The sequence below is a fragment of the Pigmentiphaga sp. CHJ604 genome (assembly GCF_036972535.1).
Classification (GTDB): domain Bacteria; phylum Pseudomonadota; class Gammaproteobacteria; order Burkholderiales; family Burkholderiaceae_B; genus Pigmentiphaga; species Pigmentiphaga daeguensis.
On the sequence record NZ_CP136998.1, the window covers coordinates 2,416,289 to 2,527,510 of the forward strand.

General features: G+C 67.9%; 110 protein-coding genes (2 of these 110 only partly in view). 74 read left to right on the forward strand and 36 right to left on the reverse strand.

Going from position 1 to position 111,222, the window contains the following annotated elements:
* From R4823_RS11620 to R4823_RS11675, 12 genes are all read left to right on the forward strand, one after another.
* Positions 1-791 carry the 3' portion of a LysR family transcriptional regulator gene (locus R4823_RS11620; protein WP_087841181.1) on the forward strand. It extends 139 nt beyond the left edge of the window, so only the last 791 of its 930 coding nucleotides appear in the window; the start codon falls outside the window, past its left edge; its stop codon occupies positions 789-791.
* 72 nt (positions 792-863) lie between these two features.
* Positions 864-1,265, forward strand: coding sequence for a RidA family protein (locus R4823_RS11625; RefSeq protein WP_087841182.1), 402 nt, complete (start codon positions 864-866; stop codon positions 1,263-1,265).
* A 2-nt stretch (positions 1,266-1,267) separates the two neighbouring features.
* Complete coding sequence (locus R4823_RS11630) at positions 1,268-2,224, forward strand: tripartite tricarboxylate transporter substrate binding protein (RefSeq protein WP_338618734.1); 957 nt, start codon at positions 1,268-1,270, stop codon at positions 2,222-2,224.
* A gap of 63 nt (positions 2,225-2,287) precedes the next feature.
* Positions 2,288-2,974 carry a GntR family transcriptional regulator gene (locus R4823_RS11635; RefSeq protein ID WP_087841184.1) on the forward strand — a complete coding sequence of 229 codons (687 nt, stop codon included), beginning with the start codon at positions 2,288-2,290 and terminating at the stop codon, positions 2,972-2,974.
* Between the two features lie 76 nt (positions 2,975-3,050).
* On the forward strand, positions 3,051-3,311 hold the full coding sequence (locus R4823_RS11640; RefSeq protein ID WP_087841185.1) for an AbrB/MazE/SpoVT family DNA-binding domain-containing protein: 261 nt from the start codon (positions 3,051-3,053) through the stop codon (positions 3,309-3,311).
* Complete coding sequence (locus tag R4823_RS11645; protein WP_087841186.1) at positions 3,308-3,703, forward strand: type II toxin-antitoxin system VapC family toxin; 396 nt, start codon at positions 3,308-3,310, stop codon at positions 3,701-3,703. The genes R4823_RS11640 and R4823_RS11645 overlap by 4 nt, the downstream gene beginning before the upstream one ends.
* A gap of 22 nt (positions 3,704-3,725) precedes the next feature.
* Entirely contained in the window at positions 3,726-4,418 is a 693-nt protein-coding gene (locus tag R4823_RS11650; RefSeq protein ID WP_087841187.1) for a PAS domain S-box protein, read from the forward strand.
* A gap of 111 nt (positions 4,419-4,529) precedes the next feature.
* Complete coding sequence (locus tag R4823_RS11655; protein WP_279818454.1) at positions 4,530-5,270, forward strand: DUF3348 domain-containing protein; 741 nt, start codon at positions 4,530-4,532, stop codon at positions 5,268-5,270.
* A gap of 10 nt (positions 5,271-5,280) precedes the next feature.
* The gene (locus tag R4823_RS11660) at positions 5,281-7,866 is read left to right on the forward strand and encodes a DUF802 domain-containing protein (RefSeq protein WP_338618738.1); all 2,586 of its coding nucleotides are present in this window, start codon (positions 5,281-5,283) and stop codon (positions 7,864-7,866) included.
* Complete coding sequence (locus tag R4823_RS11665) at positions 7,866-8,501, forward strand: OmpA family protein (protein WP_087841190.1); 636 nt, start codon at positions 7,866-7,868, stop codon at positions 8,499-8,501. Before R4823_RS11660 ends, R4823_RS11665 begins: the two co-directional genes overlap by 1 nt.
* On the forward strand, positions 8,494-9,096 hold the full coding sequence (locus tag R4823_RS11670; protein WP_087841191.1) for a DUF2894 domain-containing protein: 603 nt from the start codon (positions 8,494-8,496) through the stop codon (positions 9,094-9,096). The genes R4823_RS11665 and R4823_RS11670 overlap by 8 nt, the downstream gene beginning before the upstream one ends.
* Before the next feature lie 103 nt (positions 9,097-9,199).
* Complete coding sequence (locus R4823_RS11675) at positions 9,200-9,955, forward strand: YoaK family protein (RefSeq protein WP_132980309.1); 756 nt, start codon at positions 9,200-9,202, stop codon at positions 9,953-9,955.
* Between the two features lie 27 nt (positions 9,956-9,982).
* Here the strand turns inward: R4823_RS11675 and R4823_RS11680 are convergent, their stop codons facing one another.
* Positions 9,983-11,161 carry an ABC transporter substrate-binding protein gene (locus R4823_RS11680; RefSeq protein WP_338618740.1) on the reverse strand — a complete coding sequence of 393 codons (1,179 nt, stop codon included), beginning with the start codon at positions 11,159-11,161 and terminating at the stop codon, positions 9,983-9,985.
* A 204-nt stretch (positions 11,162-11,365) separates the two neighbouring features.
* On the opposite strand from R4823_RS11680, the gene R4823_RS11685 reads away from it, so the two are divergent.
* A complete protein-coding gene (locus tag R4823_RS11685; protein ID WP_087841194.1) occupies positions 11,366-12,271 on the forward strand; it encodes a LysR family transcriptional regulator in 906 nt (301 codons plus the stop codon).
* Positions 12,272-12,294: 23 nt separating this feature from the next.
* On the opposite strand, the gene R4823_RS11690 is transcribed toward R4823_RS11685, so the two are convergent.
* Genes R4823_RS11690 through R4823_RS11700 form a run of 3 tightly spaced genes read right to left on the reverse strand, consistent with a single transcriptional unit; the run spans position 12,295 to position 14,784 of the window.
* Positions 12,295-13,191, reverse strand: a complete 897-nt coding sequence (locus R4823_RS11690) for a fumarylacetoacetate hydrolase family protein (protein WP_132980307.1) — start codon at positions 13,189-13,191, stop codon at positions 12,295-12,297.
* Positions 13,188-13,721: a VOC family protein gene (locus tag R4823_RS11695; RefSeq protein ID WP_087841196.1), complete on the reverse strand. Its 534-nt coding sequence runs from the start codon at positions 13,719-13,721 to the stop codon at positions 13,188-13,190. Before R4823_RS11695 ends, R4823_RS11690 begins: the two co-directional genes overlap by 4 nt.
* Positions 13,722-13,755: 34 nt before the next feature.
* Positions 13,756-14,784: a CDP-6-deoxy-delta-3,4-glucoseen reductase gene (locus tag R4823_RS11700; RefSeq protein WP_279818444.1), complete on the reverse strand. Its 1,029-nt coding sequence runs from the start codon at positions 14,782-14,784 to the stop codon at positions 13,756-13,758.
* 292 nt (positions 14,785-15,076) lie between these two features.
* On the opposite strand from R4823_RS11700, the gene R4823_RS11705 reads away from it, so the two are divergent.
* Positions 15,077-15,823 carry a GntR family transcriptional regulator gene (locus R4823_RS11705; protein WP_165963268.1) on the forward strand — a complete coding sequence of 249 codons (747 nt, stop codon included), beginning with the start codon at positions 15,077-15,079 and terminating at the stop codon, positions 15,821-15,823.
* 43 nt (positions 15,824-15,866) lie between these two features.
* On the opposite strand, the gene R4823_RS11710 is transcribed toward R4823_RS11705, so the two are convergent.
* Positions 15,867-17,612: a tannase/feruloyl esterase family alpha/beta hydrolase gene (locus R4823_RS11710; protein WP_338618743.1), complete on the reverse strand. Its 1,746-nt coding sequence runs from the start codon at positions 17,610-17,612 to the stop codon at positions 15,867-15,869.
* 214 nt (positions 17,613-17,826) lie between these two features.
* On the opposite strand from R4823_RS11710, the gene R4823_RS11715 reads away from it, so the two are divergent.
* Both R4823_RS11715 and R4823_RS11720 read left to right on the forward strand, forming a co-directional pair.
* Complete coding sequence (locus tag R4823_RS11715; protein WP_338618746.1) at positions 17,827-18,858, forward strand: TauD/TfdA family dioxygenase; 1,032 nt, start codon at positions 17,827-17,829, stop codon at positions 18,856-18,858.
* 10 nt (positions 18,859-18,868) lie between these two features.
* The gene (locus tag R4823_RS11720) at positions 18,869-19,840 is read left to right on the forward strand and encodes a tripartite tricarboxylate transporter substrate binding protein (protein ID WP_165963267.1); all 972 of its coding nucleotides are present in this window, start codon (positions 18,869-18,871) and stop codon (positions 19,838-19,840) included.
* Positions 19,841-19,849: 9 nt separating this feature from the next.
* Here R4823_RS11720 and R4823_RS11725 read toward each other — a convergent pair whose 3' ends face one another.
* Positions 19,850-20,581, reverse strand: coding sequence for an IclR family transcriptional regulator (locus tag R4823_RS11725; protein ID WP_087841202.1), 732 nt, complete (start codon positions 20,579-20,581; stop codon positions 19,850-19,852).
* A gap of 154 nt (positions 20,582-20,735) precedes the next feature.
* On the opposite strand from R4823_RS11725, the gene R4823_RS11730 reads away from it, so the two are divergent.
* From R4823_RS11730 to R4823_RS11745, 4 genes are read left to right on the forward strand one after another with little or no spacing between them, the layout of a single operon-like run.
* Entirely contained in the window at positions 20,736-22,484 is a 1,749-nt protein-coding gene (locus R4823_RS11730) for a hypothetical protein (protein ID WP_243724612.1), read from the forward strand.
* Positions 22,481-23,227: a hypothetical protein gene (locus tag R4823_RS11735; protein WP_087841203.1), complete on the forward strand. Its 747-nt coding sequence runs from the start codon at positions 22,481-22,483 to the stop codon at positions 23,225-23,227. The genes R4823_RS11730 and R4823_RS11735 overlap by 4 nt, the downstream gene beginning before the upstream one ends.
* Before the next feature lie 19 nt (positions 23,228-23,246).
* Positions 23,247-24,254 carry a membrane dipeptidase gene (locus tag R4823_RS11740; RefSeq protein ID WP_165963266.1) on the forward strand — a complete coding sequence of 336 codons (1,008 nt, stop codon included), beginning with the start codon at positions 23,247-23,249 and terminating at the stop codon, positions 24,252-24,254.
* Between the two features lie 23 nt (positions 24,255-24,277).
* Positions 24,278-25,264, forward strand: a complete 987-nt coding sequence (locus R4823_RS11745; protein ID WP_338618748.1) for a tripartite tricarboxylate transporter substrate binding protein — start codon at positions 24,278-24,280, stop codon at positions 25,262-25,264.
* 49 nt (positions 25,265-25,313) lie between these two features.
* Here R4823_RS11745 and R4823_RS11750 read toward each other — a convergent pair whose 3' ends face one another.
* Both R4823_RS11750 and R4823_RS11755 read right to left on the reverse strand, forming a co-directional pair.
* The gene (locus R4823_RS11750) at positions 25,314-25,748 is read right to left on the reverse strand and encodes an RcnB family protein (protein ID WP_279818438.1); all 435 of its coding nucleotides are present in this window, start codon (positions 25,746-25,748) and stop codon (positions 25,314-25,316) included.
* A gap of 125 nt (positions 25,749-25,873) precedes the next feature.
* Positions 25,874-26,836, reverse strand: coding sequence for a tripartite tricarboxylate transporter substrate binding protein (locus tag R4823_RS11755; protein WP_087841286.1), 963 nt, complete (start codon positions 26,834-26,836; stop codon positions 25,874-25,876).
* A gap of 237 nt (positions 26,837-27,073) precedes the next feature.
* Here R4823_RS11755 and R4823_RS11760 point away from each other — a divergent pair, with 237 nt between their 5' ends.
* A complete protein-coding gene (locus tag R4823_RS11760; protein ID WP_338618751.1) occupies positions 27,074-28,870 on the forward strand; it encodes an EAL domain-containing protein in 1,797 nt (598 codons plus the stop codon).
* Positions 28,871-28,923: 53 nt separating this feature from the next.
* Complete coding sequence (locus R4823_RS11765) at positions 28,924-29,913, forward strand: GGDEF domain-containing protein (RefSeq protein ID WP_279818433.1); 990 nt, start codon at positions 28,924-28,926, stop codon at positions 29,911-29,913.
* Positions 29,914-29,921: 8 nt separating this feature from the next.
* Here the strand turns inward: R4823_RS11765 and R4823_RS11770 are convergent, their stop codons facing one another.
* Positions 29,922-30,701: an IclR family transcriptional regulator C-terminal domain-containing protein gene (locus R4823_RS11770; RefSeq protein ID WP_087841209.1), complete on the reverse strand. Its 780-nt coding sequence runs from the start codon at positions 30,699-30,701 to the stop codon at positions 29,922-29,924.
* Between the two features lie 115 nt (positions 30,702-30,816).
* On the opposite strand from R4823_RS11770, the gene R4823_RS11775 reads away from it, so the two are divergent.
* The 8 genes from R4823_RS11775 to R4823_RS11810 all read left to right on the forward strand — a co-directional run bounded on the left by R4823_RS11775 (position 30,817) and on the right by R4823_RS11810 (position 39,262).
* Complete coding sequence (locus R4823_RS11775; protein WP_087841210.1) at positions 30,817-31,791, forward strand: tripartite tricarboxylate transporter substrate binding protein; 975 nt, start codon at positions 30,817-30,819, stop codon at positions 31,789-31,791.
* A 23-nt stretch (positions 31,792-31,814) separates the two neighbouring features.
* A complete protein-coding gene (locus R4823_RS11780) occupies positions 31,815-33,059 on the forward strand; it encodes an aromatic ring-hydroxylating dioxygenase subunit alpha (protein ID WP_087841211.1) in 1,245 nt (414 codons plus the stop codon).
* Between the two features lie 5 nt (positions 33,060-33,064).
* Positions 33,065-33,538, forward strand: a complete 474-nt coding sequence (locus R4823_RS11785; protein WP_087841212.1) for an aromatic-ring-hydroxylating dioxygenase subunit beta — start codon at positions 33,065-33,067, stop codon at positions 33,536-33,538.
* Positions 33,535-34,542 (forward strand): 4-hydroxythreonine-4-phosphate dehydrogenase PdxA, encoded by a 1,008-nt coding sequence (locus tag R4823_RS11790; protein ID WP_279818428.1) that lies wholly within the window; start codon positions 33,535-33,537, stop codon positions 34,540-34,542. The genes R4823_RS11785 and R4823_RS11790 overlap by 4 nt, the downstream gene beginning before the upstream one ends.
* Positions 34,543-34,557: 15 nt before the next feature.
* Positions 34,558-35,586 (forward strand): 2Fe-2S iron-sulfur cluster-binding protein, encoded by a 1,029-nt coding sequence (locus R4823_RS11795; protein ID WP_243724611.1) that lies wholly within the window; start codon positions 34,558-34,560, stop codon positions 35,584-35,586.
* A 71-nt stretch (positions 35,587-35,657) separates the two neighbouring features.
* Positions 35,658-36,584 carry a LysR family transcriptional regulator gene (locus tag R4823_RS11800; RefSeq protein ID WP_279818426.1) on the forward strand — a complete coding sequence of 309 codons (927 nt, stop codon included), beginning with the start codon at positions 35,658-35,660 and terminating at the stop codon, positions 36,582-36,584.
* A 93-nt stretch (positions 36,585-36,677) separates the two neighbouring features.
* Positions 36,678-37,649, forward strand: coding sequence for a tripartite tricarboxylate transporter substrate binding protein (locus tag R4823_RS11805; RefSeq protein WP_279818425.1), 972 nt, complete (start codon positions 36,678-36,680; stop codon positions 37,647-37,649).
* A gap of 32 nt (positions 37,650-37,681) precedes the next feature.
* Positions 37,682-39,262: a sulfatase-like hydrolase/transferase gene (locus R4823_RS11810; protein WP_279818424.1), complete on the forward strand. Its 1,581-nt coding sequence runs from the start codon at positions 37,682-37,684 to the stop codon at positions 39,260-39,262.
* An 88-nt stretch (positions 39,263-39,350) separates the two neighbouring features.
* On the opposite strand, the gene R4823_RS11815 is transcribed toward R4823_RS11810, so the two are convergent.
* The 3 genes from R4823_RS11815 to hmgA are packed head-to-tail and all read right to left on the reverse strand — an operon-like array spanning position 39,351 to position 42,962.
* On the reverse strand, positions 39,351-40,325 hold the full coding sequence (locus tag R4823_RS11815) for a tripartite tricarboxylate transporter substrate binding protein (protein WP_279818423.1): 975 nt from the start codon (positions 40,323-40,325) through the stop codon (positions 39,351-39,353).
* A 25-nt stretch (positions 40,326-40,350) separates the two neighbouring features.
* Positions 40,351-41,634, reverse strand: a complete 1,284-nt coding sequence (gene fahA, locus R4823_RS11820) for a fumarylacetoacetase (RefSeq protein WP_279818422.1) — start codon at positions 41,632-41,634, stop codon at positions 40,351-40,353.
* Positions 41,631-42,962 (reverse strand): homogentisate 1,2-dioxygenase, encoded by a 1,332-nt coding sequence (gene hmgA, locus R4823_RS11825; RefSeq protein ID WP_087841219.1) that lies wholly within the window; start codon positions 42,960-42,962, stop codon positions 41,631-41,633. The genes fahA and hmgA overlap by 4 nt, the downstream gene beginning before the upstream one ends.
* Positions 42,963-43,099: 137 nt before the next feature.
* On the opposite strand from hmgA, the gene R4823_RS11830 reads away from it, so the two are divergent.
* Positions 43,100-43,927 (forward strand): IclR family transcriptional regulator, encoded by an 828-nt coding sequence (locus tag R4823_RS11830; RefSeq protein ID WP_087841220.1) that lies wholly within the window; start codon positions 43,100-43,102, stop codon positions 43,925-43,927.
* A gap of 153 nt (positions 43,928-44,080) precedes the next feature.
* On the opposite strand, the gene R4823_RS11835 is transcribed toward R4823_RS11830, so the two are convergent.
* From R4823_RS11835 to R4823_RS11850, 4 genes are all read right to left on the reverse strand, one after another.
* Entirely contained in the window at positions 44,081-45,295 is a 1,215-nt protein-coding gene (locus R4823_RS11835; RefSeq protein WP_279818419.1) for a VWA domain-containing protein, read from the reverse strand.
* A gap of 245 nt (positions 45,296-45,540) precedes the next feature.
* Positions 45,541-45,843, reverse strand: coding sequence for a Dabb family protein (locus R4823_RS11840; RefSeq protein ID WP_087841222.1), 303 nt, complete (start codon positions 45,841-45,843; stop codon positions 45,541-45,543).
* Between the two features lie 35 nt (positions 45,844-45,878).
* Positions 45,879-46,979, reverse strand: coding sequence for a class I SAM-dependent methyltransferase (locus R4823_RS11845; protein ID WP_243724619.1), 1,101 nt, complete (start codon positions 46,977-46,979; stop codon positions 45,879-45,881).
* 54 nt (positions 46,980-47,033) lie between these two features.
* A complete protein-coding gene (locus R4823_RS11850) occupies positions 47,034-47,666 on the reverse strand; it encodes a class I SAM-dependent methyltransferase (RefSeq protein ID WP_087841223.1) in 633 nt (210 codons plus the stop codon).
* Positions 47,667-47,741: 75 nt separating this feature from the next.
* Between R4823_RS11850 and gor the strand changes: the two genes are divergently transcribed.
* Both gor and R4823_RS11860 read left to right on the forward strand, forming a co-directional pair.
* Entirely contained in the window at positions 47,742-49,097 is a 1,356-nt protein-coding gene (gor, locus tag R4823_RS11855) for a glutathione-disulfide reductase (protein WP_087841224.1), read from the forward strand.
* Positions 49,098-49,108: 11 nt separating this feature from the next.
* On the forward strand, positions 49,109-49,963 hold the full coding sequence (locus tag R4823_RS11860; RefSeq protein ID WP_087841225.1) for a 3-keto-5-aminohexanoate cleavage protein: 855 nt from the start codon (positions 49,109-49,111) through the stop codon (positions 49,961-49,963).
* 25 nt (positions 49,964-49,988) lie between these two features.
* Here the strand turns inward: R4823_RS11860 and R4823_RS11865 are convergent, their stop codons facing one another.
* The 3 genes from R4823_RS11865 to R4823_RS11875 are packed head-to-tail and all read right to left on the reverse strand — an operon-like array spanning position 49,989 to position 52,338.
* Positions 49,989-50,951, reverse strand: a complete 963-nt coding sequence (locus tag R4823_RS11865; RefSeq protein WP_087841226.1) for a tripartite tricarboxylate transporter substrate binding protein — start codon at positions 50,949-50,951, stop codon at positions 49,989-49,991.
* A gap of 41 nt (positions 50,952-50,992) precedes the next feature.
* Positions 50,993-51,874 carry an amidohydrolase family protein gene (locus tag R4823_RS11870; RefSeq protein ID WP_338618753.1) on the reverse strand — a complete coding sequence of 294 codons (882 nt, stop codon included), beginning with the start codon at positions 51,872-51,874 and terminating at the stop codon, positions 50,993-50,995.
* Positions 51,875-51,888: 14 nt separating this feature from the next.
* Entirely contained in the window at positions 51,889-52,338 is a 450-nt protein-coding gene (locus R4823_RS11875; protein WP_087841228.1) for a carboxymuconolactone decarboxylase, read from the reverse strand.
* Positions 52,339-52,481: 143 nt separating this feature from the next.
* On the opposite strand from R4823_RS11875, the gene R4823_RS11880 reads away from it, so the two are divergent.
* Positions 52,482-53,186, forward strand: a complete 705-nt coding sequence (locus tag R4823_RS11880) for a GntR family transcriptional regulator (protein WP_087841229.1) — start codon at positions 52,482-52,484, stop codon at positions 53,184-53,186.
* Positions 53,187-53,190: 4 nt separating this feature from the next.
* Here R4823_RS11880 and R4823_RS11885 read toward each other — a convergent pair whose 3' ends face one another.
* Together R4823_RS11885 and R4823_RS11890 are read right to left on the reverse strand one after the other, a co-directional pair.
* Complete coding sequence (locus R4823_RS11885; protein WP_279818413.1) at positions 53,191-54,000, reverse strand: IclR family transcriptional regulator; 810 nt, start codon at positions 53,998-54,000, stop codon at positions 53,191-53,193.
* A 6-nt stretch (positions 54,001-54,006) separates the two neighbouring features.
* On the reverse strand, positions 54,007-55,134 hold the full coding sequence (locus R4823_RS11890; protein ID WP_279818411.1) for an FAD-dependent monooxygenase: 1,128 nt from the start codon (positions 55,132-55,134) through the stop codon (positions 54,007-54,009).
* 356 nt (positions 55,135-55,490) lie between these two features.
* Between R4823_RS11890 and R4823_RS11895 the strand changes: the two genes are divergently transcribed.
* The 14 genes from R4823_RS11895 (at position 55,491) to R4823_RS11960 (ending at position 69,333) form a co-directional block, all read left to right on the forward strand.
* The gene (locus tag R4823_RS11895; protein ID WP_087841232.1) at positions 55,491-57,338 is read left to right on the forward strand and encodes a DUF2207 domain-containing protein; all 1,848 of its coding nucleotides are present in this window, start codon (positions 55,491-55,493) and stop codon (positions 57,336-57,338) included.
* Positions 57,339-57,364: 26 nt separating this feature from the next.
* Complete coding sequence (gene map, locus R4823_RS11900) at positions 57,365-58,132, forward strand: type I methionyl aminopeptidase (RefSeq protein WP_087841233.1); 768 nt, start codon at positions 57,365-57,367, stop codon at positions 58,130-58,132.
* A 113-nt stretch (positions 58,133-58,245) separates the two neighbouring features.
* The gene (gene folC / locus R4823_RS11905; RefSeq protein ID WP_087841234.1) at positions 58,246-59,571 is read left to right on the forward strand and encodes a bifunctional tetrahydrofolate synthase/dihydrofolate synthase; all 1,326 of its coding nucleotides are present in this window, start codon (positions 58,246-58,248) and stop codon (positions 59,569-59,571) included.
* 60 nt (positions 59,572-59,631) lie between these two features.
* Positions 59,632-60,444, forward strand: a complete 813-nt coding sequence (locus R4823_RS11910; RefSeq protein ID WP_279818410.1) for an SPOR domain-containing protein — start codon at positions 59,632-59,634, stop codon at positions 60,442-60,444.
* The gene (locus tag R4823_RS11915) at positions 60,441-60,929 is read left to right on the forward strand and encodes a CvpA family protein (RefSeq protein ID WP_087841236.1); all 489 of its coding nucleotides are present in this window, start codon (positions 60,441-60,443) and stop codon (positions 60,927-60,929) included. The genes R4823_RS11910 and R4823_RS11915 overlap by 4 nt, the downstream gene beginning before the upstream one ends.
* A gap of 29 nt (positions 60,930-60,958) precedes the next feature.
* Positions 60,959-62,479 carry an amidophosphoribosyltransferase gene (purF, locus tag R4823_RS11920; RefSeq protein WP_279818408.1) on the forward strand — a complete coding sequence of 507 codons (1,521 nt, stop codon included), beginning with the start codon at positions 60,959-60,961 and terminating at the stop codon, positions 62,477-62,479.
* Positions 62,480-62,760: 281 nt separating this feature from the next.
* A complete protein-coding gene (locus tag R4823_RS11925) occupies positions 62,761-64,494 on the forward strand; it encodes a nitrite/sulfite reductase (RefSeq protein WP_338618755.1) in 1,734 nt (577 codons plus the stop codon).
* Positions 64,487-65,005, forward strand: coding sequence for a DUF934 domain-containing protein (locus R4823_RS11930; RefSeq protein WP_087841239.1), 519 nt, complete (start codon positions 64,487-64,489; stop codon positions 65,003-65,005). Before R4823_RS11925 ends, R4823_RS11930 begins: the two co-directional genes overlap by 8 nt.
* A gap of 3 nt (positions 65,006-65,008) precedes the next feature.
* Positions 65,009-65,770: a uroporphyrinogen-III C-methyltransferase gene (cobA, locus tag R4823_RS11935; protein ID WP_338618757.1), complete on the forward strand. Its 762-nt coding sequence runs from the start codon at positions 65,009-65,011 to the stop codon at positions 65,768-65,770.
* Positions 65,771-65,794: 24 nt separating this feature from the next.
* On the forward strand, positions 65,795-66,502 hold the full coding sequence (locus R4823_RS11940; RefSeq protein WP_087841241.1) for a MarC family protein: 708 nt from the start codon (positions 65,795-65,797) through the stop codon (positions 66,500-66,502).
* A gap of 21 nt (positions 66,503-66,523) precedes the next feature.
* Entirely contained in the window at positions 66,524-67,039 is a 516-nt protein-coding gene (locus R4823_RS11945) for a disulfide bond formation protein B (RefSeq protein ID WP_087841242.1), read from the forward strand.
* A gap of 9 nt (positions 67,040-67,048) precedes the next feature.
* The gene (locus tag R4823_RS11950; protein WP_087841243.1) at positions 67,049-68,185 is read left to right on the forward strand and encodes an enoyl-CoA hydratase/isomerase family protein; all 1,137 of its coding nucleotides are present in this window, start codon (positions 67,049-67,051) and stop codon (positions 68,183-68,185) included.
* Between the two features lie 19 nt (positions 68,186-68,204).
* Entirely contained in the window at positions 68,205-68,894 is a 690-nt protein-coding gene (locus R4823_RS11955) for a YafY family protein (RefSeq protein ID WP_279818405.1), read from the forward strand.
* Positions 68,895-68,958: 64 nt separating this feature from the next.
* On the forward strand, positions 68,959-69,333 hold the full coding sequence (locus R4823_RS11960; protein WP_279818403.1) for a VOC family protein: 375 nt from the start codon (positions 68,959-68,961) through the stop codon (positions 69,331-69,333).
* A gap of 4 nt (positions 69,334-69,337) precedes the next feature.
* Here R4823_RS11960 and R4823_RS11965 read toward each other — a convergent pair whose 3' ends face one another.
* The gene (locus R4823_RS11965; RefSeq protein ID WP_338618761.1) at positions 69,338-71,056 is read right to left on the reverse strand and encodes a CocE/NonD family hydrolase; all 1,719 of its coding nucleotides are present in this window, start codon (positions 71,054-71,056) and stop codon (positions 69,338-69,340) included.
* Positions 71,057-71,078: 22 nt separating this feature from the next.
* Entirely contained in the window at positions 71,079-72,065 is a 987-nt protein-coding gene (locus R4823_RS11970; protein ID WP_338618762.1) for a tripartite tricarboxylate transporter substrate binding protein, read from the reverse strand.
* Positions 72,066-72,322: 257 nt separating this feature from the next.
* Here R4823_RS11970 and R4823_RS11975 point away from each other — a divergent pair, with 257 nt between their 5' ends.
* The 11 genes from R4823_RS11975 (at position 72,323) to R4823_RS12025 (ending at position 83,669) form a co-directional block, all read left to right on the forward strand.
* The gene (locus R4823_RS11975; RefSeq protein WP_338618763.1) at positions 72,323-73,165 is read left to right on the forward strand and encodes a p-hydroxycinnamoyl CoA hydratase/lyase; all 843 of its coding nucleotides are present in this window, start codon (positions 72,323-72,325) and stop codon (positions 73,163-73,165) included.
* A 21-nt stretch (positions 73,166-73,186) separates the two neighbouring features.
* Complete coding sequence (locus R4823_RS11980) at positions 73,187-75,307, forward strand: acetate--CoA ligase family protein (protein ID WP_087841249.1); 2,121 nt, start codon at positions 73,187-73,189, stop codon at positions 75,305-75,307.
* Positions 75,308-75,337: 30 nt separating this feature from the next.
* The gene (locus R4823_RS11985; RefSeq protein ID WP_087841250.1) at positions 75,338-76,501 is read left to right on the forward strand and encodes an acyl-CoA dehydrogenase family protein; all 1,164 of its coding nucleotides are present in this window, start codon (positions 75,338-75,340) and stop codon (positions 76,499-76,501) included.
* Between the two features lie 141 nt (positions 76,502-76,642).
* Entirely contained in the window at positions 76,643-77,434 is a 792-nt protein-coding gene (locus tag R4823_RS11990) for a xanthine dehydrogenase family protein subunit M (RefSeq protein ID WP_087841251.1), read from the forward strand.
* A 43-nt stretch (positions 77,435-77,477) separates the two neighbouring features.
* Entirely contained in the window at positions 77,478-77,933 is a 456-nt protein-coding gene (locus R4823_RS11995; protein ID WP_087841252.1) for a carbon monoxide dehydrogenase subunit G, read from the forward strand.
* The gene (locus R4823_RS12000) at positions 77,930-78,427 is read left to right on the forward strand and encodes a (2Fe-2S)-binding protein (RefSeq protein WP_279818394.1); all 498 of its coding nucleotides are present in this window, start codon (positions 77,930-77,932) and stop codon (positions 78,425-78,427) included. The genes R4823_RS11995 and R4823_RS12000 overlap by 4 nt, the downstream gene beginning before the upstream one ends.
* Complete coding sequence (locus R4823_RS12005; protein ID WP_338618766.1) at positions 78,420-80,780, forward strand: xanthine dehydrogenase family protein molybdopterin-binding subunit; 2,361 nt, start codon at positions 78,420-78,422, stop codon at positions 80,778-80,780. Before R4823_RS12000 ends, R4823_RS12005 begins: the two co-directional genes overlap by 8 nt.
* Complete coding sequence (locus R4823_RS12010) at positions 80,777-81,511, forward strand: enoyl-CoA hydratase/isomerase family protein (RefSeq protein WP_087841255.1); 735 nt, start codon at positions 80,777-80,779, stop codon at positions 81,509-81,511. Before R4823_RS12005 ends, R4823_RS12010 begins: the two co-directional genes overlap by 4 nt.
* Before the next feature lie 29 nt (positions 81,512-81,540).
* Positions 81,541-82,503: a tripartite tricarboxylate transporter substrate binding protein gene (locus tag R4823_RS12015; protein ID WP_087841256.1), complete on the forward strand. Its 963-nt coding sequence runs from the start codon at positions 81,541-81,543 to the stop codon at positions 82,501-82,503.
* Positions 82,504-82,524: 21 nt separating this feature from the next.
* Positions 82,525-83,256 (forward strand): SDR family oxidoreductase, encoded by a 732-nt coding sequence (locus tag R4823_RS12020; protein WP_087841257.1) that lies wholly within the window; start codon positions 82,525-82,527, stop codon positions 83,254-83,256.
* 11 nt (positions 83,257-83,267) lie between these two features.
* Positions 83,268-83,669 (forward strand): hypothetical protein, encoded by a 402-nt coding sequence (locus R4823_RS12025; protein ID WP_087841258.1) that lies wholly within the window; start codon positions 83,268-83,270, stop codon positions 83,667-83,669.
* 35 nt (positions 83,670-83,704) lie between these two features.
* Here R4823_RS12025 and R4823_RS12030 read toward each other — a convergent pair whose 3' ends face one another.
* Positions 83,705-84,397, reverse strand: a complete 693-nt coding sequence (locus R4823_RS12030; protein WP_087841259.1) for a TetR/AcrR family transcriptional regulator — start codon at positions 84,395-84,397, stop codon at positions 83,705-83,707.
* 181 nt (positions 84,398-84,578) lie between these two features.
* Between R4823_RS12030 and R4823_RS12035 the strand changes: the two genes are divergently transcribed.
* The 3 genes from R4823_RS12035 to R4823_RS12045 all read left to right on the forward strand — a co-directional run bounded on the left by R4823_RS12035 (position 84,579) and on the right by R4823_RS12045 (position 87,628).
* A complete protein-coding gene (locus R4823_RS12035) occupies positions 84,579-85,406 on the forward strand; it encodes an alpha/beta hydrolase (RefSeq protein WP_165963264.1) in 828 nt (275 codons plus the stop codon).
* Positions 85,407-85,476: 70 nt separating this feature from the next.
* Positions 85,477-86,448, forward strand: a complete 972-nt coding sequence (locus R4823_RS12040) for a tripartite tricarboxylate transporter substrate binding protein (protein WP_279818386.1) — start codon at positions 85,477-85,479, stop codon at positions 86,446-86,448.
* Between the two features lie 271 nt (positions 86,449-86,719).
* Positions 86,720-87,628 carry a LysR family transcriptional regulator gene (locus R4823_RS12045; RefSeq protein WP_087841262.1) on the forward strand — a complete coding sequence of 303 codons (909 nt, stop codon included), beginning with the start codon at positions 86,720-86,722 and terminating at the stop codon, positions 87,626-87,628.
* A 16-nt stretch (positions 87,629-87,644) separates the two neighbouring features.
* Here R4823_RS12045 and R4823_RS12050 read toward each other — a convergent pair whose 3' ends face one another.
* The 4 genes from R4823_RS12050 to R4823_RS12065 form a co-directional block, all read right to left on the reverse strand.
* Positions 87,645-88,829 carry an FAD-dependent monooxygenase gene (locus tag R4823_RS12050; protein ID WP_087841263.1) on the reverse strand — a complete coding sequence of 395 codons (1,185 nt, stop codon included), beginning with the start codon at positions 88,827-88,829 and terminating at the stop codon, positions 87,645-87,647.
* A 3-nt stretch (positions 88,830-88,832) separates the two neighbouring features.
* Complete coding sequence (locus R4823_RS12055) at positions 88,833-89,825, reverse strand: tripartite tricarboxylate transporter substrate binding protein (RefSeq protein WP_279818382.1); 993 nt, start codon at positions 89,823-89,825, stop codon at positions 88,833-88,835.
* Between the two features lie 109 nt (positions 89,826-89,934).
* Entirely contained in the window at positions 89,935-90,399 is a 465-nt protein-coding gene (locus R4823_RS12060) for a MarR family transcriptional regulator (RefSeq protein ID WP_279818380.1), read from the reverse strand.
* 94 nt (positions 90,400-90,493) lie between these two features.
* A complete protein-coding gene (locus R4823_RS12065; RefSeq protein ID WP_087841266.1) occupies positions 90,494-90,775 on the reverse strand; it encodes an HU family DNA-binding protein in 282 nt (93 codons plus the stop codon).
* Between the two features lie 370 nt (positions 90,776-91,145).
* On the opposite strand from R4823_RS12065, the gene bioB reads away from it, so the two are divergent.
* Entirely contained in the window at positions 91,146-92,147 is a 1,002-nt protein-coding gene (bioB, locus tag R4823_RS12070; protein ID WP_087841267.1) for a biotin synthase BioB, read from the forward strand.
* Positions 92,148-92,154: 7 nt separating this feature from the next.
* Positions 92,155-92,577: an alternative ribosome rescue aminoacyl-tRNA hydrolase ArfB gene (gene arfB / locus R4823_RS12075; protein ID WP_279818377.1), complete on the forward strand. Its 423-nt coding sequence runs from the start codon at positions 92,155-92,157 to the stop codon at positions 92,575-92,577.
* A 16-nt stretch (positions 92,578-92,593) separates the two neighbouring features.
* Here the strand turns inward: arfB and R4823_RS12080 are convergent, their stop codons facing one another.
* From R4823_RS12080 to R4823_RS12100, 5 genes are all read right to left on the reverse strand, one after another.
* A complete protein-coding gene (locus tag R4823_RS12080) occupies positions 92,594-93,154 on the reverse strand; it encodes a DUF1415 domain-containing protein (protein ID WP_087841269.1) in 561 nt (186 codons plus the stop codon).
* Between the two features lie 12 nt (positions 93,155-93,166).
* Positions 93,167-94,057: a cation diffusion facilitator family transporter gene (locus tag R4823_RS12085; RefSeq protein WP_338618772.1), complete on the reverse strand. Its 891-nt coding sequence runs from the start codon at positions 94,055-94,057 to the stop codon at positions 93,167-93,169.
* Positions 94,058-94,172: 115 nt separating this feature from the next.
* Positions 94,173-94,877: a hypothetical protein gene (locus R4823_RS12090; protein ID WP_338618773.1), complete on the reverse strand. Its 705-nt coding sequence runs from the start codon at positions 94,875-94,877 to the stop codon at positions 94,173-94,175.
* An 86-nt stretch (positions 94,878-94,963) separates the two neighbouring features.
* Positions 94,964-95,614, reverse strand: a complete 651-nt coding sequence (locus tag R4823_RS12095; protein WP_087841272.1) for a carbonic anhydrase — start codon at positions 95,612-95,614, stop codon at positions 94,964-94,966.
* Between the two features lie 95 nt (positions 95,615-95,709).
* Complete coding sequence (locus R4823_RS12100; RefSeq protein ID WP_132980294.1) at positions 95,710-96,159, reverse strand: hypothetical protein; 450 nt, start codon at positions 96,157-96,159, stop codon at positions 95,710-95,712.
* A gap of 322 nt (positions 96,160-96,481) precedes the next feature.
* On the opposite strand from R4823_RS12100, the gene R4823_RS12105 reads away from it, so the two are divergent.
* A complete protein-coding gene (locus tag R4823_RS12105; protein ID WP_338618775.1) occupies positions 96,482-96,778 on the forward strand; it encodes a hypothetical protein in 297 nt (98 codons plus the stop codon).
* Positions 96,779-96,794: 16 nt separating this feature from the next.
* On the opposite strand, the gene R4823_RS12110 is transcribed toward R4823_RS12105, so the two are convergent.
* Positions 96,795-97,781 (reverse strand): tripartite tricarboxylate transporter substrate binding protein, encoded by a 987-nt coding sequence (locus R4823_RS12110; RefSeq protein WP_279819926.1) that lies wholly within the window; start codon positions 97,779-97,781, stop codon positions 96,795-96,797.
* 352 nt (positions 97,782-98,133) lie between these two features.
* On the opposite strand from R4823_RS12110, the gene R4823_RS12115 reads away from it, so the two are divergent.
* From R4823_RS12115 to R4823_RS12155, 9 genes are all read left to right on the forward strand, one after another.
* Positions 98,134-99,048 (forward strand): LysR family transcriptional regulator, encoded by a 915-nt coding sequence (locus R4823_RS12115; protein WP_338618777.1) that lies wholly within the window; start codon positions 98,134-98,136, stop codon positions 99,046-99,048.
* 146 nt (positions 99,049-99,194) lie between these two features.
* Entirely contained in the window at positions 99,195-100,007 is an 813-nt protein-coding gene (locus R4823_RS12120) for a TauD/TfdA family dioxygenase (RefSeq protein ID WP_087841277.1), read from the forward strand.
* A 161-nt stretch (positions 100,008-100,168) separates the two neighbouring features.
* Positions 100,169-100,801, forward strand: coding sequence for a diguanylate cyclase (locus R4823_RS12125; protein ID WP_338618778.1), 633 nt, complete (start codon positions 100,169-100,171; stop codon positions 100,799-100,801).
* Between the two features lie 162 nt (positions 100,802-100,963).
* Entirely contained in the window at positions 100,964-101,281 is a 318-nt protein-coding gene (locus R4823_RS12130) for a co-chaperone GroES (protein WP_087841279.1), read from the forward strand.
* Positions 101,282-101,307: 26 nt separating this feature from the next.
* Positions 101,308-102,930 (forward strand): chaperonin GroEL, encoded by a 1,623-nt coding sequence (gene groL, locus R4823_RS12135; RefSeq protein WP_338618780.1) that lies wholly within the window; start codon positions 101,308-101,310, stop codon positions 102,928-102,930.
* Positions 102,931-103,114: 184 nt separating this feature from the next.
* On the forward strand, positions 103,115-104,278 hold the full coding sequence (locus R4823_RS12140) for a Gfo/Idh/MocA family oxidoreductase (RefSeq protein ID WP_087841281.1): 1,164 nt from the start codon (positions 103,115-103,117) through the stop codon (positions 104,276-104,278).
* On the forward strand, positions 104,275-105,465 hold the full coding sequence (locus R4823_RS12145) for a dihydrodipicolinate synthase family protein (RefSeq protein WP_338618783.1): 1,191 nt from the start codon (positions 104,275-104,277) through the stop codon (positions 105,463-105,465). The genes R4823_RS12140 and R4823_RS12145 overlap by 4 nt, the downstream gene beginning before the upstream one ends.
* Positions 105,466-105,470: 5 nt before the next feature.
* Positions 105,471-106,346: a sugar phosphate isomerase/epimerase family protein gene (locus R4823_RS12150; protein WP_338618784.1), complete on the forward strand. Its 876-nt coding sequence runs from the start codon at positions 105,471-105,473 to the stop codon at positions 106,344-106,346.
* A gap of 611 nt (positions 106,347-106,957) precedes the next feature.
* The gene (locus R4823_RS12155; protein ID WP_087841284.1) at positions 106,958-107,461 is read left to right on the forward strand and encodes an MgtC/SapB family protein; all 504 of its coding nucleotides are present in this window, start codon (positions 106,958-106,960) and stop codon (positions 107,459-107,461) included.
* A 10-nt stretch (positions 107,462-107,471) separates the two neighbouring features.
* Here R4823_RS12155 and R4823_RS12160 read toward each other — a convergent pair whose 3' ends face one another.
* The gene (locus R4823_RS12160; protein ID WP_338618785.1) at positions 107,472-110,642 is read right to left on the reverse strand and encodes an error-prone DNA polymerase; all 3,171 of its coding nucleotides are present in this window, start codon (positions 110,640-110,642) and stop codon (positions 107,472-107,474) included.
* Positions 110,635-111,222, reverse strand: partial view of a DNA polymerase Y family protein gene (locus R4823_RS12165; RefSeq protein WP_279819942.1) — the end only. 882 nt of this gene lie beyond the right edge of the window; the window shows 588 of its 1,470 coding nt (coding positions 883-1,470); the start codon falls outside the window, past its right edge — the gene reads right to left on this strand; its stop codon occupies positions 110,635-110,637. The genes R4823_RS12160 and R4823_RS12165 overlap by 8 nt, the downstream gene beginning before the upstream one ends.

A 111,222-nucleotide genomic window follows, 5' to 3' on the forward strand; every position in this document is an offset into this window, starting at 1 on the left:
AGACCTTCGGCGATCCGCTGCTGGTGCGCAGCCCGCAAGGCATGCAGCCGACGGAAAAGGCATTGGCCCTGGAGCGCGAGACCAGGCGTTTCCTGGAGGAGGTCGCGCAGATCCAGGCGTCGCAGGAGGATTTCGATCCCTTGCGCGAGCGGCGCGAGGTCGTGCTGACCGCCCCGGAGTATCTGGAGCAGTTGCTCCTGCCGGTCATAGCGACCGTGCTGCGGCGCGATGCCCCGTACGTCACGTTGAGCATACGTTCGCCCGACCAGCGGCGCATCGATGCGCTGCTGGCCGCGGGCGACGTGAATTTCCGGCTGGGGTGGGTGCGCGATCCCCAGCCCTCGGTGCGGGCCATGCCGCTGTTCGAGGACGATGTGGTGGTGATCGGCGGGCCCGGCAATCGGGCGCTGGCCGAGCGGCTGACATTGCCCGCCTACGTCGCCTTGCCGCACGCGCGCTTGCTGGGAAGCGGCCGTACCACCTCGGGCCGGGTGATCGACGAGTTCATCAAGCAGCATGGCCAGAGTCTGGCGGTCTGCATCCATGCCCAAGGGTTGATGGCACTGCTCGGCACGCTGATGGTGTCCGATGCCGTCGCCACGGTGCCGCGTCGCGTGGCGCTGAAGATACAGGAGGCATTTCCGGTGCGGATGGTTGATTTCCCGGGCCGTTTGCCGCGTGTCAGCAATGCCTTGTACTGGCACGAGCGTACCCAGCGCAGCGCCTTCCACCAGTGGTTCCGGGGAGTGATCGGCCAGGCGGCCAGGCATGCCGCTGCGACATATGCATGACCGGGTAGCGGTGGCTGGGTTTTTGTGGAATGATTGTGAAATATCACAAATATTTCACAAGGAGTGCCCTTCATGCCACGCAAGCAGCGCATCACCACCCCCCACGTCGCCGAAGCCGCCCCCGGCCTTTGGTCCAACTGCCTGCAAGTGGGCGACACTCTCTACCTGTCGGGCCTGACCTCTCGCGCCAACGACGGCGAAACCATCCAGGGCAGCGACGAGTACGAGCAATCGCAGTTCATCTTCGCCAAGATCAAGCATCTGGTGGAAGCGGCGGGCGGCAAGATCGACGACGTGGTCACGCTGACGGTGTTCGTGACGCGCATGTCGGGCAACCAGGGGGTGTGGAAGGCGCGCCGCGAGTTTTTCACGGGCGATTTTCCGGCCTGCGCGCTGGTCGAGGTGAAGGGGCTGGCCAAGCCGGAAATCCTGGTCGAGATCCAGGGCCAGGCCAGACTGGGCGCGGGGGGCTGATCATGAAGAAACTCGTGTTGGGTCTGGCGTTGTCGTTGGCATCCACTGCCCCGATGGCGCAGTCGTTTCCCTCGCAGCCGCTGACGCTGATCGTGCCCTATGCCGCGGGCGGATCGTCCGATGCCCTGGCACGCGCGCTGGCCCAGGTGGTGGGCAAAGCGGCGGGAGTGTCGGTGGTGGTGGAGAATCGTCCCGGCGGCGGCACCGTCATCGGCACGCAGGCGCTGCTGGCCAAGCCGGCGGATGGGCAGACTGTGCTGATGATGGCGGCGAGCTTCGTCATCAATCCCTATCTGATCAAGAACCTGCCGTTCGATACGCGCAAGGATTTCCAGCCGGTGACGGCGCTGGCCTCGAATCCGCATGTGTTGGTGGTCTCGTCCAAGGTGCCCGCCCAGGACCTGAAGGGGTTCATCGACTGGACGAAGGCGCAGCAGGGCAAGGCGAGTTTTTCGTCCTTCGGCAATGGCTCGTCGGGCCACCTGGGCTTCGAGCTGTTCAAGCAGCGCGCGGGCGTGGAGATGCTGCACGTGCCTTACAAGGGCTCGGCGCCGGCCACGATGGCGGTGCTGTCGGGCGAGGTGGACGCGACGCTGGGCGACGTGGGCGTGGTGGCGCCGCACATCGCGGCGGGCAAGCTGAAGGCGCTGGCGGTGTCGGGGGCGAGCCGCTCGGCCGCGCTGCCCGGGGTGCCGACTTTCGCCCAGGCGGGATTGGAGGGGTTCTCGTCGGAAACCTGGATGGGCCTGCTGACCCGCGCCGGCGTGGCGCAGGACCGGGTGGAACGTCTGCATGACCTGTTCGCCCAGGCCTTGAACGACCCGGAGGTGCAGAAGACGCTGCAGCAGCAAGGCATGGAGGCCAAGCCCTCGGCCCCGGCCGAGTTCGCGCGTTTCCTGCAGCAGCAGTCGGACCAGTACCGCGTGGCGGTGGAGAAGGCGGGACTCAAGCCGGAATGAGCCGAGGCGGGGCGCCCGCGAGGCTACAATCGCGGGCGCACTTGCCACGCTTCATCCATCCGCATGCCCAGACCTTCGAAGACCTCGCGTATTGCCGCCGCCCGCGACGGCGATGAACATGCCGGTGGCTCGCCCTCGCTGGGCGAGCAGGCCTACGTGGCGGTCAAGCGGATGATCCTGTCGCACGAGCTGCGGCCGGGCGAGCACATCAATGTCGCGCAGTTGTGCCAGCGGCTGGGCCTGGGCCGCAGTCCCATCCACCTGGCCACGCACCGGCTGGCGCGCGAGGGGCTGGTGGAGATCCTTCCGCGCAAGGGGCTGCTGGTGAAGGCCGAGACCCTGGACGGTTTCCTGGAACTGATCGCGGCGCGGCAGTTGATCGAGCCTTTCCTGACGGGGCTGGCGGTGGATCGCATGCGTCCGGAGATCGTGGAGCAGTTGCAGGAACTGGTGGACGCCGGCTGGGAACGCTACCGCCAGAAGGACCACGCGGGCGGCATGGAGGTCGACCGGCGTTTCCATCATTTGTTGTACGACACGGCGGACAACCGCACCTTGTCGGATTTCGCGGCGCTGTTGCTCGATCGTTCCATGCTGCTGTGGTTCCGCCCCAAGGTGGATGCGGGCGAGCGCGCGAACGTGGCGGAGCTGGAGGATCTGCTGGACTGCATCCGGCGCGGCGACCGCGACGGGGCCGTGCGGACGATGGAAGCGCACGTGGGGTCGATCCGGCAGAAGTACCTGGGTTGAGTTCTCCGACTACCTTCCATTTATCTTTCATGTAATGCAAAATTGCATTACAATGACCGGGTAATGGAGGTAAGCCATGAGCATATTGACCGTGACCGCCCGGGGCCAAGTCACCTTCCGGAAGGAAGTCTTGCAACACCTTGGGATCAAGCCGGGCGACAAGATCGAACTGGATCTGCTGCCGGATAATCGGGCCTCCTTGAAAGCCGCGGAGCGGAAAGGATCCTTCCGGGAATTGCGCGGCATCCTGAAAGGCAAGACCAACGGCGCCAAGCTAAGCATCGAGGACATCAACGATGCGATAGCGGAAGGTGCCATGAAGGCCGATGGGCAATGAAAGTTACCGCCGACACGAACATCATCCTTCGCAGCATCGTTGACGATGACGAAGCCCAAACGACCCGGGCCATCGAGCTACTGGAAACCGCTGACATGGTGGCGGTGAGCCTCCAGACGCTGTGCGAAGTCGTTTGGGTGTTGCGCGGTCGGTATGAGGTGGACCGCGCGGATATCGCCGTGGCGATCCGCGCGCTTTTGAGCACGAACAACGTCGTTGTCAATCGTCCTGCGGCCGAGGCCGGCCTGGCGTTGCTGGAGGCCGGCGGCGATTTTGCCGATGGGGTAATTGCCTATGACGGAACGTGGCTCGGCGCGGAAACCTTTGTGTCGTTCGACAAGAAGGCGGTGTCTCTGCTAACAAAGCAGGGGTATTCTGCAAAGCTGCTTTGACGAACCATTGCCCGAATGACCCATGGCCAAGCTGCCGCCCGCCGAAGTCCTGGACCTGCTGCTCGATGCCATCTGCGTCGTGGACCATGACGGCCGTTTCCTGTCGATCACGGGGGCGGGCGAGAGCATCTTCGGCTACAAGCCCGAGGAAATGCTGGGCCGCCGCATGATCGAGTTCGTCCATCCCGATGACCGCGCCCGCACGCTGCAGGCGGTCCAGCGCATCGAGGCCGGCTATCTCCAGCGCTATTTCGAAAACCGCTATGTCCGCAAGGACGGCAGCGTGGCCCACATCATGTGGTCGGCGCGGCTGTCGGACGACAAGACGCATCGCGTGGCGGTGGCGCGCGACATTTCCGCCCGCGACGAGGTACTGCCGGACGAGCGCCTGAAGCCGGCGGCGGCAGGGGAGACATGGCGGCTTTCCTCGGCGCCGCCCAGCCTTACCCCGCCCGGATTCGGGCCGATCCCGCTATCGGCGCAGGACTACAAGGTGCTGCGCGCCCTGGCCAACGGCACCGGCGAGTGCGTGACGCGCAAGGCCATCGTGCAGGCGCTGGACGAGAACTTCCTGGACTACGACCAGCGCCGCCTGGATACGCAGATGCGCCGTCTGCGGCGCAAGGTGGAACAGGCGTGCGGGCTGGAATTGCCGGTGTCGACGGTGCGCAGCCAGGGGTTCAAGGTCTACCGGAAGATCGAAGTGGCCGACTAGGGCCTGTTCCCGCTCTGTCAATGCAGATGTAACCACTTCTGTTCCCGTTGCCCCAGGCGGTTTGCCGGGCGGCCGGCCGTGTAAACTTCCGGCTTTTGCCCGTCCGGTCCCATGGCGCACATGTCCGGGCGCACAGGCGCCAGCGGTCCGGCTTTCGTCCGCCTGCTTGCCCGCCTGGCGCACGCCCACGTTCCCACCCCCCGGCAGCCGCTTGCCGACCGGCTGAGCCTGTGGCTCGGCTGGACCGATGCCATCGCGCTGTCCGCGGTGCTGAGCGGCAACGCGAAAGCGGCGTCCGCCAGCACGCCTGCCTGCGATACGGCCGCGCGGGAGGACTGCGTGCGGGTGCGGGACGAACTGGCCCAGGCCATCGAGCAGGACAGGGTGCTGCGCCCGGTGCGCAGCCGCCATCGTCGCGATCCGGCGCTTCTGGTCGATCCGGACGACGACACCGATTTTTCCCGCTACCGCCAGCGCTACCTGGCCAAGCAGCAGCAGATGGAGACCGGCATCGCGGCCCTGCGCGGCCGGTTGCGCGCCATGCTGGCCGCCGGGTCGCCCGACATGGCGCGGCTGGCGGCCGTGGACGCCGTCATGGAGCGGGTGCTGGGCACGCAGGAGCGCAACCTGTTGGCCTCGGTGCCCGGCCTGCTGGAAGGCCATTTCCTGCGCCTGCGCAAGGCGGGCCGGGATCCCGCCGAGAAGACGCAGGAGGCCGGCGCGCCGGCCAGCAACGATCCCGGCCCCTGGCTGGACACCTTCCGCGCGGACATGCGGGGCGTCCTGCTGGCCGAACTGGATTTCCGATTTCAACCGGTCGAGGGGCTGCTGGCGGCCCTTCGCGCAAGCTGATTCGTCCTAGATGAGCAGATATCTTCCTTTCGTGGTTTTCTTCGTGGGTCTGGCCGTCGTGGGCTGGGTGGGCGTGGGCTATGTCGGCTCGAACCTGCTGGCGCTGGCGGTGATCCTGCTGATCGCCGCGTTCTACGTGCTGGGCGGGCTGGAACTGCGGCGCTTCCACGAGGCGACGTCCTCGCTGGCGCGGGCCACGGCCGACCTGTCGTCCCCGCCATCCAGCCTGGGGACGTGGCTGGAGCAAGTGCACCCCTCGCTGCGCAACGCCGTCCGGCTGCGCGTCGAGGGCGAAAGGGTGGGGCTGCCGGGCCCGGCGCTGACACCGTACCTGGCCGGACTGCTGGTGCTGCTGGGCATGCTGGGTACGTTCCTGGGCATGGTGGCGACGCTGCGTGGCACGGGGGTGGCGCTGGAGAGCGCGACCGACCTGCAGGCGATCCGGGCGTCGCTGGCGGCGCCGGTCAAGGGACTGGGCTTCGCGTTCGGGACGTCGGTGGCCGGCGTGGCGGCATCGGCCATGCTGGGGCTGCTGGCCTCGTTGTGCCGGCGCGAGCGCCTGCAGGCGGCGCAGGCGCTGGATACGCGCATCGCGACGGTGCTGCGGCCGTATTCGCTGGCCCACCAGCGCGAGGAGTCGTTCAAGCTGTTGCAGCGGCAGGCGGAGCTGATGCCGGCGCTGGTCGACCGGCTGCAGGCACTGGCGGAGTCCGTGGCCAAACACAACGAGGCCCTGGGCGAGCGCCTGGCCGCCGGGCAGGAAAGCTTCCACGGCCGGGTCGAGTCCGAGTACCGGCGCCTGGCCGGTTCGGTGGAGCAAAGTCTGAAGGAAAGCCTGGCCGACAGCGCGCGGGTGGCCGGCGCCACGATCCAGCCGGTGGTCGAGTCCGCGATGGCCGGCCTGGCGCGCGAGACGGCCAGCCTGCACCAGACGGTCACGCAGGCGGTGCAGCGGCAGCTGGACACGCTGTCCAGCCGCTTCGAAGCCAGCACCGCCACGGTGGCCGATACCTGGAGCACCGCGCTGGGCGAGCACCGGCGGACCAGCGACGCGCTGGCCGGCGACCTGCGCGCGGCGCTGGACGGATTCGCCCGGACTTTCGAGCAGCGCTCGGCCAGCCTGGTCGACGGCATGTCCACCCGCCTGGAAGCGTCGGTGGACAAGGTGTCGTCGACCTGGGGGACGGCGCTGGCGGCACACCAGCAGACCAGCGAGACCCTGTCGGGCGAACTGCGCGCCACCTTCGACGGCGTCGCGCAGGCCTTCGCCCGGCGTTCGACCGAGATGGTGGAAACCGTGGCCGCGCGGCTGGAGGGCGTGGCCGGCCAGGTGTCGCAGGCTTGGAATGCGGCGCTGGCGGGGCACCAGCGTACCAGCGAGGCGCTGGCCGGCGACGTCCGTGCGTCCTTCGAGCGGCTGGCGGGGGATTTCGAGCAGCGTTCGGCGGGGCTGGTGGACGGGATCGCCGCCCGGCTGGATGCCACGGCCGGGACGGTGTCCGGTGCCTGGAGCATGGCGCTGGACGAGCACCGGCGCACGGGCGAGGCCCTGGCCGGCGACATGCGTGCGTCCTTCGAGCGTTTCGCGGCCACTTTCGAGCAAGGGGCGGCCAGCCTGGTGGAGCGCGTGGCCGGCCAGCTCGAGGCCACGGTCCAGAACGTATCGGGCGCCTGGAACGAGGCGCTCGCGCGGCATGGACAGGTCAGCGAGCAGTTGTCCGGCGACACGCGCCAGGCGCTGGCCGAGGCCGCGGCCACCTTCGAGCGCCACGCGGTTTCGCTGCTGGACACGGTGGGACAGGCCCATGGCGAGCTGAGGTCCGAGCTGGCCGCGCGCGACGAGGCGCGGCAGGCGGCATGGACCGGCGCCCTGGAGGCCCTGGCCGGGTCGCTCAGCCAGGAATGGCGCGAGGCCGGCGAGCGGATCGCGGGCCGGCAACAGGAAGTCTGCGAGACGCTGGCGCGGACGGCGGGCGAGATGACGGCCGAGTCCCAGGCCCATGCGCGCGCCACCATCGCCGAGATCGAGCGGCTGGTGCAGGCAGCCTCGGAAGCCCCGCTGGCGGCGGCCCGGATCATCGGCGAACTGCGGCAGCAATTGTCCGACGGCATGACCCGCGACAACGCGATGCTGGAAGAGCGCGAGCGCCTGCTGCAGACGGTGGGCAGCCTGCTGGACACCGTCAACCACGCCAGCACCGAACAGCGGGAGGCGGTCGATGCGCTGGTGGCGGCGTCGGCCGAGATGCTGGAACGGGTGGGGACGCGCTTCACCGAGCAGGTCGGCGCCGAGACCGACAAGCTGGAGTCCGTGGCCGCGCAGGTCACCGGCAGCGCCGTCGAGGTGGCCAGCCTGGGCGAGGCGCTGGGCCAGGCGGTCAAGCTGTTCGGCGAGTCCAGCGACAAGCTGATGGAGCAGCTGCGCGGCATCGAGGGCGCGCTGGACAAGGCCATCGCCCGTAGCGACGAGCAGCTTGCCTACTACGTGGCGCAGGCCAAGGACGTGATCGACCTGAGCATGATGTCGCAGAAACAGATCGTCGAGGAGCTGCGGCAGCTCGACACGCAACGGGCGCCGGTGGGCGACGCGACCTGATGGCCGACGATATCGAATCCAACGTCGAGCCGGCATCGCCCGTCTGGGCGGTGTTCGGCGACCTGATGTCGGTCATGCTGGGGGCCTTCGTGCTGCTCCTGGTGGGCGTGATCGGCACGCAACTGGAGCTGTCCACCAAGCTCGAGGAAGAGGTGCAGCGCAGGCAGGGCGAGGCGCAGCGGCGGCAGGCCCTGGAGCAGGCGCTGGCCGGACCGCTGGCCGCGGGACGGGTGACGCTGGTCGATGGTCGCATCGGCATCAGCGGCAACGTGCTGTTCGCGTTGAACTCCGACGCCCTGCAGCCCGAGGGCCGGCAGTTGCTCAAGAGCCTGGTGGGGCCGCTGGGCGCCTACCTGAAGGCCCGCGACGAGATCATCATGGTGAGCGGGTTCACCGACGACAGGCAGATCCGCGAGGGCAACCGCCGCTTCGCCGACAACTGGGAACTGTCGGCGCAGCGGGCGCTGACGGTCACGCGCGCCCTGATCGACGAGGGCATCCCTTCGTCTTCGGTGTTTGCCGCGGCCTTCGGCGCCGAGCAGCCGGTGGCGCCCAACGCCGACGAGGACGGCCGTTCGCGCAACCGGCGCGTGGAGATCGCGCCCATGCCCCGGTCTTCCCAGCGCCGTGAGTAAGGACGTCGTTACCGAGGCGGCGGCGCTGCTCGATGCCTGGCGGGGGCAGGGAGCCGATCGCGTCGACCCGCTGCGTTTCCATTTCATCGAGGCGCTGGCGCGGCGGGCATCCGGCCACGAGGGCGAGGCGCGCCGCGTCCTGGACGAGAAGCTGGCCGCCGCACTGGCGGACTATGCCCGCGACGTGGCGCAGGCCGCGGATGCGAGCGAGGCCGTGGCGGCGCCCGTGGCCGCCGACGGCCTGACCACGCTGGTGGATCTCCTGTCCGCGAACGGCGCCGCGCTTCAGGATGCCGCCGGCGACATGGCGGTGCTGGACTACTTCCGTGGCCTGTGGGCCGAGCTGCGCGTGGGCCGGGAATTGCGGCAGGCCCTGGAGAACGTGCCCGAGAACGCCGGGCCGCTGAATTCGCTGCATCTCGTCCACCAATCGCTGATGCTGATGCACGACCTGGCGCCGGGATACCTGCGGCATTTCCTGTCGTATGCCGATACCCTGTCGTGGATGGAGCGCATGAGCGGCGCCGACCTGTTGCTGGGAGCCGCTGCGCGCGCCGAGGCGCCGAAGAAGGGCGGCAAGGGCAAGCCGGACTGAAGCCGGCTTCCGCAGGGCGCGGGAAAACGTCTATGCTTGGCGGGTCGCCCGGCGCGGCCTCTGCTGGCCCATGCGCCGCCGCCGTTCCCGGAATGCCCGCGCCATGCCCCTGTTCTACCTACGCAGACTGACCGCCGTCGAACGCACGCCCCAGGCCAACCGCCATCTCGCCTATTTCCTGGCCTTCGTCGCCGGCGCGGTGAACGCGGGCGGTTTCCTGGCGGTGCAGCAGTACACCTCCCACATGTCCGGCATCCTGTCGTCCATGGCCGATCACCTGGCCCTGGGCGGCATCGCCTTCTTCCTGCAGGGGCTGGCCGCGCTGCTTTTCTTCGTGCTGGGGGCCGCGACCTCGGCGGTGCTGATCAACTTCGGCCGCCGCTCGCGCCTGGCCAGCGAGTATGCGCTGCCGCTGCTGCTGGAGGCCGGGCTCCTGCTGTGCTTCGGCCTGCTGGGCGGCAACATCGAGCAGTTCCGCTGGCTGGCGGTGCCCGCGACCGTCATGCTGCTGTGCTTCATCATGGGCTTGCAGAACGCCATCATCACCAAGATCTCGCGCGCCGAGATCCGCACCACCCACGTCACGGGCATGGTGACCGACATCGGCATCGAGCTGGGCAAGCTGTTCTACTGGAACGTCTCGCGCGAGGCCGATCCGGGGCATTTCGTGCGGGCCGACCGCGCCAAACTGCGCGTGCTGAGCATGCTGGTGGGACTGTTCTTCGCCGGCGGCGTGGGCGGCGCGCTGTCGTTCGCCTATTTCGGCTTCGTGTCCACCGTGCCGCTGGCGGTGCTGCTGGGCCTGCTGGCGGCGATGCCGGTGGCCGAGGACCTGCAAGGGTACTGGCGGCACCACTAGGGGGTGCCGCGCGCGGCGGCGTGATGGTCACGCGCCCTCGGCCTTGAGCGCGCAGTCGCGCGCGTAGGCGTCCTCGTGGTCGGCCAGCACGTTGGGCACCAGCACCTTGAAGGCGGGCTTGCCGCCCGTGCCTTCCACCACCTGGTAGATGTGGTAGTTCTGGACAGGGTAGTTGTTGCGGTTGAACCGGAAGGGGCCGCGCACCGACTTGAACGGCGCGCCGCGCAGCGCGGCGGCCAGCGCGCGGCGGTCGGACACGTCGCCCGAGCGGGCGCGGACGGCGGCGTCGATCAGCATGGCGGCGTCATAGCTGAACGCCGCATAGGATGTCGGCGTGCGCTTGTACTTTTTCTCGAAAGCGGCGACGAAGCGGCGCGACTCGTCGTTGTCGGCGCCGGGCTGCCAGGATTCGGCCACGATGGCGCCGACGCCGGCCTTACCCATGGCGTTCACGCTGCCGGGCTCGACGGTATGCACCGAATACATGGGCAGCTTCTGCAGCATGCCGAACTGCTGGTACTGGCGCACGAAGCTGACGCCCTGGCTGCCCGGGAAGAAGGCGAACAGCCCCTTGGCGCCCGAGTTGCCGGTGGCGGACAGCTCGGCCGAGAAGTCGAGCTGGGTGAGCGGGGTATAGGTTTCCTGCGCGATCTTGCCGCGATAGAAACGCTTCAGCCCGGTGACCTTGTCCTTGGAGCCCAGGAAGTTCGGCGCGAGGATCGCGATCGGATCGATGCCCTTGTCCTGGAGATACTTGCCCATGGCCTCGGCGGTGGCGTCGCTCTGCCACGAGGTGATGAAGAGATTGGGCTTGCACTGCGCACCGGCCGTGGGCGAAGGGCCGGCCACCGAGCCGATGAAGGGGATGTCCGTGCCGGCGATCTTCCCCTGCAGGGCTATCAGGACGTTGGCGTAGGTCAGCCCGGTGACCACGTCCACCTTGTCGCGGTCCAGGAGCTTGGTCAGCGCCTGGACCGCGATCTCGGGCTTCATCTGGTCGTCTTCCCGGACGACCCGGGTGGCGACGCCGCCCAGTTTTCCCTGCATCTGCTCGACGGCCAGCATGAAGCCGTCGTACTGGTCCTGTCCCACGTCGGCCGACGGGCCTGACAGGGTGGCCAGGAATCCTATCCTGAGTTCGGCCGCCGCCGTGCCGCAGGCGGCCGCGGCGGCCAGGCCGAGGGTCAATGCCAGAGTGCGTCGCATGTGTGTCTCCCTTGTTGAATGTCCTGCCCGCAGCCCTATTGGGGCATGCCCGCATGCCTGCGGACCGGGCATCACCGTGCTTTATAGTTGTGCCGTTGGTTGGCCAGTATCCGCGCCTGCCGGCCCGCCATCCATGGGCCGGCGGTGATTCCAGGCTATTAGCGGAATTGATAGTTTTTCCTGGGTTGCGACCGGAGCCGCGACGTGAAAGACCTGAATCTGCTGTATGTGTTCGAGGCGCTGTGGCGCGATCGCTCGGTTACCCTGGCCGCCGAGAACCTGGGCGTGACGCAGGGGGCGGTCAGCAGCGCGCTCAAGCGCATGCGCGAGGAGTACCGGGACAAGCTGTTCGTGCTGGCCGGCCGCCGCATGGAGCCCACGGCGCTGGCGGCCGAGATCGCGCCCGCGCTGCTCGAATCGCTGAACGCGATACGCAAGACGTCGGGCATGTTGTCGTCGTTCGACGCGGCGCAGTCGCGGCGGGCCTTCACCATACGCACGCGCGACGTGGGCGAGGTGGTGGTGCTGCCCAGCCTGTACACCCGCATCGCCCGGGCCGCGCCAGACGTCAAGCTCAACGTCGTGTTCGCGCCCATCGACGAGACCGTGCAGGGCCTGTCGACCGGCCGCATCGACGTCGCGCTGGGCTACCTGCCGGCGCTCGAGCGCAACATCCACCGGAAGGTGCTGTTCAAGCAGCGTTACTTGTGCCTGATGCGGCGGGACCATCCCATCGCCAGGCAGGAACTGACGCAGAAGCGCTTCGTGGCCCAGCAGCACCTGCTGGTGGAGTACGCCGGCAGCGGCCACATCCTGCTGGAGCGGGCGCTGAACGAGGTGGGCGCCCGCGACCGGATCCAGGTGCGCATGCAGCAATACCTGGCGGCCCCGCACCTGGTGCTGAACTCGGACCTGATCTGGACCTGCCCGGAGTCGCTGGTGGTGGAGCTGTGCAAGTATTTCCCGCTGGCGGTGAAGCCGGTGCCGCTGCCGCTGGGCCATTTCGAGGTGGCGCTGTACTGGCATGACCGTTTCCACAAGGATCCGGCCAGCCAGTGGTTCCGGGCGCAGGTGGTCGACTGCATCGACGGCATCGGCTTCCGGCCCTGAGCGCAGGGCGTGCGCGCGCGGGTTCATTGCGCGATGGTGAAGCGGAATTCGCCGATGTGCTCGATCCATTGCCGCACGACGTCGCCCGGTTGCAGGAAGCGCTTGCGCGCGGCGCCCACGCCGGCCGGCGTGCCGGTCAGGATCAGGTCGCCCGGCAGCAGCGTCAGGCGCGAGCTCAGGTGGGCGATCTGGTCGGCGATGCTGAACAGCATGCGCGACGTGTTCGAATCCTGCATCAGTTCGTCGTTCACCCACAGCTTCATGGCCAGGTTCATGGGGTCGGGCACGAAGCGCGCGGGCGTGATGGCGGGGCCGATCGGGCAGGCGCCGTCGAAGGATTTCTGGCCTATCCAGTCCCACTTGAAGGGCGAGCCCTCGGCCACGCCGGGCCGGCCGAAATGGCCGCGCGCCGACAGGTCGTTGGCCACCACGTAGCCCGCCACGTAGTCCATCGCCTCGTCGACGTCGACGTCCTTGGCGGTCTTGCCGATGATCACGCCCAGTTCCAGCTCCCAGTCCAGCAGGGGAGCGCCGCCGGGTACGCGCACCCGGGCCTCGGGCCCGACCACCGTGGTGCCCGAGGCCTTGATGGCATGCCAGGGCATCTGGCCCGCGCCCTTGGGGTCGATCTCCAGCGGCATGGACAGCTCGCGCTGCATTTCCTCGACGTGGTCGCGGTAGTTGGCGCCGGCGAAGTAGATGGTGGGCGGATGGGGGTGCGGCGCGAGCAGGGTGGCGCCGCGGACCGGATCGCGGGCGGGCAGGTCGCCGGCCAGCATGGCCAGCTTTCCGTCGGCGCGGGGCCAGTCGTCCAGCACGTCCTGCACGCGGGCATAGCGCGGCGAGGCGTAGATGTTGCCCTCGTGGAGCAGGCCGGTCCTGCTCCGGCCGTCGTGCAGGAAGGTCACGAGCTGGATCATGCGTCCCCCTGGTTGCGGATCTTGAGTTCTTCCAGCGAACCGATGTCGGCGGCGTCGTCCATCGAGAAGCGGTCGCCGAAGTCGAACAGGTCGTCGTGCTGGAAGCCGTTGTCGTAGCACTGCAGCTCCCACCAGTTGTGATCCAGGTCCTCGAGGTAGAAGGAGTACACGCCGTGCATGTCCTGCACCGGCAATACCTGGCGGATGCCGTACTTGTCCTGCAGGCGCACGGCGTCCGCGTGGGCCTGGTCCACGGCCTCGCGGCTGGGCAGGTCCAGGCCCCAGTGGTTGAGCAGGTTGGCGGGATGGACCTGGTCGCCGACCTCCACGCAGATGATGTGGAAGCGCATGGCCAGGCGCACCGCCATGGCCGGCTTGCCGTGGCGCACGCATTCCAGTCCCAGGAATTCTTCGTAGAACCGGCGCGAGGCCTTCAGGCTGTAGCACTCCAGCGTGCCGTGGCCCAGACAGAAGGGCTTGACCACGGAGTCGTGGGCCGGCGTATCGACCCTGCAATTTTCGGGTAGCATGATGTCTCCTTGTTCCAAGGCGTGGGTACGGATGTCAGCGCTTGTCGGCGGCGGTCAGGAACGCGTCGGCGAAGAATTCGTCCTGGGGCAGGCCGCAGCGCGCCACGTAGTCGCGGCGGGCCGCGTCGACCACGACCGGAGCGCCGCAGGCGTAGACCTGGTGGCCGGACATGTCGGGAAAATCCTCCATCGCGGCCAGGTGCACGTAGCCCGTGCGCCCGGTCCATGCGCAGCCGGGCGTGGGCTCGCTCAGCACCGGCACGAAACGCACGTGCTCGTGCCGGTCGGCCCACGATTGCGCCAGATCGTGCAGGTAGAGGTCGCCGCGCCTGCGGCCGCCCCAGTACAGCGTGATGGGGCGGCGGATGCCGCGCTCCAGCGCATGTTCGATCAGGGACTTGATGGGGGCGAAGCCCGTGCCCGAGGCCAGCATGATCATGGGCTTGTCGCTGTGCTCGCGCAGGAAGAACGAGCCGAGCGGGATTTCCAGCTTGTGGATCTCGCGCAGCTTCATCGCGCCGAACACGTGGTCGGTGAAGCGTCCGCCCGGCAGGTGGCGCATGTGCAGTTCGACCTGCCGGACGCCCTCGTTGTTCGGCACGCTGGCGATGGAATAGCTGCGGCGGGTACCGTCCTGCAGCAGGATGTCCAGGTACTGGCCCGCGCGGAACAGCGTGGGCTCGTTCATGGGCAGGCCCAGCGTGACGATCATCACGTCGTCGGCGGCCCGTTCCATCTTCAGCACGCGGGCCGGCATGTATTTCGAGCGGATGGCATCGGCCGGATCCAGTTCGTTCACCTGGACTACCAGGTCGGTGAGCGGCGTGGCCTTGCACAGCAGCGCGTAGCCCTGGCGCTTGTCGTCCTCGTCCAGGCAACTGGGATGCACGTCGCCGTAGTCGACGCGGCCTTCGACGATGGTGGCGCGGCAGGTCCGGCAGATGCCGGAGCGGCAGCTGTAGGGCATGAACAGCCCGTTGTCGAGGCCGGCCTTCAGCACCGGGGTGCCGGGCGGGCAGGCGTAGGTGTGGCCGCTGGGATGCAGGGTGATGGTGTAGTCCATGTCTCTCCACCTGCGCCCGGTACGTCGCCGCGGCGCAGTCATCGTGTTCGACGCCAGTCTAATGACGGTCGGCCCGGGGAACTATCGTTGAAAGAGAAGGCTTGGTATTAGCAGCATTAATGAAGGGGCCGTCCGCATGGACGTGCCGGGACGAGGACGCCTGGGCATTCTCGCGATGGCGCAACTATTGATAGCAGCAATAGATGGCGCGCTTCGGGGGCCGCCGGTCCGGGCCGCGCCTGCGCCGTATACTGCCCGCTTGCCAGACGCAGACAACCAACCAGGGCATTCGATGGAGCCGTCCGCTATCACCCGATCTTCCGCATTCCTGCAAGCCAACGACGAAGGCAGCGCGACCAGCTTCCGCTGGCTGCTGGGGCAGTCCAAGACCTTGACGCTGCCGGAACAGATCGCCGCCCACGTGGGCGACCGCATCCTGAATTCCGCCATCGAGCCGGGCGAGTGGATACGCGAACAGGACCTGGCCGACGAGTTCGCGGTCAGCCGCAGCCCGGTGCGCGAGGCGATGCGGCTGCTGGAGAAGGAGGGCATCGTGCGTATCCATCCGCGCCGGGGCGCGCAGGCCACGCAGTTGTCGCTGAAGGAAATCGAGGACCTGCAGGAAGTGCGCCAGGCCCTGGTCCGCGTGGTGGCGCGGCGCGTGGCCGCCCGGTCGTCCCCCGAACTGGTGGCGATCCTGGAGGCGGGCGTGGCCCAGCTCGCGCCGCTGGCCGAGGATCCGGCGGGTGGCGATGCTTTCGGCGAGACGCTGTCGCGCCTGACGCTGTGCTGTGCCGCCCACAGCGGCAACGACCGCCTGTTCACGCTGATCACGTCGCTGTCGCTGCAGATGTCGCGCTATACGCGACTGGGCCTGCGCTCGGTCGAGCGCCGCAAGCGTTCGCTGGCGCTGTGGCGCAAGTCGCTGCAGGCCATCCGCAAGGGTGATGCCGACGAGGCCGAGCGGCTGTGGGCCGCCCGGCTGGACGAGAACAGCGCGGAGATCCGCCGCCTGCTCAAGGACAGCGGCACCGCGTAGCGCCGGGCCTGGATCGGCCCGGGACGCGGCGCGCGCCGGCCGCCTAGCGCGCCCCCAGGCTGGAGCAGCGGTAGCTGTCGGCCGACAGCGGGTCGCCACCGCCATAGAGCGGGAAGGCCGGATAACGGCACATGGGCCGCGAGGCCAGGACCTTGTGCGGCGCCGCCGTGTCGCGCCGGACCTGCACCAGGGCATCGGCCGGCGCGACGCCCGCGTCGGCCCAGCGGTCCAGGGTGTCCAGCGTATCGTGCGTGGTGGGGACTTCCTGGCCGGTGGTGCGGCTGGCCGCGCGGCCGCCGTGCGACGAGGCGGGCGAGACATACAGCCGCAGGAACTTGTCGGCGTCGGACTGCCCCATGCGCGCGACGACGCTCTCGTAGTATTGGATGCCGGCCGCAGGGCTTTGCGCGAAGTCCCCGGTGTTCTCGCGGATGATCAGTTTGCCGCCCCGCTTGAAGAAGGCCGACAGGTCGGGGTTGGTGGAGTCCATCCATTCCGAGACTTGCCGGATGCGGTCCGCGTAGGCGAGGGGATCGTAGCCGCGCACGTCGAAGGCGGGGTCGCGGGCGATGACGTAGCGGGCGTAGCTGCTGCCATAGATGACGCCTCGTGCGTCGGTGGCTGCCGGCGTGGGCACGGAAGGGACCTGCCCGGTGCTGATCCAGCGGCCGATGCCTTCGCCCCCCGGCTGTATCTCGCCGCCGAACATCCGGCCCGGATAGGTGGTAATGCCGTTGGCGAGCGGGAAGGGCATGCGCACGGGTTCATAGGCCGCCTTCAGCGTGGCGAGCTGCGCATCCGACAGGCAGGTGGCACCGTCGCCGCCGTCGGGACAGCGCAGCGCCTGGAGGTCGAACCTGGCCTGGCAGCCCAGGTAGTCGCTGACCACGCCATCGGCGATGCCGTCCAGCGCGTCGCAGGCGCCATTGACGGCGTCGGCCACCAGCTTGATGCTGGCCGTATCCAGCGTTCCGCCGTGGAACTGCGGCTGGGTGAAGGCCAGGAAGCCGTTGAAGAGCCCGGTCCATTGGATGACGGGGACGACCGACACGATGCCGTCGAAGTCCTGCGGGTAGCGCTGGGCCATCGTCAACCCCTCGCGTCCGCCTTCCGATCCGCCGAAGAAGTACTGCTTCCTGGGAGCGCGCTGGTAGAAGCGCCTGAAGACTTCGTGCGCGACGTCCTTGACCTTCTTGTAGGACTCGTGGGCGAAGTTGGCGAACATCTCGTCATTGAGCGCGAACTTCGCGGGGTCCGTGGCAAGGTAGGCGGCGGCATCGTGCCCCGAGTCCGTGCCGAACGTGGCGTAGCCCTGGGCCAAGGGCAGCGGCTGGCCGGCGGGGGCGTCGCGCAGGGGGTCGAGCCCGGTGACGAGGGTGCCGTTGAAGCCGCCGCCCCCGACCATCAGCGCTTTCTCGTTCCACGACAGCGGCAGGTTGATCTGGAAGCGGATGGGATCGGCGCCGGCGCTGCGCGCCGCGATGGCTCCCCGCACCTGGCAGTATTCCGGCAGGCCCGTGGCATCGCCGGCCGCCACCAGTTGGGCCGATGCCAGTGTCGCATCGCCGCTGGGCAGGCCGAGCAGGCGGCCTTCCACTTTGGTGCCGGCCAGCGCGGGGCAGGCCGTCCGCAGCGCCGCTTGGTCGGGCGGCGGCGTCGTGCCGGACGTGTCGCCGCCACCGTCGCCGCCGCAGGCCGCGACGGCCAACGCAAAGCTGGCGCCGAACAGGAGTCCGGGGCGGAGCCGGCCGTGGCGGGTGGGCGTACGGGGGGCTGTCGTTGTGTGCATGTCTCCTCCTTGCCTGGATGTCATGGCCCATGGACGGCTTTCCATGGGTTGTTGATGAAATTTAATTCATGTTTTCGGGAAGTCTGATGCATCTTCGTTCCTCTTGCAATTGGAATCATGCCTATGCCCAGGTGGGTGGCAGGCGTATTCAACCAAGTCCTTAAATTGTCGACAATGTTAAGATGCTCAAAATTAATGCCACGAAGGAGACGACATGACGACCCGACCATTGCAACCCATCGCCGGTCCCGAGGTGTGGAGCGGCGACAGCCTGGCCGGCACCAGCGACTGGATCTGGCGCCTGGCGCCGGAGGAGATCCGCGAGCTGGCCGAGGCCACCGCCACGGCGCGAGCCAAGGGATTGGAGCCGACCCGGTTCGAGGCCGCCGACTTTCCCATTCCGCGCATGGCCGCGCGCCTGGAAAAAGTCCGCGGGGAACTCGAGGGCGGACGCGGTTTCGCCCTGTTGCGCGGCCTGCCCATCGCCGATTACACGGACGACGAGGCGCGGCTGCTGTTCTGGGGCCTGTCCGTGCACCTGGGCGAGCCGCAGGAGCAGGATGGCGCCGGCAATCGCATGCACAGCGTCACCAATACCGGGATGAAAGTGTCGAACGACAATTCGGTGCGCAGCTACCAGACCGACGACGAACTGACCTTCCACAACGACGGCGGCGACGCGTTCATGCTGTTGTGCCTGCGCGCCGCGCGGTCGGGCGGCGTCAGCAAGCTGGTCAGCGTCGCGACGCTGTACAACGAGGTGCTGCGGCGCCGGCCGGACCTGGTCGGCGTGCTGCAGGAGCCGTTCCATTTCGACACGCGGGGCCAGCATCGCGGCGGCTTGCGCATCCAGACCGTGCCCATCCTGAACTTTTTCGAGGGCCGGCTCAGCGCCCTGTACAAGCGCCGCTACCTGAAGCTGGCGCAGGACCTGCCCGGCGTGCCGCGCTGGACCGATGCCCAGGCGCAGGCCATCGACCTGGTCGAGGAAATCTGCAACGACCCCGCGGTGCAACTGAGCTTCAGCATGGAGCCGGGGGACATCCAGATCGGCAACAACTATTCGGTGCTGCATGCCCGCACCAAGTACCAGGACCATGACGACCCGGCTCGCCGGCGGCACTTGCTGCGCGCCTGGCTGACCCTGCCCAACGGCCGGCCGCTGCCGGCGGTGTTCGGCCAGACGCGCGAGTTCGCCACGTCGTACGAGCGCCGACATGGGCAGGCCGCCGTGTCGGCTTCGTGAGGAGAGGGCGATGATCACCAAGCATCTGTTGGCCGCCGCGCTGGGCGGCATGCTGCTGGCCGCTCCGGCGGCGCGGGCGGACGACGCCTTTCCGTCGCGGCCCAGCAGGCTGATCGTGCCCTATACGCCCGGCGGCAATACCGATCTGCTGGGGCGGGTGGTGGCGCAGGGGCTGTCCCAGCTCTGGGGGCAGTCGGTCGTGGTCGAGAACAAGCCGGGCGCGGCCGGCACGATAGGCGTGGAGATGGTGGCCAAGTCCAGGCCGGACGGCTACACCACCGTGCTCGGCTCGTTCGGCAACATCCTGGTCGCACGCAGTTTGTACAAGAGCCTGAGCTACGATCCGGCCAAGGACCTGGAGCCGGTGGTGCTGCTGGCCACGCCGCCGGTGGTGCTGGTCGCCAACGAGAAGATGCCGTTCGATGACGTGAAGGGCTTGATCGAGTATGCGCGGCGCAATCCGGGCAAGCTCAACTACGGTTCGTCCGGCAACGGCTCGTCCAATCACCTGTTCGGCGAATTGTTCGCGTCCATGGCGGGCGTCAAGCTTACCCACGTTCCCTACAAGGGCAGCGGGCCATCCGTTTCGGACACGATCTCCGGACAGATCCAGTTGAACTTCGCGCCGTTTCCGCTGGTGCGCGAGCACATCAAGGGTGGCAAGCTCAAGGCGCTGGCGGTGACGAGCGCGAAGCGCTCGCCGGTGCTGCCCGACGTGCCCACGGTGGCCGAGGCCGGCCTGCCGGGTTACGAGGCGGTGGGATGGTTCGGGCTGATGGCCCCCGCGGGCACGCCCAGGGCTGTGCTGGACCGGATCAACCGCGACGTGAACCAAGTGCTGAAGTCGCCCGCCATCCGGGAGAACCTGGCCAGCGAAGGCGCCGAGCCGGCGGGCGGTTCGGTGGACGACGCGCGGCGCTCCATCGCCGAGGGCGAACGCAAGTGGGGAGGGCTGGTGGAGAAGCTGAACATCCAGCTTTAGCCGCCGGCGCTACTTCAACTGGCTGAGCGTTTGCACGGCCTCGCGCAGCGGTCCGATCAGCTTGTCGGGATCGAAGCGCGAGGCCGGCGTGACCAGGGACAGCGCGGCGATGCACGCGCCCTTGGCATCGAACACCGGCATGGCCACCGACTGCACCCCCGGCGTGTCGGTGCCTTCGGAGACGGCGTAGCCCCGCGCCGCGATCTCCTTGAGCAGGGCCGGCCTGGCCAGCACGGCGCCCTGGCGCTGGAGCATCTCGCGGTAGGCGGGGCTGGAGAAGGCGGTCAGCACCCGGCCGGACGAGCTGTCGTTCAGGGATAGCAGGGTGCCGACCTTGACGTCGGCGCGCACCGCCACCTGCTGCGCTTCCACGCGGCGCACCAGCCGCACGCAATTGCCGTTCAGGACGGCCAGCGAAGCCGTTTCCCCCACCTGCAGGACCAGCTCCTGCATCACGTGCGCGAACCGTTCCCCCAGGTTGGCCTGCACCAGCGCGGTCTCGCCCACCAGCGCCGCGTGCAGCGACAGGCGGTAGCTGCCCTGTTCCGTCTGTTCCAGCCAGCCCGCTTCCACCAGCGTCAGGAGCTTCTGGTAGGTCGTGGCGCGGCTGCTGCCCGAGGCGGCCGCGAGTTCCATCAGTTTCATGGGCCGGTCGGACTTGCCCAGCAGATCCAGCAATTGCAGCGTCTTCAGTACCGAACTGAGCGGCCGGACGCCGCCGGCCTCGCGCGCTTCGAGCATGGCGCAGCTTCCTCGTCAGAAAAATTCTTGCATTCGCGGATGGGAAGTATAGAATGATTTAAATGGAATCATGAGTATTCTAATAGAATACAAAATCAGGAAGCCGGTTTTCCCGATGCGCCGCATGGCAGGCGCGATGACGACAGGAGCATGCATGGACTTTGCCGACGTGGAAGAGGCCGCCGTGGCCCAGGCGCAAGCCGGCGCCCCGGCCGGGCGCGAGCCGCGCATCCGCAGCGCGGATCTGTTGATGACGCCCGCCCGCATGGGCGTGATGCAGGCCAGCCGCCTGAGCGTGTCCCGGTTGCTGATGGCCAAGGCCATACGCGAGCGGTGGACGATCGAACGGGTGCGCTGGCAGATCGACGACCGGGCGCGCGGGACGGCGCTGTACCGCATCGACACGGGGGCGATGCCTTTCGATTTCATCGTCCATTCGTTCGAGCCCAGGATGGAAGGGCGGGCGGGCCGCATCATCGGCCGCGCCTGGGACATGATGGCGGCGCTGGTCGAAGGGCCGGTGTCCGAACGCGACATCCGCATCACGGGCGAGGAAATTCCCAAGCTCTACGCCGGCCGCGCCACGCCGGGCACCTTGATCTGGGCCCGCTCGAACCGTAGCGCACGCGTGTTCAACCACACGGTGGAGTCGCTGGCGCAGGGGCGCCAACCCGACGTGCCCACGCTGGCCGACGTCTGCTACCTGATGCGCAACACCGGCCTGGATGGCAACGGCACGTTCGGCACCCGTTCGTTCCGCGCGCTGGAAAGCACGCACCCGCTGCGGCGTCCGCTGGACGCGCAGATGTTGTGCGCCTACATGATGCGGGTGTTCTCGGTGGACCTGGTCAATCACCTGGCGCGTTGCGCCTCGCCCGCGGCGGTGCGCCTGGCGCCGGAGATCGAACGTTTCCTGGGCGTGGGCAACGCGTCGGCACTGGGACTTATCCTGTACGTGAACAACCATCCCAAGCTGGTGCACCACTGGGTGCTGGCGCGGGAACAGGCCATCGTGGGCGCCAAGCGGCTGCGCGTGGCGGCCGGCGATGCGAAGCTGGCGCTGCTGTTGAAGCTGCTGGACAAGGCCAGCGCGTTCCGGCGCGAGGACCGCATGGATTACGAACAGTTCACGGCCAGCGCGGACATCGCCGCCGACCTGGCGGCCATCCGGGCACAGGTGCAGGCGCTGCACGACACCGGCACGGTGCGGGGCAGCGTCGAACGCTATCCCTTGTCCGCGCTGTGCGACGCGCTGGACGGCACGGTGCACGAGGAAGCCTACGAAACCTTCCTGGGCCTGCTGACCGAACTGGTGCCCGAGCTGTGCGACCGCCTGGCCGAGGGCCTGGCGGTGGACGAGGAATACGCGACCGATCCGTCGATGTCCATCGGCCATCTGCGCGACCTGCTGCATGCCGAGTACGGGTGGGCCTTCGACATCGACCTGGAGTCCGAGGGGGCGTCGAAATTCGTCTGGTACAAGTCGGCCACGGCCGAAGAACCCCGGCGGGGTCCGCGCGCCGAGGCCGGCGAGGTCTTCAACCTCGGGCTGGACCTGCCGCGCCTGGTGGTGGGGCTGGACCGCGAGATCGCCCAGCGTCCGCCGGCCACCAGCGTCGCGCGCTTCCTGCTGGACAAGCCTGAATACCGTTTCATCGTGAGCCGCGTGCAGACGCTCAGCGGCATGGCCTTCCACTCGCCCCGCGCCAACATCATGGGCGAGCACTTCGTGCCGTGCGAGATCACGCGTTTCATCAACATCGGCATACACGGCATCGACAAGACGCGCGATTACCTGCAGCGCAACCTGCGCGGCGTCATCTACCAGGGCGCGCCCACCGCCGCCGACATCGCAGCCGGCGCCGATCCCCATTGGTTCTATCCCCAGGAGCCCGTCCTATGAACAGGCAAGCCGCCGATTCTGCCCGCGTGTTCGATGTGTCCGTGCGCGAGGCGCGCATGTGCATAGACCGCATCCTGCTGGTGTGCCGCCTGCCGCCCGGCTACGTGCACGGCGTGAGGGAAGTGGTGCTGCTTTCCCAGTCCATGGGGCTGGGCGGGTTCCGCGCCCTGTATGAAGGCCATGAACGGCTGCGCGAAGGCTGGCTGGACCGGGTGTCGGTGGTGGATGCCGATGACGGCGCGCTGGTCGTGGACGGCGGCGGCATCCACGCCTGGGTGCTGCTGCCCACCCTGATGGACCTGGGCGTGGAGCGCGCCCGGTCGGCGGGGCGGGCCACGCTGCGCGTGTCCGGCGTGCAGGACCTGCACGAGTTGCACGTCATGGCCGGGCTGGGCCGCCGCTACGGCATAGGCGCCGAAGTCTCGCAGCCCGACGAGGCCACGGGCCAGGGGCCGAAGGCGGTGGTGACGCTGTTCAACACCGCGCGGCCCCTGGGCATCGACGAATGGGATCCGCTGCTGGCCCAGGCCATCCGCCACGGCTATCCGGTCGACGGCGGTTTGTGGCGGGCCATCCACGCCTTGTCGAACGAGGCCCTGGCTCCGGACTCGGTGGTCTCGCGCCGCCATGCCGGGCCGGTCATCCTGCGCGACGACGGCACGCTGCAAGGCCGCCCGCCGGCCGACGACGACATGGACCTGAACATGCTCCGCCATGTCCCCTCCAGCCAAGGATGCGCGTGACGCGCGAAGGACGATGCAGATGAACAACGTCAATGGACAGGCCGGCATCATCGTCGACGGATTGTCGATGCCGGTGCCGGAGCGGCGCTGGTTCGAGGAATGGCGCGAAGCCGGCATCGGCTGCGTCAACACCACGGTGGCGGTGTGGGAGAACGCCGCCGAGACCCTGGGCCTGCTGGGCAAGTGGCGCGTGGTGCTGGAGCAGAACCAGGACATCGTCGCGCCCGCCGCCAGCGTGGCCGAGATCGAGGCCGTGGCCGCCTCGGGCCGCACGGCCGTGATGTTCGGGTTCCAGAATACCGCGCCGGTGGAGCACAACCTGGACCTCTTCGCCATGTTCCGCCAGCTGGGCGTGTGCGTGATGCAGCTGACCTATAACTTGCAGAACTACATCGGCTGCGGCTACTGGGAAGAAAAGGACACCGGTATCTCGTCGCGGTTCGGCAAGCTGGCACTGGAGGAAATGAACCAGCTCGGCATCCTGATCGACCTGTCCCATTGCGGCGAGCGCACGACGCTGGAGGCCATCCAGATGTCGGCCAAGCCGGTGGCCATCACGCATGCCAACCCGCGTGAATACGTGGGCACGCCGGTATATGGCGCGGGCCGGCTCAAGCAGACCGAGGCCTTGCGCGAGCTCGCCCGGCGCGGCGGCGTGATCGGCCTGACGCCCAATCGCAACATGACCCGGCATGGCGCGGCGACGACGCTGGAGCAGTTCGGCGACATGGTGGCGTGGACGGTGGACCTGCTGGGGATCGACGCGGTGGCCATCGGCACCGATTACTGCCCCGGTCATCCGCGTTCGGTACGGACCTGGTGGCGCTACGCGAAGTGGTCGCGCCAGAGCGCGCCGGCCAAGGAGATGGAGATCGCGCCGCACGAAGGCTGGTCGGAGTGGATGCGCACGCCCGCCGGCGTGCAGAACATCATTGTCGAACTGGACCGGCGAGGCTTCGGCCGGGCCGACATCGACAAGATCATGGGGGGCAACTGGATGAGGCTGTTGCGTGAAACGATAGGCTGATTCGTCGATTGAGGAGCTGGGCCATGAAACGAATGCTGCGGTGTGCGTTGGGGGTGGGAGTGGTGGCGGTACTGGGCGTGGCCTCGTACGCCCGGGCGCAGGACGAGACGTTTCCGAGCCGGCCGATCCGGCTGCTGGTGGGGTTCGCGCCGGGAGGCGGGACCGACGTGGTGGCGCGGGTCATCGCGCCCCGGCTGTCCGAGATCCTAGGCCAGTCGGTCGTGGTCGAGAACAAGCCGGGGGCGAGCGGCATCGTGGCCGGCGGGATGGTGGCCAAGGCGCCGGCCGACGGCTATACCTTGATGATGGGGGTGGTGTCGGTCAACACCATCCTGCCGCATCTGTTCAACAACATTCCGTACGACACCGCCACGGATTTCGCGCCCGTGACGCTGACGGCCTCGGTGCCGCATTTCATCGCCGTGCATCCATCGGTGCCGGTGCACAGCGTGCCCGAGCTGATCGCCTACGCGAAGGCGCATCCCGGCGAGCTCAGTTTCCCGTCCGCCGGCAGCGGCACCACGCCGCACATCGCCGGCGAGATGTTCAAGAGCATGGCGGGGGTGCAGTTGCTGCACGTGCCGTACAAAAGCACCGGGCAATCGATGCCGGACCTGCTGGCGGGGCGCCTGCAGGTCGGGTTCGATACCTATCCGACCACGGCACCCTATGTGAAGACGGGCAAGCTGCGCGCGCTTGCCGTGACCGGCGCGCGCCGGCTGGCGGAGTTCCCCGACCTGCCCACGGTGGCCGAGTCGGGCCTGCCCGACTACCGTTTCGCCACCTGGTACGGTGTGTTCGCGCCCAGGGGCACGCCGGCCGCCATCGTCAATCGCCTGCACGACGGCATTGCCAAGGCCATGGCGGCGCCCGACGTGCGCGAGCAATTGGTGAAGATGGGCGTGGACGGGACCGAGACCAGGACGCCGGAGGAGTTCGCGGCGCTGGTGCGCGCCGACACGGAGCGGTTCGGCAAGCTGGTGAAGGCGGCGGGCGTGCGGGTGGACTAGGGCGCGCAGGCCCCCCGTTCCGGCGGGACGGGAGGCCTGCGGTGCGGGACTACGGGTTCAGAATGGCCTGGAGCACGACGCCGGTGGCCACACCGATCAGGAAGTAGTCGGCGCCGACGTTGATCCAGTGGTAGCCGCGGGGAGGCGGGGACAGGCGATGCACGCGCCAGTTATCCACCACGTACTGCGGCCCGCGATAGGGGTAGGGGACGCGGTCGCCCTTGGACCAGTGCCGATAGGCGGGATCCCCGGGCCCGCGTCCCGGCGGGCCCCGGTGGTCGTGGCCAGGCGCGCCGCCCGGGCCGCGCCCCATGTCGTGGCGGGGGCCGGGCCCCGGATGGCCCATGCCGGGATGTCCCGGTCCGCCATGGCCAGGGCCGCCGCCGGGCCGTCCGCCGGGAGGGCCGCCCTGCGCGTAGGACGCGGTCGAGGCCGCGAGCAGGATACCGGTCAGCAGATGCGCCAGCAGACGCTTGGATGCCATGATGATCTCCTTGAGGCAGTGCGACGCCCGGAACACAGGCGTTGCGTCGATTCTATGCCTCGCGCATGGCCGCGCCAGCCCCGCCGGGCCATGCAGGTATTGCAGCGTGTTTCAGCGGACCGGCCTCATTCCACCGTGACGTTGGCGGCGCGCACGATGTCCTTCCATTTCAGATAGTCGGTCTTGAGCAACTGGGCGAACTCCTCGGTCGACATGGCTTGCGCCTCGGCGCCCTGGGCGTGGATGGCTTCGCGGGTCTCGGGCTGGGCCAGCAGCTTGTTGACCGCGGTGTTCATGGTGGCGACGATCTCCCTGGGCGTGCCGGCGGGCATGAACAGGCCGTACCAGGTACTGACGTCGAAGCCCTTGTAGCCCAGTTCGGCGACGGTGGGCACGTCGGGCAGCGAGGTGCTGCGCTTGGCGCTGGTGACGGCCAGCGCGCGCAGCTTGCCGGTCTGGATCTGCGCCATGGCCGACGGCACCGAGGAGACCAGCAGATCGACGTTGCCGGCCAGCACGTCCATCATGGCGGCGTTCGAGCCCTTGTAGGGGATGTGCCGGATGTCGATCTTCGCGGCGTCCTTGAAGATCTCGCCGGCCAGGTGGATGGTGGTGCCGCTGCCGGGGGATCCGTACGTAATGGAGCCCGGCGCGGCCTTGGCCGCGGCGACCACGTCGGCCAGGGTCTTGAAGCGGGAATTCGCCTGCGTGACGATGACGATGGGCGTATAGCCGACGTGCGCCACCGCGACCAGGTCCTTGGTCGGATCGTAGGCCACGCTCTTGTACAGCCAGGGCGCGACCACGAGGTTGTCTTTCTGGCCCATCACCATCTCGTAGCCGGTGGGCGCGGCGCGCAGGGCGGCGGCGATGCCTATGGTGCCGCCCGCGCCCGCGCGGTTCTCGGCCACGATGGTCCATTTCTCGGACTCGCCCAGCCTGGTGGCGACGAGGCGCGAGAGGATGTCGGTGCCGCCACCCGGCGGGAAGGGAATCAGCAGGCGGATGGGCTTGGCGGGATAGGCCTGGGCATGGGCGCCGGTGGCGGCCAGCGCCAGCGCGGCGATGGCAAGGCATTTGCGGAACATGGGATGTCTCCTTGTTCTGGGGGCGTCAAGCATACCGGAAACGGCCGCGGTCTCCGGTCCGGCCGGGCGGCCGTGGCGGACGATTCCGCACGGGGTGATGGAAAACAAGCGTTATTTCCTGGATCATGGGGGAATTCCAATCAATAGAATATCGGGCGGATCGTCCTTCCCCCTGCGCGCCGGATCGGCTTCGCGCCTTTCGGGGGAAGACCGGCCCAGCCGTGGAGGAGGGAGCGCGTGCCCCCGCAGTACAACAACAGCCGGCGGAAAGTCGGCACGAGGGAACCCGCCAACGACGCGAGGTTCCCGGGCGGCCTGGAGCCGGAGACGGATTTCATACGCTACGCGCTGGACTGCGCCGCCATCGTGGCCAGTACCGATGCCCGGGGCACGATTACCTATGTCAACGCGCGGTTCTGCGAGATCAGCGGCTATACCCGGCAGGAATTGCTCGCCTCCAACCACCGGATGCTGAAGTCCGGCCTGCATGGCACGGCGTTCTTCCGCGCCATGTACCGCGAGATCGCCCAAGGCCGCGTCTGGCATGGCGAGATCTGCAACCAGCGCAAGGACGGCTCGCTCTACTGGATGGAAACGACCATCGTGCCCCGCGTCCTGCCGGACGGCACGGTGGACAGCTACACCTCGATCTGCCTGGACATCACCGAGCGCAAGCTGCTCGAGGACGCCTTGAGGACCAGCAAGGAGAGCCTGCGTCGCATCGCCTATGTCGATCCGGTGACGGGGCTGCCCAATCGCAGCTGGTTCCACCAGCACGTGGCGTCGCTGGTCGGCGAGTGCCGGCGGACAGGAACGGGCTTTCACCTGGGATTGATGGACGTCGACGCCTTCAAGGAAATCAACGATTTCTTCGGCCACCTGGCCGGGGACGAATTGCTGCGCGAGGTGGCCCGGCGGCTGAGGGCGGTGGACGACCCGCGCCTGTCGGTTTCCCGGATGGGGGGTGACGAGTTCGGACTGGTCCTGGCCGGCGCGACGGACGACGAGGCCACCGAGGTATTCGAGCGGGCGCTGGAAAGCGTGCGCGATCCCTTGCGCATCGCCGAGACGTCGCGGCGCTGTTCGGCCAGCCTGGGCGTGTCCGCGTTTCCCGGGCATGGCGAGGACAGCGAAAGCATGTTCCGGGCCGCCGATCTGGCGCTCTACCATGCCAAGTCGCTGGGCCGCGACCGCCTGGAATGCTTCCAGCCCAAGCTCAGGGAAGTGGCGGAGCGCAAGTCGGAGCTCCTGGCCGAGATCGAGACGGGGCTGCGGCGCGACGCGTTCGAATTGCATTACCAGCCCATCGTTCCCGTCGCGCCGGGCGGCAAGGTCGCGCTGGAGGCGCTGATGCGGTGGCGGCATCCGCAGCGCGGCCTCCTGCCGCCGGCCGCGTTCCAGGAAGGCTTCGCCGATCCCGCGGTCCGCGCGGCGCTGGGGATGTTCATGCTCGAGCGAGTGTTCCGGGACGTGGACGCGCTGTACGCGAGGAACATCCGGCTCGGGCGCGTGGCGATCAACCTGACGAACTCCGATTTTCGTTCCGAGGCCTTTCTCGACCGCTTCTTCGTGCTGGTCCGCGACAGCGGGATCGGGCCGGACCGGTTCTGTGTCGAGGTGACGGAAAGCATGTTCCTGGGCCTGAACCAGAAGCGGGTGGAGGACGGCCTGCGCCGGCTGCACGAGGCCGGCGTGGAGATCGCCCTGGACGATTTCGGTACGGGCCATGCCTCGTTGACGCACCTGCGCCTGCTGCCCATCGACCGGCTGAAGATAGACCGCAGCTTCGTCGCCAACCTGGTGGCGTCGGCCGAGGACCAGGCCATCGTGCGGGGCATCATCGACATCGCGCACAGCCTGGGCAAGACGGTGACCGCCGAGGGCGTGGAAACCGCGGAACAGGCCAGGCTCCTGTCCCGCATGGGGTGCGACCTGCTGCAGGGATGGTATTTCGGCAAGGCCTGCGATGCCGGCGGCCTGTCCGACGTGCTCGACATGATGCCGCCGATCGGCGCTCCCGCGCACAGGCCCTGACCGGAACGGCCCTGGTCGCCCTGGGCAGCGGCTTCTTCGCGTTCGGCAGCGGCATGCCCATGCCGGTCATGGTGACCCTGGCGAACGGCACGCTGCTGTTCGGCCTGGGTTCCTACCACCGGGCGTTCGAGCGTTTCTACGGCCGCCGTTCGTCGCCGGTGGACATCGTGATCGCCACGGCCGCGGTGGCCGGCACGTTCTGGCTGTCGGCCATCGAGCCGTGCTTCATCTGCCGCATCGGGCTGACGTCGGCCGCCTGGTCGCTGCTGCTGCTCCGGTCGATGTGGCTGCTGCACGAGATGCGCACCGAGGACGAGTCCCGCAGCCGGCGCATGCTGATCGTGATCTATGGCCTGGTCGTCGTCTACGTCATCGGCCGGGTGGCCGTCTACCTGCATCTGGACGTGCCGCGCGAGGCCACGATCGCGACCAACGACTACGGCATCAATCTGGTCTCGCCCATGTTCGTGGCCCTGCTGCCGGTGATCGGCACCACGGCGTTCGTCCTGCTTTGCGCCGAACGGGTGAAGCGTCAACTGGAGATCGCGGCGGCCACCGACTACCTGACCGGCCTGCCGAACCGGCGCACGCTGGTCGAGGACGGGAACATGGCGTTCCGCCGGACGCGGGCGACCGGCGCCGGCCTGGCGGTCGGGGTGATCGACATCGACCATTTCAAGAGGATCAACGACACCCACGGCCACGGCGTGGGCGACGAGGTGCTGGCCTTCACCGCGGATTGCCTGAAACAGGCGGCGCGCAAGGGCGACCTGGTCGCGCGCACGGGCGGCGAGGAGTTCGTGGTGCTGATGGACGACCTGGACCTGCCGGCGGCAGTCGCGGCGCTCGAGCGTATCCGCGTCGCCGTGGCGGACAGCCGCTTCAGCATCGACGGCGCGCCGGTGCCCATCACGATTTCGGCAGGCGTGGCCAGCTGCGAGCCGCGCGACCGGGATTTCGACGACGTGTTCCGCCGGGCCGACCGGGCGCTTTATCTGGCCAAGCTGGCCGGGCGGGACCGCGTGAAGCAGGCGGTGGCCTAGGCACTGCGCTAGAGCATGGCGCTGAGCATCCGGCGGCCACCCAGCAGTTCGGGCAGCAGGACCTCCACCATCCTGTCCAGCGTATAGCGGCCGGTGCCCGCTACCAGGCTCATCGCCGCGACGGTGCGTCCGGCCTGATCGTGGATGGGAACAGCGATGGAGCGCAGGCCCAGTTCGAGTTCCTCGTCGCTGGTGGCATAACCCAGGCGCCGCGTTTCCTCCAGCACCGCCGTCAGTTCGGGGATCCCCGTGCGGGTGCGGGGCGTGAGCGCGCGCCGCGGCATGCGGCCCAGCAGGCGCGCGATTTCCTCGTCCGGCAGGGCGGCCATCAGCACGCGTCCGGTGGCCGCGCAATGGGCGGGCAGGCGCGAGCCCATGCCCAGGCCGTCCGATAGGCTGCGCCGGGTCGCGGCGCGCGCCACGAAGACGACTTCGCCGCCGTCCAGCACGGCCAGGGAACTGGATTCCTTGGTGCGCTCGCTGATGGTTTCCAGCACCGGCTGGACCAGCTTGGGCAGGGGGCTGGAGCTGACATAGGCGTGCCCCAGGCGCAGCGCGCGGGGCGCCAGCCGGAAGTACCTGCCGTCGCTTTCCACATAGCCCAGCCGTTGCAGCGTCAGCAGTGAACGGCGCGCCGTGGCGCGCGGATGCCCGGTGATCTCGGCCGCCTCGCTCAGGGTGAGCGGGCCGCTGCGCAGGCCGAAGGCCTCGATGATCGCCAGGCCTTTCTCCAGGCCGGCGACGTATTCCTTGTCTTCCTTGCTGCGGGGTTCGGGCACGGTGCTCATGGTCGCGAGGTGTTCGTTTTGCGAACATTCTAACCACTTTTCTTGATCGTGGGATATCTGCGAACTAACGTTCGCTTTGCGACTTTCTGTTCGATTTATCCAAACGAGGTCAAGGATGAGACAAACTGCATGGACAGCCTGTGCCGTCGCGGTATGGGCGGCGATCGCCAGCCCGGCGCAGGCCGACGACGGCGCTTTCCCCAATCGCCCGGTACGCATCGTCGTGCCTTTCTCGGCCGGGGGCACGGCCGATGTGCTGCCCCGCATCATCGGCGAGAAGCTCAACGCGGCATGGGGCCAGCCCGTCATCATCGACAACCGGCCGGGCGCGGGCGGCAATATCGGCGCCGACATGGTGGCCAAGGCGGCGCCCGACGGCTACACGCTGATGGCCACGCCGCCGGCGCCGCTGACCATCAACCAGTATCTGTACAAGAACCTGCCGTTCGATCCCGAGCGCTTCGCGCCGGTGACCGTGCTGGCGCGCGTGCCCAACGTGCTGGCCGTCAAGACCGGCCTGCCGGTGAAGTCGGCGCAGGATTTCATCGGCTATGCCCGCAAGAACGGCGGGCAGGTGACCGTGGCGACGCAGGGCAACGGCACGACCTCGCACCTGACGGGTGCCCTGGTCGCGGCCCAGGCCGGCCTAGATTTCGTGTTCGTGCCGTACAAGGGCACGGCGCCGGCGCTGGCCGACCTGATGGGCGGACAGGTGGACGCCTTCTTCGACAACATCAGTTCGACCTTTCGCCAGCATGAGTCGGGCAAGGTGCGCATCCTGGCCGTGACCAGCGCGCAGCGCAGCCCCTTGCTGCCGAAGACGCCGACGCTGGCCGAGTCGGGGCTGCCCGGCTTCGACGTCAGCACCTGGTTCGGCGTGGTCGCGCCGGCCGGCACGCCACCCGAGGTGGTACGCAAGCTCAACGCCGCCATCGTCGAGGTACTGAAGATGCCCGACGTCAGGCAGAAGTTCATCGAGCAAGGCGCCGAAGTCGTCGGCGACACGCCGGCCCAGATGGCCGAATTCATGCGCGCCGAGCGCGCCAAGTGGAAGCAGGCCATCGACACGGCCGACGTCACCATCAACTGATGCTTGCAGCAACGAGGAAGTCCATGTCCCACAGCGAAACCCAAGAATCCCGGCGGACCTGGGAGCCGGGCCTGACCCGCGTGCCTTACTGGCTCTACCGCGACCAGGAAATCCACGAGGCCGAGCAACGGCGCGTCTTCCAGGGGCCGACCTGGAACTACCTGTGCCTGGAGGCCGAGATTCCCGAGCCCGGCTCCTATCGCACCACCTTCGTGGGCGCCATGCCGGTCATCGTGGCCCGCGACGAGGACGGCGAACTGCAGGCTTTCGAAAACCGCTGCGCCCACCGCGGCGCGCTGATCGCGCTCGAGGACGAAGGCAAGACGCGCGATTTCGCCTGTGTCTACCACGCCTGGCGCTATGACCTGCAGGGCAACCTGCGCGGCGTCGCGTTCCAGCAGGGCGTGAACGGCAAGGGCGGCATGCCGCCGGAGTTCCGCATGGAAGACCATCACCCGCGCAAGCTGCGCACCGCCAGCGTGGCGGGCATGGTGTTCGGCAGCCTGGACGAGGACGTGCCGCCGATCGAGGAGTACCTGGGCGACGAGATCCTGGAGCGTATCGAGCGCGTGCTGTGCAAGCCGGTGGAGGTGATCGGCCGCTTCAAGCAGACCATTCCGAACAACTGGAAGCTGTACATGGAGAACGTCAAGGACTCCTACCACGCCAGCCTGCTGCACGTGTTCTTCACCACCTTCAACATCAACCGCCTGTCGCAGAAGGGCGGGGTGATCGTGAGCGAGACCGGCGCCCACCACGTCAGCTATTCCAAGGTCTCGCACCAGCCGCAGCCCAATGCCGAATACAGCGCCGAAAAACTGCGCTCGGACAAGGAGGGCTATGCGCTGGCCGACCCGAGCATGCTGGACGGCTGCGACGAGTTCGGCGACGGCGTGACCTTGCAGATCCTGTCGGTGTTCCCCGGCTTCGTGCTGGCGCAGATCCAGAACACCCTGGCGATTCGCCAGATCCTGCCGGACGGGCTGGACCGGACGGTGTTGAACTGGACCTACCTGGGGTTCCAGGACGACACGCCGGAGCTGCGGCGCATGCGGTTGAAGCAGTCCAACCTGACCGGGCCGGCCGGATTCGTTTCCATGGAGGATGGCGCGGTGGGTGGCTTCGTGCAGCGCGGCATCGCGGGCAGCGATGGCCAGGCGGCCGTGCTGGAAATGGGAGGCAGCGGCATCGAGACGCAGGAGAACCGCACCACCGAAGCGTCGGTGCGCGGTTTCTGGAACGCCTATCGCGGCTATATGGAGATCTGAAGAGCATGGCCGAATTTACGCAAGAGCGGCTGGGCGCGCTGAACGCCGCCTACGCGCGCTGCATCGACAACGACGAGGTCGAGGCCTGGCCGGCGTTCTTCCAGGAGCGCTGCCTGTACGTCATCAATACCGCCGAGAACCACGCGGCGGGCATGCAGGCGGGCGTGATCTATGCCGACACGCGCGCCATGCTGCGGGACCGCGTATCGGCGCTGCGCGAGGCCAACGTCTACGAGCGCCACCGTTATCGCCACATCGTCGGACTGCCGTTCATGCTGGGCGTGCAGGACGGGGTGGCCAGCGTCGAGACGCCGTTCCTCGTGGTGCGCATCATGCGCGACGGCGCCACCGAGGTGTTCGCCTCGGGCCGCTACCAGGATCGCGTGGTCGAGGGCGCGGACGGGCAGTTGAGCTTCGCCGAGCGGCTGGTCATCTGCGACAGCCGGAACTTCGATACCCTGCTGGCGATACCGCTATGAGCGCCGACGCCCGACCATCCGCCGGAACCGTGCGCAAGCGCATTGCCATCGCGCTGGGCGATGCCAACGGCATCGGCCCGGAGATCGCCGTCAAGGCCGTCCACGCGCTGCGCGGCGCCCCGGTCGATTGCGTGCTGGTGGGCGATGGCTTCGTGTTGCGCGAGCAGGTGGCGCGCCACGCTCCCGGCATGGCGCTGGCGGCCTTCGACCCGGGCGCGGCGCGCCTGCCGGACCAGGTGTCGTGGGCCGAGGTGGCGGCGCTGCCGCCGTCGGAGTATCGGCCGGGCGAGGTGCGCGCCGCCGCGGGCGCGGCCATGGTGGCCTACGTGCGCGAGGCGGTGCGGCTGGCCCGCGCCGGCCTGGTCGATGCCGTGGTCGGCTGTCCGCATTCGGAGACATCCGTGGCGCGGGCCGGCATTGCGTTCTCGGGCTATCCGGGGCTGATCGCGCAACTGACGGGGACGCCGGCCGACCGGGTGTTCCTGATGCTGGTCACGCCCGACCTCAGGATCGGCCACGTGACGCTGCACGAACCGGTGCGGCAGGCACTGGCCCGGCTGGACACGCAACTGGTCGTGGACGCGGCGCTGGCCGTCATCGACGGCGCGCGGGCGATCGGCATCGAGCGGCCGCGCCTGGGCATTTTCGGCATCAATCCGCACGCGGGCGAGGGCGGTCTGTTCGGCGACGAGGACCAGGCCATCACCGAGCCCGCGGTGGCGCGCCTGCGCGCCATGGGCCTGGAGGTGGACGGTCCCCAAGGAGCAGACCTGATGCTGGCGCAACGCGGGCATGACGTGTACCTGGCCATGTTCCACGACCAGGGGCACATTCCCGTCAAGCTGCTGAGCCCCCGCCAGGCCAGCGCGCTTTCCCTGGGCGGCGGCGTGCGTTTCAGCAGCGTCGGGCACGGCTGCGCCTTCGACATCGCCGGACAGGGCACGGCCGACCCGGCCGCGGTATTGCGTACCGTGCGCCTGTTGGCCGGGCTGGCCGATCACTAGGTCCGCCGGACCGGGATGGAATCCATGCAATACACCATACGCATCGATCAACGAGACATCGAATTTCCCTGCGAGGACGGCCAGACCGTCCTGGACGGCGCGCTGGCCGCCGGCTACGAGATCCCGTATTCCTGCCGCACCGGCATCTGCGGCAGTTGCCGGGGCCGCATCGTGCGCGGGGACGTCCGCGGCGGCGCCGGCGAGGGCGTGCTGGACGACGACGAGCGGCGCGAGGGCGGGACGCTGCTGTGCCAGGCCCGGCCCTGTTCCGACCTGGACGTGGCGGTGCGCGACATCGAGCGCCGCGATCCCGCCGCCAGCAAGACCGTGGCCGCCAAGGTCTACCGGCTGGCGCGCGCCGCCCACGACGTGACGGTGCTGCATCTGCGTTTTCCCGCCGGCACGCGGGTGCGCTTCAAGGCGGGGCAGTACCTGCACGTGCGGATGGCGGACGGCACCATACGCCATTTCTCGATGGCCAATCCGCCGCAGCAGAGCGACGGCGTGGAGCTGCACATCCGCCACGTTCCAGGCGGGAAGTTCTCGGGCTACCTGGCGGAGTCGGTGCAGGCCGGCCAGTTGCTGGACGTGTCGCTGCCCTTCGGCGATTTCTACCTGCGCGAGACCGGCCGGCCGGCGGTGCTGGTGGCCAGCGGCACGGGTTTCGCCCCCATCAAGTCCATGGTGGAGGACGCCATCAAGCGCAAGCTCGAGCGGCCGATGACGCTTTACTGGGGCGCGCGCCGGGAAGAGGACTTGTACCTGGCGGACCTGCCGCGCAAATGGGCCGACAAGCACGGCTGGTTCCGCTTCGTGCCCGTGCTGTCCGACAGCCCGCCGGACGAAGGCTGGCAGGGCCGCCGCGGGTTCGTCCACCAGGCGGTGATGGACGACTTCGCCTCGCTGGCGGATCACGAGGTCTATGCCTGTGGCTCGCCCGCGATGATAAGCGCGGCGCGCCAGGGCTTCGTGCACGAGCGGGGATTGGCCACCGACCGCTTCCATTGCGACGCATTCGTGCCCATGGCGCCGCAGGCGGCGTAGCCGCCGCATCCCTCGGGGCCTCCGCCCCCCGGCTGTGCCAGAATGAGGCGTCGTCGGGGTGCGGAGGTTTCATGGACTGGATTCAACGCCTGCGTGTCAGGCAACTGTATGTGTTGGTCTCTCTTCACGATACGGCCAACCTCAGCCTGACCGCGGCGCGGATGCACATGACCCAGCCCGCGCTGTCCAAATGGCTGCGCGAGCTGGAAACCGACCTGGGCGTGGAGCTGTTCGAGCGGCACTCGCGCGGGCTGGTGCCCACGCGTTTCTGCGATACGCTGGTCGAGCACGCGCGGGTGGTGCTGGGGGAGCTGGAACGCACCGGCGAGACGCTGCGCGCGATGAGCGACGGCTCGGACGGGCAGTTGCTGGTCGGCACCACGCCCATCGGGACCAGCGGACTGCTGCCCGCCTGCCTGGGCAACTACCGCCGCCTGCGGCCGGGCATCTGCACCGTCGTCCACGAGAATTCGCTGGAGAAGCTGCTGCCCCAGCTCAAGGAGGGCAGGCTCGATTGCATCGTGTCCCGCATCGAGGCGCCGGTCGATCCGGCGGTCGTGGCCGAGCCGCTGCTGGATGAAGGCATATGCGTGGTGGCCAGCCGGGGCCACCCGCTGGCGCGGCTGCGCAAGGTGAGCTGGGCCCAGGCCCGCGACTATCCCTGGGCGATGCCCCAGTCGGGCACGCCCCTGCGGCGCGAGATGGAACTGGCCCTGGCCGCGGTGGGCGAGCCGCCGCCGCGCGCCGCCATCGAGGCCTCGTCGGTGGTGCTGATCGCCTCGCTGCTGCAGGACGACGAGATGCTGGCGGTGATGTCGGACGCCGTGGTGCAGGCGCTGTCCCGGCTGGAGCGGCTGAAGGTCCTGCCTCTGGCGCTGGGACGCCGGGCCACGGTGGGCGTGCTGCGGCGGGCGGGCACGATGCCGACGCCCGTGCTGGAGGATTTCCTGTCCTGCCTCAGGCATGCGGCCCAGGCGGTCGGCCGGCGGCCGGAATAACCAGAATTCATGGCAGCGGGCCCATTAGTCATTATCCAGTCCGGGCCCTTGCATCCATACTCCGGGCACAAATCCATCATGCAAGGAGACAACATGGGTGCGACCCGTATCCTCGTCGCGGCCTGTGCCACATTCGCCGTGGCCGCGACCGCCGCCGCGCAGCCGGCGGCCTTTCCGTCCCGTCCCGTGCGCATCGTCGTGCCTTTCGCCCCGGGCGGTGCCGTGGATGTGATGACGCGGCAACTGGCGCGCGTGATGTCCGAGCAGCAGGGCTATACCGTCATCGTCGAAAACAAGCCCGGCGCCTCCGGCCTGATCGCCTCCGAGGCGGTGGCCAAATCCGCGCCCGACGGCTACACGCTGCTGATGGCGACCTCGAACACGCATGGCGTGAACAGCTTTCTGTTCAAGCAACTGCCCTACGACCCGGTCAAGGACTTCGCGCCGGTGGCGATGGTGGCCGACAACGTCGTGGTGCTGCTGGCGCACCGGTCGTTCCCGGCGACGACGTTCCAGGAAGCGGTGGCGCTGATCCGCAAGACGCCCGGCAAGTACAGCTATGCCTCGCCCGGGTCGGGCACGGTCCATCACATGGGCATGGAACTGCTGAAGGCGGCCGCCCACCTGGACGTGGTGCACGTGGGCTACAAGGGTGCCGGTCCCGCCATGGCCGACCTGGCGGCCGGACACGTGCCGCTGATGATGGGCGGCATCGCGCCCGCGGCGCCGTTCATCAAGTCGGGCGCGGTGCGCGTGCTGGCCGTGGCCAACCCCGAGCCGTTCCCCACGCTGCCCGGCGTGCCGCTGTTCAAGGACGTGGCGCCGGAGGTGTCCGTGACCTCGTGGATGGGCTTGACGGCGCCGGCCGGCACGCCCGCCGCCGTGGTCGACCGGATCAATGCCGACGTGCGCAAGGCGCTGGACAAGCCGGGTTTCGCGCAGACCATGGCCGAGCTGGGCATGGTGCCCCGCCCGATGAGCCCGGCCGACATGGGCCGCCAGATCGCCGCCGACATGCCCAAGTGGAAGCGGGCGGTGCAGATTTCCGGCGCCACCGCCGAATGAGCCCGGCCGACTACGCTTCGATGGAATCCCCGATGCCGCAATCGCAACGCCCCGTCAATTTCCTGTTGTTCATCACCGACCAGCATCGCGCCGACCATTTGGGCGCCTATGGCAACCGTGTCGTCGCCACGCCCAACCTGGACGCGCTGGCCGCCGCCGGCTGGCGCGGCGACGAGATGCACGTCGCCACGCCCATCTGCATGCCCAACCGCGCCAGCCTGCTGACCGGGCGCTACCCCTCGGCCCATGGCGCGCGCCACAACGGCATTCCGCTCGACCTGCAATCGGCCACCTTCGTGGACGTGCTGCGCCAGGCCGGCTACCGCACCTCGCTGGTGGGCAAGGCGCATTTCCAGAACATGACGGACAATCCGCCGCCGTGGCCGCCCAATCCCGCCGACCGGCTGGCGCGCGAGGCGAAGGTGCGCGGGCCCGGGCGCTACGACCAGGAGAACCGCAACAAGTGGCTGACCCAGGAGGGCTACGACCTCGACTATCCGTTCTACGGCTTCGAGGACGTGGACCTGGTGGACGATCACAGCGACTCCGTCCACGGCCACTACCGCCAATGGCTGCGCCGGCACCATCCCGAGGTGGAGGCCCTGATCGGGCCGAAGGCCGCCACGCCCGCGCCGGACTACGTGCTGACCTCGTTCGGCCAGGCCTGGCGCACGGCGGTGCCCGAGGAGCTCTATCCCAGCGCCTACATCGCCGACCGCACCATCGAGCGCCTGGAGCGCGCCGGCGGCCAGCCGTTCTTCATCCAGTGCTCGTTCCCCGATCCCCACCATCCCTTCACGCCGCCGGGCAAGTACTGGGACATGTACGACCCCGACGAAATGGAGCTGCCGCCGTCCTTCCACACCGGCGAGGCGCCGCTGCCCCATGTCGAATGGCTGTACCGGCAGCGCGACAGCGGCAAGGCGGTCAAGCACACGCCCGCCATCTTCGCCTGCACCGAACGCGAGGCCAAGGAGGCGCTGGCGCTGAACTACGGGTCGATCACCAACATCGACCACCAGATCGGCCGGGTACTGGCGGCGCTGAAGCGGCTGGGGCTGGAGAACGACACGGTGGTGATCTTCACCAGCGACCACGGCGACTATCTGGGCGACCACCAGTTGATGCTGAAGGGCCCCATCCACTATCGCGGCCTGGTGCGGGTGCCGTTCATCTGGCATGACCCGCGGCAGCCGGTGCGGGGCGCCGGCAGCGCACTGGCCAGCACCATCGACGTCGCGCCCACGATCCTGGCGCGCGCGGGCGTGGCCGGCTTCAATGGCATCCAGGGCAAGAGCCTGCTGGACGTCATGGCCGGCAAGGCCGAGCGCGTGCGCGAACACCTGATGATCGAGGAAGAGGGCCAGCGCGTCATCCTGGGCTTCGACGCTCGCATCCGCTGCCGTACCCTGCGTTCGGACCGCTATCGCCTGACGATCTACGACGGCGCCGAGTGGGGCGAGCTGTACGACCTGGAACGGGATCCCATCGAGGCCAGAAACCTGTGGGACGATGCCGGGTATGCGGGGGTCAAGGCCGACATGATGCAGGCCCTGGCGCGCGACATGCTCCATCACATCGACACCAGTCCCTATCCCGACGCATTGGCATGACCCCCCCTACGCGCTGACGCGCGCCCCCCAGGGGGCGATGCGAGCGGACTGGCAAAGCCAGATCCGCCGCATCCTGGGTGGTAGCGAATCAGTCCAGGGTAATCTTGAGGTCGCGGATCAGTTTTTGCCAGAGGTCGCTTTCGCTCTTGACCAGGGCGGCGTATTCCTGGGGCGTGCTGCCGACGGGCTCGATGCCGAACTCGACCAGCTTCTTGTTCACGGCCGGGGTCTTGATGGCGGCGGTGACTTGTTTCTGCAGCGTGGCGATGACCTCGGGCGGTGTGTTCGCGGGGGCGACCATGCCGACCTGGGCCGAGGCTTCCACGCCCTGGATGCCCAGTTCCGCGAAGGTGGGCACGTCGGGCAACTGCGGCAGGCGCGTGGGGTTGGCCACGGCCAGCGGACGGACCTTGTGGCCCTTGATGAAGGCGTTGCCGGCGGCGAGGTCGGTCATCATGGCCGGCAACTGGCCGCCCGCCACGTCGACCAGCGCGGGCGCGGCGCCGCGATAGGCGATGTGCAGCATGCGCATGCCGGTGCGTTCCTTCAAGAGCTCCATGGCCAGGTGGTGCGGGCTGCCCGCGCCGGCCGAGGCGTAGCTGTACTTGCCAGGCTGGCTCTTGACCTTGGCGATGAAATCCTTGGCGTCCTTGAACTCGGTGCTCGGCCCCACGATCAGGATCATGGGGAACTTGCCCATGAGCGTGACGGGCGCCAGGTCGCGCGTGGGGTTGTAGCTCAGGTTCTTGTACAGGGCGGGGTTGAACACCAGCGTGCCGTTGTCGGCCGACAGCACCGTGTAGCCGTCGGGCGCGGCGCGCGCCGTCTCGACCGCGCCGATGGCCGTGTTGCCGCCGGGCTTGTTGTCGACCACGACGGGCTGCTTGATGATCTCGGACAACTGGGCGCCGATGGTGCGGGCCAGGAAGTCGGAGCCGCCGCCCACCGCGTAGGGAACGATCCAACGGACGGGCTTGGAGGGATAGGCGTCGGCCGCCGCGGCCGCGCCGGTCCAGAGGACCAGCGTCGAAGCCGCCAGTGCCGTCGTCCACGTATTTTTCATGCTTGTCTCCTTGGAATTGTCATGCTTAGGGCAAAGCGGGCAGGATGGTGCCGGCGCACGAGCCGAAGCCTACGCGGTAGCCGTCGCCCTGGCACCAGCCGGTCAGGATGACTTCATCGCCGTCCTCGATGAAGGCGCGGGTCGCCCCGCCGATGTCCACCGGATGCTTGCCGTTGACGGTAAGTTCCAGCAGCGACCCGTACGAGCCGGCGTCGGGCCCGCTGATCGTGCCGGATCCCATCAGGTCCCCCACCCGGGTGTTGCAGCCGGACACCGTATGGTGCGCCAGTTGCTGAGCCATCGTCCAGTACATGTACTTGAAGTTGGTGGCGGCGAGGGTGGCGGCCTGTTCCCGGCCTTGCGGGCGCAGCGAGACTTCCAGGTGGATGTCGAAGGCGTGCTGGCCGTCGTGGCGCAGGTAGGGCAGGGGTTCGGGTTCCTGGCGGGGCTGCCGGGTGCGGAAGGGGGCCAGGGCGTCCATCGTGACTACCCAGGGCGAGATGGTGGTGGCGAAGCCCTTGGCGTTGAAGGGGCCCAGCGGCACGTATTCCCAGGCCTGGATGTCGCGGGCGCTCCAGTCGTTCAGCAGGACCATGCCGAAGATGCGCGATTCGGCCTCGTCGCTGGACACCGGTTCGGCCATGCCGTTGGGCACGCCGACGAAGAAGCCGGTCTCCAGTTCGAAGTCCAGCTTCAGGCAGGGCGAAAACACCGGCCTTTCCTGGTCGGGAAGCTTGATCTGCCCGTTGGGACGCCGCACGGGCGTGCCGCTGACGACCACCGACGAGGCGCGGCCGTTGTAGCCGATGGGGATCTCCAGCCAGTTCGGCAGCAGCGCGTTCTTGGGATCGCGGAACAGGGCGCCGACGTTGGTCGCGTGTTCCTTCGAGGAATAGAAGTCGGTATAGCCGGGGATCTCGACCGGCAGCAGCAACGTGGCGCCTGCCTGCGGCACCAGCGCCCGGGCGCGCGCCGCGGCGTCGTCGCGCAGGGTGGCGGTATCGGCGGCCAGCAGCGTGCTGACCTGGCCGCGCACGCTGCGCCAGGTGTCCCGGCCGGCGGCCATGAAGGCGTTCAGGCTGCCCGCGGCGAACAGGGGGCGGGGCGTGCGCAGCAGGCCGGTCTGTTCGAGGCGGGCCAGGTCCAGGATCTGGTCGCCGATGGCCACGCCCACCCGGGCGTCGGCGTCCGCGGACGGCTTGAATACGCCGTAGGGCAGGTTCTGGATGGGGAAGTGGCTGTCGGCGGCATTGGCCGACTCGACCCAGCTTTTCAGGCCGGGGGCGATCGTGGGATCGGCGGGGTTCATCGGGTCTCCGGGGAAAAATGCTTGGTCAGGTTCTGCCAGCACTGGAAGTACTGGCTTTGCAATTGGGCCGTGTCCAGCGCGTAGCGGGTGGGCTTGATGACGTGGCGGGTCTCGAACATGAACGCCATCGTATCGCCGACCTTGTGCGGCCGGGAGGTGTCCGCGCGCGAGGCTTTCTCGAAGGTGTCGCCGTCGGGGCCGTGGCCCGTCATGCAGTTGTGCAGGCTGGCGCCGCCCGGCACGAAGCCCTCGGCCTTGGCATCGTAGGCGCCGTGCACCAGGCCCATGAATTCGCTGGCCACGTTGCGGTGGAACCAGGGCGGGCGGAAGGTGTCCTCGGCCGCCAGCCAGCGCGGCGGGAAGATGACGAAATCCAGCGAGTCCACGCCCGGGGTGTCGCTGGGGGCGTGCAGCACCAGGAAGATGGACGGATCGGGATGGTCGTAGCTGATCGAGCCTATGGTGTTGAAGCGCCGCAGGTCGTACTTGTAGGGGGCGTAGTTGCCGTGCCAGGCCACGACGTCCAGCGGCGAATGGCCGATGTCGGCGCGCCAGAGGCGGCCGCCGAACTTGGCCACCAGCTCGAAGCGGCCTTCGCGGTCTTCATAGCCGGCGCGGGGCGTCAGGAAGTCGCGCGGGTTGGCGAGGCCGTTGGAGCCGATCACCCCCAGGTCCGGCAGGCGCAGCAGTGCGCCGAAGTTTTCGCAGATGTAGCCGCGTGCCTCGCCGTCGGGCAGCGACACCTGGAAGCGGCAGCCGCGCGGCACGACCGCGATCTCCTGCGGTTCGAGGTCGATCACGCCCAGCTCGGTGGCGATGCGCAGGCGGCCTTGCTGCGGCACGATCAGCAGTTCGCCGTCGGCGCTGTAGAAATAGCGGTCCCGCATGGAGCGGTTGGCGGCGTAAAGGTGGATGGCGCAGCCCTGCATGGCGTCGGCCGAACCGTTGCCCGCCATGGTGATCCAGCCGTCGACGAAATCGGTCGGCGCCTGCGGCATGGGCAGAGGATCCCAACGCAACTGGTTGGGCGAAGTCGGCGGTACCTGGCTGAAATCGCTCACCAGGCGCGGGCTTTCCATGGGTTCGAAGGGCAGGTGCACCGCGGCGGGACGTATCCGGTACAGCCACGACCGGCGATTGTGGCTGCGCGGCGCGGTGAAGGCCGTGCCGGACAATTGCTCGGCATACAGTCCGTAAGGGGCGCGTTGCGGGGAGTTGCGTCCCACGGGCAGGGCGCCTGGCAGGGCTTCGGTGGCGAACTCATTGCCGAAGCCCGACATGTAGCCGGTGCTGGCGGCGGTTTCGGCGGGGTGGGCAGGCGTGGTCATGGTCGTCTTCGGTAGGGGAGCGGGATTTACGTTGAAAGTAATACGTTTACGTTAAGCGTAATTTTTGTTGGCTGCGGCGTCAAGTAATTACGTCATGCGTGCTAGGATTACGTTAAACGTAATCGTGCGAGGGCGGCGTGGCCACCAAGGAAAGAACGGACGCGGGCGAGGACGAGGCGCCCGCGCGCGCGGGCAGCGGAGTGCAGGCGCTGGAAACCGGCCTGACGGTGCTCGACGCCTTCGCCGACGTCGTTCGCCCCATGATGCTCAAGGAAGTCGCCCTGGCGGCCGGCATGCATCCGGCCAAGGTGCATCGCTACCTGGCCAGCTTCGTCAAGCGCGGCTACGTGGAGCAGGATCCGCAGGGGCGCTACAGCCTGGGGCGCGGCGCGCTGCGCATCGGCCTGGCCAGCCTGGCCTCCCTGGACGCCGTCCGGCTGGTCACGCCGCTGCTGGACGAGCTCAGCAACGCGCTGGGCGAGACCGTGCTGGCGGCGGTCTGGGGCAACCGCGGGCCCACCGTGGTGCAGTGGCGCGACTCGCCCCGGCCGGTCATGGTGAACGTGCGCCCCGGGTCGGTCCTGCCGTTGCTGTCGTCGGCCACCGGGCGGGTGTTCGCCGCCTTCATGGAGCCGCCGCTGACAGCGTCGCTGGTCGAGGAAGAGCTGAAGGAGCGGGCGGCCGAGGGCGCATACCCCTCGGACGACCGGGAAGTCGCGGAACTGCTGGACGGCGTGCGCGCGCTGCACCTGGGCCGAGTCACCGGCGACGTCCTGCCCGGCGTGGACTCGGTCAGCTCCCCCGTCTTCGACTACGACTCGCGCATGGTGCTGGCCATCACCGCCCTGGGCAACAGCGCCCGCTTCGATTCCGACCCCGCCGGCCCCATAGCCACCGCGGTCCGCCAGGCCGCCGCAACCCTGTCCCATCGCCTGGGTTACCCGGGCGCCGCCAGGTCCTCATAAGAAAAAGCCGCTCGACAGAGCGGCAAATGACTGCACCCAACACCAGTATGACCCTGGCGAAGGATGGCGCGAACTCCGTACCATCCCCAATATCGCGGGTTCGTGATCAATCTGAATCTGCGAATATTTCCGCTCTTCAAGACCCCCCGAGGCTCAATACTCCGCCGTAAGCGTGATCTCCCCGCGGATGTCCGTGCCGTTGTTGATGACCACGCGTACGGTCTTGGGCTTGCCGTCCGCCTTGCCGCGATAGGTGACGATGTAGCCGCCGGCCGCGACTTCGGCGATGGGCAGGTCGATCAGGCTGAATTCCTTTTCGTCCCATTCGAAGTAGGCTCCGCCGGTGCCCGCGGCGCCCGCGAAAACCTTCATGTCGGTGTGCTGCCGCGGATTGTCGATCGCCGGCGATACCACGTGCACGACAGCCTTGCCCTTGAGCTTGGTGATGAGATCGGCCGCCAGAGGAGGGATCCAGCGACCGCTGATGCTGGCCTCGGAATAGGTCGATCCGTTGTGCGATACCACATCGGTGACCACGATCAGCACGCGTTGTGCGCCGGTACGCCAGGGCGTCTTGTCGTAGGCGAACTGCAGTGCGCCGACTCCGTTCTCGGGGCCGTCGCCGCCCCCCGTCGCGGTTTCCTCGGTGATGAACTGCTTGAACTTGGCGAAATCGGTGGTGGGCGCGAAGACCTGGCGTTCGCTCGGGTCGAAGGCCGGCGGCTGGGTGCTGCCCGTGCCGAGGCGCGGGGAGCCGGTGGTCTTGGTGTCGAACGCATCGCCGAAGGTGACCGCGCCCAGCTGGACGTCCAGGCCGCTCTTGCCGAGAAAGTCGGCGAACTCGATGATGGACGTCTGCACGCTCTTGAGGGCGCCGCTCATGCTGCCCGTCGTGTCGAACACGAACACCACGTCCGCCTTGGCTCGCGTCGAATCCTCGCCGATGCGGCGCACGGTGTGGCCCTTGACGATGCCGTTCTCCACCACGACGAAGTCATCCGCTTCCAGGTCGGGAACGCCCGCGCGCGTCAGGTTCGCGCGGGTGGCCGCAAACTTGTTGGGACCGGAGCGCATGGACAACTGCCGGGCCGACAAGGTCGTGGCGGTCGGCGCGGCGAAACCCGCGATGTTGATGTCGAACAGGCCGCTGCCATCGGTCCTAGCGGCGACGGACCCGGCCGCCGTGATGGTGGGATCGGTGATCGGCGCGGGCGGCTTGGCGGTGCTGTCGGCGTAGGGGTCGGGCGGCGGCGGGGTGCCCGGGTCGCCTCCGCCGCTCGAGGTGACCGCCCCGTCTCCGCCGCAGCCCGCGAGGAATCCCGCGACCAGCAGCGCCATCAATCCATTCCTGGAAAACAGTTTCATCATCGTGCTCCCTGACGTCCCCCCCTGGGGGCGCATGCCATGAATGCGCGGCGCGCGGACCATCCTGGTGAAAGAGGGTGGGCCGTGCGACGCGGACTGGTGTTGAACCGCGGTCCGAATCGGATCAGGGGTTCGTGCAGGGGATGGTAGGGAGGAACCGCAGGCCGCTGAATATGGCAAACGGCGGGCCGGAACTAGGCCGAAAGGGGGAGGGGAGCCGCGCCTCGGGCGTGGGCGCGGCGAGGGAATCAGGCGATTTCGTAGTCGACCATGCAGCCGGAGCTGAGATAGCGATCCATCCTGGCGCGCGTTTCCATGTGGACCGGATGGGCGTGATAGGCCTGCAGTGCGTCGCGGTCGGTGAATACCGTGTAGACCACGACGTCCAGCGCCTTGCTGGACGTGCTGAAGTTCAGGCCCGCCTCGGATTCCAGCAGGCCCGGGATGCGTCCGCGCTGTGCCGCGATGGTTTCGCGGATGATGGCGAAGACCGATTCGCGGGTCTCGCCTTCCTCGAGTTTCAAGCGCCACATGGCGATGTGCTTGATCATGGAAGCTCCTTGGTGCGTGCGTGGAAGTGGTTCGTCTAGCGCGCCGCGAGCCGCCACAGCGCCGTGGTTTCGGCGGCCCGGGCCGCGTGCAGCGGGTCGTTCCCGTCCCGGACCTTGGGATGGCGGGGGCGGGTCTCGATCCGGTCGATCACCCGCAGGCCGGCGTTCTCCACCAGGGACAGCAGTTCGTCCCGGGAGCGCAGGCCCAGGTGTTCGGCCAGGTCCGACAGGATCAGCCAGCCTTCGCCTTGCGGTGCCAGATGTGCGGCCAGCCCGGCCAGGAAGCCGCGCAGCATGCGGCTGTCGGGGTCGAAGACCGCGCGGTCCAGGCCTGCGTGCGCGGGGCCGGGCACCCAGGGAGGGTTGCAGACGATGAGTTGCGCGCGGCCCGGGGGAAAGAGATCGGCCGCTTCGACGCGGACACGGTCCGCCACGCCGAGCCGGTCGATGTTTTCGTGCGCGCAGGCCAGCGCGCGGGGATCGGCGTCGGTCGCCACGATGCGGCGCACGCCGCGCCGGGCCAGCACGGCGGCCAGGACGCCGGTGCCGGTGCCGATGTCGAAGGCGGTGTCCTGGCCGGGCAGCGGCGCCTGGGCCACCAGATCCACGTATTCGCCGCGTATCGGCGAGAAGACTCCGTGATGCGGATGGATGCGGGCGCCGAGCGCCGCCACGGGCACGCCTTTCTTGCGCCATTCGTGGGCGCCGACCACGCCCTGCAATTCACGCAGCGAGACCACGGCGTCGCGGCCGATCTCGCCGTAGGCTTCCCGGCAGGCCTGCCGCACGTCGGGCGCCCGCCGCAGCGGAATGCCGAAATCCGCGTCCAGGGGTACCAGCAGCATGCCCAGCGCACGTGCCCGTTGCAACTGGGCCTGCCGGTACAGATGGAAGGTCTGGGTGATGGTCGCGCCCGGCTTGAACGGCCGGCGGTCCGCTCGCCGCGCCATGGCCTGCAGCAACAGGCGGGCGTTCTGGAAGTCGCCCCGCCACAACAGCGCCGTGCCTTCGCAGGCCAGGCGGTATGCCTGGTCGGCCGGCATGCGGTCGTCGGCGGCCGCGACGCGCCGGGGAGGAGGATGCCCCCCGGCCGACAGCCATGCCGCCTCGCGGGGTTCGGGATCGTTCCAGTGCAGGATGTCGTCGGCAGTCGTCACGGCGGGAAAAGGCAAGGGCGAAGGGGGCCGAGTCTACTCCATCGGCGCGGCCCGGCGCCGCCAGACCGTGGCGAGCCAGGGTTGCTGGGCGCGGGGCAGGCCGGCGGGCCGGTAATAATGTTCGAGTTCGTCGAAGCCGGCGGCGTCCAGGTAGCGGCGCCATTGCTCCAGGTCGTGGTAGACGCCGTAGCGGCCCCGGTTCCAGCCTTCCTCGTTGTTGCCGCGCGGGTTGGAGCAGAACAGCACGCCGCCGGGCTTGAGCGTGCCGCGCAGCGCCGCCAGCACGCGCGGCAGGTCCTGGCTGGGGATGTGGAACATCGAGGCGTTGGCGAAGATGCCGTCGAAGCGGCCGGCGGGCAGGTCCAGCGCCAGGAAGTCCTGGCACCATACCTCGCAGCCGCTGTGCGAGCGCGCCATGGCGGCGAAGGACGGCGAGCCGTCCAGGCCCACGGCCTCGTGGCCGCGCTCGCGGAAGGTTTTCAGGTCGCGGCCCGGCCCGCACCCGAAGTCCAGGATGGCCAGGGGCGGGGGCGCGGCGAGGTGCCGCAGCAGCGCGTCGATGTTCTGCCCGACGTCGTGGTCGCGCGTGCCCTCCCAGAAGGCGGCGGCGTTCCGTTCGTAGTAGTCCAGCGTGGGGGCGGAAATGTCTCGGTGGGGGTCGGTCATGGGGTTCGGCGGCGTGGGCCGTGCGGGTTATGATCCAGGGCCTACGTATACGATCTTGTCGCGGAGACCTGCCTGATGCCTGCGTTCGACTACGACCTTATCACCATTGGCGCCGGTTCGGGCGGCGTGGCCGGTTCGCGCCGGGCCGCGTCGTACGGCGCCCGCGTGGCGATCTGCGAGGACGGCCGGGTGGGCGGGACCTGCGTCATCCGCGGCTGCGTGCCCAAGAAACTGCTGATGTACGGCTCGCAGTTCGCCGATGCCTTCCAGGACGCGGCCGGCTACGGCTGGAGCGTCCCGGACGCGAGCCTGGACTGGGGCGCCCTGGTGGCCGCCAAGAACCGCGAGATCGATCGCCTGGAAGGCATCTACCGCCGGATGCTGGACCAGGCCGGCGTGACGCTGATCGAAGGCCGGGCCGTAGTGGTGGACCCGCATACGGTCGAGGTCGCCGGCAAGCGCCATACGGCCGAGCGCATCATGATCGCCACCGGCGGCCATCCCGTGCTGCCCGACATCCCCGGCATCGAACTGGCGATCACCTCGAACGAGGCGCTGTCGCTGGACAAGCTTCCGGATGACGTGCTGATCGTGGGCGGCGGCTATATCGCGCTGGAATTCGCGGGCATCTTCCGCGGCGCCGGCGCGCGCGTGACCCTGGCCATCCGGCGTGACCAGGTGCTGGGCGGATTCGACCAGGACATCCGCCAGAGCGTGGCCGAAGGGCTGCAGCGGCGCGGCGTCGTCATCCGGCCGCACACCCGCGTGGTGGGAATGGCGCGGCGCGACGGCCGCATCGCCGTGCAGATCGACGATGGCGAGATCTTGATGGTCGACCAGGCGATGATGGCCACGGGCCGCGCGCCCAATACCCGCGGCCTGGGGCTGGAGGCCTGCGGCGTGGCGCTGGGCGAGCGCGGCGAGATCAAGGTGGACGGCCAGTCGCGCACCAGCGTGCCCAGCATCTACGCCGTCGGCGACGTTACCGACCGCCTGAACCTGACGCCCTGGGCCATCGCCGAAGGGCGGGCCCTGGCCGAGACGCTGTACAACGACAATCCCATGCAGGCCGATGCCGAGAACGTGCCCGCGGCCGTATTCAGCCAGCCGCCGGTGGCCACGGTCGGCCTGTCCGAAGAAGATGCCCGCAAGCGCTACGGCAAGGTCCGCGTCTATCGTTCGCGCTTCCGGCCGATGAAGAACACGCTGTCGGGCCGCGACGAACAGACCATGATGAAGCTGGTCGTGGACGACGCCAGCGACCGGGTGGTGGGCTGCCACATGGTCGGCCCCGATGGCCCCGAAATCATCCAGGGCCTGGCCATCGCGATGAAATGCGGCGCGACCAAGCGGCAGTTCGACCAGACCATAGGCCTGCACCCGACGGCGGCCGAGGAGTTCGTCACCATGCGCGAGCCGGTCGGCGCCTGAGAGAAGGAAAAATGAACATGCCCGCTTCCGCCCCGTCCAGCCTGGATGCCCCGCTGATCGTCACCGTGGCGCCCAACGGGGCCTACAAGAAGACCGCCGACCACGCCGCGGTGCCGGTCACCCCCGGCCAACTGGCCGAGACCGCCAAGCGCTGCCTGGACGCCGGCGCGGCCATGCTGCACATGCACGTGCGCAAGGCCGACCAGTCGCACAGCCTGGAGCCCGAGGCCTACCTGGCCGCCACGCGCGCCGTGCGCCAGGCCGTGGGCAACGAACTGGTGGTGCAGATCACCACGGAAGCCGCGGGCGTGTACGCTCCCGACGAACAGGTCGCCTCGGTGATGGCCGTCAAGCCCGAGGCCGTGTCCGTGGGGCTGCGCGAGATCGCGCTGGGCCCGCAGGCCGATGCCCGCGTCGCCTCGCTGTTTTCCTGGCTGGCCCGGGAAAGGGTCATGACCCAGGTCATCCTGTACGACACCGGCGACGTCGAACGCTGGATGGACTACCGCCGCCAGGGCGTGGTGCCCGACGCGCCGTGGTTCGTGCTGTTCGTGCTGGGGCGCTACAGCGCCGGCCAGACCTCGTCGCCGTCCGACCTGCTGCCTTTCCTGGCCGCCTACGACCATGCCCATCCATGGGCCATGTGCGCGTTCGGCCGCCACGAGCACGCCTGCGCGGCGGCGGCGGCCGCGCTGGGCGGGCATGCGCGCGTGGGGTTCGAGAACAACCTGTACTTGCGCGATGGATCCGTCGCCGGCGACAACGCCGCGCTGGTGCGGCAGGTGGCCGAGGTCGCCGGTGCGCTGGGGCGCAGGATGGCGACCGCGGACCAGGTGCGCGCGCTGTTCCTGGGCGACGAGCGCTAGGCTCGCGCCCGCCGCATCCGCCGGATCAATCCAGGCGGATGTCCGCGGCCCGCACGATTTCTCCCCACTTGGCCGCTTCGGCGCTGCGGTACTTGGCGAAGTCCGCCGGCGTGCCGCCTAGCGGCTCGGTGCCCGAGGCCGCCAGTTCCTGCTTGTAGTCGGCGCTGGACAGGATCTTGTTGACGGCCTTGTTCAGCGTGTCCACCGTGGCGGCCGGCGTCGAGGCCGGGGCGACCAGGCCGAACCACGCTTCGGAGGCAAAGCCCGGCAGCGTCTCGGCCACGGTGGGGATGTCCTCCATGCCCTTCACGCGCCTGGGCGAAGCGACACCCAGCGCCCGCATCTTGCCGCCCTTGACGAAGGGCAGCGTGCTGGGGGAATTGTCGAACATCACCTGCACCACGCCCCCCATGAGGTCGGTCGCCGCCGGCGCGCTGCCGCGATAGGGAATGTGCTGGATGCCGATGCCCGCCTGGGTCTTCAGGAGTTCCATCGTGAGATGGCTGGTGGTGCCGTTGCCCTGCGAGCCGTACGACAGCTTGCCCGGGTGCTTGCGCGCGTAGTCCACCAGTTCGGCCACCGTCTTGAACGGCGCGGACGGATTGGCCACCAGCATGATGGGCACCGCGGCCACCAGGGCGACCGGCGCGAAGCTGGTGGCCGGGTCGTAGCCGGGGTTCTTGTACAGGTGCTGGTTGATGCTGAGCGGGCCGGCGGTGGACAGCAGCAGCGTGTAGCCGTCGGGCTGGGCGCGTGCGACGGCCTGCGCGCCGATGTTGCCGCCGGCGCCGGGACGGTTCTCGACGACCACCGTCTGCTTGAGTTCCGTTCCCAGGCGCGCCGCCAGCGACCGGGCGATGATGTCCGTCGTGCCGCCCGGCGGGAAGGGAACGACGAAGGTGATGGGTTTTTCGGGATAGGCGGCGTGGGCGGACGCGCCGGCGGCAAGCATGGCCGCGGCCAGCAGGAAGCGCGGGTTCAAGGGCATGGGGGGTCTCCTGGATATTTATGGTGGGGAAGGGGCGCGGATCACGCCTGCCGCGGCACAGGCTCGAAGCCGTACAGCGCCTGCGGGTTGTCGACGAGCATCCGGTGGCGGTCGGCCGCGTCGGGTACCCAGAGCGGGATGAGGTCGACCAGGTCGCCGTCGTTGGGCATCGGGCCGGTATGGATGGGATGGGGCCAGTTGCTGCCCCAGATCATGCGATCGGGGCGCGCGGCCACCACGCGGTGGATCATCGGCAGCATGTCGGCGTGCGGGTAGGGCTGGCTGGACAATCGATACAGGCTGGCCAGCTTGATCCAGCAGCGGTCGGTGTCCAGCAGCGACATCACCGTCGCGAAGGACGCCGAATCCAGCCCCTCGTCCGCGCGGATGCGCGCCAGGTGATCCAGCACGTAGTGGCAACGCAGCCCGCGCAGCCGGTCGGCGACGGCCACCAGTTCCTCGGAACGGTGAAAGTGCAGCAGCAGGTGCCAGCCCATTTCGTCGGCCTCGGCGGCCAGGGCTTCCAACTGGTCGAAGCCTACGCCGCCGGAGACCACGGTCGACATCCGGAAGCCGCGTACGCCCCGCGCATGCAGCGCCTCGCGCTCGCGCAGCGGCGTGCCGGGCGGCAGCACAGCGATGCCCTTGATGCGGGGGCCGAGCCGTTCCATGGCGTCCAGCATCGCGGCGTTGTCCGTGCCGTGGGCGCCGCCCTGGACCAGCACGCCGCGGTCGAATCCCAGCGTGGCCAGCATGTCGCGGTACTGGTCGGCCGAGCAGTCTTCCGGCGTATAGCTGCGGTCGGGCGAGAACGGGAAGCGGCCCCGGGGACCGAAGATATGGGCGTGGCAGTCGCAGGAGCCGGGGGGCACGGCGAAGGCGGGCGCGCGGGTATCGCGGTCCGGGCCGGGGCAGGCTTGCATGGCGGGTTCCTTGTTCAGGCCTGGGCGGCCAGTTCGCGCTCGCGTTCGGCGATGCGGATCAGCATCTCGGCACCGCGGTTGGCGGCCGAGACACCCCGGAATACGAAGGCCAGGTTCACCACGGCCTGCATCTCGTGCCAGCTCGCGCCGGCGCGGCGGGCGGCCACGCCATGGATGACCGCGGCGTCGCTCAGCTCGGCCACCAGCATGGCGAAGATCAGCAACTGCACCTGCTTGTCGTCGAAATGGGCGGTCTCCAGCGCGTGCGCCCGGACCTTCTCCTGCAACTCCACCATGAGCGGATCCAGCGCGCCGGTCACGTCCAGCCGGGCCTCGACCCGCGGGGGCAGGAAACCGGCCATCTGGCGGTAGCTGGCGGCGCGCTCTTCCTTGGTGGCGAGGGGGTCGGCATAGGAGCCGAAGGTTTGCTGGACGAAATCCGGATCGGGACGCGAGCGCTGCATGAAATCTCCTTGATCGATTTAAATATAGTAATCGATTATTTTTTGTTTCTTCAATTTTTTGTTTTCATCGATAATTCTTACGAGGACGTATCGAAGCCGCTAGAATGCACGTTGCGCCACGCGCTTTCATTCCGAGTTCCAGCATGACCACACTGACCGATACGTCTTCCGCAAGCGCCCCCACGCTGTCCACCACCCTGGTCGAGGCCCTGCGGGGTTCGATTCTTGGCGGCACGCTGCTGCCCGGCAGCAAGCTCAGGCTGGACGAGTTGCGCGAGCAGTACGACGTCAGCCTGAGCCCGCTGCGCGAAGCGCTGACGCGCCTGGTGTCCGACGGGCTGGTCGTGACCAACGACAAGAAGGGCTACCGGGTGGCGCCGGTCTCGGCCGACGATTTCCGCGAGGTCACGGCCCTGCGGATGAACCTGGAGGTCATGGCCCTGGGCGAGTCGATCCGGCGCGGCGACGAAAACTGGGAAGATGCGCTGGTGGCCGCGTACCACCGGTTGAGCCGGCTCGAGGCCGCGGACCGCAGCGGCGACAAGCTGCCGGCCTGGGAGAAGGCGCACCGCACCTTCCACATCACCTTGTTTTCGGCCTGCGGCATGCCGCTGCTGCTGCGTTTTTGCAATACGCTGCATGACCTGAGCGACCGCTACCGCCGCCTGTTCCTGGCCAGCAATTCGCCCGACCGGAACGTGCCGGCGGAGCACGAGGCCATCTACCAGGCCGCCCTGGGCCGCAATGCCGAACTGGCGTGCGACATCCTGCGGCAGCACCTGTCGCGTACGGGGACGAATCTATTGAGCGTGCTGCCGGACGGGGAGTCCGGCGCGGCCGGCCGTTGACCGCTCAGTTGGCGGGCGGGTAGCCCCGGCTGCCCAGCAGCGACGACAGGTCGCGCGCGGCCTGCAGGACGACCTGTTCGGTGCGGGTGCGGGAATCGGCATCGGCGCCGAATGCCGCCTCGGGGCCCGCCACGCTGATGGCCGCGGCGGCCTCGCCCAGCGCGCCGAACACGGGCGCGGCGCAGGAGTTGATGCCTTGCTCGAATCCCGAGAAGCTCCAGGCACAGCCGCGTTCGCGGTCGGCCGCCAGTTGGGCGCGCAGCTTGCCGGCCTGGGCCGCCGCCGCGGGATCCGCGGCCAGCAGCGCATCCAGGATGGCCGGCGGTTGCCAGGCCAGCAGCATGCGGCCCGGCGTGGTCAGGTGCGCCGCGACGCGGCTGCCGACGCGCACGCTGCTGATTAGGCCGGCCTCGGGCATGTCGCGCAGCAGGTAGACGACGTGGCCGCCATCGAGCGCGGCCAGGTAGGCGGAGACGTTCAACTGGCGCCGCACGTCGGCCAGCACCCGGCGGCCCAGGTCCAGCATGTCGTTGGCCGCGGTGGCGGCGGTGGCCAGTTTCAGGAACGGGAGGCCGATGCGGTGCCCCCCCTGGGGCAGGGCTTCCAGCACGCCTTCGTGTTCCAGCGTGGCGATCAGCCGCATGACCGTGACGCGGTTGACGTCGATGCTGCGGCCGACCTCGCTCAGGTTGGACGTACTGCCGCCGTCGACCACGTAGCGCAACAGCCGGAACGCCCTGACCACCGGCGAGACCAGGGCGCCGGGCTTGCCGGCGGATTCGTCGCTGTCCAGGGGTTCTGCGGAAAATGACATGGAAGATCAGGCCAGGGGCACGGTCCAGGCATTGTATTCGTACACCCAGTCGGCATTGCCGCCTTCCTTGAGCCAGTTGTTGCCGCGCGAGCCGATCTGGACCCGCGCGGTGCGGTCGTGGCGGGCGGCCTCGTAGCGCTTGAGGGCTTGCGCGGGCGCATCGGGGGTGTCCGCCAGGTAGCGGGCCAGCACCACGGCATCCTCGATCGCCATGCCGGCGCCCTGGGCCATGAAGGGCATCATGGGATGGCAGGCGTCGCCCAGCAGGGTGATGTTTCCGCGCGACCAGGAAGGCAGCGGGTCGCGCACGTACAGCGCGGACTTCAGCACTTCGTCGCAGGCCGCGAGCAGCGCCCGCGCCTCGGGATGGAAATCGGCGTAGGAGGCGCGCAGTTCGTCGACGCTGCCCGGCATGGTCCACGACTCATGGCGCCAGCTGTCCTGGGGCGTGGTGGCGAAGATGAAGATATCGCGGCCCAGGTTGAGCGGGAAGGTGACGATCTGGGTCTCGGGATTGGGGCCCCACCACTTGGTGAAGGCGCCCAGGTTGGGCACGCCTTCCAGGCGCGAGGCCGGCACCACGGCGCGATAGGCCACCACGCCGGTGAAGTCGGGATACTCGTCGCCCAGGAGGTGCTTGCGGACCGTGGAGTGGATGCCGTCCGCGCCGACCAGCACGTCCACGCGCTGGGACGTGCCGTCCTCGAAGCGCACAGTGATGCCGTCCGCGCCTTCGTCTATGCCCACGGTGCGCTTGCCGAGGTGGATCGTGGCGGCGGGCACGGCCTGCTCCAGCGCGGCCAGCAGGTCGGCCCGGTGCATGGTCAGCTGGGGCGCGCCATAGCACGTTTCGGCGGCCTGCGACATTTCCAGGCGGGAGGTTTCCTCGCCCGTATCCCAGGTGCGGCTGATGCGGTGCGTGGGGCGGGCCGCGGTCTTGCGCAGTTCGTCGCCCACGCCCAGGCCATCCAGCGCCAGCACGGCGTTCGGGGTGAGGTTGATGTCGGCGCCGACGCGCGCGAACCTGGGGGCCTGCTCGAAAACCACCGATTCCAGGCCGAGCTTGCGCAGGGCGATCGCCGCTGCCAGCCCGCCTATGCCTGCGCCGCTGATACCGATGAGGGGCGATGCCATGGAACTTCTCCTGTGCCGTGCTGGGTTGTACAAAAATGAACGATAAGTTCAAAAAATTCTAGAGACGCGGCAACCGGATGTCAATGGGAAAAACACCTGCGCCTGGCCAGGAAAGGGCACGCACGCAGGCGCCGCTGTGACGAGGAAACAACTTGAGACGGGCGCGAGCGCCCGGGCGCGCGGTCGATGGTACAGTCCTGCCAAAACAAGGCTGGTGTCATGTCTGAGAGCGGATCGCATCCCCGGGCCAAGGCGGCCCACGTCGTCACTTTCCCCGTAATGGCCGCCGCCGGGCCGGCTCGCGGATCCGCGCCGCGAGGGCCGCTTCCTCGATCCGCCCGGTGACGAGGCCGGGCATGAGATCCTGTCTGCTGGCCCTGTGCTGGCTGTTCGTCCTGGCCGGGCCGGCGCGCGCGGACGAACGCATCCTCGAATTCTTCAGCGACATCAAGGTCGAGCGCAGCGGTGACCTCCTGGTGACCGAGAACCTGCGCGTACGCTCCGAAGGCAAGCAGATCAAGTACGGATTGCAGCGGGATTTCGCGCGCTTGTACCGGCGCGCCGATGGCAGCCGCGCGGCCGCCGGTCTGGACGTCGTCTCGGTGCGGCGCGACGGCCGGGCCGAACCGTTCGTTTCGTCGCGCCTGCGGGACGGCGTGCGGATCTCCACCGGCCGTCCGGACGTGGTGTTCCGTCCCGGCGAATACCAGTACACCCTGGTGTATCGCGTCACGCGGCAGTTGCAGGCGGCCGGCGCCGAGGACAGGCTGGCCTGGGACGTGACGGGCACGGATTGGTCCCTGCCCATCGACCGGGTGCGTGTGCGGGTCGTGCTGCCGTCGGACGAACCGGTCCGGCAGGCCGCGGTGGCCGGCGGCGCCGGCGCGCCGGGGCGGGTGCAGGAAAAGGAGGCCGGACGCGTGGTGTTCGTCTCCACGCGCGTGCTGGAGCCAGGCCAGAACATGACGGTCGAACTCGGTTGGCCGGCGGGCGAGGTGCGGCGGCCCGGGCCGCTCAAGGCCTGGTGGTACGGTGTGCAGGACCACGCCGAGTTCTGGGTCGCCGGCGTCGGGCTCGCGCTGCTGCTGCTTTATTACCTGGCCGCCGCCACGCAGGCGTGGCGGCTGGGGCGGCATGACAGGACGCCGCAGGCCGATCCGCCGGAAGGCCTGTCCGCGCCCGCGCTGCGCTACGTATACCGCAAGGGCTATGACCGCTGGGCCTTCCTGTCCGGCATGATGGAATTGCTGGCCCGCCGTTCGGTGCAGGTGCTGGAGCGGGCGGACGGACGCTATCTCGAGCGCCTTCCCAACCAGACCGGCAGCGATGCGCGCCACGATCCGCTGCTCAACGCCATGCTGGGCCGTTTTTTCGCGGGCGGCCGCACCCTGCTGCGCCTGGACGGACTGTACCGGCGCTGCTACGACGAAGCGCAAGGCGGCCAGCGTGAATGGCTGGACGAGGCCTATGCCCGCTCGCTGTTCGTGGTCTACGGCGATCGCGCGCGCAAGGGGGCCTATCTCTGGATCGCCATGACGGTGGCCCTGGTCGGACTCGCCATCGTCCGCGAGGGCAATCCGCTGTCGTGGGCCGCCTGGGGCATCCTGCTGCCGCTGCCCGCGGTGCCGGCCTGGTTCGCGGTCTATGCGCAGTGGCGGGCCGGGGCGACCAGCCTGGCGAGCCGCACGGTGCTGAGCGTGCTGGGACTGCTGTGCCTGGCGGGCGGGCTCGCGGTGCTGGCTACGCACGTGGAGTCGGCCAGGCTGCTGCTGATCGGGCTGGCGCCGCTGGCCTCGCTGGTGCTGGTGTGCGCGGGCTTTCTCGGCCTGCGCGGCTATACCGCGCAAGGGCGGGCCCTGCGGGCCCGGATAGACGGCTTCCGCAGGTTCCTCGCCCGTCCGCCGGTCCTTGCGCCGGCCGATGCGGAAAGCGCGCTCGCCCGCTACGAACGTTACCTGCCGCATGCGCTGGCCCTGGGCGTGGATCGCCGCTGGGCGGCCGCGCATGCGGCGCAGGCGCGAAGCGCGGCCTCTGCCGCGCGGGTGGACATGCAGGCCCGCTATGGCGGCCTCCACGACCCGCTGGCCCGGCCGCGCGCGGTGATGCGCACGCTGGACCGCTGGGCCGCCAAGGCCTCGCCGGTTCGCGCCCCGCGCACCGCGCGCGGCGGGGATGCGGAAGAGGCCGGCGAAGGCCGGCGGTAAAATCGGGCAAACACGGAGTTCCCCGCATGGCAATCACCCTCAAGTCCCCGCAGGAAATCGAAGCGATGCGCGTGGCGGGCGGCATGGCGGCCGAGGTCCTGGAGATGATAGGCGAGTATGTCCAGCCGGGCGTCTCGACCGAAGAACTCGACCGCCGCTGCTACGAATACATCACCCAGGTCCAGAAGGCCATTCCCGCCAACGTCGGCTACCACGGCTTTCCCAAGACGCTGTGCACGTCCATCAACGGCGTGGTCTGCCACGGCATACCCAAGCCCGAGGACGTGCTGCGCGACGGCGACATCATCAACATCGACGTCACCGTGATCCGGGACGGCTGGCACGGCGACACGAGCCGCATGTTCTACGCCGGCACGCCGTCGCCGGAGGCCGAGCGCCTGGTCAACGTCACGCTGGAAAGCATGCTGCGCGGCATCGCCGCGGTGCGGCCGGGCGCGACGCTGGGCGACGTGGGCGCGGCCATCCAGACCTATGCCGAAGATGCCGGGTTCTCGGTGGTGCGCGATTTCTGCGGGCACGGCATCGGCCGCAAGTACCACGAGGCGCCCCAGGTACTGCACTACGGCCGGCCGAACAGCGGCCTGCGCCTGAAGAAGGGGATGGTGTTCACCATCGAGCCCATGCTCAACGCCGGGCGCCACGAGGTACAGGTGCTGGACGACGACTGGACCGTGGTGACCGTGGACGGTTCGTGGTCCGCGCAGTGGGAGCACATGGTGGCCGTGACGGACGACGGCTACGATATCCTGACCGCCTGGCCGAACCGCCGCTGAGATTTCCGTTCTGTCCGTGGCCCGCAGCGCCGGGCCATGCCGTTCCCGCCGCCGCGTCCGTATCGGCGCGGCGCGTGTTTCCCAGTCATCCTCTTGTCCTGCCGGTCGTATCCATGCCGTCTTCCGCTTCCGCTTCACGCCCCGACGCCCACAGCCCCCTGGCGCAGTGGCTGGCCTATCTCGAATCCATCCACAGCCGGCCGATAGACATGGGCCTGGACCGCGTGCGCGAGGTGGCCGGGCGCCTGGGGCTGGCCCTGGATGCGGTCACCATCGTGGTGGGGGGCACCAACGGCAAGGGCTCGACCTGCGCCATGCTCGAGGCCATGCTGCTGAGCGCCGGGTACAAGGTCGGGCTCTACACCTCGCCGCACCTGCTGGATTTCAACGAACGGGCGCGCGTGAACGGCGAACCCGCCAGCGACGCCGCGCTGACCGAGCAGTTCGCCGCCGTGGACGCGGCCCGTGGCGATACGTCGCTGACTTATTTCGAACTGACCACGCTCGCCATCCTGCGTCTGTTCGCGCAGTCGGGGCTGGACGCGGTCATCCTGGAAGTCGGGCTGGGCGGCCGCCTGGACGCGGTCAACATCGTCGACGCGGACTGCGCCATCGTGACGAGCGTCGACCTGGACCATGTCGAGTGGCTGGGCGACGACCGCGAGAAGATCGGCTGGGAGAAAGCCCACATCTACCGCCCCGGCAAGCCCGCCATCTGCGCCGATCCCATGCCGCCGCAATCGCTGGTGGACTACGCCGGGAGCATAGGCGCCGACCTCTGGCGCTTCGGGCGCGACTACAACTACGCGGGCGACAAGCAGCAATGGAACTATGGCGGCCGCCACCAGCGCCGCAACGCGCTGGCCTATCCGGCGCTGCGCGGCGCCAACCAGTTGCTGAACGCTTCGGCGGCGCTGGCCGCGCTCGAGGCCCTGCACGACCGGCTGCCGGTGCCCCAGCAGGCGGTGCGGCTGGGCCTGTTGCAGGTGCAATTGCCCGGCCGCTTCCAGATCCTGCCCGGGCAGCCCACGGTGATCCTGGACGTGGCGCACAACCCCCACGCCGCCGCCGTGCTGGCCGACAACCTCGACAACATGGGGTTTTATCCGTACACCTATGCGGTGTTCGGGATGCTGGGCGACAAGGACATCGACGGTGTCATCGCCAAGCTGGGCGACCGCGTCGACCATTGGTATTGCGCCGGCCTGCCCGGGCCGCGCGGGCTGGGCGGCGAGGAGCTGGCCGCGCGCCTGCGGGCCCGAGGCGTCAAGGAAGACAAGGACTCGTCGATCCAGGCCTACGCCGACCCCGCCGCGGCCTATGCGGCGGCGCGGGAAAGGATGGGCGAGGGTGATAGAATCCTGGTCTTCGGATCTTTCCTTACCGTGGCAGGCGTGTTGGCGTCGATGCGTGCGGCCAGGCCCGCCCGCGCGGTCTGAGCCGGAGCCCCCTCAGGGGGCGGCGCAAGACCCTGCCGCCCGTTTCAGCCGGACGTATCAATGGGATTGCTCGAGCGCAAGAAGAAGGCGGCCACGACCACGGCCAAATCCAGCCGCGCCGGCTATGCAGCCGGGGCCGATTCGCAGGATCCCGCCCAGGAAGCGCGCCGCCGCGCCAGGCGCCGCCTGGTAGGCGCCATCGCCCTGGTCCTGGCGGCGGTCGTCGTGCTGCCCATGGTGCTCGATTCCGAGCCGCCCATGCTGCCGGACGACATCCCCATCCAGATTCCCGACCGCAACCTGGCCACGCCCGAACCGGTGGCCAAGGCGCCGGCACCCGAGGCGCCCGCCGCGCCGCCTCCGGCCGAGACGCCCGCGCCGCAGCCCAAGCCGGAGCCCAAGCCGGAGCCCAAGCCGGAGCCCGCGGCGCCCCCCGCGCCCAAGCCGGAGCCTCCGAAGCCCGAGGCGCCCAAGCCCGAGCCGGCGAAGCCGCTGGCCCAGCCCGAACCTCCCAAGCCCGCGCCGCCCAAGCCGGCGCCCAGCGACACGGCCCGCGCCGATGCCGCGCGCGCCGAGGCTGCCCGGGCCCGCGCCTTGCTGGAAGGCGGCACGTCCGCCCCGGCGGCGCCCAAGCCCGACAGCAAGGGCAGTTTCGCGGTGCAGATCGCGGCGTTTTCCACCGAGGAGCGCGCCAACGACATGCGCGACCGGCTCAGCGCCGCAGGCATCAAGAGTTTCACCGAGCGCGTGAAGACCGGCAAGGGCGACGTGTTCCGCGTCCGGGTCGGTCCCTTCGCCTCGCGCGAGGCGGCCGATGCCGCCCGGGCGCGTGTCAGCTCGGCCGGTTTCAGTAGTTCCATCGTGCCGCTGTGACCAGTTTCGACTACGGCGTCCTGCTGATCCTGGGCGCGTCGGTGGTGATCGGCCTGTTCCGCGGCCTGGTGAAGGAAGTCCTGTCGTTGATCGCCTATGTCGCCGCATTCGTGGTGGCGGTGCGCTACGGACCGCTGGCCTACGAGTGGCTGGCGGCGTATATCGAGAATTCGGGCCTGCGCGCGATCGTGGCCTACGCGGGCGTGTTCATTGCCGTGCTGCTGGCGGTAGGCCTGGTCAACGTGGCGCTGGGGCTGCTGCTCAAGGCCACCGGCTTGTCGCTGGCCGATCGCGGCCTGGGTGCCGTGTTCGGCCTGGTGCGCGGCGTGGTCATCGTGATGGTCCTGGTGGTGGCGGCGGGATTCACGCCCTTGCCCAAGGAGCCGTGGTGGACCGGAGCCGTCCTGTCTCCCTATGCGGAAGAGGGCGTGCGGGCGGTCAAGCCGTATGTGCCGGAACAGTTCGCGGACTGGATCCGCTATTAAGAAGTTTGTGCTGCTGATAAGAGGCTCTCATGTGTGGAATCGTCGGTGTCGTCTCGCACGCGCCGGTTAATCAGTTGCTCTACGACAGTCTGCTGCTGCTGCAGCATCGCGGTCAGGATGCGGCGGGCATCGCCACGTCCCAGGGCAATACCTTCAATATGTACAAGGCGCATGGCCTGGTCCGCGACGTCTTCCGTACGCGCAACATGCGTTCGCTGCCCGGAAACTCGGGCATCGGCCAGGTCCGCTACCCGACCGCCGGTTCCAGCTCCAGCGCGGAAGAAGCCCAGCCGTTCTACGTCAACGCGCCGTTCGGCATCACCTTCGCCCACAACGGCAACCTGACCAACTGGGAGTCGCTGCGCGAGGAGCTGTTCCGCGTCGACCGCCGCCACATGAACACCAATTCCGATTCGGAAGTGCTGCTCAATGTGCTGGCGCACGAGCTGCAGCGCGCCTCGAACGGCGTGTCGCTGGACGAGGACGCCATCTTCCGGGCCGTGTCGGCGGTGCACAAGCGCGTGCGCGGCGCCTATGCGGTGGTGGCCGAGATCGCCGGCTACGGCATGCTGGCCTTCCGCGACCCCTACGGCATCCGGCCCCTGTGCCTGGGCAAGGTCGAGACCGAGGGCGGCGTCGAGTGGATGGTGGCCTCGGAGTCGGTCACGCTCGAAGGCATGGGCTTCAAGTTCGAGCGCGACGTGGCGCCCGGCGAAGCCGTGTTCATCGACCTGAACGGCCGCTTTACCTCGCGCCAGTGCGCGGACAACCCGCAACTGAGCCCCTGCATCTTCGAATACGTCTATTTCGCGCGGCCCGATTCGCTGATGGACGGCGTGTCGGTATACAGCGCGCGCCTGCGCATGGGCGAATACCTGGCGGACAAGGTTGCCCGCAACTTGCGCCTGGGCGACGTCGACGTGGTGATGCCGATTCCCGACTCGGCCCGGCCGGCGGCGATGCAGCTGGCCGCGCGGCTGAACCTGGACTACCGCGAGGGGTTCATCAAGAACCGCTATGTCGGCCGTACCTTCATCATGCCCGGCCAGGCGGTGCGCAAGAAGTCCGTGCGCCAGAAGCTCAACGCCATGAGCGAGGAGTTCAAGGGCAAGAACGTGCTGATCGTGGACGACTCCATCGTCCGCGGCACCACCAGCGGCGAGATCGTCGAGATGGCCCGCGCGGCGGGGGCCAACAAGGTGTTCTTCGCGTCGGCGGCGCCTCCGGTGCGCTTCCCGAACGTGTACGGCATCGACATGCCCACCCGCAGCGAACTGATCGCCCATGGCCGCTCCGACGAGGAGATCGCCCGGGTGATCGGCGCCGACGCGCTGATCTACCAGGACCTGGCCGCCATGCGCCAGGCAGTCAGCGACATGAATCCGGCGCTGACCCGGTTCGAGTCGTCGTGCTTCGACGGGCATTACGTGACGGGCGACGTGACGCCGGAGTACCTGGACCACATCGAGCGCATGCGCAAGAGCCGTGGCGAGGAAAGCGGGGCCGGCGGCCTGCGCGTCAACATGGGCTCCGCCGCGAACGAAATGTGACCCCACCCCTACGCCCGCCCCCTGAAGGGGGCGGCGCTGGCGGACCGGCAAAGCCGGATCCGCGGCGCCCTGGGCCGATATGAGCGGAGGTTTTTGCCTCCGCTTTTTTTTAGATCTTTTTCTGTATATGCACATTACGAACCGGTCGTTTTATTCATAAGCCGGTCTTTGTAAGCTGCAAGCCTGGGTGCGCGCCCGCGCGGGATACGCATGCCCGCTCCGGCCCGAAGCGTCGGCGCGCTCCGCCCATCGCCAATCGGCCACATCTAGAGGCTTGCTGCATGTACCAGTATCAACCCGTCGATCAGTTGCTGGTCGATCAACGCGTCGCCCAGTTCCGTGACCAGACGCGGCGTTTCCTGAACGGGCAACTCAGCGAAGACGACTTTCGCACGCTGCGCCTGCAGAACGGCCTGTATATCCAGCGCCACGCGCCCATGCTGCGGATCGCCGTGCCCTACGGCATGCTGGCCTCGCGCCAGCTCCGCACGCTGGCATACATCGCGCGCAAGTGGGACCGCGGCTACGGGCATTTCAGCACCCGGCAGAACATGCAGTTCAACTGGCCCAAGCTGGAAGACGTGCCCGACATCCTGGCCGAACTGGCCAAGGTGCAGATGCACTCGATCCAGACCAGCGGCAACGACATCCGCAACACGACCACGGACCAGTTCGCCGGCGTCGCGCCGGACGAGATCGTCAATCCCCTGGTCTGGTGCGAACTGATTCGGCAGTGGTCCACCTTCCATCCCGAGTTCGCGTTCCTGCCCCGCAAGTTCAAGATCGCGGTCAGCGGCGCGGTCACCGACCGGGCCGCGGTGGGCGTGCACGACATCGGCCTGCAGGCGGTCGAGCAGGACGGCGAGATCGGTTTTCGCGTCTGGGCGGGCGGCGGCCTGGGGCGCACGCCGCTGGTGGGGCAACTGATCAACCCGTACGTGCCCTGGCAGAACCTTCTGACCTATCTGCAGGCCATCCTGCGGGTCTACAACCTGCATGGCCGGCGCGACAACAAGTTCAAGGCGCGCATCAAGATCCTGGTCAAGGAATTGACGCCGCAGGTGTTCGCCGAAGAGGTCGAACGCGAATGGCAGCATCTGAAGGACGGCCCGGAGACGGTCACCGCCGAGCGGATCCAGGCCATCGCCGAGCGCTTCACGGCGACGCCTTATGCCGCCGACCCGGGCCCGGACACGTCGGCCCAGCACGCCGGCAATGACCCGCGCTTCGCGCGCTGGCTGCGGCGCAATACCCATCACCACAAGGTCCACGGCTATGCCGCCGTGACGCTGTCGCTCAAGCGCACGGGCGTGCCGCCGGGCGACATCACCGCCGACCAGATGGACGCGGTGGCCGACCTGGCCGACCGCTACAGCTTCGGCGAGATGCGCGTCTCGCACGAGCAGAACCTGGTGTTCACCGACGTGGCGCGAAGCCAGCTCTACGAACTGTGGAAGGAGCTCGACCAGCTGGGCCTGGCCACGCCCAACATCGGTTTCCTGACCAACATCATCGCCTGCCCGGGCGGCGACTTCTGTGCGCTGGCCAACGCGGTGTCGATACCGGTGGCCGAGGCGATCCAGCGCCGCTTCGACGACCTCGACTACCTGCACGAGATCGGCGAACTGGACCTGAACATCTCCGGCTGCATCAATTCCTGCGGGCATCACCACGTGGGCCACATCGGCATCCTGGGCGTGGACAAGGCCGGCGAGGAGTGGTACCAGGTCACGCTGGGCGGCCGCCAGAGCGGGGCCGCCAAGCCGCTGCCGGACATCGAATCCATGCGGGGCGCCGGCGCGGCGATCGGCCGCGTCATCGGCCCGTCGTTCGCGCGCGAGGAAGTGGCCGACGTGGTCGCCACGCTGGTGGAGACCTACATCGACCTGCGCGACAGCGACGCCGAGCGCTTCATCGACGTGGTCGAGCGCGTGGGCATCGATCCCTTCAAGACCCGCGTCTACGCCGAGCGCCAGCAGGCCAAGGCGGCCCAGGTGGAGGCCGCTCATGTCTGAGTCGCAGCAAGCCGCCACGCTGATCCGGCACCGCAACCTGGAGGTCGACACCTGGAAGCGTTTCGAGCCCACCGAGACCCGGCCGCTGCCGGCCGATGACGAGGACTGGCTCGTGCCGCTGTCCGTGTGGCGGTCGGCGCGCGCCGAGCTGCGCGGACGCCGCCGGCCCGTGGGGGTGCTGCTGGGGCCCGCCGACGATCCCGCCGAGCTGGCCGAGGAGGGCAGGATAGACCCGACCGGACTGGCGCTGATCGCGGTCGATTTTCCCATCTACACCGATGGCCGGGGCTATTCCATCGCCTACCTGCTGCGTACGCGGCTCGGCTGGCAGGGGGAGCTGCGAGCCGTGGGCGACGTGATGATAGACACCGTCCACTACCAGGCGCGCTCGGGTTTCGACAGCTTCGCGATCAAGCCCGGCCACGATCCCGAGCAGGCCCTGCGGGCTTTCGGCACCTTCACGGCCGCCTACCAGCAAAGCTATCCGGTTCCCGCCGCGCGGCAGGGTTGATCCATGGGCAAAGTCTATCTGGTGGGCGCGGGCCCTGGCGTGGCGGACCTGCTGACCGTGCGCGCGGCCCGGTTGCTGCAGCAGGCCGACGTGGTCTTCCATGACGCGCTGGTGGACGGCGAGGTGCTGGCGCTGGCCCCCCGGGCCCAACTCGTGGCCGTGGGCAAGCGCTGCGGGCAGTTGTCCACGGTGCAGCAGTTCATCAACCGCCAACTGGTCGATGCCGCCCGCCGGCATGCCTGCGTGGTGCGGCTCAAGGGGGGCGACCCCATGCTGTTCGGGCGCGCGCAAGAGGAGATCGCCGCCCTGGCCAAGGCGGGCATCGAGGTCGAGGTGGTGCCCGGCATCAGCGCGGCCTTCGGCGCCAGTTCGGCGCTGGGCCTGTCGCTGACGCGCCGCGGCCTGAGCCGCAGCGTCGTGTTCCTGACGCCCGCCGTGGGCAGCGGCGAGCGTCCCCACGCCTGGGCGGACGCCGCCCGGGGCGCCGATACCGTGGTGCTGTACATGGCCAGCCGCCAAGCCGAGGCGATCGCCCAGGGGCTGATGGCCACCGGCATGCCGCCGGGACGTCCGGCGGTGCTGGTCGAGAATGCCAGCCTGCCGGCCCAGCGCGTGCTGCCGACCACGCTGGGGCGCCTGCCCGAGGCCGCGCAGCAGCTGGGCACGGGTCCGGCGCTCATCATGGTGGGCGAGATCTACGCCGAACTGCTCGAGCAGGCCGCGGGCCGCCTGGAAGCGGAAACGAGGCGGACGGCTGCGGCCTGACTTCATTTCTCTTACACTTCGGTCATGTTGATCGAAGACTACGGACTCGCGCTGGGCAAGAGTTTCCTGTTTTCCCTGGCGACACTGCTCCCCATCCTGAATCCCACGGCGACGGCACCGATATTCCTGTCCCTGACCGAGGGCGCTTCCCCCGGCGTGCGGGAGGTGCTCGCGGCCCGCATCGCCCGCAACGTTCTCCTGCTGCTGTTCGCGGCGATGCTGATCGGGTCCATCGTGCTCGATTTCTTCGGCATCTCGCTGGCCATCGTCCGCGTGGGCGGGGGGCTGCTGGTGGTCGCGAGCGCCTGGCGCCTGCTCAACTCCAGCGATGGCGGCGCGGAGCGCTCGGCCCGCCTGGCCGAGGGTTTCACCGTTGAAATGGCCAACCGCCGGGCCTTCTATCCCCTGACGTTCCCCATCGCCTGCGGTCCGGGCTCCATCGCCGCGGCCATCACCGTGGGGGCGAGCCTGCACGATCACGCCTCGCTGTTCATCAGCGGCACCCGCATCGCCGGCGCGGTGCTGGGGCTGTCGCTGGTGGCGGCATCGGTGCTGCTGTGTTTCCGTTATGCCCAGCAGTTGCTGCGTCTGCTGGGCGATACGGGAACTGTCGTGTTCCTGCGCTTGTCAGCATTCATTCTGCTTTGCCTCGGGGTCCAGATCGTATGGGATGGGGCCTCCGAACTGCTCCTGAGCGTACTGCGCCAGGTCCCGCTGCACCCACCTACCTGAGAGCCCTCGCGGCCTTTATCCATGAAAACCGTACTCGTTGATCGCCTGCTCGCATTCGCCGCCATCGCCAGCCTGGGAGCCGTGGCGGTCGCGCTGGTGTCGCAGCACGTCTTCGACATGCAGCCCTGCGCCTGGTGCGTGCTGCAACGCCTGATCTATCTCGCGATTGCGGTATTCGCAGTGCTGGGGCTGGTTCTTCGCCGGCTGGCGGCGGCGCAGAAGGCCTGCGCCGGCATCGTGGCGGTGCTGGCGCTGGCCGGCGTCGCCACCGCCATCTACCAGCACAACGTGGCGTCCCAGCTGATGAGCTGCGACCAGACCTTCGCCGACCGCTTCATGACGGGCTCGGGCCTGGATGGGGCGCTGCCCGCGGTGTTCGGCATCTATGCGACCTGCGCCGACGCGGCGGTGGACCTGCTGGGCGTACGATACGAGATATGGAGCGTGCTGCTGTTCGCGGTGCTGGCCGTGGCAGGCATTGCCGCCCTGATGCTGCGCCGGCGTCCGCGATCGCTGTTCGCGGGCGGCGCCCAATAGGAGTCCGTCATGCAGGCCCGCGCCACGCCTCCGGTCCACTTCCGTGAAATCTCCGCCGGCGGAGGGCGGCGCCTGGGCGTGGCCACGCTCGATGCGCAGGCCACGCTCAATGCCCTGTCGCTGGAAATGGCCGAAAGCCTGGCGGCGCAGCTCGATGCCTGGGCCGCAGATCCGGCCATCGCGGTCGTGGTGCTGGAAGGGGAAGGGCGCGCGCTATGCGCCGGCGGCGACCTGCGAAGCGTGTACCGCGAGATGCTCGAACACCGGGGCGACGGTCCGCCGCGCCGCATCGCCCGTTTCTTCGAGCGCGAATACGGCCTGAACCACGCGATCCATGTCTATCCCAAGCCGCTGCTGTGCTGGGGCAACGGCATCGTCATGGGCGGGGGCATGGGCCTGCTGATGGGCGCGAGCCACCGCGTCGTCACGGAAACGTCGCGCCTGGCCATGCCCGAGATCGTCATCGGCCTGTTTCCCGACGTGGGCATGTCCTGGGCCCTGAACCGCATGCCGGGCAAGTCGGGCCTGTTCCTGGGGCTGACCGGCGCGACGCTGCAAGCCGCCGACGCGCTGTTCGCCGGCTGGGCCGACTACCACATCGCCCATGCCCGCAAGCAGCAGGTGCTGGATGCGCTGGCCAGGCAGGCCTGGGCCGGCGATCGCCGCACCGACGACCTCCTGCTGCACGACGTGCTCGATGCCTGCCACGCCGCCCCGGATCCGGCGGAAGGCCCGTTGCGGCGCAATCTGGATGCCGTGGCGGCGCTGTGCCGGGCACCGGCGCTGGACGACGTCATCGGCGCCATCCTGCAATACGACGGCGGGGACCCGTGGCTGGAGGGGGCGCGCGATGCCCTGGCCAAGGGCGCGCCGAGCACCGCGCGGCTGGCCTGGGAACTGCAGCATCGCACGCGCCATATGTCGCTGGCCCAGGTCTTCCAGCTGGAGTACCAGGTCGCCCTGTGGTGCTGTACCCGCGGCGACTTCCAGGAAGGCATCCGGGCCTTGCTGATCGACAAGGACCGCCGTCCCGCCTGGAAGGCCACCCATGGGACCGAGGTCGGGGCCGCCTGGGCCGACCGGGCCTTCCGCGACATGGCCGCGGATTTTCCCGTGCCGGCTTCGTTGCGGGCCCTGGCCGGATAGCGGCCGCGAGCCTGCCGCCGTGTCCCGGTCCGAGCGCCTGTTCGCCTTGCTCCAGGCCCTGCGGCGCCGCAGGCGGCCGGTCAGCGGGCGGCTGCTGGCCGAGGAGCTGGGCGTCAGCCTGCGTACGCTCTATCGCGACATCGCCAGCCTGCAGGCCCAGGGTGCCCAGATCGAGGGCGAGCCCGGCCTGGGCTACGTGCTGAAACCGGGTTTCCTGCTGCCTCCCATGATGTTCTCGGAAGAAGAGATCGAGGCCCTGGTGCTGGGGTCGCGATGGGTGGCCCGCCGCACCGACGGACCGCTGGCCTGGGCGGCCCGCAATGCCCTGGCCAAGATCGCCGCCGTCCTGCCCGACGAGCTGCGCCACGGCCTGGATACGTCCGCGCTGCTGGTGGGGCCGGCGTCCGCCCAGGAGCGGGTGGACCTGTCCGAGATCCGCCGTGCGATCCGTGCCGAACACAAGCTCGACATCGTCTACCGCGACGGCGATGGCGCCGCCTCGCATCGCCTCATCTGGCCGTTCGGCCTGGGGTTCTTCGAGCAGTCGCGCGTGGTGCTGGGCTGGTGCGAACTGCGCCAGGATTTCCGCCATTTCCGGACCGACCGCATCCAGGCCATGACCGCCACGGACCAGCGCTACCCGCGCCGGCGCCAGGCCTTGCTGAAGGCATGGCGCGAGAAAGAGGGCATTCCTCCACAGGAAGTTTGATGCTGCCAGAAATTGGCAGCATGGGTCGCTATCCTGGACACGTCTACCAACCAGGAGCGACTTCATGGACCATCCCAACTTCGTCATTCTCTACGTCGACCAACCCGAGGCCAGCGGCCGGTTCTATGCGGACCTGCTGGGCGCCCGCCCGATCGAATCCTCGCCCACCTTCGTGCTGTTCGCGCTGGATACCGGCCTGATGCTCGGCCTGTGGTCGCGGCACACCGTCGAGCCGCCGGCCGGCGCGCCGGCCGGCGGCAGCGAACTCGTCTTGCGCATGGACAGCTACGAGGCGGTCGACGCGCGCTGCGCGGACTGGACGGCGCGCGGCATTTCGCTGCTCATGCCTCCCACGACCCTGGAGTTCGGCCGCTCCTTCGTCGCGCGGGATCCGGACGGGCATCGGTTGCGCGTGTTCGCCCCCGAAGCGGCACGATAGCCTGTCAGTCGCTGGCGGGGATGATGGGCAGCGTCAGATAGGACGCCTGTTCCGGTCCGCTGTACACGGTGGTACGGCCCTGGAAATCCTCGCCGCCGCGATCCGCGGGGTCGGTATGGGTGAGCCGGCCCTTGATGCCTTCGAATTCGAAATCCCTGCCTTGTATCGTCAGGCGCAGGCGGTAGCCGCGCGGGATGACGATGGAGGTGGGCCAGATTTCGAGGTCGAGGGGATAGGCGGTACCGGGTTCGATCTTCTGGACCTCGTCGTGCGCATGGAAGATCCGGTAAGGCATGGACATCTGTTCGTCGACCTTGCGGTGCGAGGCGCGCAGCCATCCCCGGGTCAGCGGCGTCGGTTCGTGGGCGCCGTCGAAGACGATTTCCTTGCCGTCGGGATCGAAAAGCCGGAGGACGGCGAAGAGGTCGGCATCCCGGGTGGAGGAGGACACCCAGATGCGCAGCGGGATGAAGCCGGTGATCTCGGTCGTGGCTTCGAAGGGCGGGGTGGTGAAGTCCAGGTGCTCGTGCTGGGCCTGAAAGCCGGCGCTGGCGGCTTGGGCGGGAGCGGCGGTATCGAGGGTCGCGTTGCCCGGATGCAGGTAGAACCTGGTCCACCGGGTGCGCGCGAGCGGAAACTCGTGTTCGGCGCGGCGGATTTCGCCCTCTACGGTCCGGATGGACAGCAGGACGGGCGGGGTCTGGTCCCAGCCGTTGGGCAGGCCTTTCAGGAAGTGATCGAAGAATTGTTTTTGCAGCGCGATGTAGCGGGGCAGGTAGAAGCTTTCGTAGTGGGTGCCGATGTGCATCGACAGCCATTTCTGCGTGGAGCCGGCACGCAGGTAGCCTTCGATGTTGCCGCGCAGGTGGTTGCCGGGGCCTCCCCAGTTGCCGGCGGACAGGACGGGGACGGTGATGCGGGAAAGGTCGGGCGTGCGTTCCTTGTGCCAGGCGTCGCACAAGCCGTGCCGCGCCATTTCCGCGGGATAGTCGCTGCGGTTGGCGGCCAGCAGGGCTGCGCTCAGCGCGGGGCCGGTCGTGGGCTGGCCGTCGTCGCGGTCGCGATAGGGGGTATCGCCGTTGCCATGCTGGTTGGACAGCACCTGCTTGGGCCACCATGAGTTCAGGAAGCCGTTGCTGCGGATGCCGCCATGGTAGCCGTAGTCGCGGTAGTGGTCGGACCGGCCCTCCCAGGGCACGATGGCGGCCAGGTGCCTGGGACGCAGCGCGGCGACACGCCATTGGGTGGCGGCATAGTACGAGATGCCGATCAGGCCGACCTTGCCGTTGCTCCAGGATTGCGTGCCGGCCCACTCGATGGCGTCGCGGTAGTCCTGGATTTCGCGCGGCGACATGGGGTCGAGGTAGCCCGGCGACTTGCCGCTGCCGCGCGCGTCGACGTGGATGACGACGTAGCCGTCGGGCACCCACCGCTCGGGGTCCACGGTTTCCCAGCGCAGGTAGCGGCCAGTGGAGCCGTCCTGGCACAGGCCGGGATGCAGGCGCTGCAGTTTCTCCCATTGCGGCTTGAAGCCGTCGGCGAAGTGGACGTCCTTGCCGTATACCCCCTGGGCCATGACGACAGGGTAGCGCCCCGGTTCGGCGGGGCGGAAAACGTTCGCCTTCAGGACGATGCCGTCGTCCATCGGGATCTCGACGTCTTTTTCGAAGACGAGGGCATGGGGGGCGGCTCGATGCCGGGCTGGGGTGTTCGGTTCGGTCACGATCGGGTCTCCGCTTGCGTGGCTATTGTTTTTCGATCCTGGCGGCCTGCATGATGTCGGTGTAGGTCGCGGTTTCCTTGGCGAGGTAGTTCGCCATGTCCTGGGGCGACCCGCCCGCCACGTCCAGCCCCATGGAGGCAAGGCGCTCCTTGATCGCGGGCGAGGCCAGCGCGTCGTTGAAGGCGCGGTTCAGCTTGGCGACGATCTCGGGCGGCGTGCCCGCCGGGGCCAGCGCCCCCTGCCAGCCACCCTGGACTTCATAGCCGGCGACGCCGGCTTCCTCCATCGTCGGCACGTCGGGCAATTGCGGGAAACGCGTCGAGCCGGTCACGGCGATCGCGCGCAGCGTTCCGCTCTTGACCTGTTCGATCGCCGAGACCGGGTTGAGGAAGGCCAGCTTCACTTCGCCGGACATGACCGCATTCATGGCGGGGGCGGCGCCCTTGTAGGGGACGTGTACCAGGTGGGTGCCCGCCTTGTAGTTGAAGTACTCGGCGACCAGGTGCATGGTGTTGCCGATGCCGGCCGAGCCGTAGGGGATGTTGGAGTTGGCCGGCTTGGCGAGCTTGACCAGGTCCTGCACGGTCTTGACCAGCAGGGAGGGCGTGACCACGAGTACCTGGCCGCGCGTCGATCCCACCAGCACGACGGGGACGAAATCCTTGGCGGTGTCGTAGGGCAGGGACTTGTACAGCAGGGGATTGATGACGTGCGAGCCGGTCGTGTAGAGCAGGGTATAGCCGTCGGCCGGCGCCTTGGCCACGAGCTCCGACGCGATGATGGAGTTGGCTCCCGCGCGGTTCTCCACGATGACCGCCTGCTTGAGCCGCTTGCCCATTTCCTGGGCGAGGATGCGCGACACGGTGTCGGGGTTGCCGCCGGGCGAAAAGGGCAGGATCAGCTTGATGGGACGGTCGGGAAACGTGTCGCCGCCGGCGGCGGGCGCGGCGATGGTCAGGGCTGCGAGGCAGGCTGTGGAAAGCCCAGCCAGAAAAACCGGGTTCTTCATGATGTGTTCCTCCTCCATGGCGGTATTCCCGACGGGATCGGGACGCGCCTCTTGTCGTTGTCGTTCAGGCGGTCTGGAAAAAAATCGATAAAACTCTCAATGAAAATTTTTGTCGATAAAATTATATGGATAAAAACAATATCGACGATCAAGGAAAACCCCGAGCCCTCATGAAATAAAAGAATGTTTCCTTATATAAAGTAATCTTATATAATGCCTCGTACGCAATTCATCCGGCATCCACGAGGAGACAAGCCATGAGCACCAGCCAGACCGCCGTCCAGTCCAACGACCAATCGCCCGTACTCGTCGATTTCGAAGACGGCATCGCATGGGTCACCTTGAACCGGCCCACGAAACGCAACGCCATCAACCCGGGCATCGTCTACAACATGGTCCGGGTGCTGGAGGAACTCGAGGCGGACGACCGCTGCAAGGTCCTGGTGCTGACCGGCGCGGGCGACGCGTTCTCGGCCGGCATGGACCTGCGCGAATACTTCCGCGGCACGGACAACGATCCCAAGGAACGCATCAAGCTGTATCGCGCCAACGCCCAGTGGCAATGGCGCCAGTTGCGCTTCTACGCCAAGCCCACCATCGCCATGGTCAACGGCTGGTGCTTCGGCGGCGCCTTCACGCCGCTGGTGTCCTGCGACCTGGCGATCGCCGCCGAGGAAGCGCAGTTCGGGCTCTCCGAGATCAACTGGGGCATCATCCCGGCCGGCGTCGTCAGCCGCGCGGTGGCCTCGCTCGTGCGCGAACGCGAAGCCATGTACTACGTGATGACGGGCGAAACCTTCGACGGCCGCCGCGCCGCGGATATCGGCCTGGTCAACGAGGCCGTGCCGCGCGAGCGCCTGCGCGAGCGGACCCGTCAACTGGCCAAGGTCCTGATGGAAAAGAACCCCACCGTGCTGCGCACGGCCAAGATCGCCCATCGCATGGCGGCCGAAATGAGCTGGGAGCAGGCGACCGATTACCTGATGGCCAAGGTCGACCAGTCCACCTTCCACGATCCCGAGCGCGGCCGCGACAATGCCATGAAGCAATTCCTGGACGAGAAGTCGTTCAAGCCCGGCCTCGGCGCGTATCAGCGCTAAGACGGCACGAAGGGGTATCGCATGTCTTCATTCGCTCTGGACCGCCTGCTGCGGCCCAAGTCGATCGCCGTGGTCGGCGCTTCGCCCGAGCCGGGTTCGGTCAGCGGCCTGCTGTTGGCCAACCTGCAGCGCTTCGGCTATGCCGGGCAACTGCATCTGGTCAGCCGCAGCCGGGACGAAGTCAACGGCATCCGCTGTTTCAAGTCCATCGACGAACTGCCGGAAGGCGTGGACGTGGCCGTGCTGGTGGTGCCGCAGGTGGCGGTGGCCGATTCCGTCGCGGCCTGCGGGCGCCGGGGCGTGGGCGCGGCGGTGGTGTTCGCCTCGGGTTTTGCCGAAATGGGCGACGAAGGCCGGGCCGCGCAGGAGGCCATGGCCGCCATCGCGCACCGCCATGGCGTGGCGGTGCTGGGGCCCAACTGCCTGGGGTTCATCAATTTCGCGGATGCCGTCCCGCTGACCTTCGAGCCGGTGCAGCCGGCGCCGGTCCGCAGCGGTCCGCGCATAGGCATCGTGGCCCAGAGCGGCGCGATGAGCGGCAACCTGCGCCAGGCCTTCCTGGGGCGCGGGCTGGGGGTTTCGTTCTCGATCTCGACCGGCAACGAAGCGGTGCTGGGCGCCGAGGATTTCCTGTCCGCGCTGGTCGATGCGCCCGACGTCGACGCTTTTGCGGTGTTCGTCGAAATGCTGCGCAAGCCCGCCGAATTCCTGCGCGTGGCGAGCCGCGCGCGCGAGCTGGGCAAGCCCATCGTGCTGATGCACCCGGGCCGCAGCCAGCGCGCCCGCGAGGCGGCCAAGTCGCACACGGGCGCATTGGCGGGCGACCACCAGGTCATGCGCACGCTGGTCGAGCGTGAAGGCGTGGTGGTGGTCGACAGCATGGACGAAATGTTCGATGTGACGGCCATCCTGGCGCGCTACCCGCAGCCCGTGACCGAAGGCCGGGCCGCCGTGGCCTCGAACTCGGGCGCCCTGCGCGGACTGGCGCTGGATTTCTGCGAAGACATCGGCCTGCAACTGGCCGATTTCCAGCCCGCCACGATGCAGGCCTTGTCGCAGATCCTGCCGGACTTCATGGCGCCCGACAATCCGCTGGACCTGACGGCGATCGGCATGCAGAAACCGGAGATCTTCGGGCTGTCGGCGCGGGCCATCCTGGACGATCCCGGCGTGGGGAGCCTGATCATGCCGCTGATGGGCGGCTCGCCCGCGCAGCAAGTGGCCAAGGCGGATTCACTGTTGCCGGTGATGCAGGCATCGCGCAAGCCGGTGTGCTTCGTCATCATGGGCGACAGCGGCCCGCTGGGCAGCGAATTCCTGGAGCGGGTCCATGCGAGCGGCATGCCGTTCCTGCGGTCGCCCGACCGCGCCATGCGTGCCATGGCCCACGTGCACCGCTACGGACGCCTGCACGCCGAGGCGGCCGAACGCAGCGGGGCGGAATCCGGCCTGCGCCGCGACGATCTTCAGCCGGGGCCGCTGGCCGAGTTCAAGGGCAAGCAATGGCTGCGCGAGCTGGGCATCTCCACGCCACGGGGCGGGCTGGCCCGCACGCCGGCCGAAGCCGAGGCGCTGGCGCGCGAGATCGGCTATCCGGTGGTGCTCAAGGCCCAGGCCGACACGCTCATGCACAAGAGCGACGTGGGCGGCGTGGCGGTCAACCTGCGCGATGCCGCGGCGCTGGGCGATGCGTGGCAGCGCATCCAATCCTCGGTGGCCCGGCATTGCCCGGATATCGCGCTGGACGGCATGCTGGTCGAGGCCATGTCCAGCCCCGGCCTGGAACTGGTGGTGGGCGGGCGCCGCGATCCCAATTGGGGCGTGGTGACGCTGGTGGGGCTGGGCGGGATATGGATCGAGGCCTTGCACGACGTACGCCTTTTGCCGCCCGACCTGACCGAGGCGCAGATCATGCGTGAACTGCAGCGCCTGAAGGGCGCCAAACTACTGTCCGGCCTGCGCGGCGCGCCGCCGGTGGACGTGGCGGCGGTCGCGGCCGTGGTGCGGCGCCTGTCCGCGCTGATGCTGGCCAATCCCGGGATCGCGGAGATCGACATCAATCCGCTGATTGCCTTGCCCGCGGGCAAGGGCGTCGTGGCCCTGGACGCGCTGTTCGTCATGGATGCGGCGCCGGCGTCCTGAGGGCGCCGCGCTTGTACGGAGAGCAATCTTATGTCGTCATTCGATAGCGAGACCTTTCCTCAGTTGATGGACTCGGTCGAGCGCTTCATCCGCCAACGCCTGATGCCGCTGGAGCGGCAGGTGGAGGAAAAGGAGGAAGTGCCGCCCGAGGTCATCGAGGAAATGAAGCAAATGGGCCTGTTCGGCCTGGGGATTCCCGAGGCCTACGGCGGCTGCGAACTGGACCTGATGCAGGAATTGCAGGTGCAGATGGCCTTCAGCTATACCTCGCCGGCCTTCCGGCTGGTGTTCTGGCCCAACGTGGGCATAGGCAGCAAGGGCCTGGTGCTGGCCGGTACCGAGGAGCAGAAGCAGAAGTATCTGCCGGGCCTGGCCAGTGGCGAGCTGCGCGCGGCATTCTGCCTGACCGAACCCGACGCCGGTTCGGACGCGGCCAGCCTGAGGACGCGTGCCGAGCGCGACGGCGACATGCTGGTCATCAACGGCACCAAGCGTTTCATCACCAACGCCACGCGTGCCCACGTCTTCACCGTCATGGCGCGCACCGACCCGTCCCGTCCGGGCGCGGCCGGCATCAGCGCCATCCTGGTCGATCGGGATACGCCGGGGCTGCACATAGGCAAGTCCGAGAAGAAGCTGGGCCAGCGCGGCTCGCCCATCAGCGACGTGATCTTCGAGAACGTGCGGGTGCCGGTATCCAACGTGATAGGCGGGGAGCCCGCGCTGGGCCAGGGGTTCAGGACCGCCATGCAGGTGCTGGATCACGGCCGCATCAGCGTGGCGGCCTCGGGGCTGGGCATGGCGCGCCGGCTGATCGACGAGGCGGCGCGCTACGCCCTGCAGCGCAAGCAGTTCGGCCAGCCCATCTCCGAATTCCAGCTGGTGCAAGCCATGCTGGCCGATTCCGAAACCGAATACCTGGCCGGACACGCGCTGGTGATGCAGGCGGGCCAGGCCCTGGCGCGCGGAGAAGACGTGCGCAACCAGGCGGCGGCCGCCAAGTATTTCTGCTCGGAGGCGCTGTCGCGCATCGCCGACCGGGCCCTGCAGATCCACGGTGGCTCGGGCTACGTGGCCGATCACCACGTCGAACGCCTGTACCGCGATGCCCGGGCGCTGCGCATCTACGAAGGCACCTCCCAGGTCCTGCAACTGGTCATCGCCCGTACGATGCTCAAGCGCTACCAGGATTGAGCGCCATTTTCGACACTTATCGAAAATGTTTGTGAGGCCATCGCAAACCCGTGTTTCAGCCTTTGCGGTGTTTCTTCTACAGTTAGCGGGGATCAGGCGGCGCGGCATGTCGCGGCCGCCCACGATAATGACGGAGACGATGTGTACCCCCTGAGCTATGTGCGTCCGGCCACCTTGCAGGAAGCGCTGGACTGCCTGGCCCGCGAGCCCGAAGCCCGCCCCCTGTCGGGCGGCATGACCCTGGTGCCCACGCTCAAGCAGCGGCTGGCGGCGCCTTCGCACCTGGTTGACCTGACGCGCCTGCCGGAGCTGCAAGGCATCTCGCGCGACGGCGACATGCTGAAAATCGGTGCCGCCACGCGCCATGTACACGTGGCCGAATCGGCCCTGGTGGGCGAGACCATTCCGGGCCTGGCGGCCCTGGCCGGCCTGATCGCCGATCCGCAGGTGCGCAACCGCGGCACCATGGGCGGATCGGTGGCCAACAACGATCCCTCCGCCGACTATCCGGCCGCCGTGCTGGGGCTGGGGGCGACCGTGGTCAGCAGCGGCCGGCGCATCGCCGCCGACGATTTCTTTACCGGCATGTTCGAGACCGCGCTGGTCCCGGGCGAGATCATCGTGGGCTTCGAGTTTCCCATTCCTCGCCGCAGCGCTTATGCCAAGTATCGCCACAAGGCCACGGGCTACGCGGTAACGGGCGTGTTCATCGCCGATACCGCGCAGGGCGTGCGGGTGGCGGTGACCGGGGCCGGGCCCTGTGTTTTCCGCTGGCACGAGGCGGAGGCGGCGCTGGCCGGCGGCGACGCCGGGGCGCTGGCCACGGTTCCCCTGGATGCCGATGAACTGAACGACGACCGCGCGGGCAGCGCCGCCTATCGCGCCAACCTGGTGCGGGTGATGGCGCGGCGCGCCTGGGCGCAATTATCTTGAATCGCGGACGGCCCGGAGCGAGGCCGAGCAAGGTGGAGAAGTCATGGAACTGAAAGGATCGCATACGTTGCGGGCGCCCCGCGAACGGGTATGGGAATACCTGAACACCCCGGAAATCCTGCAGGCATGCGTGCCCGGCTGCGAATCGTTCACCGCCGGAGCGGCGCAGGACGAGTACGCCGCCGTGGTGGTGGCCGCCATCGGCCCGGTGAAGGCGCGCTTCAAGGGGACCCTGAGCATCGCGGACAAGCGCCCGCCGCAGGGCTATCGCATCGTCGGCCAGGGCGACGGCGGCATCGCCGGCTTCGGGAAAATGGTGGCCGATGTCGAGCTGGCCGAAGACGGGGAGGGCACGGTGCTGACCTACGTGGCGCAGGCCCAGGTCGGCGGCAAGCTCGCGCAGATAGGCGCGCGGCTGGTGGGCTCGGTCGCCAACAAGATGGCGGCCGAGTTCTTCGAACGCTTCAGCGCCAAGGTGGAAGAGAAGGTCGCGCCATGAGTCGTGTGGAACTGCGCGTCAATGGCGTGGCGACGAGCCGCGAGGTGGATGACCGGACCCTGCTGGTGGAACTGCTGCGCGGCGAGCTGGGCCTGACCGGCACCCACGTCGGCTGCGACACCAGCCAGTGCGGCGCATGCACGGTCAAGCTCGACGGCGCCGCGGTCAAGTCGTGCACGGTGCTGGCCGCGCAGGCCAGCGGCGGCGAGGTGCTGACCGTGGAGGGATTGTCGACGCCGCAGCAGCTGGGCGAGGTGCCGGCGGCCTTCGTCGCCTGCCATGGCCTGCAATGCGGTTTCTGTACGCCGGGCATGATGATGGCGATCGACTACTACCTGGATACCGACGGCTCGCTGGACGACGAGCGCATCCATCGCGCCCTGGAAGGAAACATCTGCCGCTGCACCGGCTACGTCAACATCATCGAGGCGGTCAAGCACGCGGCTCGTGCCCGTGCCGAAGCGGGCAAGCCGGTCGGGAGGCAGCATGGATAGCCGATTGGTCGGCCAGCCGCGCCCGCGCGCCGAAGACCAGCGGCTGGTGCGGGGCCAGGGCCGCTATACCGACGACGTGAATCTGCCCGGCCAGGCCTACGGCGCATTCGTGCGGTCCACGCATGCCCATGCCATCATCCGCGGCATCGACATCGAGGCGGCGGCGCAGGCGCCCGGGGTGATCGCCGTGCTGCGCGGCCAGGATTACCTGGATGACGGCCTGCGCGGCATGGACCACATTCCCAATCCCGCCGATGCCATTGCCTTCAAGGAGCGCGCCTTCCAGCATTCGCTGACCGGCAGCATTTTCAATCAGCGGCATCTGCCCTTGGTGGTGGATCGCGTGCGCCACGTCGGCGAGCCGGTGGTGCTGGTGGTGGCCCGCAGCATGCGCGAGGCGCGCGATGCCTGCGAAATGGTGCAGATCGACTATGAGCCCTTGCCCGCCGTGGTGGACGCGGTGCAGGCAATGGAAGACGGGGCGCCGCAATTGTGGGACGGCGCCCCGCGCAATCTGTGCTTCCAGGCCCGGGTGGGCGATGAGGCCGCGGTGCGCGAAGCCTTTGCCCGCGCCCATTGCGTCGTGCGCCGGGAATTTCGCAACAGCCGCGTCGTCAATTGCCAGATGGAGCCGCGCTCGGCGCTGGGCAGCTTCGACGCCAGTTCCGGCGAATACCTGCTGATCTCGGGTAGCCAGGGCGTGACGCGCCAGCAGATGTGCATCGCCGATGCATTGGGGATATCCCCGGCGAAATTGCGGGTGGTGTCGCCTGACGTGGGCGGCGGCTTCGGTCCGCGCAGTTGCGTGAATCCCGATCAGCTTGCGGTGCTGTGGGCCGCGCGCCGCGTCGGGCAACCGGTGAAATGGACCAGCGACCGCAACGAGGCCTTCCTGTCGGACTACCAGGGGCGCGACCAGGTCATACGGGCGGCCATCGCATTCGATGCGCAAGGACGCATCCTGGGCATAGACAACGAGATCATCGGCAATATCGGCGCCCATACCGTGTCGTATGTGCCGCTGGCCAACGGCTCGCGCATCATGACCACGGTCTACCACGTGCCCGCGGCCACGGCGCTGCTGTCCGCGGTGCTCACGAACACGCCGCCAACCGGTCCTTATCGGGGCGCGGGCCGTCCGGAAGCCACGCATGTGATGGAACGCATGCTGGATATCGCCGCCGACGAGATGGGCATGGACCGCATCGAACTGCGCCGGCGCAATCTCATCCAGCCGGCGCAGATGCCGTATCGCAGTCCCATGGGGCTGACCTACGACAGCGGCAGCTTCGCCGCCAACATGGAGCGGGCCCTGGTGGTATCGCAGTGGAGCGAGGCGGAGCAGCGCAAGCGCGATGCGCGCGCGCGCGGCAAATTGCTGGGCACGGGGCTGGCCAATTATGTGGAGTCGCCGGTGGGCGCGCCGCGCGAGCGCATCGAGATCACCATAGGCACCGACGGCAGTGTCGACTTCGTGGTCGGCACGCAAAGCACGGGGCAAGGACACGAGACCAGCTTCGTCCAGGTGCTGGCCGACGAGCTGGGCGTGCCGTTCGAGGCCGTGACCATGCGCACCGGCGATTCACGCTTCGTCAAGGTGGGCGGCGGTTCGCATTCGGACCGTTCCATGCGCCTGGTGGGCCACCTGCTGGTGCAGGCCGGCGAGCGCCTGCGGTCCACGGCGCTGTCGGCCGCGGCATCGATGTGGGGCCTCCAGGTGCAGGACCTGTGCTACGAGGACGGCCGGGTGCGCGACCAGGCCGGGCAGCATGTGGCTGGCCTGGGCGAGATCGCGGCCCATATCGGGCGCGAAGGCATGCCCGGCAATCCGGAAGAGCGCCGTTTTTTCGCCGAGGCCGAGTTCAACGGCCGCATCGCCGCCCATCCCACGGGCACGGCGGTGTGCGAACTGGAGATCGATCCCGAGACCGGCGACGTGGAGATCGTGCGCTATACGTCCATCGACGACGTCGGACGCCCGATCAATCCGCTCATCGTCGAAGGCCAGGTGCATGGCGGCCTGGCGCAAGGCATAGGGCAGGCCTTTTTCGAGGACTACCATGTCGATCCGGAAAGCGGACAGATCTTCAGCGGTTCGTACATGGACTACGGCGTGGCGCGCGCGGGGGCGATTCCGCGGCGCTTCGACGTGGAGCTGACCGAAGACCGCACCCACGGCAACGCGCTGGGGGTGAAAGGCGGCGGAGAGAGCGGCATCACGCCTGCCACGGCCGCCATTTTCAACGCGCTGGCCGATGCGCTGCGCGGCATCACGCGCGAGGAACTGCCCATGCCGGCCACGCCCTCCGCGATCTGGTCGGCCATACAACGCGCACAAGGAGTACAGCCATGAGCGAGCCGGTATCGGTACGCAGCCATTCGGGCCTGCTGGATATCGTGTTGAACACCCCCGAGAACGGCAATCTCATGAGCGCAGAGATGGGCCGGCTGATCATCGATGCCGTCTCCAACCTGGACGAGCAGGTCCGTTTGATCCGCCTGTCGGGCGAGGGCGAGGATTTCTGCGCCGGGCGGGTCTCGCCCATGCCCAGGCCGGGCTCGACGCCGACCGGCGAGGCTCTGCGGCGCAATGTGGCGATGCCGGCGCTCGCGCTGTACGACGCGCTCAAGACGGCGCCGGTGCCGGTGCTGTCCGTCGTGCATGGCAAGGCCTATGGCGTCGGCTGCGCCCTGGCGGGCGTGTGCGACATCACGCTGGCCGCGGAAGACGCGAGCTTCCAGATTCCCGAGATGGAGCGCGACATTCCTCCTGCCCTGGTGATGTCGGCGCTGATCGGCCGGGTGCCGATGAAGACGATCGCGCGCATGGTGCTGACGCGGGACCTGGTGGGCGCCCGCGAGGCCTGGCAGGCCGGTTTGGCCAGCGAGGTCGTCCCGCGCGCCGAGCTGCGGTCGCGGGCCGACCGCATCGCGGCCACGATCCTGGAGTGCAGCCCGGTCACGGTGCGCGCGGTCAAGCAATTCATGGAGCTGGCGCCGGGACTGCCGGTAGGCACCTCCAGCAGCCTCGCCGGGCACCTGTCCGGCACCGCGCTATCGGCCAAGTTCGAGCGCCCGGCGTGACGACACGCTTTCGAGAGGAGACGACATCGATGAAGAAGTGCCTTGCCGCGTTTGCCGCGATCACCCTGATGGCCGGCGCGCCGGCCCTGGCCGCCGACTACCCCGTGCGGCCCGTACGCATGTTGCTGGGATATCCCGCCGGCAGCGGCATCGACAATGTGGCGCGCCAGGTGGCTGCGGGATTGGAAAAGGAGCTCGGCCAGCCGGTGGTGGTGGAAAACAAGGCCGGCGCGCTCGGCAACCTGGCCGCCGACTTCGTGGCCAAGGCGCCTGCCGACGGCTACACCATCCTGTTCACGCCGAACTCCACCCATGCGGCCAACGTCCATTTGTTCAAGAAGCTGCCCTTCGATCCCATCAAGGATTTCGCGCCGGTGGGCACGGTGGCCAGCCTGGGGTTCGTCCTGCTGGTGGCGCCCGAACACACCAAGGTCGACAACGTCGCGCAGTTGACCAAGATGCTCAAGGATCAGCCCGGCAAGTATTCGTGGGGCAGCGGCAACGCCACGGGACAGGTGGCGGGAGAACTCTACAAGACACTGGCCGGCGTCGATGCCGTCAACGTGCCTTACAAGGGCGTGCCGCCGGCCATGACCGACCTGATCGGGGGGCGGGTGAGTTTCCTGTTTGCCGACGCGACGCTGGCCATTCCCCAGCTCAAGGGGGGCCGCGTGAAGGCGCTGGCGGTGACGGGCAGCAAGCGGCCCACGTCGTTGCCCGATGTGCCCACCATGGCCGAAGCCGGGGTGCAAGGCTACGACCTGGGGGGATGGTTCGGCATCTTTCTGCCCGCCAATCCGCCCGAGTCCGTGCGCAAGACGCTGAGCGCCGCGTTGCTCAAGGTCACCGGCAGCCCCGAGATGGCCCGCTTTCTGCGTGGCATCGGCGCCGAACCCCTGAGTGGAGGGCCGGACGATCTCGCGCGGGTGGTGGCGGTCGATACCGAGAAGTGGGGGCGCATTATCCGCGCCGCGGGCATGACCGTCGAATGACGGGCAACGGACGGGGCAAACATGCGAAGTCTTGAGGATCGCGTCGCGATCGTGACCGGCGCCAGTTCCGGCATAGGCCGGGCCGTGGCGGTGGCGTTCGGCCAGGCCGGCGCGCGCGTGGTGCTGGCCGCCCGCAGCCGGGATGCCTTGGACGAGACGGCACGGATGGTACGCGAGGCGGGCGGCGAGGCGCTCGCCTGCGTCACCGATGTCGGCCGTGAGGAAGACGTGGCGCGATTGTTCGGCGCGGCGCTTGCCGCCCATGGCCGCGTGGACGTGCTGGTCAACAACGCCGGCGTCACCACCAGTCAGCCTATCGAGGACATGAGCCTGGACACCTGGCGCAGCGTCCTCGATGTGAACCTGACCGGTGCTTTCCTTTGCAGCCGCGAGGCCTTTCGGGTCATGAAGCCGCGGCGCCAGGGACGCATCATCAACATTGGCAGCGTGGCGGCCAAGGTGCCGAGGCCGGACTCGGTGCCGTACACGACGACCAAGCACGGCTTGTCCGGCATGACCCATGCGCTGGCGCTGGACGGACGGGCGCACGGCATCGCGGTCAGCGTGCTGCATCCCGGCGTGACCGAGTCGGCGCTGGCCGCCAAGTCCGGCCGCAAGTTCGAACCCGGCGAGTTGATGAAGGCCGAGGACGTGGCCCGCGTCGTGCTGCTGATGGCCAGCCTGCCGCCCGAAGTGAATTTTTACGAAGGCACGATGTTTCCGCTGTCCATGCCTTTGCTGGGTAGGGGCTAAAATCCCGAGGCATGAACGCCTCGTTTCCCATCCGCAAGGAATGCCCGCCCGGCGCCTGTATCTGCGAACGCGACCATTTGCTGGCCGACCCGCAGGGCGATAGGCGCATTCTTCTTTTGACCAAGGAAGAAGAGAAGCGGCTGGTGGCTCGCCTCGAGGCCCTGGCCTCCCTGGAGGACCTGATGGCGATGCAGGCGCGCATGCATGCGCAACTGGGTATCGTGCTGCATATCGAGCCCAGCGCCAACGAAGTCCGTACGGTGCGCGGTATCGCCATCGAACTGGCGGAACAGCGGGGCTTGTGCCGCAAGACGCGTGAGGCCATTCCCGCCGCGATCCGCCGCTGCTTCGAACGCACGCCCGGGATCGTCTACGCCTTGCTCGATTCGCGCGACCTGTTGGGAGGGGCGTAGCCCGCACGGCGGGCCGCGCCGCATGGCGTCGCCGCTCAGTCGGTGGATGCCAGCGCCTGCCGTTCGGCGTCCATGGGCGCCAGCCCCTCGATAGCCAGGCGCAGCAGCGCGCGCAGCGAGGCCAGGCCGACGCCGGGGCGCGGCGTGGGCTGGCTGAGCCAGCGCCGCACTTCGGCCAGATAGATGGTGACGAACAACGAGGCGATGAGCTCGGGGGCCGCGTTGCTGCCTATTTGCCCCTGCTCCTGTTTGCGCCGCACCACGTCGGCCAGCATGGCGTAAATGTTGGCGCGGCGGGCGTAGAAACGGCGCGTTTCCTCGCCACGGTCGCTGCTGCGAGCCAGGAAGTCCGAGGTGGCCTGCACGGCCGGCCGCGAGATCTGCGGATGCCTGGCCCAGTAGCGGTACCGCAGCTCAAAGAAAGCCATGAGCAATTCGATCAACGGGCCGTCCCGCTGTAGCACCCTGGCGCCTTTGTCGTTCACGGCATCCAGGTCGTTGTTGACGATCATCATCAACAGATCGAGCTTGTCCTCGGCGTAGACGAAGATGGTTCCGATGGCCACTTCGGCGCGCTGCGCGATCTCGCGCGTGGTCGCCGCGTCGTAGCCTTTTTCCAGGAAGATGTCGCGCGCTGCGTGCTTGATGCGCCGCAGCTTGTCGAGTTTGGCGCGCTCGCGCAAGCCCAGTTCCTGGTTCGGGGACGACGAAGCGGATGGATTCTTCATGAAAGAGCAGGACGCGAAGGAATGAGGGGCGGCGGGGCCGGGCCGCCTATTCTAGAAGAACTCGGCAGGCCTCCCGCGCGATGATGCAAGATTCTCTTGATAAGTAAAGAAACTTTATATAAGGTGTTATTATCATAAGCGCCGGATGTCACCGGACGCGAGAGAGACAAGGGTGTATGAAATGGTCGACGCGCTGGGGCAATCCGCCCGGATCCACACCACGGTTGACGATGGCCGGGCCGTAGTCTGGCGGCAATGGGGCGCCGGCCCGCTGGTCGTCCTCCTGCACGGCAACAGCGGTTCGTGGACGCATTGGGTGCGCAACATCGCCGCTCTGGCCGAACGCTTCACGGTGCTCGTGCCCGATCTGCCCGGCCATGGCGATTCCGACCTGCCGGCGGGCGACGTGTCGTGCGCCGCTTTCGCCAGTCTGTTGTGGCGCGGCATCGATCAGATCGCGGGTCCCGATGCAAACGTGGCGCTCGTCGGATTTTCCCTGGGCTCGGTCCTGGGGGAGAGCATGGCGCGGCAACAGCCACTGCGCGTCCGCCAGATACTGTTGTTGCGCGGAGCTTTCACGCGCACGGTGCCGCGGCCGCCGGAATTGCTGCGTTGGCGCGGCATAGCCGATCCGGCTGAGGCGGCCCGTATCCACCGGCACAACCTTGAAGTTTCCATGTTCGGCGACGCCGCCCTGGTCGATGACCAGGCCGTCCGGCTGCATGCCGACAACCTGGAGCGTTGCCGGCTGGACACCCGGCCGCTGCTGGCCAGCCGCGAACTGGAGGCTTTCCTGGGCCTGCGTTGTCCGGTGCACGGCATTGCCGGCGAACGCGATGTCTACGGCGGCGGCGATGCGCCCGCGCAAGGCCGCGCCCTGCGCGAGGCGCTGCCGCAGGCTGTCTTCGACATGATTCCCCGGGCGGGCCACTGGGCGGCCTACGAGGCCGCGGATACGGTGAATGCCCTGATGGTGCGGTCGCTGGAAATGAAACATGATCAAATTTGATCGCGTTCAAAAATAAGAAAGGCCGCCACCGAGCGGCAGGACCCATATGGCTATGAGAAAGGAGACTGCAATGAAGAAGATGATCATGACGGCCCTGGCGACCGCGACCGTGCTGGCCTTGCCGGCGGCGCAGGCGCAAGGGGATTTTCCCAATCGTCCGCTGAGGCTGGTGGTATCGTTCCCGCCGGGCGGCAGCACGGACCTCATCGCCCGCGTCATGGCACCCGTCATGTCCAAGCAGCTGGGCCAGCAGGTGGTGGTCGAGAACAAGGGCGGGGCGGGCGGCAACATCGGCGTCGAATCGGTGGTTCGATCGGCGCCCGATGGCTACACGATGGTATTCAGCGGGGCAGGCGCGCTGGGCATCAACAGCGTGCTGTATCGGACGATGCCTTTCGATCCCGTCAAGGATCTCATCCCGGTCAGCATGGTTGCGAGCTCGCCCTTTGTCTTGGTGGGACCGGCGAACTCGCCGTACAAGGACGTCAAGGCCCTGCTTGCCGCGGCCAAGGCAGAGCCGGGCAAGCTGTCGATCGGCCATGGCGGCCTGGGCACGGTCATGCACCTGGCCAGCGAGCTTTTCAATCAGATTGGAGACGTGAAGACCGTCCTGGTGCCCTACAAGGGCACGGGCCCGGCCACCACCGATGCGCTGGCCGGGCAGATTCCGCTGGCGATGAGCGATACGCCCAGCGCCATGGCATATATCAAGGAAGGGCGCATGAAGGCCTTCGCCGTGACGACGCGCGAACGGTCGAGCTCTCTGCCCGACGTGCCGACGCTGGACGAGTCGGGCATGAAGGGCTACGAGGCCATGGGCTGGTTCGGGATCGCCGTGCCCGCCGGCACGCCCGAACCCGTCGTCAAGCGCCTGAACGCGGCGATCCGGGCGGCGCTGAGCGACCCCGGCGTGATCGAACGCGTGCGTGCGGCCGGCGCCGATCCCGCGCCGACCTCGCCCGAAGAGTTCCGCAAGATCATCGCTACCGATATCTCGAAGTGGGGCGATATCGTGCGCCGGACGGGGCTGAAGCTGGATTAAGACCCCCCCTACGCGCTGACGCGCGCTCAGAATGGTGGGCCCCCAGCCGCTACGCGGCAGCCCCCCAAGGGGGCCGGGACCCGCCTTGGGGCGGCCCGGCGCCGGGTCCCGGGGGGCGATGCGGGTGGACCGGAAGGGAAGCCCACCCCCTACGCCCTTCGGGCGCCCCCTTAAGGGGGCGATGCGGGTGGACCGGCGGAGCCGGATCCACCGCATCCTGGGTCTGGGGCGGTGATGCGCAAAGAGGGGGGAAAACTGAAATAATTGGCGCATGAATATTTCTTTGCGCCAATTGCGGGCTTTTCTGGGGGTGGCGGCATCGGGTAATTTCACCCGCACCGCCCAGCGTCTGCATCTTAGCCAGGCGGGGCTGAGCGCGACCATTCGCGAACTCGAATCCCAGCTCAATACCCGGTTGTTCGAACGTACCACCCGCGCGGTGGTGTTGACCGAGGCCGGCCGTGTCTTTCTGCCCGCGGCGGAATTGGTCGAGCGTGAACTCAGCGCGGCGGCGACCCGCCTGCGCGACATGGGGCGCCAGGAAGGCGCCGCCTTGCGGCTGGCATTCACGCCCTTGATGGCGGCCAATGTCGTGCCGGAGACCATGCGTCGGTTCCTGGCGGACCACCCGCAGGTCGAGGTCGAGATCATCGCCGGCAGCCCCCTCGAAATCCAGCAACTGGTCGAGACGGGCGAGGCCGATGCGGCGTTCGGCGCGTTTTTTTCCAAGGTGTCGGGGCTGGTGCGCAAGGCGCTGGCGCCATCGGGGCTGCTGGCGGTTTATGCGCCGGGAAGCTATGCGCCGGTTCCGTCGGCGAAGGGGCGCAAGGACACGACCTGGGAGATCCTGCGCGATCAGCCCTATGTGGCGCTGACGGAAGACAGCCCCATTCATCAATTGGCGGAAGAGGCCCTGTTCAAGCACCAGATCAACATCGGCCGCCGCATCGCCGTACAGCACCTGGATACGGCGCTGGGGCTGGCAGAGCAGGGCTTCGGCATCGCCATCATTCCGGAGTTTTCGCAAAGCGCGTGCGCACGCTACGCCGTGGAGCACCGGGTGATCAGTCCGGCGGTGACTTTCGATTTCTGCTACGTGATGCGGGCGGGGGCGCCCCGGCCCGATACCTTGACTGAATTCACCGAGGTCTTCAAGGCCGTGATGGCGACCCGCACGTAGGGGAAGGCGCGGCCGATCAGATGGGCACGGTTTCGACGTCGTAGGTGAAGAGCCACTCGTAGCGTTCCTTCACCCGGTCTTCCTGCCATTCGCGGTTCACGTAGGCGGCCGCGCCCTCGGCGTGGGCCAGTTCCCGGTTGTGGAATCGCTTGGCGTTGGCATTGGCGCCCAGGATGACATTGGCGGTGCGATCCTTGCGTGCCTGCTCGTAGCGTTGCAGCGCCTGCGCCGGGTCCGCGTACTGGCGCAATGCGCGCGCCAGGATGTAGCCGTCTTCCAGGGCCATGCCCGCGCCTTGCGCGAGGAAAGGCAGCATGGGATGGCAGGCGTCGCCCAGCAGGGTGGCCCGGCCTTCGCTCCAGCGGGGCATGGGGTCCCGAACCATCAGCGCCCATTTGTAGGGAACGTCGATGGCGCGCACCAGGGTATGCACGTCCTCGTTCCAACCGCGCAAATCGTTCAGGCATTCTTCGGTGGTGCCGCGCTCGGTCCAGGACTCGACCTGCCAATCGCTGCGTTCCACGGCCGCGACGAAGTTCACCAGCTTGTAGCCGTGCAGCGGATAGTGGATGACGTGGGCGCCGGGGCCGACCCAATTCACGCCCACCGGGCGGCTCAGGCGCTCGGGCAGCTTGTCGGCCTCGATCACGCCGCGCCAGGCGACCAGGCCGGAGAAATCGGGCCGGTCGGCGCCGAACAACTGGCCGCGTACCAGCGAATGCACGCCGTCCGCGCCGACCAGCACGTCGCCCTGGAAGCTTCGGCCGTCGGCCGTGTAGGCGGTCACGCCGTCGCCGTTCTGCTCGAAGCGCTCGAACTTGGCGCCCAGCACCAGGGCGTCGGGATCGGCGCGCCGCACGCCGGCGGCGATGGCCTGGTGCAGGTCGGCGCGATGCACGGTCAGGTACGGATAGCCGTAGAGTTCCCGCGATACGTCGCCCAGGTTGAACAGGTTCCAGGTCTGGCCGGTGTTCCACAGCCGCACGATCTTGCCTTCCGGCTCGCAGGCCTGTTCTCTCAAGTCGCCTTCCAGGCCCAGCGCGTACAGCACGTGCACGGCGTTGGGCCCGAGTTGTATGCCCGCGCCGACTTCCTTCAATTGCGGGGCTTGTTCCAGGATGCGGACCTGGAAACCTTGTTGGAGCAGGGCGAGGCCGGCGGTCAGTCCGCCCAGGCCGCCGCCGGCGATGATGATGCGCATGAGTCAGTCCAGTGTGGTGTTGGTGCGTTTGATCAATTCGGCCCAGCGCTTGGTGTCGCTCGCCAGGAAGCTGCGGAATTCGTCCGGCGTGGTTTTGATGACGTCCTGACCGCCGGCCTTCATCTGGCTCATCAGCTCGGGATCGTCCTGGGCCGCGCGCAGCGCGGCATTGAGCTTTTGAACGACGGCGGCCGGCGTGCCGGCAGGCGCCACCAGGCCGGTCCAGGAATACGATTCGAAATCGCCGCCGAAGACTTCGCGCACGGTGGGCACCTGCGGCATGTCGGCCGAGCGTGTGGCGCCGCCGGTGGCAAGTACCTTGGCCCGGCCGCTTTCCAGGTAGGGCCGCACGACGGTGATGGTCTCCAGCGTCATGTCGATCTGGCCGCCGATCATGTCCGCCAGCGCCGGCGCTCCGCCTTTGTAGGGAACGTGCAGGATGTTCGCGCCGGACACCTCCTTGAACCATTCGCCGGTCAGGTGGTTGATGGAACCGTTGCCGGCGGAACCGTAGGACACCTTGTTCTTGGCGGCATAGGCGACCAGTTCCTGCAAGGTATTGGCGGGAAAGGCATGGCGCACCACGAGCAGGATGGGGCTGCGCGCCACCAGGCCGATGTGCGCGAAGGATTCCATCGGCGAGTAGGCCAGGTTGCGGTACAGCCCTGGCGCCACGCCCAGGCTGCTGGTGCTGGCCCACAGCAGGGTGTGGCCATCGGGCTTGGCGCGCGCGACCGAGGCGGAGCCGACCGTGCCGCCCGCGCCGGCGCGATTCTCGATCACCACGGGTTGGCCGAGTTGTTTCGACAGCGTCTTGCCCACCAGTCGTGCGGTGGTATCGGTGGGACCTCCGGGCGGGAAAGGCACGACGATGGTGACAGGCCCGGCGGGAAATTCGGCTGCCACGGCCGATGCGGTGCCGGCCAGGGCCAGTGTTGCCAAGGTGGCGAGGCACGCACGCCGCATCGGCATTGCGCGCAGGATCCGCTTGTTCATCGATGTCCCCTCATTGTCCGTGTTGGGGGACTATAAAGTGAAGCGATGAGCGAGCTGAATCACATAATAATTATGGAATCACAAGGAATTTCGATCAGCGCGATGCACGCTATGTGGCGCCGATATGCCGGCTGCGCAAATCGTCGATGACGGTGCGCAACAATCCGCGAAAGGTCTTGAGCTCCTTGGGGCTGAGGCTGGAGAAGGCCTCCTGCTCGAAGCGGTTCAGCTCGCGCGTGCCGGCCTCGACCACTTCGCGTCCGGCCGGGGTAAGCGTGATGCGCAGGATGCGCCGATTGCTGGCGTCTTCCTTGCGCTCGAGCAGGCCGCGCTCTTCCAGGGTCGAGAGCAATTGGCCCATCGACTGGGGAGTGACGTAGAAGCGCCTGGACAGATCCGCGGAGGACAGCTTTTCACGGTGCGCGACCACGGACAGCACGGTGAACTGGATGCCCGTTACGCCATAGGGCTTGAGCAGGGCGTCGCTGAAGTTGCGGAGGGGATGGTGTACCTGCGAGACCAGGTAGGTGGTGCTGGGACCGCTGAAGGGCTCGGCGGGTTGGTCGGTAGACAAGAATGACTCCGGGAGCGAAGGATTCTTGCAGTGTAAGGCAGACTGATTCGGCGCGCACCGCCGCGGTAGGCGGGGGCGCGCGTGGCGGCGACGCTTACTTGGCGTCGACGGCGTCTTTCAGGACCTTGGCGGCGCTGAAAGCGGGGGCCTTGCGGGCAGCGATCTGGATCGCTTCGCCGGTACGGGGGTTGCGGCCCGTCTTGGCGGCTTTTTCTTTCACCGAGAACTTCCCGACGCCAGGCAGCACGACCTCGTCGCCCTTGGCCAGCGTGTCGCGCAGGGCATCGCCCAGCGCATCGATGAAGGCTTCGGAGACATTCTTGGGTTGTTGGGTGCGCTCGGCGAGAGCGTCGATCAGTTCCTTCTTGGTGCGCATGCGTACTCCTTGAAAAAATATCGGCAGACGGGCCGGATGGCCCTCTGCCTATGCACAGAGCCGGCATTCAAACAATCTTGGAGCAGAAATGCAAGTCCGGCGGTCAACGGCGGCGACCGGCGCAGCGGCGGGCGAGAGCGGCCACTGCGCGGCGGCGCCCGCGAACCCTACCTGAAAAATCCTGCGAAGTTGCAACAGCCGTAGGCGTCATGTTGGCCGCGACTTCGTTCAAAATCAGGGTGTACGCGGCAAGTTCGCCGATTTTTAAGGCAAAAAACGGATTTTGAATATTTGATGCCGCCGTCCGGCTTGCTTACCATGTGCGCTGGCGCGGCCCGCGGGCCGCGCCATTCCCCGTGAAGGAGTTCCCATGCAAGCTGATCCCGCCGTCGCGCCCGCGGCCGCCGCTGTTACATCTCGCCGCAATTGCGCATCCTGGAACGTCGATGCCGTGCTGGCGCTGTTCGAGCTGCCGTTCGCCGATCTGCTCTATCAGGCGCAGCAGGCGCACCGGCGCTTCTTCGATCCCAACGCCATCCAGTTGTCGACCCTGCTGTCGATCAAGACCGGCGGGTGCCCCGAGGATTGCTCGTACTGTCCGCAGTCCTCGCGCTACGACACGGGCGTCGAGACCGAGAAGCTGATGCCGCTGGCCGAGGTGCTGGCGGCGGCCCGGGCCGCCAAGGACAACGGCGCGACGCGGTTCTGCATGGGCGCGGCCTGGCGCAGCCCCAAGCCGCACCAGGTGGACGCGGTGGCCGACATGGTCAAGGCGGTCAAGGACCTGGGCCTGGAAACCTGCGTGACGCTCGGCATGCTGCGCGACGGCCAGGCCGAACAGCTGCGCGAGGCCGGGCTCGACTACTACAACCACAACCTGGATACCTCGCCCGAGTTCTACGGCCGCGTCATCACGACGCGTACCTACCAGGACCGGCTGGATACGCTGGGGCGCGTGCGCGACGCCGGGATCAAGGTCTGCTGCGGCGGCATCGTGGGCCTGGGCGAATCGCGCCGCGAGCGGGCGGGCCTGATCGTCCAGCTGGCCAACATGGATCCCTATCCGGAGTCGGTGCCCATCAACAACCTGGTGCGCGTGCAGGGTACGCCGCTGGCGGACAACGCCTCGGTGGATCCGTTCGAATTCGTGCGCACCATCGCGGTGGCGCGCATCACCATGCCCGAGGCCGTGGTCCGGCTGTCGGCGGGGCGCGAGCAGATGGACGACGCCTTGCAGGCCCTGTGCTTCCTGGCCGGCGCCAATTCCATGTTCTACGGCGACAAGCTGCTGGTCACCGAGAACCCGCAGGCCGAGGCCGACCGCGAGTTGCTGCGGCGGCTGGGCATGCGCGTGGATACGGCCGCGCACTGAGGCCCGCATGCCGCTCCTGCATCTGGCTCCCGGGGTCGCCATCGATGAAGACGAGATCGTCTTCACGATGATCCGCGCGCAGGGGGCGGGCGGACAGAACGTCAACAAGGTGTCGAGCGCGGTTCACCTGCGCTTCGATCTCGGCGCCTCGTCGCTGCCCGGGGCGTGGAAGGAGGCGCTGATACAGAAGGCGGACCGGCGCATCTCCAGCGCCGGCGTGGTGGTGATCAAGGCGCAGGCCTATCGCAGCCAGGAAAAGAACCGCGCCGACGCGCTCGAGCGCCTGGCGGCCCTGCTGGCCTCGGTGGCGGAACCGCCCAAGCCGCGCAAGCCCACGCGGCCGACCAAGGGGTCGCAGCAGCGCCGCCTGCAGCGCAAGGTCCGGCATGGCGAGATCAAGCGCATGCGCGGGCGGGTGAACGAGGACTGAAGCCCGCGCGGGCGTCCTACAGCCCCAGCTTCTTCCAGCCTTCGTGGCCCAGTTCGCGCAGCGTCTCGATGTTGCGTTCGTAGATGCTCTCGGCTTCCGGGAACGCCTCCACCGCCTTGTCCACGCTGGCCTCGCGCAGCAGGTGCAGGGTGGGGTAGGGCGAGCGGTTGCTGTAGTTCTCGATGTCGTCGGCGCCGGTGCCCGCGAACTGGTAGTCGGGATGGAAACTGGCGACCTGGATCTCGCCTTCCAGGCCCAGCGCTTCCACGGCGGCGTCGGCCTCGTCCAGGAACTCGTTGTAGTCGTAGAAATCGGCCAGTGTCCAGGGGTGGATCAGCAGCAGGGTGTCGACCTGTTCCGGGTCGCTCTGCGCCAGCGTGCGCAGGCAGGCGCCCAGTTCCTCGAGCAGCGCGTCGGGGTCGCGCGCATCGCTGACCACGTACTGGATCTGGCCCTTGGTATGGACGGCCTTGGCGAAGGGACAGAGATTCAGGCCGATGACGGCCTTCTCCAGCCACGCGCGGGTGGCGTCGATGATGGCCGGATGGGTGAGGGAGTCGGGCGGGGACGTGAACATGATGCGTGGCGCTCAGCTGATGCGGACCTCGGGCGAGGCGACCGCCTGTTGTTCGGGCTCGATGTGGATGACGATGGAGCTGCCTTCGATGTAGCCATGGATGGCGGTTTCCAGCCGGTCGCAGATCGCGTGGGCGGCGCCCACCGACATCGCGCCGGGCACGACGAGATTGAATTCGATGAAGACGCGGGGGCCCGAGCGGCGCGAGCGCAGGGTGTGGGCCTGCAGCGCCCCGGTGCCGTGGTCGCGGATGATCTGCCGCACGCCGTCGACGATCTCGCGCGGCAGGGCTTCGTCCATCAGGCCGCCCACCGAGTCGCGCATCAGCTGCCACCCCGACCACAGGATGTGCAGCGCCACCAGGCCGGCGATGATGGAATCCAGGCGGGTCCAGCCGGTCAGCGCCACCAGCGCCACGCCGATCACGACGCCTATCGACGAGACCACGTCGGTCCACAGGTGGCGGCCGTCGGCGACCAGCGCCGGCGAGTGCCAGCGGCGCCCGTAGCGCATCAGCAGGGTGCCCCAGGCGCCGTTGATCAGGGTGGCGCCCAGGTTGATCGCCATGCCCAGCACCGGCGCGTCGAGCGGGCGGGGATTCATGAAGCCCTGGTAGGCCTCGCGCAGGATGGTCAGCGCGGCGAACACGATCAGCGTGCTTTCCAGGACCGCGGACAGGTACTCGGCCTTGTTGTGGCCGTAGGGGTGGTTGGCGTCGGCGGGCATGGCGCTGACCGACAGCGCGACCACGGTGATGACGGCCGTGGCCACGTTGATGATGCTTTCCAGCGCGTCGGAATACAGCGCGATGCTGCCGGTGAGCCGGTAGGCGAGGTATTTCAGGCCAAGGACGGCGATCCCGACGACGATGGTGATCACGCCGAATCTCGTGGCGCGTGTCATGGGGACTCCGTTTGCCCGTGGCGCGGGGCGGACAGGACGGGAGGGAGCATGGGCTCGGGCAGGCGTGCGGATCCCGGCATTCTAGCCGGGTCCGCGCGGTTTGCGTGCCCGCCGCTCAGCGGCCGCCCAGGCCGGGCAAGAGGCCCCGCAGGTCGGGTATCTGGAACGAGCCGCCGGGCATTTCGAAGCGCGAAGGCGGGGGCGCGCGGTCGTCCAGGGTCTCGACCCGGAAGCGGTCGCCGAAGCGCAGCAGGCCCAGCCGATCGGCCTGCAGGCGCCGCGCCAGGTCGTCGGCGCCGGGCGGAAGCAGCGTGCCCGACAGCGAGGCCAGGCTGCGGCCCAGTTTCAGCGCCGCGGCGGTCAGTTCGCTGGCCGCCGGCGCCGAGGCCAGGACCAGTTCTTCGGTGCGCCGCTGCCGGCGGCCGTCCTCGTAGGTCAGCACGTAGACGGTGCCGCCCAGTCCGGCCACGGTTTCGCTGCGCGTGGTCGGTTGCAGGGAGACGATGGCGCTGACCTGTTCAAGGGCGGCCGTCGGGCTGGGCATCAGGCCGCCCGCCATGCGCATCAGGTCGGCCGCTTCCATGACCACCTGCTGCCCGTTGACGCGGCTGACGGCGTAGATCTTGTCGCCGCGGGCCAGCAGGTAGTTGTTGGGGCTCTGGGGCGAGGCCGCCCGCAGATTGTTGCCGGCGTATTCGACCGAGGCGGAGAAAGGCTGCCCCCGGTCGTCCAGCCCGGCCAGCCGGGCGGTCCCGGCGGCGTGGGCGAGCAAGGGTAGGGACAGGGACAACAGCGCCGTGGCGGCGATACGTAACATCATGGTCCAGGCTCCATGCGCAGCGGCCGTGCGCGGTGCAAACCGCTTGGACCGCCGGCGCCGGATGACGTTGCGTAAAAATTGTTGCCCTAGTCCAGCGGCAGCGGGCTTTCGGAGACGGGATGGAACTCGCCGGTGGCCGGGTCGCGCACCATCAGCACGCCGGTGGCGACGCCGAAATAGGCCCCGTGCAGTTGCAACTGGCCTCGTTCCACCAGGATGCGCACGCAGGGGAAGGTCATCAGGTTGTTCAGGCTGTGTTCGACCGTGGCCAGTTCCAGCTGCCGGATGTACATGCCGGGGTTTTCGCCGGGCGGGACGGTGCGTTCGACCACCGGGGCGATCTGCTGCATCCACTTGCCGATGAAATCCCCGGGCGACAGCGGGTCGGCGCTGTTGGCGAAGGCCGAGACGCCGCCGCACAGCGCGTGGCCGAGCACGACGATGTGCTTGACGCGCAGCGACTGCACGGCGAACTCCAGCGCCGCGCTGGTGCCGTGGTAGTGCTGGGTGATGCCTTCGTAGGGAGGGACGAGGTTGGCGACGTTGCGGACCACGAAGATCTCGCCGGGGCCGGCGTCGAAGATGACTTCCGGGGCCACGCGGGAATCGCAGCAGCCTATGACCATGATTTCGGGCTTCTGGCCCTTTTCGGCGAGCGTCTTGTAGCGGGTGCGTTCGTCGTTGAAGCGGCCGCCCAGGAAAGAGCGGTAGCCGTCTGTGAGTCGTGCTGGGAACATGCTTCACCTGTTGCTGGCCCGCCCTGGAGGGGCGGGGAGCATCATGATACCAGCCGCCGCTTTTCCCGGATGCTGGGGGATGCCCGGGGCCGCGCTCAGCGCGCGGAGTCCTGGGCGGCGCGCAGGCTGACGACGGCTTGGGACAGCAGGTGCAGCGGGTCTTCCGACGCCACGACGGGAACGTCGTTCAGCGTCAGCACCAGGACGCCGGCGGGCAGTTCGATCAGCTTCAGGGAGCCGGGAGGGATGGCCAGCCCCGCCTTGGGCGCGATGATCTTGAGCGTGGTCAGCAGCGCCGCGATCTCGTCGTGTTCGTAGATGGGATGCCAGTGCGACAGGCGGTCCATCACCTCCTGGTACAGGGATTCCCCGGGGCTTTGCAGCGACTGCTCGACGCCGAAGATCTGGGCGCTCCAGAGCCCGCGTTCGTCTGTTTCGATGGTGATGGCGCCGGCCGGGATGTCCGGACGCAGTGGGTGCACCACTGCCCTGAGGTGGGCTTCCGCAGTGGGGCGGGTCTCGCGCGTCGTGGGAGGAATGCGCATGGCGGAGTCCGTTCCGATTTGGGTCCAGCTTAGCCGCATGGCCGGTCGCGAGGGGTTACAGCGCCGTTGCGGTTTTTTCCGGGTTTAACAGCTTGGTTGCGTCGGCGGGCCGTGTCGCGCGCGGCGCAACGAGCGGCGCGGCGCTGTGGAGTTCGCGGCCGCGCTTCTATATGCTTGCCTGCTGGGCAGACAACGACAAATTACGAGGATTGCGGAATCCATGAGAACGGTGCTCGCGGGACTCGCGACCGCTGTGACGATGGGGTGCGCCATGACCGGTCACGACCGGGCAGGTGTCACGACTTCGGGGCAGGAGGAGTGCGTGACCAGTCGTGACGTGAAAGAGGTCATCGTCCGGCTCAGGGACATGGGATGGACCGCCCAGCGCACGATCGACGCCGTGCTTTCGAACTCTCGCCTGGACGATGCCGAGACCCGTACCTGGTTCATCGGGCTGGTCTCGGAAATCTACGAGGGCAGCACCTCGCTGGCCGAGGTCGACGCCGACTATGTCGCCTGCATGAAATCCCTGTCTCCCCAGGCGCCGCCCGTGCAATCCGCATCGGCCGGAAAGGCGGCGCCCGCGGCCGGAGGGCCGCGCGGCGACTCTCCGGGCTAGGGGGAAGGGCCCAGGCTTATTCCGGCTGCACGCCCGCGGCCTGCGCCACGTTGCGCCAGCGCGCGACCTCGCTGCCGACGAAGGCGGCGAACTGTTCCCTGGACATGGGCTTGGCGACTTCGCTGCCGGTCTGCTCGATGCGCGCGATGTAGTCGCGATCGGCGGCGACCTTGGCGATCTCGGCGTTCAGGCGCGACGCGATGTCGGCGGGCAGGTTCGCGGGGCCGAACAGGCCGGTCCAGGTCGTGACGTCCAGCCCCTTCAGGCCGCTTTCCTTGAAGGTGGGCACGTCGGGCAGCGCGGCCGAACGCTTGTCGCTGCTGATGGCCAGCGCCCGCAGCTTGCCGGCGCGCACCGAGGCCAAGGTGTTGGGAATGGTTTCCAGCATGAGCTGGACCTGTCCGCCCAGCAGGTCCGGCATGGCGGCGCCGCCGCCCTTGTACGGAACGTGGACGATCTCCACCTTGGCTTCCGACTTGAACAGCTCGCCGGCCAGGTGCGAGATGGCGCCGATGCCCGCCGAGGCATACGACAGCTTGTCGGGGTTGGCGCGGGCGTAGTCGATCAGGCCCTGCAGGTTCTTGACCTGCAGCGAGGGGTTGACCACCAGGACCAGGGGGCCGTCCTGCAGGCGGCCGATGGCGGTGAAGCTCTTGGCGACGTCGAAGGGCAGGGTCTTCTTGAGCACCGGGTTGATGGCATGGGTACCGATGGTGCCGAACAGCAGCGTGTAGCCGTCCGGCTGCGCCCGCGCCACGTAGTCCGAGGCGATGATGCCGCCCGCGCCGGGCTTGTTCTCGATGATGACCGGTTGCCCCAGGCGCGCGGCCAGCGAGGCGCCGAAGGCGCGGGCCAGGATGTCGGAGGAGCCCCCCGCGGCGAAGGGCACCACCATGGTGACGGGGCGGGTCGGGTAACCCTGCGCGCTGGCGGCTCCCGACAGTCCGAGGGACGCGAAGGCCGCGGCAACACAGGTTCGCAGCACGTATTTTCTCAATGCCATGGTGAATGCTCTCTGGACGAAAAAAACGAAGGAAGAAAATATCCGGCCGGTTCCAGGCGGATAAAGGGTGATTATTCCGGCCCCATGGACGGGAATATTATTGATGTCTCTTCCGTTAATAATCCGCGCAATCCGGGGATGGTTTGCGCGGGCCACCGGATTCCCACGAAAAACAGTTTCGACACCTGGCCGTCAAACCGGATGTCGTGTTTCGTGTATGGTCCAATGGTTAATAGGTGACACACTATAAGCGCGCATCGAACCGTGTCAAGACCTTCTTGTCAAATTACGGCCTTAGCTGGAAGATAGCAACAAGCTATGCGAATACTGCATTTCTGTTAGATCGAAAACCATGGATTTCAAGCAGCTCGAATACTTCGTCCGTGTGGCCGAGCATGGCAGTTTCAGCCGCGCTGCCGCGGCGCTCGGCCTTGGACAGCCTTTCCTGAGCAGGCAGATCCGCCAGCTCGAGGTGGACCTGCGCAAGACCCTGTTCCATCGCCATGGGCGCGGCATCGTGCTGACCGATTCGGGCGAGCAGTTCCTGTTGTTCGCCCGCAGCGTGTTGCAACAGCTGGATGCGGCCACCCAGGTGCTGTCGCGGTCGGAAACCGAAATCACCGGCAGGGTGGTCATCGGCATGCCGCCGTCCCTGGGCAGGGTGCTGACCGTGCCGCTGGTGCGCGCCTTCAGCGAGCGCTTCCCGCTGGCGCGGCTGACCATCGTCGAGGCGCTGAGCATGACGCTGTACGAACGCCTGATCTCCGACAAGCTGGATGCCGCGTTGATGTACGACCCGGCCGTCTCGACCCTGACCGAGATCGAGCCCCTGGTGCGCGAGCCGCTATGCCTGATCCTGCGCAAGACCGAGGCGGCACAGGAGAGCCGGCCCCTGGCCTTTTCCCACCTGGCCGAGCACCGGCTGATCTTCCCGTCCGAGCCGCATCCGCTGCGGATGCTGGTCGAGGCCGAGGCCGCGCGGCAGGGCATCGCGCTGGATATCGCCTTCGAGATCGACGGGGTCGAGGCCATCGTGGCGCTGGTCGACAAGGGCTTCGGCGCGGCCGTGGTGCCCTACAACCTGGTGCGCGCGGGCATGCCGGGCACCGACCTGCGCATCTGCCCGCTGGTCGAGCCCGTGGTGGGCGGCGTGATCGGGCTGGTCACGCACAGCCGGCGGCCGCCCACGCTGCTGACGGCCAAGACCGTGGACCTGCTGCGGCAGACGGCGGCGGAAACCCTGGTGGGCAGCGAACCGGTTGCGTGAGTAATGCGAAAACTGCATAACAACTAGTCGAACTGAAGGCTAGCAGGATCGCAGCCCAAGAGGGATGATTTCACCCATGCCGACCGGGTCGCCGGTGGCCGCCGGGCGTGTCCGGTAGTTTGTCATTGCGGAATCAGGAAAACATCATGAAATATGAAGCCATCACGGTCAAACCCATATCCCCGCATATAGGCGCGGAAATCGGGAATATCGATCTGACCCGCCCGCTGTCCGACCAGGAGGTCAAGGAACTGCACGCGGCTTTCATCGAATACCAGGTCATTTTCTTTCGTGACCAGAAAATCAGTTTCGAAGACCAGATCCGCACGGCCGAATATTTCGGCACGCTGGGCAAGCACGTCGGCGTCAACACCATCAGCAAGACCACCGATAATCCCCTGGTGCGCAAGTTCCACTACGACGAGACCTCCAAGCAGATCTCGGGCGAGAACTTCCACAGCGACCAGTCCTGTGCGCCCATCCCGCCGCTGGGCAGCATGCTGTACAACCACACGGTGCCTCCGCACGGCGGCGGCGACACCATGTTCGCCAGCATGTACGCCGCCTACGACGCGCTGTCGCCCCGGATGAAGACCTACCTGGAAGGCCTGACCGCCACCCATGACGGCACGCGGGTCTTCGGTCCCGGCACGCCGATTTCCTCGCACCCGGTCATCGTGCGCCATCCCGAAAGCGGCAAGAAGCTGATTTTCGTCAACACCGATTTCACGTCGCACATCAACGAACTGCCCCGCCTGGAAGGCGACCGCATCCTGCAGTTCCTGATCGACCATTGCAACAAGCCCGAGTGGACCTGCCGCTTCCGCTGGGAACCGCATTCGATCGCATTCTGGGATAACCGCTGCACGCACCACAAGGCCATCTGGGACTACTGGCCCAACGTGCGTTCGGGTTTCCGCGTCCAGGTCGAGGGCAAGGAAGCCCCCGTGGCCGGCTGATTCTTTTTTCGTTGTCGTTGTTGTTGCCTGTGTTGGCGGCCTGCGTTGCAGGCCGCCTTTTTTCATTTCGGGCGGCTTGAAGCGGGCGCCATGCCGCGATAAATTTTTCCGCATGGCGGGCCGTGGCCGCATGCCGGCCCGCGTATCGAATCGGAGGCCTGATGAACGTCTTTGAAACGATTGCGGCCCAGGCGGCCGCCATGAAACTTCCCATTTATGCGGTTACCGCCGCGACCGTGCCCAGACGGGACGCGCCCATTCTCCTCATCATCCACTGGCATGGCTTCGCGCGCGAGACGCCGCTGCGGCTGGACGATTTGCCGCTGCCGCCGCGATCGGTGGCCGGTTCGGCCCTGCAGATCGATGCGCCGGGGGAGGGCATCGAGTCGGCCGAGCAGGCGCTGCTGGACGCCGCATGGCAACTGGGAGCCTGGGATCTCGAGCGCGTGGTGAAGCGCCCCTGGTGGCGGCTGGGGGCTCCCGCCAGCGAGGCCTTGGCGGGCCACCGGGCGTTCGGCGACTATCCCGACGCCGACAGCGCCGATCCCGGCGTCGTCATGGGGGCTCCCGACCGCGACGAGCTGATGCGGGCGGCCGCCCATCGCGGCTATGTGCGGTGGCTGTTCCGCCCTCGCAAGAGCGGGCTGTGGCAATGGGTAGAGGACGAGGACAGCACGCTGGACGGGACGGGGGGCCGCGAGCCGCCTTGCCCGGTGCTGCCGTATCCGCTGGAGGCGGGCCGCGCGGGGCGCGCCGTCTATCGGCTGGGCCGGGTGGATCGGTTAATCATTTGATGTAGCAATTTGATACAAACACCGTGCGCATCCCCCTCTTGAAGCGCACGCAGCCGCTCCTATTTTTCGATCCGCAGCGAGCCGCTGCCGGCACCGGCGACCTTGCACGGACGGTGCCGACATCCCCTTTCTGATGATTTGCAATCGCTTAGGAGATTGATCATGAAGATTCGTCCCCTTCACGACCGGGTTATCGTCAAGCGGATCGAACAACAACGCAAGACGGCCTCGGGCATCGTGATCCCGGACACGGCGGCGGAGAAGCCCGAGCAGGGCGAGGTCGTCGCGGTGGGGCCAGGCAAGTCCCTCGATGACGGCAGCGTGCGTCCGCTGACGCTCAAGGTCGGCGACCAGGTGCTGTTCGGCAAGTACGCCGGGCAGACCGTGAAGATCGACGGCGAGGAGATTCTCGTCATGCGCGAGGAGGACGTGCTGGGCGTGCTGGAAGGCGCCCGGGACGAACTGAAGAAGGCCGCCTGACGATCCGTCACCACGAGGAGAAAGACATGAGTGCGAAAGACGTCCAATTCCATGATGGCGCCCGTGCCCGCATCGTGCAGGGCGTGAACATACTGGCCAATGCCGTCAAGGTCACGCTGGGGCCCAAGGGACGCAACGTGCTGCTCGAACGCAGCTTCGGGGCGCCGGTGGTCACCAAGGACGGCGTGTCGGTGGCCAAGGAAATCGAACTCAAGGACAAGTTCGAGAACATGGGGGCCCAGATCGTCAAGCAGGTCGCCTCCAAGACCGCCGACGTCGCCGGCGACGGCACCACCACCGCCACCGTGCTGGCCCAGTCCATCGTGCAGGAGGGCATGAAATACGTGGCCTCGGGCATGAACCCGATGGACCTGAAGCGCGGGATCGACAAGGCCGTGGCCACCGTCGTCGAGGAACTGCGCAAGCTCTCCAAGCCCATCTCGACCAACAAGGAGATCGCCCAGGTGGCGGCGCTGTCGGCCAACTCCGACGAGGCCGTGGGCACGATCATCGCCCAGGCGATGGACAAGGTGGGCAAGGAAGGCGTCATCACCGTGGAAGACGGCAAGTCGCTGGAAAACGAACTGGACATCGTCGAGGGCATGCAGTTCGACCGCGGCTACCTGAGCCCGTACTTCATCAACGATCCCGAGAAGCAGGTCGCCCACCTGGAGGATCCGCTGATCCTGCTGCACGACAAGAAGATCTCCAGCATCCGGGATCTGCTGCCCGTGCTCGAGGCCACCGCGAAGGCCGGCAAGCCCCTGCTGATCGTGGCCGAGGACATCGATGGCGATGCGCTGGCGACGCTGGTGGTCAATGCCATGCGTGGCGTCCTGAAGGTCGCCGCGGTCAAGGCGCCCGGCTTCGGCGACCGCCGCAAGGCGATGCTGGAGGATATCGCCATCCTGACCGGCGCCACCGTCATCTCGGAAGAGACGGGCCGGCAGCTCGACAAGGCCACGCTGGAGGATCTGGGCAGCGCCAAGCGGGTCGAGGTCCAGAAGGAAAACACCATCATCATCGGCGGGGCCGGCGAGCAGTCGCGCATCGACGCCCGCGTCAAGTCCATCCAGGCGCAGATCGAACAGGCCACCAGCGACTATGACCGCGAGAAACTGCAAGAGCGCGTGGCCAAGCTGGCCGGCGGCGTGGCGGTCATCAAGGTCGGCGCCGCGACCGAAGTCGAGATGAAGGAGAAGAAGGACCGCGTCGACGACGCCCTGCATGCCACCCGCGCCGCGGTGGAAGAGGGCATCGTGCCGGGCGGCGGCATCGCGCTGCTGCGTGCCCGGGCCGCCGTCGAGAAGCTCGAGGGCGCCAACGCCGACCAGCACGCCGGCATCCGCATCGTGCTGCGCGCGCTCGAGGCGCCGCTGCGCGCCATCGTGGCCAACGCCGGCGAAGAGCCCTCGGTGATCGTGTCCAAGGTGCTGGAAGGCAAGGGCAACTTCGGCTACAACGCCGCGACGGGCGAATATGGCGACCTGGTCGCCATCGGCGTGGTCGATCCGACGAAGGTGACCCGTACGGCGCTGCAGAACGCGGCGTCCATCGCCGGCCTGATCCTGACCACGGACGCCACCGTGGCCGAGCTGCCCAAGGAAGAGAAAGCCCCGGCGCCCGCCGGAGGCGGCATGGACTTCTAAGCCGCCGCAGCGCGCCGACCCCTGCCGACCGCGCCGTATTCCGGCGCGGTTTTTTTTGCGCATTAGGGTTTCTCCCGCTGTTCCCGAGCCGCGGCCGCCGTTGACATCCGATCGCGACATCGTCACTATTCACCAAATGGTGAATTAAGTGCAGACCCGCACACAGTCGACGACGGAGACACGCATGGCAACACAACGACTCGGCCTGATCATGCACGGGGTGACCGGCCGCATGGGCATGAACCAGCACCTGATCCGGTCCATCGTGGCCATACGCAAGCAGGGCGGCGTCACGCTGTCCAACGGCGACAAGGTCATGCCCGATCCCATCCTGGTCGGCCGCAATGCCGAGAAGATGGAAGCCCTGGCCAAAGCCCACGACATTCCGCGCTGGGGCACGGACCTGGACAAGGCCCTGGCCAATCCGGACGATTCCGTGTTCTTCGACGCCGGCACGACGCAGATGCGCCCCACGCTGCTGGCCAAGGCTATCCGCGCCGGCAAACACGTGTATTGCGAAAAACCAATCGCCACCAACCTGAACGAGGCGGTGGAGATCTGCCGCTTGGCCGAAGGCTCCGGCCTCAAGCACGGCGCGGTGCAGGACAAGCTCTTCCTGCCGGGCCTGCGCAAGCTCGACATGCTCAACAAGGCCGGCTTCTTCGGCAAGATCCTGTCGGTGCGCATCGAGTTCGGCTACTGGGTGTTCGAGGGCGACCTGCAGCCCATCCAGCGGCCCTCCTGGAACTACCGCACCGAGGACGGCGGCGGCATCATCCTCGACATGGTCTGCCACTGGCGCTACGTGCTGGACAACCTGTTCGGCGAAGTGCAGGCCGTGTCCTGCCTGGGCAAGACGCACATCCCCACGCGCTGGGACGAAGCCGGCAAGCCCTACCAGGCCACCGCCGACGACGCCTGCTACGCCACCTTCGAACTGGCCGACGGCGTCGTGGCCCAGGTGAACAGTTCGTGGACGACCCGCGTGCGGCGCGACGACCTGGTCACCTTCCACGTCGACGGCACGCACGGCTCGGCCGTGGCGGGGCTGACCGACTGCCGCACGCAGTCGCGCGTCAACACGCCCAAGCCGGTCTGGAACCCGGACGTGAAACAGACCATGCCGTTCTTCGAACAATGGCAGGAAGTGCCCGACACCCAGGTCTACGACAACGGCTTCAAGATCCAGTGGGAGCACTTCATCCGCCATGTGGTCGAGGATGCACCGTACCGTTGGACGCTGCCCGAGGGCGCCAAGGGTGTGCAACTGGTCGAGGCCGCGCTGCAAAGCTGGAAGGAACGGCGCTGGGTGGACGTGCCTCGCCTGGACGTCGGAGCCCGGCGATGAGCCTGTCCATCAACCTGCCGTCGGCCGGCGGCCTGCGGCGATACGCGCTGCGCGACCGCGCGCCGTTCCAGGCGCCGCCCGCCGGCGCGCAGTTCGATCGGATCGCCTATTCGGCGGCGCACGTGGTGGCCGACCCCCTGGCGGCCATCGACCCGTGGCTGCAATGCGCCGTGGACTGGGACGCCACCATCGCCTACCGCCAGCGCCTGTGGGCGCTGGGGCTGGGCGTGGCCGAGGCCATGGACACCGCGCAGCGCGGCATGGGCCTGGACTGGCCGACTTCCCTTGAGTTGATCCGCCGCTCGCTGGACGCCGCCCGCGACGTGCCGGGCGCGCGCGTGGCCTCCGGCTGCGGCACCGACCACCTGGCGCCCGAGGATGCGCGAAACATCGACGACGTGATCCGCGCCTACGAAGAACAGATGGCCGCCATCGAAGGCCTGGGCGGCCGACTGATCGTCATGGCCAGCCGCGCGCTGGCCCGCGTGGCCCGCGGCCCCGCCGACTACGAACGCGTCTACGACCGCATCCTGGGCCAGGCCCGCGAACCCGTCATCCTGCACTGGCTGGGCGACATGTTCGACCCCGCGCTGAAGGGCTACTGGGGCAGCGGCGACGTGGATGCCGCCATGCGGACGGCGCTGGGCGTGATCGCCGCGCATCCCGACAAGGTCGACGGCATCAAGATCTCGCTGCTGGACAAGGACAAGGAAATCGCCATGCGCCGCCGCCTGCCGGCCGGCGTGCGCATGTACACCGGCGACGACTTCAACTACGCCGAACTCATCGCCGGCGACGGCCAGGGCGAACTGCCCAACCACCGCCACAGCGACGCGCTGCTGGGCATCTTCGACGCCATCGCCCCGGCCGCCAGCGCGGCGCTGGCGGAACTGGCGGCCGGCAACGTGGACGCCTTCAACCGGATCCTGGTACCCACCGTGCCGCTGTCGCGCCACATCTTCAGCGCACCCACGCGCTTCTACAAGACGGGCGTCGTGTTCATGGCCTGGCTCAACGGCCACCAGGACCACTTCGCGATGGTGGGCGGGCAGCAGAGCGCGCGGTCGTTGCAGCACTTCGCCGAGCTGTTCCGGCTGGCGGATGGGGCGGGGTTGCTGGAGCAGCCTGAGCTGGCGGTGGGGCGGATGAAAACATTGCTGGCGATGCACGGCGTGGATGGAGACTAAGCCTCATGCGAGATTTTTCCCAGGGTCATGATTGGATGTCCATCAACACGGCCACCGTGCGCAAATCGCGCGGCCAGGAAGTGCCGCTGCTGGACATCCTGGACGCCTGCGCACGCCACGGCGTGCGCGCCATTTCCCCGTGGCGCGACCAGGTCGCGGCGGCAGGGCTGGAACAGGTGTCGCGCGTCGTGCGCAGCCACGGACTGGCTTTATCCGGCTATTGTCGGGGCGGCATGTTCACGGCGTCGGATGATGCAGGCTTGAGGCGGGCGCGCGACGACAACCGCCGGGCCGTGGACGAGGCCTGCGAACTGAACGCCGCATGTTTGGTGCTGGTGGTGGGCGGGCTGCCGGGCGGCTTGCAGGGCAAGGCCGAGTATCACGACATCGCTCGCGCTCGGGCGCAGGTCACCGAAGGGATCGCGCAATTGTTGGAGTATGCGCGTGAACGCAAGATGCCTATCGCCATCGAGCCGCTGCATCCGATGTATGCGGCGGATCGGGCGTGCATCAATACGCTGGAGCAGGCGCTGGATGTGTGCGATCTGCTGGATCCTGCGCGTAGTGGGGATATTGGCGTGGCGGTGGATCTTTATCACGTCTGGTGGGATCCGAAGTTGCAGGCGCAGATCGAGCGGGCAGGGCAGAAAAGGTTATTGGCTTTTCACGTTTGCGATTGGCTTACGCCTACCACCGATCTGTTGAATGATCGGGGCATGATGGGGGATGGCGTGATCGAGATTCCCAAGGTGCGAGGGTGGGTCGAGGCGCAGGGGTTCTCGGGGTTCAGCGAGGTGGAGATATTTTCGTATCGGTGGTGGGAGCTTGATACCGATACGATTTTGAGGACCTGCATCGAGCGGCATCGATCGGTGGTGTAGGGGCGAGGCGGGGTCGCGGCGGATATGCGCCAGATGCTGGTCACAGGGCAGTTGCCGGCTCGCTGGCTTGGCATTTTTTCATCTATCCCCTCAGGATCAGCGACTTATGTCGCCACTTTTCGGCGGCAGGTGGCGCCGACGAGATGCGTGCAACCGTCGAGTGGATCGGCGATGCCAGATTGCGACAGATCTCCGCTTGATGGAACGAGACAAATGACCGCCGCGAGACGGGAGTGCTGGAGAATATCAACAGTTATTGCTTCCGTGTCACGCTCTCTCGTGGGGTGTTTCTCCTTGGCGCTGGACACAGGAAGGCCATGATGGAGAAGGTGCAGGAGCAACGAGGCATCGGTGCACCAGGAGTCATGGAACTTTGAAAGCTCGCTGGAATAGGCATTGCGAGGAAATGTCCGCTTCTGGCCGAAAGCTGCCGTTCACCCCGGCAGAGAAAATATCTATAACTGTGATCCTCGGCCTCTGAAAACCAAGCTTAGTGTTGACCTATTTGACTTGCTGACTCTACACCTTGTTACGAGCGTGAATGCTCTGTGACTGCGTATCCCACCCGCCTACCCGTAGGCTGACGATTATCCAAATAAAAAAGGCCAGCTATGGACGCCCCCCTCTGGACCCAAATCTGGACCGCCGCCTCCAGCGAATTCTCCGACATTCCCGACGTAGCCGAACTCACCCGCGTTTTCGTCCGCCTCCTAGTCGCCATGACCCTGGGCGGCCTCCTAGGCCTGGAGCGTGAACTACGCGGCACCTCCGCCGGCCTGCGCACCCACATGCTGGTCGCCGTGGGCGCCGCGCTGTTCGTCCTTGTTCCCCTGCAAGGCGGTATGGAAGTGGCAGACATGAGCCGCGTCCTGCAAGGCGTCATCGCCGGCATAGGCTTCCTCGGCGCCGGCGCCATCCTCAAATCCAACGGCCGCGAGATCCACGGTCTGACCACGGCGGCCAGCATCTGGCTGACAGCCGCCATCGGCATCGCGGCGGGCATGGGGCGCGAGGTGACCGCCATCGTCAGCACGTTGTTCGCGCTGTTCATCCTGGCGCTGCTGCGCAAGCTGACGCACGACCGAGGCCAGCCGAAGCACGAGGACCATCAATAGGGAACGGCTTTCAATGGAAATTCCGGCTCGACACCACCAGCCTGCCCAATAGCGGCGTCAGGTCCACCAGCCGCTTGGCCAGCAAATGCTGGACGCCCTGGTGCGACTGCCAGGTGCCGTACACCCCCAGCAGCGGCGCGCCGACCAGTTCCCGGCGCTGGCTTTCGACCAGTCCCGGCCAGACGATGACGTTGACCTGGCCGGTCTCGTCTTCCAGCGTGACGAAGACGGCGCCCTTGGCGGTGCCGGGACGCTGGCGCACGGTCACGATGCCGCAGGCGCGGGCCAGGCGGCGGTCGGGGTAGGTCTTCAATACCTCGGCCGGCATGAAGCCGCGACGGGCCAGGCGGTCGCGCAGCAGGGCCACGGGGTGGCGGCGCAGCGTCATCTTCAGGGATTCGTAGTCGGCGCGGATGTCGTCGGCTTCGTTGGGCGCGTCGAGCAGCGGCGCCTGTTCGTGCACCATGGCGTCGCGCAGCAGGTCGCGCTGGGGGACGCTGTCGATGGCTTCCCACAGGGCGGCGCGCCGGTGGCCGGACAGGGCACGCAGCGCATCGGCGGCCGCCAGGGCCTGCAAGGCGTGGCGGTCGAGATCGGCGCGCCGGCCCAGGTCGGTGGCGTCCTGGAAGGGCGCCTGTTCGCGCGCGGCCTGGATGCGCAGGCCGGTTTCTTCGGACAAGCCCTGCACCTGGTTCAGTCCAAGCCGCACGGCGGGGCGTTCGCCGCGGGTGTCTTCCAGGGTGGCGTCCCAATTGCTGACCAGCACGTCGACGGGCAGGACGACCACGCCATGGCGCTGTGCGTCCTGGATGAGCTGGTAGGGCGAGTAGAAGCCCATGGGCTGGCTGTTGAGCAGCGCGGCCAGGAAGGCTTCGGGTTCGTGGCACTTGAGCCAGGAGCTGGCATAGGCCAGCAGTGCGAAGCTGGCTGCGTGCGATTCGGGAAAGCCGTATTCGCCGAAGCCCTGGATCTGGCGGCAGATGGCCTGGGCGAATTCGATGTCGTAGCCGCGCTCGAGCATGCCGGCTACGATTTTCTCGTAGTGTTTTTCCAGTCGGCCCTTGCGTTTCCACGCAGCCATGGAGCGTCTCAACTCATCGGCCTCGCCTTCGGTGTAGCCGGCCGCGCGCATGGCGATCTGCATGACCTGCTCCTGGAAGATGGGAACGCCGCAGGTGCGTTCCAGCACGTCCTTCACGTCGGGGCTGGGGTAGTCGATCTCTTCCGGTTTTTGGCGGCGGCGCAGGAAGGGATGCACCATGCCGCCCTGGATGGGGCCGGGCCGCACGATGGCGATCTGGATGGTCAGGTCGTACAGGTTGCGCGGCCGCAGGCGGGGCAGCATGCTCATCTGCGCGCGGGACTCGATCTGGAAGACGCCTATGGTGTCTGCCTTGCAGATCATGTCGTAGGTGGGTACGTCGCCATGCTTGATGGCATAAAGTTCCAGCGTGTGCCGCCGCCGCTGGCTGGCGAATTCAAGCGCGCGGCGCAGCGCCGTCAGCATGCCCAGGGCCAGCACGTCCACCTTGAGCAGGCCTACGGCATCGAGATCGTCCTTGTCCCATTGCACGACGCTGCGGTCCTTCATGGCCGCGTTCTCGATGGGGACCATGCGCGACAGGGTGCTGTGCGACATGACGAAGCCGCCGGGATGCTGGGACAGGTGGCGGGGAAAGTCCAGCAACTGCTCGGTCAGGTTCGCCCATAGTTTCGCTTCCAGCGATTCGGCCGCCAGACCGCATTCCTGGAAACGCAGCAGCAGGTTGTTCCTGCCGTCCCACCATTGATGGGCCTTGGCCACGCGATCGACCAGGGCCAGATCCATGCCCAGGGCGCGCCCTACGTCGCGCAGCGCGCTGCGCGAGCGGTAGGCGATGACGACGGCGGTCAGTGCTGCCCGGTCGCGGCCGTATTTTTCATAGATGTACTGGATGACTTCTTCGCGGCGCTGGTGCTCGAAATCGACGTCGATGTCAGGGGGCTCGTTGCGTTCTTTGCTGATGAAGCGGCCAAACAGCAGATCTATGTTTTCCGGCGCGACCGCGGTGATGGCCAGGCAATAGCAGACGGCGGAATTGGCGGCCGAGCCGCGTCCCTGGCAGAGGATGCCGCGTCCGACGGCGAACTTGACGATGTCGTAGACCGTCAGGAAATAGGCCTCGTAACGCAAGTCGGCGATCAGCGCGAGTTCTTTTTCCAGGCGGTCCCGGACCCTGTCGGGAATGCCCTCGGGATAGCGCTTGTGCGCACCGGCATAGGTTTCGCTACGCAGGTAGGAGGTGGGCGTATGCCCGGCCGGCACGAGTTCCTCGGGGTACTCGTACCGCAGTTCATCGAGGTCGAAGGTGCACAGCCGAGCGATCCGCACGCTTTCCCGCAAGGCCTCCGGAGGATAGGTCCGGGCCAGGTGCACGCGTGCCCGCAGATGCTGTTCGGCATTGGCCGCCAGCGCGTATCCGCAGTCGGCCACGGACCGGCGCATCCGAATGCCGCACAGGACATCGTGCAGTGGCTTGCGCGAGCGCACGTGCATTTCCACCTGGCCTGTGGCGACCACCGGCAGGCCGTGCGCGCGAGCCACGCTTTCCACCGTGGCTCGGTGGCGGGGATCGTCCGCGCGATTGGGCAGGTTCAGCGCCAGCCAGCATCGGTCGGGGAAAGTAGCGGCCAGCCATGCGGCGTGCCCATCCAGGCGGGAGGGCTCGAGTCCATGGTCTGGAACGAGCAGGGCCAGGCAGTCCGGCATGCCGCGCAAATGCGCGTGCCGAGTATCAGGGTGGGCAAGATCGTCCGGCCGCAATTGGTAGCTGCCCTTGGCCGCGTGCGAGCGGGCCAGCGTGATCAGCTCGGACAGGTTGCCATAGCCGTCCTTGTTCATGGCCAGAAGTACCAGTTGCACGGGCAGGGGACCGGCATCGTCCTCCAGCCGGAACTGGCTGCCCAGGATCAGCGGCAGCTTCTGCTTTTTGGCCTGCACGTGCGCGCGGACGACGCCGGCCAGGGAACATTCGTCGGTGATGGCCAGCGCGCTATAGCCCAGGTCCACGGCGCGCGCCACCATTTCCTCGGGCCAGGACGCGCCCCGCAGGAAGGTGAAGTTGGTCAGGCATTGCAGCTCGGCATAGTCGGGAAGCTGGGTGCCGGGTAGGGAAGCGGGCAGGTCCATGGCGTCAGGCATACAGGCCGTGGAGATACCAGCGCGGTTCCTCCAGCGCCTGGTCGAGGTAGATCCAGTAGCGGATGCGGTCGGTGCTTTCGGCCACGAAGTAATCGCGGGCGACGGGCGCCCCGTCCCACCAGCCGCTTTCGATGCGCTCGGGGCCACGCACCAGGCGCAGCGGCGTGCCGTAGTAGGGGCGGTGCTGGCGCATGACGAGGGGGATGGGCTGGCGCAACAGCCACAAGGGCCGTTCGGCGGCGAAGCCGCAGGCTTCGGCATCGGGCCGGCCACGATCCAGGGCCGGCAGCCAACGGCTGGCGACCTCGGGGCGATGGTCGGCCAGGGGGCGGGCGGCCAGGACCCGGTCCGGGCCCAGGCGCGCCACCAGCAGTTCAAGCAGGCGGTCATGGTCGGCCGGTGTGCCGCCGGGATCGGTGAACAAGGTTTCGGAAGGGGTGGCGCGCGGCACGATGGCATCGGCGTGCAGGCCGATGGCGATGGCAGGCGCCTCCATCGCCAGCCGGTCCAGGTGTTCCTTGAGCAGGCGCAGCAGATGGTCGGCCTCCCAGCCCGGATTGGCCAGGGACACGGTCAGGCG

Excerpts from the sequence above, each read along its gene's own strand:
- R4823_RS11875 (WP_087841228.1), bottom strand. The coding sequence starts at position 52,338 with ATGCAGCGCTCGCGTCCCGATCCGGATTTCGTCCAGCAAACCTTCGGC.
- R4823_RS12140 (WP_087841281.1), top strand. The coding sequence starts at position 103,115 with ATGGCAACACAACGACTCGGCCTGATCATGCACGGGGTGACCGGCCGC.
- R4823_RS11635 (WP_087841184.1), top strand. The coding sequence starts at position 2,288 with ATGCCCAGACCTTCGAAGACCTCGCGTATTGCCGCCGCCCGCGACGGC.
- R4823_RS11870 (WP_338618753.1), bottom strand. The coding sequence starts at position 51,874 with ATGCAAGCCTGCCCCGGCCCGGACCGCGATACCCGCGCGCCCGCCTTC.
- R4823_RS12045 (WP_087841262.1), top strand. The coding sequence starts at position 86,720 with ATGAATATTTCTTTGCGCCAATTGCGGGCTTTTCTGGGGGTGGCGGCA.
- R4823_RS12025 (WP_087841258.1), top strand. The coding sequence starts at position 83,268 with ATGAACGCCTCGTTTCCCATCCGCAAGGAATGCCCGCCCGGCGCCTGT.
- R4823_RS12020 (WP_087841257.1), top strand. The coding sequence starts at position 82,525 with ATGCGAAGTCTTGAGGATCGCGTCGCGATCGTGACCGGCGCCAGTTCC.
- R4823_RS11885 (WP_279818413.1), bottom strand. The coding sequence starts at position 54,000 with ATGTCATTTTCCGCAGAACCCCTGGACAGCGACGAATCCGCCGGCAAG.
- R4823_RS11770 (WP_087841209.1), bottom strand. The coding sequence starts at position 30,701 with ATGAGCACCGTGCCCGAACCCCGCAGCAAGGAAGACAAGGAATACGTC.
- R4823_RS12100 (WP_132980294.1), bottom strand. The coding sequence starts at position 96,159 with ATGCGCATTCCTCCCACGACGCGCGAGACCCGCCCCACTGCGGAAGCC.
- R4823_RS11945 (WP_087841242.1), top strand. The coding sequence starts at position 66,524 with ATGAAAACCGTACTCGTTGATCGCCTGCTCGCATTCGCCGCCATCGCC.
- R4823_RS11675 (WP_132980309.1), top strand. The coding sequence starts at position 9,200 with ATGCCCCTGTTCTACCTACGCAGACTGACCGCCGTCGAACGCACGCCC.
- R4823_RS11740 (WP_165963266.1), top strand. The coding sequence starts at position 23,247 with ATGAACAACGTCAATGGACAGGCCGGCATCATCGTCGACGGATTGTCG.
- hmgA (WP_087841219.1), bottom strand. The coding sequence starts at position 42,962 with ATGACCACGCCTGCCCACCCCGCCGAAACCGCCGCCAGCACCGGCTAC.
- R4823_RS11815 (WP_279818423.1), bottom strand. The coding sequence starts at position 40,325 with ATGAAAAATACGTGGACGACGGCACTGGCGGCTTCGACGCTGGTCCTC.
- bioB (WP_087841267.1), top strand. The coding sequence starts at position 91,146 with ATGCAAGCTGATCCCGCCGTCGCGCCCGCGGCCGCCGCTGTTACATCT.
- R4823_RS11925 (WP_338618755.1), top strand. The coding sequence starts at position 62,761 with ATGTACCAGTATCAACCCGTCGATCAGTTGCTGGTCGATCAACGCGTC.
- R4823_RS12015 (WP_087841256.1), top strand. The coding sequence starts at position 81,541 with ATGAAGAAGTGCCTTGCCGCGTTTGCCGCGATCACCCTGATGGCCGGC.
- R4823_RS11720 (WP_165963267.1), top strand. The coding sequence starts at position 18,869 with ATGATCACCAAGCATCTGTTGGCCGCCGCGCTGGGCGGCATGCTGCTG.
- R4823_RS11735 (WP_087841203.1), top strand. The coding sequence starts at position 22,481 with ATGAACAGGCAAGCCGCCGATTCTGCCCGCGTGTTCGATGTGTCCGTG.
- R4823_RS11710 (WP_338618743.1), bottom strand. The coding sequence starts at position 17,612 with ATGCACACAACGACAGCCCCCCGTACGCCCACCCGCCACGGCCGGCTC.
- R4823_RS12090 (WP_338618773.1), bottom strand. The coding sequence starts at position 94,877 with ATGATGTTACGTATCGCCGCCACGGCGCTGTTGTCCCTGTCCCTACCC.
- R4823_RS11645 (WP_087841186.1), top strand. The coding sequence starts at position 3,308 with ATGAAAGTTACCGCCGACACGAACATCATCCTTCGCAGCATCGTTGAC.
- R4823_RS11630 (WP_338618734.1), top strand. The coding sequence starts at position 1,268 with ATGAAGAAACTCGTGTTGGGTCTGGCGTTGTCGTTGGCATCCACTGCC.
- R4823_RS12160 (WP_338618785.1), bottom strand. The coding sequence starts at position 110,642 with ATGCCTGACGCCATGGACCTGCCCGCTTCCCTACCCGGCACCCAGCTT.
- R4823_RS11800 (WP_279818426.1), top strand. The coding sequence starts at position 35,658 with ATGGACTGGATTCAACGCCTGCGTGTCAGGCAACTGTATGTGTTGGTC.
- R4823_RS11850 (WP_087841223.1), bottom strand. The coding sequence starts at position 47,666 with ATGACCGACCCCCACCGAGACATTTCCGCCCCCACGCTGGACTACTAC.
- R4823_RS11640 (WP_087841185.1), top strand. The coding sequence starts at position 3,051 with ATGAGCATATTGACCGTGACCGCCCGGGGCCAAGTCACCTTCCGGAAG.
- R4823_RS12120 (WP_087841277.1), top strand. The coding sequence starts at position 99,195 with ATGAAATATGAAGCCATCACGGTCAAACCCATATCCCCGCATATAGGC.
- R4823_RS12050 (WP_087841263.1), bottom strand. The coding sequence starts at position 88,829 with ATGCGCATCATCATCGCCGGCGGCGGCCTGGGCGGACTGACCGCCGGC.
- R4823_RS12005 (WP_338618766.1), top strand. The coding sequence starts at position 78,420 with ATGGATAGCCGATTGGTCGGCCAGCCGCGCCCGCGCGCCGAAGACCAG.
- R4823_RS12145 (WP_338618783.1), top strand. The coding sequence starts at position 104,275 with ATGAGCCTGTCCATCAACCTGCCGTCGGCCGGCGGCCTGCGGCGATAC.
- R4823_RS12110 (WP_279819926.1), bottom strand. The coding sequence starts at position 97,781 with ATGGCATTGAGAAAATACGTGCTGCGAACCTGTGTTGCCGCGGCCTTC.
- R4823_RS11790 (WP_279818428.1), top strand. The coding sequence starts at position 33,535 with ATGAGCGCCGACGCCCGACCATCCGCCGGAACCGTGCGCAAGCGCATT.
- R4823_RS12010 (WP_087841255.1), top strand. The coding sequence starts at position 80,777 with ATGAGCGAGCCGGTATCGGTACGCAGCCATTCGGGCCTGCTGGATATC.
- R4823_RS11930 (WP_087841239.1), top strand. The coding sequence starts at position 64,487 with ATGTCTGAGTCGCAGCAAGCCGCCACGCTGATCCGGCACCGCAACCTG.
- R4823_RS11775 (WP_087841210.1), top strand. The coding sequence starts at position 30,817 with ATGAGACAAACTGCATGGACAGCCTGTGCCGTCGCGGTATGGGCGGCG.
- R4823_RS11985 (WP_087841250.1), top strand. The coding sequence starts at position 75,338 with ATGTCGTCATTCGATAGCGAGACCTTTCCTCAGTTGATGGACTCGGTC.
- R4823_RS11975 (WP_338618763.1), top strand. The coding sequence starts at position 72,323 with ATGAGCACCAGCCAGACCGCCGTCCAGTCCAACGACCAATCGCCCGTA.
- gor (WP_087841224.1), top strand. The coding sequence starts at position 47,742 with ATGCCTGCGTTCGACTACGACCTTATCACCATTGGCGCCGGTTCGGGC.
- R4823_RS12150 (WP_338618784.1), top strand. The coding sequence starts at position 105,471 with ATGCGAGATTTTTCCCAGGGTCATGATTGGATGTCCATCAACACGGCC.
- R4823_RS12130 (WP_087841279.1), top strand. The coding sequence starts at position 100,964 with ATGAAGATTCGTCCCCTTCACGACCGGGTTATCGTCAAGCGGATCGAA.
- R4823_RS12040 (WP_279818386.1), top strand. The coding sequence starts at position 85,477 with ATGAAGAAGATGATCATGACGGCCCTGGCGACCGCGACCGTGCTGGCC.
- R4823_RS12125 (WP_338618778.1), top strand. The coding sequence starts at position 100,169 with ATGAACGTCTTTGAAACGATTGCGGCCCAGGCGGCCGCCATGAAACTT.
- R4823_RS11865 (WP_087841226.1), bottom strand. The coding sequence starts at position 50,951 with ATGCCCTTGAACCCGCGCTTCCTGCTGGCCGCGGCCATGCTTGCCGCC.
- R4823_RS11835 (WP_279818419.1), bottom strand. The coding sequence starts at position 45,295 with ATGATGAAACTGTTTTCCAGGAATGGATTGATGGCGCTGCTGGTCGCG.
- R4823_RS11715 (WP_338618746.1), top strand. The coding sequence starts at position 17,827 with ATGACGACCCGACCATTGCAACCCATCGCCGGTCCCGAGGTGTGGAGC.
- R4823_RS12155 (WP_087841284.1), top strand. The coding sequence starts at position 106,958 with ATGGACGCCCCCCTCTGGACCCAAATCTGGACCGCCGCCTCCAGCGAA.
- R4823_RS12080 (WP_087841269.1), bottom strand. The coding sequence starts at position 93,154 with ATGTTCACGTCCCCGCCCGACTCCCTCACCCATCCGGCCATCATCGAC.
- R4823_RS11980 (WP_087841249.1), top strand. The coding sequence starts at position 73,187 with ATGTCTTCATTCGCTCTGGACCGCCTGCTGCGGCCCAAGTCGATCGCC.
- fahA (WP_279818422.1), bottom strand. The coding sequence starts at position 41,634 with ATGAACCCCGCCGATCCCACGATCGCCCCCGGCCTGAAAAGCTGGGTC.
- R4823_RS12065 (WP_087841266.1), bottom strand. The coding sequence starts at position 90,775 with ATGCGCACCAAGAAGGAACTGATCGACGCTCTCGCCGAGCGCACCCAA.
- R4823_RS12115 (WP_338618777.1), top strand. The coding sequence starts at position 98,134 with ATGGATTTCAAGCAGCTCGAATACTTCGTCCGTGTGGCCGAGCATGGC.
- groL (WP_338618780.1), top strand. The coding sequence starts at position 101,308 with ATGAGTGCGAAAGACGTCCAATTCCATGATGGCGCCCGTGCCCGCATC.
- R4823_RS11810 (WP_279818424.1), top strand. The coding sequence starts at position 37,682 with ATGCCGCAATCGCAACGCCCCGTCAATTTCCTGTTGTTCATCACCGAC.
- R4823_RS11780 (WP_087841211.1), top strand. The coding sequence starts at position 31,815 with ATGTCCCACAGCGAAACCCAAGAATCCCGGCGGACCTGGGAGCCGGGC.
- R4823_RS11745 (WP_338618748.1), top strand. The coding sequence starts at position 24,278 with ATGAAACGAATGCTGCGGTGTGCGTTGGGGGTGGGAGTGGTGGCGGTA.
- R4823_RS11910 (WP_279818410.1), top strand. The coding sequence starts at position 59,632 with ATGGGATTGCTCGAGCGCAAGAAGAAGGCGGCCACGACCACGGCCAAA.
- R4823_RS11750 (WP_279818438.1), bottom strand. The coding sequence starts at position 25,748 with ATGGCATCCAAGCGTCTGCTGGCGCATCTGCTGACCGGTATCCTGCTC.
- R4823_RS11695 (WP_087841196.1), bottom strand. The coding sequence starts at position 13,721 with ATGCTACCCGAAAATTGCAGGGTCGATACGCCGGCCCACGACTCCGTG.
- R4823_RS11895 (WP_087841232.1), top strand. The coding sequence starts at position 55,491 with ATGAGATCCTGTCTGCTGGCCCTGTGCTGGCTGTTCGTCCTGGCCGGG.
- R4823_RS11995 (WP_087841252.1), top strand. The coding sequence starts at position 77,478 with ATGGAACTGAAAGGATCGCATACGTTGCGGGCGCCCCGCGAACGGGTA.
- R4823_RS11940 (WP_087841241.1), top strand. The coding sequence starts at position 65,795 with ATGTTGATCGAAGACTACGGACTCGCGCTGGGCAAGAGTTTCCTGTTT.
- R4823_RS12055 (WP_279818382.1), bottom strand. The coding sequence starts at position 89,825 with ATGAACAAGCGGATCCTGCGCGCAATGCCGATGCGGCGTGCGTGCCTC.
- R4823_RS12095 (WP_087841272.1), bottom strand. The coding sequence starts at position 95,614 with ATGTTCCCAGCACGACTCACAGACGGCTACCGCTCTTTCCTGGGCGGC.
- R4823_RS11890 (WP_279818411.1), bottom strand. The coding sequence starts at position 55,134 with ATGGCATCGCCCCTCATCGGTATCAGCGGCGCAGGCATAGGCGGGCTG.
- R4823_RS11860 (WP_087841225.1), top strand. The coding sequence starts at position 49,109 with ATGAACATGCCCGCTTCCGCCCCGTCCAGCCTGGATGCCCCGCTGATC.
- purF (WP_279818408.1), top strand. The coding sequence starts at position 60,959 with ATGTGTGGAATCGTCGGTGTCGTCTCGCACGCGCCGGTTAATCAGTTG.
- R4823_RS11725 (WP_087841202.1), bottom strand. The coding sequence starts at position 20,581 with ATGCTCGAAGCGCGCGAGGCCGGCGGCGTCCGGCCGCTCAGTTCGGTA.
- folC (WP_087841234.1), top strand. The coding sequence starts at position 58,246 with ATGCCGTCTTCCGCTTCCGCTTCACGCCCCGACGCCCACAGCCCCCTG.
- R4823_RS11950 (WP_087841243.1), top strand. The coding sequence starts at position 67,049 with ATGCAGGCCCGCGCCACGCCTCCGGTCCACTTCCGTGAAATCTCCGCC.
- arfB (WP_279818377.1), top strand. The coding sequence starts at position 92,155 with ATGCCGCTCCTGCATCTGGCTCCCGGGGTCGCCATCGATGAAGACGAG.
- R4823_RS11665 (WP_087841190.1), top strand. The coding sequence starts at position 7,866 with ATGGCCGACGATATCGAATCCAACGTCGAGCCGGCATCGCCCGTCTGG.
- R4823_RS11795 (WP_243724611.1), top strand. The coding sequence starts at position 34,558 with ATGGAATCCATGCAATACACCATACGCATCGATCAACGAGACATCGAA.
- R4823_RS11680 (WP_338618740.1), bottom strand. The coding sequence starts at position 11,161 with ATGCGACGCACTCTGGCATTGACCCTCGGCCTGGCCGCCGCGGCCGCC.
- R4823_RS11705 (WP_165963268.1), top strand. The coding sequence starts at position 15,077 with ATGGAGCCGTCCGCTATCACCCGATCTTCCGCATTCCTGCAAGCCAAC.
- R4823_RS12085 (WP_338618772.1), bottom strand. The coding sequence starts at position 94,057 with ATGACACGCGCCACGAGATTCGGCGTGATCACCATCGTCGTCGGGATC.
- R4823_RS11840 (WP_087841222.1), bottom strand. The coding sequence starts at position 45,843 with ATGATCAAGCACATCGCCATGTGGCGCTTGAAACTCGAGGAAGGCGAG.
- R4823_RS12035 (WP_165963264.1), top strand. The coding sequence starts at position 84,579 with ATGGTCGACGCGCTGGGGCAATCCGCCCGGATCCACACCACGGTTGAC.
- R4823_RS12030 (WP_087841259.1), bottom strand. The coding sequence starts at position 84,397 with ATGAAGAATCCATCCGCTTCGTCGTCCCCGAACCAGGAACTGGGCTTG.
- R4823_RS11660 (WP_338618738.1), top strand. The coding sequence starts at position 5,281 with ATGAGCAGATATCTTCCTTTCGTGGTTTTCTTCGTGGGTCTGGCCGTC.
- R4823_RS12000 (WP_279818394.1), top strand. The coding sequence starts at position 77,930 with ATGAGTCGTGTGGAACTGCGCGTCAATGGCGTGGCGACGAGCCGCGAG.
- R4823_RS11655 (WP_279818454.1), top strand. The coding sequence starts at position 4,530 with ATGGCGCACATGTCCGGGCGCACAGGCGCCAGCGGTCCGGCTTTCGTC.
- R4823_RS11970 (WP_338618762.1), bottom strand. The coding sequence starts at position 72,065 with ATGAAGAACCCGGTTTTTCTGGCTGGGCTTTCCACAGCCTGCCTCGCA.
- R4823_RS11690 (WP_132980307.1), bottom strand. The coding sequence starts at position 13,191 with ATGATCCAGCTCGTGACCTTCCTGCACGACGGCCGGAGCAGGACCGGC.
- R4823_RS11700 (WP_279818444.1), bottom strand. The coding sequence starts at position 14,784 with ATGGACTACACCATCACCCTGCATCCCAGCGGCCACACCTACGCCTGC.
- R4823_RS11730 (WP_243724612.1), top strand. The coding sequence starts at position 20,736 with ATGGACTTTGCCGACGTGGAAGAGGCCGCCGTGGCCCAGGCGCAAGCC.
- R4823_RS11805 (WP_279818425.1), top strand. The coding sequence starts at position 36,678 with ATGGGTGCGACCCGTATCCTCGTCGCGGCCTGTGCCACATTCGCCGTG.
- R4823_RS11755 (WP_087841286.1), bottom strand. The coding sequence starts at position 26,836 with ATGTTCCGCAAATGCCTTGCCATCGCCGCGCTGGCGCTGGCCGCCACC.
- R4823_RS11765 (WP_279818433.1), top strand. The coding sequence starts at position 28,924 with ATGCCCATGCCGGTCATGGTGACCCTGGCGAACGGCACGCTGCTGTTC.
- R4823_RS11785 (WP_087841212.1), top strand. The coding sequence starts at position 33,065 with ATGGCCGAATTTACGCAAGAGCGGCTGGGCGCGCTGAACGCCGCCTAC.
- R4823_RS11880 (WP_087841229.1), top strand. The coding sequence starts at position 52,482 with ATGACCACACTGACCGATACGTCTTCCGCAAGCGCCCCCACGCTGTCC.
- R4823_RS11960 (WP_279818403.1), top strand. The coding sequence starts at position 68,959 with ATGGACCATCCCAACTTCGTCATTCTCTACGTCGACCAACCCGAGGCC.
- R4823_RS11625 (WP_087841182.1), top strand. The coding sequence starts at position 864 with ATGCCACGCAAGCAGCGCATCACCACCCCCCACGTCGCCGAAGCCGCC.
- R4823_RS11650 (WP_087841187.1), top strand. The coding sequence starts at position 3,726 with ATGGCCAAGCTGCCGCCCGCCGAAGTCCTGGACCTGCTGCTCGATGCC.
- map (WP_087841233.1), top strand. The coding sequence starts at position 57,365 with ATGGCAATCACCCTCAAGTCCCCGCAGGAAATCGAAGCGATGCGCGTG.
- cobA (WP_338618757.1), top strand. The coding sequence starts at position 65,009 with ATGGGCAAAGTCTATCTGGTGGGCGCGGGCCCTGGCGTGGCGGACCTG.